The organism is Neisseria sp. P0019.S002, from assembly GCF_051957155.1.
Lineage (GTDB): Bacteria > Pseudomonadota > Gammaproteobacteria > Burkholderiales > Neisseriaceae > Neisseria > Neisseria perflava.
In genome coordinates this window covers 364399-477045 of sequence record NZ_JBQCWS010000001.1, presented here as the reverse complement: position 1 = coordinate 477045, position 112647 = coordinate 364399, and the positions used below count along the sequence as shown (strand labels likewise).

114 protein-coding genes, 2 tRNA genes and 1 other RNA gene (1 of these 117 only partly in view) are annotated in these 112647 nt (G+C 49.8%); 63 read left to right on the top strand and 54 right to left on the bottom strand.

What is annotated here, in order from left to right; all coding sequences use genetic code 11:
- Both ACTHTY_RS02315 and ACTHTY_RS02310 read left to right on the top strand, forming a co-directional pair.
- Window positions 1-212: the final stretch of a pilus assembly PilX family protein gene (locus tag ACTHTY_RS02315; protein ID WP_440366336.1), read on the top strand. It extends 334 nt beyond the left edge of the window; the window shows 212 of its 546 coding nt (coding positions 335-546); its start codon lies beyond the left edge, outside the window; the stop codon is at window positions 210-212.
- Between the two features lie 4 nt (window positions 213-216).
- Window positions 217-705: a PilX family type IV pilin gene (locus ACTHTY_RS02310; RefSeq protein ID WP_440366335.1), complete on the top strand. Its 489-nt coding sequence runs from the start codon at window positions 217-219 to the stop codon at window positions 703-705.
- A gap of 51 nt (window positions 706-756) precedes the next feature.
- Here the strand turns inward: ACTHTY_RS02310 and ACTHTY_RS02305 are convergent, their stop codons facing one another.
- Window positions 757-1377: a Smr/MutS family protein gene (locus ACTHTY_RS02305; protein ID WP_107857143.1), complete on the bottom strand. Its 621-nt coding sequence runs from the start codon at window positions 1375-1377 to the stop codon at window positions 757-759.
- A gap of 136 nt (window positions 1378-1513) precedes the next feature.
- On the opposite strand from ACTHTY_RS02305, the gene ACTHTY_RS02300 reads away from it, so the two are divergent.
- The 8 genes from ACTHTY_RS02300 to mutL all read left to right on the top strand — a co-directional run bounded on the left by ACTHTY_RS02300 (window position 1514) and on the right by mutL (window position 9784).
- Window positions 1514-1891, top strand: coding sequence for a hypothetical protein (locus tag ACTHTY_RS02300; protein WP_107723135.1), 378 nt, complete (start codon window positions 1514-1516; stop codon window positions 1889-1891).
- 135 nt (window positions 1892-2026) lie between these two features.
- Window positions 2027-3502, top strand: a complete 1476-nt coding sequence (gene trpE / locus ACTHTY_RS02295; RefSeq protein WP_440366334.1) for an anthranilate synthase component I — start codon at window positions 2027-2029, stop codon at window positions 3500-3502.
- A 68-nt stretch (window positions 3503-3570) separates the two neighbouring features.
- The gene (locus ACTHTY_RS02290; protein WP_440366333.1) at window positions 3571-4509 is read left to right on the top strand and encodes a DNA cytosine methyltransferase; all 939 of its coding nucleotides are present in this window, start codon (window positions 3571-3573) and stop codon (window positions 4507-4509) included.
- A complete protein-coding gene (locus tag ACTHTY_RS02285; protein ID WP_440366332.1) occupies window positions 4510-5367 on the top strand; it encodes an NgoMIV family type II restriction endonuclease in 858 nt (285 codons plus the stop codon).
- 20 nt (window positions 5368-5387) lie between these two features.
- A complete protein-coding gene (locus ACTHTY_RS02280) occupies window positions 5388-5996 on the top strand; it encodes an RNA 2'-phosphotransferase (RefSeq protein WP_440366331.1) in 609 nt (202 codons plus the stop codon).
- 83 nt (window positions 5997-6079) lie between these two features.
- On the top strand, window positions 6080-7216 hold the full coding sequence (locus ACTHTY_RS02275; protein WP_440366330.1) for a 5-(carboxyamino)imidazole ribonucleotide synthase: 1137 nt from the start codon (window positions 6080-6082) through the stop codon (window positions 7214-7216).
- Window positions 7217-7288: 72 nt separating this feature from the next.
- Window positions 7289-7771 carry a GNAT family N-acetyltransferase gene (locus tag ACTHTY_RS02270; RefSeq protein WP_254344619.1) on the top strand — a complete coding sequence of 161 codons (483 nt, stop codon included), beginning with the start codon at window positions 7289-7291 and terminating at the stop codon, window positions 7769-7771.
- A 36-nt stretch (window positions 7772-7807) separates the two neighbouring features.
- On the top strand, window positions 7808-9784 hold the full coding sequence (mutL, locus tag ACTHTY_RS02265; protein WP_440366329.1) for a DNA mismatch repair endonuclease MutL: 1977 nt from the start codon (window positions 7808-7810) through the stop codon (window positions 9782-9784).
- Window positions 9785-9841: 57 nt separating this feature from the next.
- Here the strand turns inward: mutL and kdsA are convergent, their stop codons facing one another.
- The 3 genes from kdsA to ACTHTY_RS02250 all read right to left on the bottom strand — a co-directional run bounded on the left by kdsA (window position 9842) and on the right by ACTHTY_RS02250 (window position 12762).
- Entirely contained in the window at window positions 9842-10684 is an 843-nt protein-coding gene (gene kdsA, locus ACTHTY_RS02260) for a 3-deoxy-8-phosphooctulonate synthase (protein WP_440366328.1), read from the bottom strand.
- Window positions 10685-10758: 74 nt separating this feature from the next.
- A complete protein-coding gene (gene panD, locus ACTHTY_RS02255; RefSeq protein WP_440366327.1) occupies window positions 10759-11142 on the bottom strand; it encodes an aspartate 1-decarboxylase in 384 nt (127 codons plus the stop codon).
- 78 nt (window positions 11143-11220) lie between these two features.
- Window positions 11221-12762 (bottom strand): YdgA family protein, encoded by a 1542-nt coding sequence (locus ACTHTY_RS02250; protein ID WP_440366326.1) that lies wholly within the window; start codon window positions 12760-12762, stop codon window positions 11221-11223.
- Window positions 12763-12937: 175 nt separating this feature from the next.
- Here ACTHTY_RS02250 and ACTHTY_RS02245 point away from each other — a divergent pair, with 175 nt between their 5' ends.
- Together ACTHTY_RS02245 and trpD are read left to right on the top strand one after the other, a co-directional pair.
- Complete coding sequence (locus ACTHTY_RS02245) at window positions 12938-13528, top strand: aminodeoxychorismate/anthranilate synthase component II (protein ID WP_440366325.1); 591 nt, start codon at window positions 12938-12940, stop codon at window positions 13526-13528.
- Between the two features lie 88 nt (window positions 13529-13616).
- Window positions 13617-14645, top strand: a complete 1029-nt coding sequence (gene trpD, locus ACTHTY_RS02240; RefSeq protein ID WP_003747072.1) for an anthranilate phosphoribosyltransferase — start codon at window positions 13617-13619, stop codon at window positions 14643-14645.
- A 64-nt stretch (window positions 14646-14709) separates the two neighbouring features.
- Here trpD and ACTHTY_RS02235 read toward each other — a convergent pair whose 3' ends face one another.
- The 5 genes from ACTHTY_RS02235 to ACTHTY_RS02215 form a co-directional block, all read right to left on the bottom strand.
- Complete coding sequence (locus ACTHTY_RS02235; protein ID WP_036490595.1) at window positions 14710-15057, bottom strand: CsbD family protein; 348 nt, start codon at window positions 15055-15057, stop codon at window positions 14710-14712.
- Between the two features lie 119 nt (window positions 15058-15176).
- The gene (locus tag ACTHTY_RS02230; protein WP_070813944.1) at window positions 15177-15743 is read right to left on the bottom strand and encodes an SGNH/GDSL hydrolase family protein; all 567 of its coding nucleotides are present in this window, start codon (window positions 15741-15743) and stop codon (window positions 15177-15179) included.
- 122 nt (window positions 15744-15865) lie between these two features.
- Window positions 15866-16123 (bottom strand): hypothetical protein, encoded by a 258-nt coding sequence (locus ACTHTY_RS02225; protein ID WP_004519821.1) that lies wholly within the window; start codon window positions 16121-16123, stop codon window positions 15866-15868.
- An 87-nt stretch (window positions 16124-16210) separates the two neighbouring features.
- Window positions 16211-18373, bottom strand: coding sequence for a heavy metal translocating P-type ATPase (locus tag ACTHTY_RS02220; RefSeq protein WP_440366324.1), 2163 nt, complete (start codon window positions 18371-18373; stop codon window positions 16211-16213).
- Window positions 18374-18472: 99 nt separating this feature from the next.
- A complete protein-coding gene (locus ACTHTY_RS02215; protein WP_314575616.1) occupies window positions 18473-18682 on the bottom strand; it encodes a heavy-metal-associated domain-containing protein in 210 nt (69 codons plus the stop codon).
- Between the two features lie 147 nt (window positions 18683-18829).
- Here ACTHTY_RS02215 and cueR point away from each other — a divergent pair, with 147 nt between their 5' ends.
- Window positions 18830-19222: a Cu(I)-responsive transcriptional regulator gene (cueR, locus tag ACTHTY_RS02210; RefSeq protein ID WP_440366323.1), complete on the top strand. Its 393-nt coding sequence runs from the start codon at window positions 18830-18832 to the stop codon at window positions 19220-19222.
- 248 nt (window positions 19223-19470) lie between these two features.
- Here the strand turns inward: cueR and ACTHTY_RS02205 are convergent, their stop codons facing one another.
- On the bottom strand, window positions 19471-19680 hold the full coding sequence (locus ACTHTY_RS02205) for a heavy-metal-associated domain-containing protein (protein ID WP_049344680.1): 210 nt from the start codon (window positions 19678-19680) through the stop codon (window positions 19471-19473).
- A gap of 144 nt (window positions 19681-19824) precedes the next feature.
- Between ACTHTY_RS02205 and ACTHTY_RS02200 the strand changes: the two genes are divergently transcribed.
- The 3 genes from ACTHTY_RS02200 to ACTHTY_RS02190 all read left to right on the top strand — a co-directional run bounded on the left by ACTHTY_RS02200 (window position 19825) and on the right by ACTHTY_RS02190 (window position 23305).
- The gene (locus tag ACTHTY_RS02200) at window positions 19825-20997 is read left to right on the top strand and encodes a sugar transporter (RefSeq protein ID WP_440366322.1); all 1173 of its coding nucleotides are present in this window, start codon (window positions 19825-19827) and stop codon (window positions 20995-20997) included.
- A gap of 265 nt (window positions 20998-21262) precedes the next feature.
- Window positions 21263-22678 (top strand): SLC13 family permease, encoded by a 1416-nt coding sequence (locus ACTHTY_RS02195; protein ID WP_254323752.1) that lies wholly within the window; start codon window positions 21263-21265, stop codon window positions 22676-22678.
- Between the two features lie 117 nt (window positions 22679-22795).
- Window positions 22796-23305: a peptidylprolyl isomerase gene (locus tag ACTHTY_RS02190; protein WP_440366321.1), complete on the top strand. Its 510-nt coding sequence runs from the start codon at window positions 22796-22798 to the stop codon at window positions 23303-23305.
- Between the two features lie 76 nt (window positions 23306-23381).
- Here the strand turns inward: ACTHTY_RS02190 and ACTHTY_RS02185 are convergent, their stop codons facing one another.
- Window positions 23382-23879, bottom strand: a complete 498-nt coding sequence (locus ACTHTY_RS02185; protein WP_002232090.1) for a YbhB/YbcL family Raf kinase inhibitor-like protein — start codon at window positions 23877-23879, stop codon at window positions 23382-23384.
- A gap of 186 nt (window positions 23880-24065) precedes the next feature.
- Here ACTHTY_RS02185 and ypfJ point away from each other — a divergent pair, with 186 nt between their 5' ends.
- Both ypfJ and ACTHTY_RS02175 read left to right on the top strand, forming a co-directional pair.
- Complete coding sequence (gene ypfJ / locus ACTHTY_RS02180) at window positions 24066-24905, top strand: KPN_02809 family neutral zinc metallopeptidase (RefSeq protein ID WP_440366320.1); 840 nt, start codon at window positions 24066-24068, stop codon at window positions 24903-24905.
- 121 nt (window positions 24906-25026) lie between these two features.
- A complete protein-coding gene (locus ACTHTY_RS02175) occupies window positions 25027-26409 on the top strand; it encodes a phosphomannomutase/phosphoglucomutase (protein WP_440366319.1) in 1383 nt (460 codons plus the stop codon).
- A 104-nt stretch (window positions 26410-26513) separates the two neighbouring features.
- Here ACTHTY_RS02175 and rpe read toward each other — a convergent pair whose 3' ends face one another.
- Window positions 26514-27194 (bottom strand): ribulose-phosphate 3-epimerase, encoded by a 681-nt coding sequence (gene rpe, locus ACTHTY_RS02170; protein ID WP_036490579.1) that lies wholly within the window; start codon window positions 27192-27194, stop codon window positions 26514-26516.
- Window positions 27195-27471: 277 nt separating this feature from the next.
- Between rpe and ACTHTY_RS02165 the strand changes: the two genes are divergently transcribed.
- Complete coding sequence (locus ACTHTY_RS02165) at window positions 27472-27900, top strand: Spy/CpxP family protein refolding chaperone (protein ID WP_070460901.1); 429 nt, start codon at window positions 27472-27474, stop codon at window positions 27898-27900.
- A 64-nt stretch (window positions 27901-27964) separates the two neighbouring features.
- Here ACTHTY_RS02165 and ACTHTY_RS02160 read toward each other — a convergent pair whose 3' ends face one another.
- Window positions 27965-28831 (bottom strand): ATP-binding protein, encoded by an 867-nt coding sequence (locus tag ACTHTY_RS02160; RefSeq protein WP_070460903.1) that lies wholly within the window; start codon window positions 28829-28831, stop codon window positions 27965-27967.
- Window positions 28832-28847: 16 nt separating this feature from the next.
- Complete coding sequence (locus ACTHTY_RS02155) at window positions 28848-29462, bottom strand: riboflavin synthase (RefSeq protein WP_003683409.1); 615 nt, start codon at window positions 29460-29462, stop codon at window positions 28848-28850.
- 125 nt (window positions 29463-29587) lie between these two features.
- On the opposite strand from ACTHTY_RS02155, the gene ACTHTY_RS02150 reads away from it, so the two are divergent.
- The 3 genes from ACTHTY_RS02150 (at window position 29588) to ACTHTY_RS02140 (ending at window position 31959) form a co-directional block, all read left to right on the top strand.
- Window positions 29588-30433, top strand: a complete 846-nt coding sequence (locus ACTHTY_RS02150; protein WP_440366318.1) for a 23S rRNA (adenine(2030)-N(6))-methyltransferase RlmJ — start codon at window positions 29588-29590, stop codon at window positions 30431-30433.
- A 130-nt stretch (window positions 30434-30563) separates the two neighbouring features.
- Entirely contained in the window at window positions 30564-30917 is a 354-nt protein-coding gene (locus tag ACTHTY_RS02145; protein WP_440366317.1) for a hypothetical protein, read from the top strand.
- Window positions 30918-30984: 67 nt separating this feature from the next.
- Window positions 30985-31959 (top strand): class 1 fructose-bisphosphatase, encoded by a 975-nt coding sequence (locus tag ACTHTY_RS02140; protein WP_440366316.1) that lies wholly within the window; start codon window positions 30985-30987, stop codon window positions 31957-31959.
- A 143-nt stretch (window positions 31960-32102) separates the two neighbouring features.
- On the opposite strand, the gene waaF is transcribed toward ACTHTY_RS02140, so the two are convergent.
- Both waaF and guaB read right to left on the bottom strand, forming a co-directional pair.
- Entirely contained in the window at window positions 32103-33122 is a 1020-nt protein-coding gene (waaF, locus tag ACTHTY_RS02135; protein ID WP_440366315.1) for a lipopolysaccharide heptosyltransferase II, read from the bottom strand.
- Between the two features lie 273 nt (window positions 33123-33395).
- Complete coding sequence (gene guaB, locus ACTHTY_RS02130; RefSeq protein WP_440366314.1) at window positions 33396-34859, bottom strand: IMP dehydrogenase; 1464 nt, start codon at window positions 34857-34859, stop codon at window positions 33396-33398.
- A gap of 189 nt (window positions 34860-35048) precedes the next feature.
- On the opposite strand from guaB, the gene ACTHTY_RS02125 reads away from it, so the two are divergent.
- A complete protein-coding gene (locus ACTHTY_RS02125; protein WP_070625407.1) occupies window positions 35049-35474 on the top strand; it encodes a DUF4124 domain-containing protein in 426 nt (141 codons plus the stop codon).
- 69 nt (window positions 35475-35543) lie between these two features.
- Here ACTHTY_RS02125 and ACTHTY_RS02120 read toward each other — a convergent pair whose 3' ends face one another.
- Both ACTHTY_RS02120 and ACTHTY_RS02115 read right to left on the bottom strand, forming a co-directional pair.
- Window positions 35544-36872, bottom strand: a complete 1329-nt coding sequence (locus tag ACTHTY_RS02120; protein ID WP_440366473.1) for an anaerobic C4-dicarboxylate transporter family protein — start codon at window positions 36870-36872, stop codon at window positions 35544-35546.
- 222 nt (window positions 36873-37094) lie between these two features.
- Window positions 37095-38669 (bottom strand): glycosyltransferase family 2 protein, encoded by a 1575-nt coding sequence (locus ACTHTY_RS02115; RefSeq protein WP_440366313.1) that lies wholly within the window; start codon window positions 38667-38669, stop codon window positions 37095-37097.
- A gap of 83 nt (window positions 38670-38752) precedes the next feature.
- Between ACTHTY_RS02115 and ACTHTY_RS02110 the strand changes: the two genes are divergently transcribed.
- Complete coding sequence (locus tag ACTHTY_RS02110; protein WP_070813926.1) at window positions 38753-39718, top strand: tRNA dihydrouridine synthase; 966 nt, start codon at window positions 38753-38755, stop codon at window positions 39716-39718.
- A gap of 41 nt (window positions 39719-39759) precedes the next feature.
- Here the strand turns inward: ACTHTY_RS02110 and ACTHTY_RS02105 are convergent, their stop codons facing one another.
- The 3 genes from ACTHTY_RS02105 to ACTHTY_RS02095 form a co-directional block, all read right to left on the bottom strand.
- Window positions 39760-40485, bottom strand: coding sequence for a hypothetical protein (locus ACTHTY_RS02105; RefSeq protein ID WP_440366312.1), 726 nt, complete (start codon window positions 40483-40485; stop codon window positions 39760-39762).
- Between the two features lie 157 nt (window positions 40486-40642).
- Complete coding sequence (gene dnrN, locus ACTHTY_RS02100) at window positions 40643-41116, bottom strand: iron-sulfur cluster repair protein DnrN (RefSeq protein WP_440366311.1); 474 nt, start codon at window positions 41114-41116, stop codon at window positions 40643-40645.
- A 182-nt stretch (window positions 41117-41298) separates the two neighbouring features.
- Window positions 41299-42231 (bottom strand): AEC family transporter, encoded by a 933-nt coding sequence (locus ACTHTY_RS02095; protein ID WP_440366310.1) that lies wholly within the window; start codon window positions 42229-42231, stop codon window positions 41299-41301.
- Window positions 42232-42408: 177 nt separating this feature from the next.
- Here ACTHTY_RS02095 and ACTHTY_RS02090 point away from each other — a divergent pair, with 177 nt between their 5' ends.
- A complete protein-coding gene (locus tag ACTHTY_RS02090; protein WP_107867562.1) occupies window positions 42409-43164 on the top strand; it encodes a GNAT family N-acetyltransferase in 756 nt (251 codons plus the stop codon).
- 56 nt (window positions 43165-43220) lie between these two features.
- Entirely contained in the window at window positions 43221-43970 is a 750-nt protein-coding gene (locus ACTHTY_RS02085) for a lysophospholipid acyltransferase family protein (RefSeq protein ID WP_003747133.1), read from the top strand.
- 52 nt (window positions 43971-44022) lie between these two features.
- On the opposite strand, the gene gloA is transcribed toward ACTHTY_RS02085, so the two are convergent.
- Complete coding sequence (gloA, locus tag ACTHTY_RS02080; protein ID WP_070826157.1) at window positions 44023-44436, bottom strand: lactoylglutathione lyase; 414 nt, start codon at window positions 44434-44436, stop codon at window positions 44023-44025.
- Window positions 44437-44642: 206 nt separating this feature from the next.
- Between gloA and ACTHTY_RS02075 the strand changes: the two genes are divergently transcribed.
- Window positions 44643-45743: a conjugal transfer protein gene (locus ACTHTY_RS02075; RefSeq protein ID WP_440366309.1), complete on the top strand. Its 1101-nt coding sequence runs from the start codon at window positions 44643-44645 to the stop codon at window positions 45741-45743.
- 86 nt (window positions 45744-45829) lie between these two features.
- Window positions 45830-46294: a low molecular weight protein-tyrosine-phosphatase gene (locus ACTHTY_RS02070; protein ID WP_440366308.1), complete on the top strand. Its 465-nt coding sequence runs from the start codon at window positions 45830-45832 to the stop codon at window positions 46292-46294.
- 95 nt (window positions 46295-46389) lie between these two features.
- Here ACTHTY_RS02070 and metW read toward each other — a convergent pair whose 3' ends face one another.
- Both metW and metX read right to left on the bottom strand, forming a co-directional pair.
- Window positions 46390-46971, bottom strand: a complete 582-nt coding sequence (gene metW, locus ACTHTY_RS02065) for a methionine biosynthesis protein MetW (RefSeq protein WP_440366307.1) — start codon at window positions 46969-46971, stop codon at window positions 46390-46392.
- Window positions 46968-48107 carry a homoserine O-succinyltransferase MetX gene (gene metX / locus ACTHTY_RS02060; protein WP_440366306.1) on the bottom strand — a complete coding sequence of 380 codons (1140 nt, stop codon included), beginning with the start codon at window positions 48105-48107 and terminating at the stop codon, window positions 46968-46970. The genes metW and metX overlap by 4 nt, the downstream gene beginning before the upstream one ends.
- A 116-nt stretch (window positions 48108-48223) precedes the next feature.
- On the opposite strand from metX, the gene ACTHTY_RS02055 reads away from it, so the two are divergent.
- Window positions 48224-48424 carry a protein MIGRI gene (locus ACTHTY_RS02055; RefSeq protein WP_003747144.1) on the top strand — a complete coding sequence of 67 codons (201 nt, stop codon included), beginning with the start codon at window positions 48224-48226 and terminating at the stop codon, window positions 48422-48424.
- 68 nt (window positions 48425-48492) lie between these two features.
- Here the strand turns inward: ACTHTY_RS02055 and nadE are convergent, their stop codons facing one another.
- Window positions 48493-49281, bottom strand: coding sequence for an NAD(+) synthase (nadE, locus tag ACTHTY_RS02050; RefSeq protein ID WP_440366305.1), 789 nt, complete (start codon window positions 49279-49281; stop codon window positions 48493-48495).
- 102 nt (window positions 49282-49383) lie between these two features.
- On the opposite strand from nadE, the gene ACTHTY_RS02045 reads away from it, so the two are divergent.
- From ACTHTY_RS02045 to efp, 3 genes are read left to right on the top strand one after another with little or no spacing between them, the layout of a single operon-like run.
- Window positions 49384-49662 carry a hypothetical protein gene (locus ACTHTY_RS02045; RefSeq protein WP_440366304.1) on the top strand — a complete coding sequence of 93 codons (279 nt, stop codon included), beginning with the start codon at window positions 49384-49386 and terminating at the stop codon, window positions 49660-49662.
- Between the two features lie 31 nt (window positions 49663-49693).
- A complete protein-coding gene (gene earP / locus ACTHTY_RS02040; protein WP_440366303.1) occupies window positions 49694-50851 on the top strand; it encodes an elongation factor P maturation arginine rhamnosyltransferase EarP in 1158 nt (385 codons plus the stop codon).
- A 42-nt stretch (window positions 50852-50893) separates the two neighbouring features.
- The gene (gene efp / locus ACTHTY_RS02035; protein ID WP_049351376.1) at window positions 50894-51454 is read left to right on the top strand and encodes an elongation factor P; all 561 of its coding nucleotides are present in this window, start codon (window positions 50894-50896) and stop codon (window positions 51452-51454) included.
- Between the two features lie 59 nt (window positions 51455-51513).
- Here efp and ACTHTY_RS02030 read toward each other — a convergent pair whose 3' ends face one another.
- On the bottom strand, window positions 51514-52113 hold the full coding sequence (locus tag ACTHTY_RS02030) for an MlaC/ttg2D family ABC transporter substrate-binding protein (RefSeq protein WP_070813915.1): 600 nt from the start codon (window positions 52111-52113) through the stop codon (window positions 51514-51516).
- Between the two features lie 165 nt (window positions 52114-52278).
- Between ACTHTY_RS02030 and ACTHTY_RS02025 the strand changes: the two genes are divergently transcribed.
- The 3 genes from ACTHTY_RS02025 to ssrA all read left to right on the top strand — a co-directional run bounded on the left by ACTHTY_RS02025 (window position 52279) and on the right by ssrA (window position 54269).
- Entirely contained in the window at window positions 52279-52494 is a 216-nt protein-coding gene (locus tag ACTHTY_RS02025) for a tautomerase family protein (RefSeq protein ID WP_440366302.1), read from the top strand.
- Between the two features lie 84 nt (window positions 52495-52578).
- Window positions 52579-53793, top strand: a complete 1215-nt coding sequence (locus tag ACTHTY_RS02020; protein WP_440366301.1) for a pyridoxal phosphate-dependent aminotransferase — start codon at window positions 52579-52581, stop codon at window positions 53791-53793.
- Between the two features lie 113 nt (window positions 53794-53906).
- Window positions 53907-54269: a transfer-messenger RNA gene (gene ssrA, locus ACTHTY_RS02015) on the top strand.
- Between the two features lie 167 nt (window positions 54270-54436).
- Here ssrA and ACTHTY_RS02010 read toward each other — a convergent pair.
- The 4 genes from ACTHTY_RS02010 to hda form a co-directional block, all read right to left on the bottom strand.
- Window positions 54437-55222, bottom strand: a complete 786-nt coding sequence (locus ACTHTY_RS02010; protein WP_440366300.1) for an endonuclease/exonuclease/phosphatase family protein — start codon at window positions 55220-55222, stop codon at window positions 54437-54439.
- 157 nt (window positions 55223-55379) lie between these two features.
- Window positions 55380-55694: a TonB family protein gene (locus ACTHTY_RS02005; protein ID WP_128581819.1), complete on the bottom strand. Its 315-nt coding sequence runs from the start codon at window positions 55692-55694 to the stop codon at window positions 55380-55382.
- A gap of 59 nt (window positions 55695-55753) precedes the next feature.
- Window positions 55754-56422 (bottom strand): HAD family hydrolase, encoded by a 669-nt coding sequence (locus tag ACTHTY_RS02000; protein ID WP_070608202.1) that lies wholly within the window; start codon window positions 56420-56422, stop codon window positions 55754-55756.
- Complete coding sequence (hda, locus tag ACTHTY_RS01995) at window positions 56419-57087, bottom strand: DnaA regulatory inactivator Hda (protein WP_440366299.1); 669 nt, start codon at window positions 57085-57087, stop codon at window positions 56419-56421. The genes ACTHTY_RS02000 and hda overlap by 4 nt, the downstream gene beginning before the upstream one ends.
- Window positions 57088-57317: 230 nt before the next feature.
- Here hda and ACTHTY_RS01990 point away from each other — a divergent pair, with 230 nt between their 5' ends.
- Genes ACTHTY_RS01990 through ACTHTY_RS01975 form a run of 4 tightly spaced genes read left to right on the top strand, consistent with a single transcriptional unit; the run spans window position 57318 to window position 61587 of the window.
- Window positions 57318-57956 carry a DedA family protein gene (locus tag ACTHTY_RS01990; RefSeq protein WP_440366298.1) on the top strand — a complete coding sequence of 213 codons (639 nt, stop codon included), beginning with the start codon at window positions 57318-57320 and terminating at the stop codon, window positions 57954-57956.
- 46 nt (window positions 57957-58002) lie between these two features.
- Complete coding sequence (locus ACTHTY_RS01985) at window positions 58003-59439, top strand: MBOAT family O-acyltransferase (protein WP_440366297.1); 1437 nt, start codon at window positions 58003-58005, stop codon at window positions 59437-59439.
- 10 nt (window positions 59440-59449) lie between these two features.
- Entirely contained in the window at window positions 59450-60478 is a 1029-nt protein-coding gene (gene patB, locus ACTHTY_RS01980; protein ID WP_440366296.1) for a peptidoglycan O-acetyltransferase PatB, read from the top strand.
- On the top strand, window positions 60475-61587 hold the full coding sequence (locus tag ACTHTY_RS01975; protein WP_440366295.1) for an SGNH/GDSL hydrolase family protein: 1113 nt from the start codon (window positions 60475-60477) through the stop codon (window positions 61585-61587). The genes patB and ACTHTY_RS01975 overlap by 4 nt, the downstream gene beginning before the upstream one ends.
- Before the next feature lie 108 nt (window positions 61588-61695).
- On the opposite strand, the gene ACTHTY_RS01970 is transcribed toward ACTHTY_RS01975, so the two are convergent.
- Window positions 61696-62316 carry a LemA family protein gene (locus tag ACTHTY_RS01970; RefSeq protein ID WP_440366294.1) on the bottom strand — a complete coding sequence of 207 codons (621 nt, stop codon included), beginning with the start codon at window positions 62314-62316 and terminating at the stop codon, window positions 61696-61698.
- Window positions 62317-62428: 112 nt separating this feature from the next.
- Window positions 62429-63517: a metallophosphoesterase gene (locus ACTHTY_RS01965; protein WP_440366293.1), complete on the bottom strand. Its 1089-nt coding sequence runs from the start codon at window positions 63515-63517 to the stop codon at window positions 62429-62431.
- Between the two features lie 103 nt (window positions 63518-63620).
- Between ACTHTY_RS01965 and ACTHTY_RS01960 the strand changes: the two genes are divergently transcribed.
- From ACTHTY_RS01960 to recB, 4 genes are all read left to right on the top strand, one after another.
- On the top strand, window positions 63621-64529 hold the full coding sequence (locus ACTHTY_RS01960; RefSeq protein ID WP_440366292.1) for a Dyp-type peroxidase: 909 nt from the start codon (window positions 63621-63623) through the stop codon (window positions 64527-64529).
- A gap of 210 nt (window positions 64530-64739) precedes the next feature.
- Entirely contained in the window at window positions 64740-66407 is a 1668-nt protein-coding gene (locus ACTHTY_RS01955; RefSeq protein ID WP_440366291.1) for a ShlB/FhaC/HecB family hemolysin secretion/activation protein, read from the top strand.
- A gap of 255 nt (window positions 66408-66662) precedes the next feature.
- Window positions 66663-70421 (top strand): hemagglutinin repeat-containing protein, encoded by a 3759-nt coding sequence (locus ACTHTY_RS01950; RefSeq protein WP_440366290.1) that lies wholly within the window; start codon window positions 66663-66665, stop codon window positions 70419-70421.
- A 144-nt stretch (window positions 70422-70565) separates the two neighbouring features.
- Complete coding sequence (gene recB, locus ACTHTY_RS01945) at window positions 70566-74222, top strand: exodeoxyribonuclease V subunit beta (RefSeq protein ID WP_440366289.1); 3657 nt, start codon at window positions 70566-70568, stop codon at window positions 74220-74222.
- A 59-nt stretch (window positions 74223-74281) separates the two neighbouring features.
- Here recB and ACTHTY_RS01940 read toward each other — a convergent pair whose 3' ends face one another.
- The 3 genes from ACTHTY_RS01940 to ACTHTY_RS01930 all read right to left on the bottom strand — a co-directional run bounded on the left by ACTHTY_RS01940 (window position 74282) and on the right by ACTHTY_RS01930 (window position 77314).
- Window positions 74282-75013 (bottom strand): phosphoadenylyl-sulfate reductase, encoded by a 732-nt coding sequence (locus ACTHTY_RS01940; RefSeq protein ID WP_440366288.1) that lies wholly within the window; start codon window positions 75011-75013, stop codon window positions 74282-74284.
- Between the two features lie 115 nt (window positions 75014-75128).
- A complete protein-coding gene (dinB, locus tag ACTHTY_RS01935) occupies window positions 75129-76187 on the bottom strand; it encodes a DNA polymerase IV (RefSeq protein ID WP_440366287.1) in 1059 nt (352 codons plus the stop codon).
- Between the two features lie 77 nt (window positions 76188-76264).
- Window positions 76265-77314, bottom strand: coding sequence for a sulfate ABC transporter substrate-binding protein (locus tag ACTHTY_RS01930; RefSeq protein ID WP_440366472.1), 1050 nt, complete (start codon window positions 77312-77314; stop codon window positions 76265-76267).
- A 383-nt stretch (window positions 77315-77697) separates the two neighbouring features.
- Between ACTHTY_RS01930 and ACTHTY_RS01925 the strand changes: the two genes are divergently transcribed.
- Window positions 77698-78534: a DUF4198 domain-containing protein gene (locus ACTHTY_RS01925; RefSeq protein WP_440366286.1), complete on the top strand. Its 837-nt coding sequence runs from the start codon at window positions 77698-77700 to the stop codon at window positions 78532-78534.
- A gap of 43 nt (window positions 78535-78577) precedes the next feature.
- On the opposite strand, the gene ACTHTY_RS01920 is transcribed toward ACTHTY_RS01925, so the two are convergent.
- The 6 genes from ACTHTY_RS01920 to ACTHTY_RS01895 form a co-directional block, all read right to left on the bottom strand.
- Window positions 78578-79429 carry a DUF5672 family protein gene (locus ACTHTY_RS01920; protein WP_440366285.1) on the bottom strand — a complete coding sequence of 284 codons (852 nt, stop codon included), beginning with the start codon at window positions 79427-79429 and terminating at the stop codon, window positions 78578-78580.
- 37 nt (window positions 79430-79466) lie between these two features.
- Window positions 79467-82067 (bottom strand): DNA mismatch repair protein MutS, encoded by a 2601-nt coding sequence (gene mutS / locus ACTHTY_RS01915; RefSeq protein WP_440366284.1) that lies wholly within the window; start codon window positions 82065-82067, stop codon window positions 79467-79469.
- Between the two features lie 88 nt (window positions 82068-82155).
- On the bottom strand, window positions 82156-82992 hold the full coding sequence (gene panC / locus ACTHTY_RS01910) for a pantoate--beta-alanine ligase (protein ID WP_440366283.1): 837 nt from the start codon (window positions 82990-82992) through the stop codon (window positions 82156-82158).
- A gap of 119 nt (window positions 82993-83111) precedes the next feature.
- On the bottom strand, window positions 83112-83903 hold the full coding sequence (panB, locus tag ACTHTY_RS01905) for a 3-methyl-2-oxobutanoate hydroxymethyltransferase (RefSeq protein ID WP_440366282.1): 792 nt from the start codon (window positions 83901-83903) through the stop codon (window positions 83112-83114).
- 128 nt (window positions 83904-84031) lie between these two features.
- A tRNA-Thr gene (locus ACTHTY_RS01900) sits at window positions 84032-84107 on the bottom strand.
- Window positions 84108-84143: 36 nt separating this feature from the next.
- Window positions 84144-84219, bottom strand: a tRNA-Thr gene (locus tag ACTHTY_RS01895).
- 216 nt (window positions 84220-84435) lie between these two features.
- Here ACTHTY_RS01895 and ACTHTY_RS01890 point away from each other — a divergent pair.
- The gene (locus tag ACTHTY_RS01890; protein ID WP_440366281.1) at window positions 84436-85230 is read left to right on the top strand and encodes a polyamine aminopropyltransferase; all 795 of its coding nucleotides are present in this window, start codon (window positions 84436-84438) and stop codon (window positions 85228-85230) included.
- A 39-nt stretch (window positions 85231-85269) separates the two neighbouring features.
- Window positions 85270-85908 (top strand): alpha/beta hydrolase, encoded by a 639-nt coding sequence (locus ACTHTY_RS01885; RefSeq protein ID WP_440366280.1) that lies wholly within the window; start codon window positions 85270-85272, stop codon window positions 85906-85908.
- A gap of 129 nt (window positions 85909-86037) precedes the next feature.
- On the opposite strand, the gene ACTHTY_RS01880 is transcribed toward ACTHTY_RS01885, so the two are convergent.
- Both ACTHTY_RS01880 and folB read right to left on the bottom strand, forming a co-directional pair.
- A complete protein-coding gene (locus ACTHTY_RS01880; protein WP_440366279.1) occupies window positions 86038-86574 on the bottom strand; it encodes an NUDIX hydrolase in 537 nt (178 codons plus the stop codon).
- A gap of 73 nt (window positions 86575-86647) precedes the next feature.
- On the bottom strand, window positions 86648-86998 hold the full coding sequence (gene folB, locus ACTHTY_RS01875; protein ID WP_107737583.1) for a dihydroneopterin aldolase: 351 nt from the start codon (window positions 86996-86998) through the stop codon (window positions 86648-86650).
- Window positions 86999-87056: 58 nt separating this feature from the next.
- Between folB and plsY the strand changes: the two genes are divergently transcribed.
- Window positions 87057-87668 (top strand): glycerol-3-phosphate 1-O-acyltransferase PlsY, encoded by a 612-nt coding sequence (plsY, locus tag ACTHTY_RS01870; protein WP_128580764.1) that lies wholly within the window; start codon window positions 87057-87059, stop codon window positions 87666-87668.
- A gap of 73 nt (window positions 87669-87741) precedes the next feature.
- On the opposite strand, the gene ACTHTY_RS01865 is transcribed toward plsY, so the two are convergent.
- From ACTHTY_RS01865 to ACTHTY_RS01855, 3 genes are all read right to left on the bottom strand, one after another.
- Window positions 87742-88269 (bottom strand): single-stranded DNA-binding protein, encoded by a 528-nt coding sequence (locus ACTHTY_RS01865; protein WP_101755602.1) that lies wholly within the window; start codon window positions 88267-88269, stop codon window positions 87742-87744.
- Between the two features lies 1 nt (window position 88270).
- Window positions 88271-89653, bottom strand: coding sequence for an MFS transporter (locus ACTHTY_RS01860; protein ID WP_128580763.1), 1383 nt, complete (start codon window positions 89651-89653; stop codon window positions 88271-88273).
- 201 nt (window positions 89654-89854) lie between these two features.
- Window positions 89855-90478 carry a lytic transglycosylase domain-containing protein gene (locus ACTHTY_RS01855; protein WP_039863563.1) on the bottom strand — a complete coding sequence of 208 codons (624 nt, stop codon included), beginning with the start codon at window positions 90476-90478 and terminating at the stop codon, window positions 89855-89857.
- A gap of 173 nt (window positions 90479-90651) precedes the next feature.
- On the opposite strand from ACTHTY_RS01855, the gene ppx reads away from it, so the two are divergent.
- The 4 genes from ppx to ACTHTY_RS01835 all read left to right on the top strand — a co-directional run bounded on the left by ppx (window position 90652) and on the right by ACTHTY_RS01835 (window position 94250).
- A complete protein-coding gene (gene ppx / locus ACTHTY_RS01850; RefSeq protein ID WP_440366278.1) occupies window positions 90652-92160 on the top strand; it encodes an exopolyphosphatase in 1509 nt (502 codons plus the stop codon).
- An 87-nt stretch (window positions 92161-92247) separates the two neighbouring features.
- Window positions 92248-92619, top strand: coding sequence for a 30S ribosome-binding factor RbfA (gene rbfA / locus ACTHTY_RS01845; RefSeq protein WP_003685554.1), 372 nt, complete (start codon window positions 92248-92250; stop codon window positions 92617-92619).
- Window positions 92620-92686: 67 nt separating this feature from the next.
- Window positions 92687-93601 (top strand): tRNA pseudouridine(55) synthase TruB, encoded by a 915-nt coding sequence (truB, locus tag ACTHTY_RS01840; protein ID WP_440366277.1) that lies wholly within the window; start codon window positions 92687-92689, stop codon window positions 93599-93601.
- 22 nt (window positions 93602-93623) lie between these two features.
- Complete coding sequence (locus tag ACTHTY_RS01835; RefSeq protein ID WP_440366276.1) at window positions 93624-94250, top strand: NAD(P)H-hydrate epimerase; 627 nt, start codon at window positions 93624-93626, stop codon at window positions 94248-94250.
- 49 nt (window positions 94251-94299) lie between these two features.
- Here ACTHTY_RS01835 and ACTHTY_RS01830 read toward each other — a convergent pair whose 3' ends face one another.
- Entirely contained in the window at window positions 94300-94659 is a 360-nt protein-coding gene (locus ACTHTY_RS01830; protein WP_440366275.1) for a CrcB family protein, read from the bottom strand.
- 81 nt (window positions 94660-94740) lie between these two features.
- Window positions 94741-95418: an energy-coupling factor ABC transporter permease gene (locus ACTHTY_RS01825; protein WP_049332692.1), complete on the bottom strand. Its 678-nt coding sequence runs from the start codon at window positions 95416-95418 to the stop codon at window positions 94741-94743.
- Window positions 95419-95582: 164 nt separating this feature from the next.
- Between ACTHTY_RS01825 and ACTHTY_RS01820 the strand changes: the two genes are divergently transcribed.
- The 4 genes from ACTHTY_RS01820 (at window position 95583) to ACTHTY_RS01805 (ending at window position 100424) form a co-directional block, all read left to right on the top strand.
- On the top strand, window positions 95583-98636 hold the full coding sequence (locus ACTHTY_RS01820; RefSeq protein WP_440366274.1) for a DNA translocase FtsK: 3054 nt from the start codon (window positions 95583-95585) through the stop codon (window positions 98634-98636).
- Window positions 98637-98983: 347 nt separating this feature from the next.
- The gene (aqpZ, locus tag ACTHTY_RS01815) at window positions 98984-99679 is read left to right on the top strand and encodes an aquaporin Z (RefSeq protein WP_440366273.1); all 696 of its coding nucleotides are present in this window, start codon (window positions 98984-98986) and stop codon (window positions 99677-99679) included.
- A 146-nt stretch (window positions 99680-99825) separates the two neighbouring features.
- A complete protein-coding gene (locus ACTHTY_RS01810) occupies window positions 99826-100158 on the top strand; it encodes a hypothetical protein (RefSeq protein WP_049332818.1) in 333 nt (110 codons plus the stop codon).
- Entirely contained in the window at window positions 100146-100424 is a 279-nt protein-coding gene (locus ACTHTY_RS01805; protein WP_440366272.1) for an NF038104 family lipoprotein, read from the top strand. The genes ACTHTY_RS01810 and ACTHTY_RS01805 overlap by 13 nt, the downstream gene beginning before the upstream one ends.
- Before the next feature lie 59 nt (window positions 100425-100483).
- Here the strand turns inward: ACTHTY_RS01805 and radC are convergent, their stop codons facing one another.
- Window positions 100484-101158 (bottom strand): RadC family protein, encoded by a 675-nt coding sequence (radC, locus tag ACTHTY_RS01800; protein WP_440366271.1) that lies wholly within the window; start codon window positions 101156-101158, stop codon window positions 100484-100486.
- A gap of 476 nt (window positions 101159-101634) precedes the next feature.
- On the opposite strand from radC, the gene ACTHTY_RS01795 reads away from it, so the two are divergent.
- The 6 genes from ACTHTY_RS01795 (at window position 101635) to ACTHTY_RS01770 (ending at window position 107775) form a co-directional block, all read left to right on the top strand.
- Entirely contained in the window at window positions 101635-102759 is a 1125-nt protein-coding gene (locus ACTHTY_RS01795; RefSeq protein ID WP_063076462.1) for an ABC transporter ATP-binding protein, read from the top strand.
- A gap of 15 nt (window positions 102760-102774) precedes the next feature.
- A complete protein-coding gene (locus ACTHTY_RS01790; protein ID WP_440366270.1) occupies window positions 102775-103740 on the top strand; it encodes an ABC transporter permease subunit in 966 nt (321 codons plus the stop codon).
- Window positions 103740-104627, top strand: coding sequence for an ABC transporter permease subunit (locus tag ACTHTY_RS01785; RefSeq protein WP_003679574.1), 888 nt, complete (start codon window positions 103740-103742; stop codon window positions 104625-104627). Before ACTHTY_RS01790 ends, ACTHTY_RS01785 begins: the two co-directional genes overlap by 1 nt.
- Window positions 104628-104765: 138 nt before the next feature.
- Entirely contained in the window at window positions 104766-106061 is a 1296-nt protein-coding gene (locus tag ACTHTY_RS01780) for an NAD(P)/FAD-dependent oxidoreductase (protein ID WP_003685744.1), read from the top strand.
- 108 nt (window positions 106062-106169) lie between these two features.
- Window positions 106170-107120, top strand: coding sequence for a thioredoxin-disulfide reductase (gene trxB / locus ACTHTY_RS01775; RefSeq protein ID WP_440366269.1), 951 nt, complete (start codon window positions 106170-106172; stop codon window positions 107118-107120).
- A gap of 169 nt (window positions 107121-107289) precedes the next feature.
- Window positions 107290-107775 (top strand): DUF4189 domain-containing protein, encoded by a 486-nt coding sequence (locus tag ACTHTY_RS01770; RefSeq protein WP_070608623.1) that lies wholly within the window; start codon window positions 107290-107292, stop codon window positions 107773-107775.
- 72 nt (window positions 107776-107847) lie between these two features.
- On the opposite strand, the gene ACTHTY_RS01765 is transcribed toward ACTHTY_RS01770, so the two are convergent.
- The 4 genes from ACTHTY_RS01765 to ACTHTY_RS01750 form a co-directional block, all read right to left on the bottom strand.
- A complete protein-coding gene (locus tag ACTHTY_RS01765; protein WP_440366268.1) occupies window positions 107848-108288 on the bottom strand; it encodes a hypothetical protein in 441 nt (146 codons plus the stop codon).
- Between the two features lie 71 nt (window positions 108289-108359).
- Window positions 108360-108806, bottom strand: coding sequence for an SsrA-binding protein SmpB (smpB, locus tag ACTHTY_RS01760; protein WP_003679566.1), 447 nt, complete (start codon window positions 108804-108806; stop codon window positions 108360-108362).
- A gap of 84 nt (window positions 108807-108890) precedes the next feature.
- Complete coding sequence (locus ACTHTY_RS01755; protein ID WP_440366267.1) at window positions 108891-109106, bottom strand: branched-chain amino acid ABC transporter; 216 nt, start codon at window positions 109104-109106, stop codon at window positions 108891-108893.
- A 75-nt stretch (window positions 109107-109181) separates the two neighbouring features.
- Entirely contained in the window at window positions 109182-109385 is a 204-nt protein-coding gene (locus ACTHTY_RS01750; RefSeq protein WP_003682902.1) for a cold-shock protein, read from the bottom strand.
- A 257-nt stretch (window positions 109386-109642) separates the two neighbouring features.
- Here ACTHTY_RS01750 and clpS point away from each other — a divergent pair, with 257 nt between their 5' ends.
- Both clpS and clpA read left to right on the top strand, forming a co-directional pair.
- On the top strand, window positions 109643-109954 hold the full coding sequence (gene clpS, locus ACTHTY_RS01745; protein ID WP_003679561.1) for an ATP-dependent Clp protease adapter ClpS: 312 nt from the start codon (window positions 109643-109645) through the stop codon (window positions 109952-109954).
- A 3-nt stretch (window positions 109955-109957) separates the two neighbouring features.
- A complete protein-coding gene (clpA, locus tag ACTHTY_RS01740; RefSeq protein WP_440366266.1) occupies window positions 109958-112237 on the top strand; it encodes an ATP-dependent Clp protease ATP-binding subunit ClpA in 2280 nt (759 codons plus the stop codon).
- A 203-nt stretch (window positions 112238-112440) separates the two neighbouring features.
- Here clpA and ACTHTY_RS01735 read toward each other — a convergent pair.
- Window positions 112441-112647: hypothetical protein (locus ACTHTY_RS01735; RefSeq protein WP_440366265.1), on the bottom strand; the 207-nt coding region annotated here is incomplete at its 5' end.

Sequence of the window (112647 nt, the reverse complement as noted above, 5' to 3'; positions counted from 1 at the left end):
AGCGCAAATGTGACAAAAGCCTGTGTATTGACGCCAATGGTACGGAATATCCTTTAGATAAAAAAAGCGGCATCGTAAATAATCCACGCTACATCATCGAATATTTAGGCAAAACTACTGATGGTCGAATTACCTACCGTGTTACAGCCAAGGCATGGGGTAAGAATGCCAATACCCAAGTCGTTCTTCAGTCTTACGTTGCCAGCGAATAATAAAATGAATACCACCTCTACCCAACAACTAGGCTTTACGCTGGTTGAGATGATGATTGCCGTCGCCATCTTAGCCATCCTGAGCGTCATTGCCATTCCCTCTTACAACCGCTACATTGAACGCGGCTACCAATCACAAGCGCATGCCGAGTTAGTCGCCATCAATTCTGCTTTTAAAAACCAGATGGTTAAAAATCCAAAGTGGAAAACTGATGAGGTTAAAACTCAGTTGGATGACTTTATTTCCTCATACAAAGGCCATAAAGATTTGGCAGACAAATACAAATACTCTGCTAAAATGATTGATGCCAGTAAAAGCCGGGCCTATCGTTTGAAAGCTATTCCCATAAAAACAGGCTATACCCTTTCTGTTTGGATGGATAGTTTGGGCAATGCTTACAAATGTACTGATATTGATTCTGCCGATAAATCCAAAACTACAATGACCAATGGCAAAGGTTGCGAATCGGTTTCCAAAAAGAAATCTTCTTAGTCTGACAAACATAAAAAGCAGTGTCATCTTACTGACACTGTTTTTTTTATTTTACTGCTTCCAATCATCGTCTCGGCGTTGGCGTTTCAACAAAATCCTGACTGCGCCATCATTGCCTTGTCGGGGCTCGACATAAGCCAACACATCAGGATGCTGCATCAACCAGCGGCGCGTCATATTTTTTAAAACCGGTTTATAGCCTGAAGAACCCAAGCCGCTACCGTGGACAATCTCGCCGCAAACGCCGCGTTTTTTCGTAAACTCAATAAATTCGTTCAATACCTGCTGCGCTTCTTCCTGCGTATAGCCGTGCAAATCTACATCCGCCACCACGGGATAATGGCCGTTTCGCAAACGCATCAAATCATTTTTACCCTGCCCGTTTTTACTGAACGAAGCCGGCGGTTCTTCCCAGCCGCCGCTGCCCACATAAAAATAATCTTCCTGCTCCAAAGTCGCCATTTCTTTAGGTCGCGGCTTGATGGGTGATTTATCACGAGGCTGTTCATAATAGTTGCCGGCATTTTTCAACGGCGTAACCTTACCAACTGCCTTACTGAAATCAACATCTTCTACCTGCTTTTTAGCCTTCGCTTCGGCTTCTCGCTCCGCAGCTTCCTTTTTCGCCTGTTTGCCCAAAGCCTTCAGCGTTTCTTGAAAGTTTGCCGTCATGGTTTGTCCTTTCCAAAAAATTAATTGTGCACATTATAGCAAACCCGGCTACAAGGCCGTCTGAAAGACTCTTACCATCGCTTCTTGTTTAAGGTATAGTATTGATGCATTGCCAGTCTTACAAAAGAGAGAAATCATGTTTAAACGCCCGGAAGAAATCATCGTCTTAATACTTGCCCTATTATGGGTCGCACTCAGCTACTACTTTGCCGCCATCCTGATTTCAGATGCCTACACCATTCTCCTGATTACCGTACTGACTTTCGTTTGGGCAGCCATCTGTTTCCTTTTATGGCAACGCAACTTAAGCCGTCATATTTGGCCGCTGTTCCTCGGCAGCCTGGTTGCCTGCTGGTGGCCGTACTTCACTTGGCTTGCAAGCGATGTTCCCGAGGGCACATGGTATTCAGGCTGGACATTCAAATCCATTATCGCCCTGATTCCGGTTGTTGCCGCTTATATCTTTAAGTGGAAAAGAAGCCGGAAAAACAAAATCTCCAATACCCTTGCCTAATACCTCGCGCCGTCTTTTTCAGACGGCGTTTTCTATATCTGACATAACACTCAGACTGTCAACAATTCCAATAAAATGCTATACTCTTCACACGATTTAACACCCTAAAACAGGCCGTCTGAAAGACTTATCAAGATGATCAGCAAACAAGAATACCAAGCCCAAGCCGCACAAGGTTACAACCGCATTCCACTCGTTCAAGAGCTGCTTGCCGACTTGGACACACCGCTCTCAATCTACCTCAAACTTGCCAACAAGCCTTTCACCTACCTGCTCGAATCCGTTGTCGGTGGAGAACGCTTCGGCCGCTATTCCTTTATCGGCCTGCCTTGCAGCCATTATCTCAAAACCAGCGGCAAACATGTCGATGTGTATCAAAACGGCGAAATCGTCGAACAACACGACGGCAATCCCCTGCCCTTTATCGAAGCCTTCCACAACCGCTTCAAAACGCCCGAAATCCCAAGCCTGCCGCGCTTTACCGGCGGCTTGGTCGGCTACTTCGGTTATGAAACCATCTACAATTTTGAACATTTTTCCCACCGCCTGAAACATACGGCCAAAGCCGATCCTCTCGGTACGCCCGACATCCTCCTGATGCTCTCGCAAGAGCTTGCCGTAGTGGATAACCTAAGCGGCAAAATCTACCTGATTGTTTATGCAGATCCGTCTCAAGCCAACGGCTACGAACGCGCACGCAAACGTCTTGAAGACATCCGTACCCAGCTACGCCAAAGTTGCGCCATCCCACTTTCCCTTGGCAGCAAACAAACCCAAGCAGTCAGCGAATTTGGCGAAGAACCTTTCAAAGCCTGCGTCAATAAAATCAAAGACTACATCTTTGCAGGCGACTGCATGCAGGTTGTCCCCAGCCAACGCATGAGCATGGAATTTACCGATAATCCGCTTGCCCTCTACCGCGCCCTGCGTACGCTGAACCCATCGCCGTATATGTTCTACTACGATTTCGGCGATTTCCATATTGTCGGCTCTTCGCCTGAAATCCTCGTCCGCCGCGAACGCGACGATGTCATCGTCCGCCCTATCGCCGGTACACGCCTGCGCGGCAAAACACCAGCCGAAGACCTTGCCAACGAGCAAGACCTGCTGAGCGATGCCAAAGAAATTGCCGAGCACGTCATGTTGATTGACTTAGGACGCAACGACGTCGGCCGCATCAGCAAAACCGGCGAAGTCAAAGTCACCGACAAAATGGTGATTGAAAAATACTCCCATGTAATGCACATCGTCTCCAATGTCGAAGGCCGTCTGAAAGACGATATGACCAACATGGACATCCTCGCCGCCACCTTCCCCGCAGGCACACTTTCCGGCGCCCCCAAAGTCCGCGCCATGGAGATCATCGAAGAAGTCGAACCAAGTAAACGCGGCATCTACGGCGGCGCAGTCGGCGTATGGAGTTTCAACAACGACATGGACTTAGCCATTGCCATCCGCACCGCCGTGATTAAAAACAATACCCTATTCGTCCAAAGCGGAGCAGGCGTAGTTGCCGATTCCGACCCAACATCCGAATGGCAGGAAACCCAAAACAAAGCCCGTGCAGTAATCCGCGCAGCGCAAATGGTGCAAGAAGGATTAGATAAATAATTTTCAGACGGCCTTGATAATTAAAAATTTATAAAATAACCTCAAAGATACTTACATAAAAGATCATAATGCAATTTACATCATTAGAAATTTGTGCAGGAGCAGGGGGGCAGGCCCTAGGTTTAGAAAGAGCTGGTTTTTCCCATGTAGCACTGATTGAAATCGAATCTCCAGCTTGCCAAACGCTACGTCTAAATCGTCCTAATTGGAATATTATTGAAGGAGATGTCCGACTATTTCAGGGACATGAATATAAAGGTATCGATTTATTAGCCGGTGGAGTTCCTTGCCCCCCATTTTCCAAAGCAGGTAAACAATTAGGAAAAGATGATGAGCGCGACTTATTTCCGGAAGCCATCCGTCTAGCTAAAGAAACCAACCCTAAAGCCATAATGCTAGAAAATGTACGAGGGCTGCTTGATCCAAAATTTGAAGATTATCGCAATCACATTACTGAACAACTAGCTAAATTAGGTTACATTGGACAATGGAAGTTGCTCTATGCTGCTGATTATGGAGTATCACAACTTAGACCTAGGGTTTTATTTGTCGCATTGAAGAAAGAATATGCAGTTTTTTTCAAATGGCCTGAACCGATTTTGAAACAGCCCAAAACTGTTGGGGAACTATTATTTGACTTAATGTCAGAAAATAATTGGCAAGGTGCACATAATTGGAGTTTGAAGGCTAACCAAATTGCTCCAACTTTAGTTGGTGGTTCAAAAAAACATGGAGGAGCAGATTTAGGTCCTACACGTTCAAAACGCGCATGGGCAGAATTAGGTGTTGACGGTTCGGGACTTTGGGATAATGCTCCTCCGGAGAATTTCTCAGGTATGCCACGATTGACTGCACGAATGACTGCACGCATTCAGGGATTTCCTGATGATTGGTACTTTTTCGGTAAAAAAACTCCAATGTATCGCCAAATTGGTAATGCTTTCCCTCCACCAGTGGCAGAAGCCGTAGGCAGGCAAATTATTAAAGCCCTAAAAAAGGAAAATTAAATGAATCCGCTTTTTACTCAAGAACGAAGAATTTTCCATAAGAAATTGTTAGATGGTAACGTTCTTTCAACCAATAATAAAGGCGTGGTTAGTAATGCAGACAGTAATAACACTCGAAGTTGTAATATAGCAAAAGGTATTGCTGACTTATTGCACTCAGAAACAGTTTCTGAAAGATTACCTGGTCAAACATCAGGTAATGCTTTCGAAGCTATTTGCAGTGAGTTTGTAAAATCAGCTTTTTGTCAGTTGCAACATATCAGACCTGGTGATTGGGATGTTAAACAAGTTGGTTCGAGAAATCGTTTAGAAATCGCACGTTATCAGCAATATGCCCATTTAATAGCTCTAGCTAAGGCTGCTGAAGAAAATCCTGAATTAGCAGCAGCCTTGGGTAGTGACTATACAATTACTCCTGATATTATCGTTACTAGAAATTTAATTGCAGATGAAGAAATTAATCGTAACGATTTTTTAGTTGATGAAAATATTGCTACATATGCCAGTTTACGTATGGGAAATAACAATATGCCACTACTTCATGCAAGTATTTCCTGTAAATGGACTATTCGTAGCGATAGAGCACAAAATGCTCGTTCTGAAGGATTGAATTTAGTTAGAAATAGAAAAGGCAGATTGCCACATGTTGTTGTCACAGCAGAACCTACACCAAGTCGTATTTCATCTATCGCCTTAGGTACAGGAGAAATAGATTGTGTTTACCATTTTGCTTTATATGAACTAGAACAAACCCTAAAAGCATTAAGATATGAAGATGCATTGGATTTATTTTATATTATGGTTAATGGCAAAAGATTAAAAGACATTTCTGATCTACCTTTGGATTTAGCAGTTTAAACATAATCACTTACCTCATTATGAATATATCACCTAGCTCTTCAGTTATCCCTCCTAAATTTAAGCTAAAAGAAAAACAACTAAAATCCATCAGTAAATTTCTCAGCTTTATCTTGCGCCATCATCCTGAGCAAATCGGCATTACTTTGGATAAAGACGGCTGGGTGGATATTGATACCCTGCTGACGCAGGTAAACCATCCCGAGCGCAGCTTTATGGGCAATCCGCTGACCTACGAAATATTATTGGAAGTGGTCGAAAACAACGATAAAAAAAGGTTTACCCTTTCTGAAGACGGCAAACGTATCCGCGCGGCGCAAGGTCATTCGACGGCACAAGTTCAAGTTGAACACAAAGTGGCAACGCCTCCTCAGATTTTATATCACGGTACGGCTGAGCGCTCTGTTCCGTCTATATTGGAACAAGGTCTGCATTCTGCCTCGCGCCATTTTGTCCATCTGTCTGCCGATGCTGCAACAGCCGTCAACGTCGGCTCCCGACACGGCAAGCCGCTTGTATTAACCATCAACACTGTCTCCATGCTTGCGGCAGGACATCAATTTTATCTGGCGGATAACGGCGTATGGTTAACTGAAAACGTTCCGCCGCAATTTATCGGCAAACTTTAAAACATCAGGCCGTCTGAAGCCGTAAAACCATGTTCAGACGGTCTGCAAATACCCTACCCAATTTCTTCATAAAGCGATTATCCATGAACACATCCCCCATCCTCCCTCCTGCTATGCTCGGCATTCTTGGCGGCGGACAATTAGGCAGAATGTTTACCGTTGCTGCCAAAACCATGGGCTACAAAGTAACCGTACTCGATCCCGATCCGAATGCGCCGGCAGCGGAATTTGCCGACCGCCATTTGTGCGCGCCGTTTGACGATGAAGCAGCTTTGGAAGAATTGGCAAAATGCGCGGCCGTTACGACCGAGTTTGAAAACGTCAATGCCGATGCGATGCGTTTTCTCGCCAAACACACCAATGTTTCCCCCAGCGGCGACTGCGTTGCCATCGCGCAAAACCGCATTCAGGAAAAGTCATGGATACGCAAAGCAGGTCTGCAAACCGCGCCGTATCAAGCAGTTTGCAAAGCCGAAGACATCACTGAAGAAAGCGTACAATTTCTGCCCGGCATCCTGAAAACCGCTACTTTGGGCTATGACGGCAAAGGCCAAATCCGCGTAAAAACATTGGATGAACTCAAAGCCGCGTTTGCCGAACACGGCAACGTGGATTGCGTTTTGGAAAAAATGGTGGACTTGCGCGGCGAGATTTCCGTTATCGTATGCCGTCTGAACAATGACAACGTGCAAACTTTCGACCCTGCCGAAAATATTCACGAAAACGGCATCCTCGCCTACTCCATCGTCCCAGCCCGACTGAGTGCCGACATTCAGCTACAGGCGCGACAAATGGCGCAGCGTTTGGCCGATGAATTAAACTACGTCGGCGTATTGGCGGTAGAAATGTTTGTTGTCGGCGATACGCATGATTTGGTCGTTAACGAAATCGCGCCGCGTCCGCACAACTCCGGCCACCATACCATCGACGCCTGCGCGGCAGACCAATTCCAGCAACAGGTCCGCCTGATGTGCAACCTGCCTCCGGCTGACACTAAATTGCTGAGTTCTTGCTGTATGGCGAATATTTTGGGTGACGTTTGGAAGGAAGACGGCGGCGAACCCGAATGGTTGCCGCTGCAAAGCAACCCGAACGCACATCTGCATCTTTACGGTAAAAAAGCCGCGCGCAAAGGCCGAAAAATGGGCCACTTTACCGTCTTGGCCAACGATGCGGACAACGCGTTCCAAACCGCACAAACCTTACATCAAAGCCTGTAACCTTACCCACTTTTTTCAGACGGCCTTTGATTGCCAAAGGCCGTCTGAAATCAATTTTTCCGACCATCCGCCATGAGCCTTCTGACCATCCTCCGTCCGGCAACTGAAAAAGACTGCCAAGCCATACACAACGCCCATCTGCATGCCGTTCAATACGCCTGCATCCGCAGTTACGATGAAACCATTATGCACGCATGGGAAAGTCTGCTCGATATCAACAGCTATTTGGAAACCATCTCCGATAAAAACAAAGCTTTGTGGGTGGTCGAATACAAAGGGCTGATTCAAGGCTTCTTCCAAGTCGATTTCAAAGAAGCGCAACTGGACGCCTTATACGTCCATCCGCTCTTCCACAATCTCGGCTTGGGTACGGCCCTGCTCAGCCGCGCCGAAGAAATGGCACGAAATGCAGGTCTCAGCTTTCTCAAACTGTATGCCTCTCTCAATTCCGTACCTTTCTATCGCCTCAACCGTTATGAATCGCTCGGCACTGCCGTGTTGCAGCTGAACAAAATCGTCCGCGTCGAATGCGAATTGATGCGCAAATACCTGTAATTTCCCCTTCCGCCGTTGCTTTTTTGAAAGAAACCGATGTCCCGAATTGCCGCCCTGCCCGACCATCTTGTCAACCAAATTGCCGCCGGCGAAGTAGTTGAACGCCCTGCCAACGCTCTGAAAGAAATCGTTGAAAACAGTATCGATGCAGGCGCAACGGCGATTGATGTCGAACTGGCCGGCGGCGGCATCCGCCTGATTCGCGTCAGCGACAACGGCAGCGGCATCCACCCAGACGACATCGAGCTTGCGCTCCACCGCCACGCCACCAGCAAAATCAAAACCTTAAACGATTTGGAACACGTTGCCAGCATGGGCTTTCGCGGCGAAGGCTTGGCAAGCATCGCCTCCGTCAGCCGCCTGACCCTGACCAGCCGCCAAGACGGCAGCGCGCACGCGACCCAAGTCAAAGCCGAAGACGGCAAACTCAGCAGCCCCACCGCCGCCGCCCACCCCGTCGGTACCACCATCGAAGCCGCCGAACTCTTCTTCAATACCCCCGCGCGGCGCAAGTTCCTCAAATCCGAAAACACCGAATACGCCCACTGCGCCACCATGCTCGAACGCCTCGCGCTGGCGCATCCGCATATCGCCTTCTCGCTCAAACGCGACGACAGACAAGTGTTCAAACTTCCTGCACAAAGCCTGCATGAACGTATCGCCGCCATTGTCGGCGATGATTTTCAGACGGCCTCATTGGAAATTGACAGCAGCAATGGCGCGCTACGGCTCTATGGCGCGATTGCCAAGCCGACTTTCGCCAAAGGCAAAACCGACAAACAATACTGCTTCGTCAATCATCGTTTCGTCCGCGACAAAGTCATGCTCCATGCTGTCAAACAGGCATACCGCGACGTATTGCACAACGCGCTGACGCCTGCTTTCGTCCTCTTTCTCGACCTGCCACCCGAAGCCGTGGATGTCAACGTCCACCCGACCAAAACCGAAATCCGCTTCCGCGACAGCCAGCAGGTGCACCAACTCGTGTTCCACTCGCTCAACAAAGCCCTTGCCGACACACGCGCCGACTTGACCGAAAGCGTCAGCAACGCAGGCGAAGTGCTGCATAACATTACCGGCGTTGTTTCCACCCCAATGCCGTCTGAAAACGACAGCGAAAATCTGTTTGATAGCGCATCCAACCACCCGACAGGCAACAAACCCGATACACGCAATGCCTTTGGCTCATCAGGCAAAACCGCTCCCATGCCTTACCAAGCCGCACGCGCGCCGCAGCAACGCAGCCTGTCCCTGCGCGAAAGTCGCGCGGCAATGAATACTTACGCCGAACTCTACAAAAAAACCGACGACATTGACCTTGAGTTAAGCCAATTCGAGCAAGCACGTTTCGGCAATATGCCGTCTGAAATGCCTACCCAAAAAACAGAAACGCTGCTTTCAGACGGCCTTCCATCACAATCCGAATTGCCGCCACTCGGCTTTGCCATTGCCCAATTACTTGGCATCTACATACTTGCCCAAGCAGAAGACAGCCTGTTGCTCATCGATATGCACGCCGCTGCCGAACGCGTCAACTACGAGAAAATGAAACGCCAACGTCAGGAAAACGGCAACCTGCAAAGCCAACGCCTGCTTATTCCCGTAACCTTTGCCGCGTCCCACGAAGAATGTGCCGCCCTTGCCGATCATGCCGAAACGCTGGCAGGCTTCGGGCTAGAATTGTCCGACATGGGCGGCAATACCCTTGCCGTCCGCGCAGTTCCCGCCATGCTCGGCAAAGCCGACGTCGTTTCACTGGCCAAAGATGTATTGGGCGAACTTGCCCAAGTCGGCAGCAGCCAAACCATCGAAGAACACGAAAACCACATCCTTGCCACCATGTCCTGCCACGGCTCAGTCCGTGCCGGCCGCCAGCTTACCCTGCCGGAAATGAATGCGCTCCTACGTGATATGGAAAATACGCCGCGCAGCAACCAGTGCAATCACGGCCGTCCGACATGGGTCAAACTGACTTTAAAAGAATTGGATGCGTTGTTTTTACGCGGACAGTAACGTCGATAAAAAGGCCGTCTGAAAATGCTTTCAGACGGCCTTTTAACTTATTTGCCCTTAACGAATATCCATAGGCGCAAACGATTTCACGGTTTCATCGATTGCTTTAACACGGATCAGGAAATCTTCCAATTGCGCAAGCGGCAATGCGCTTGGGCCATCGCATTTGGCTTGGTCGGGATTGGCATGGGATTCGAGGAACAAACCGGCCAATCGGGTTGCCATGCCGGCAAGCGCCAAGTCCAATACTTGGGCGCGACGGCCGCCTGACGCAGCAGAGCCGGATTCACGCGTTTGCAGGGAATGGGTTACGTCAAAAATAACGGGCAGGTTGTTACACGTTTTTTTCATCACGCCAAAGCCGAGCATATCAACCACCAAGTTGTCGTAGCCGAAGTTTGCGCCGCGTTCGCACAAAATGATTTGCTCGTTGCCTGCTTCTTGGAATTTCTCGACGATGTTTTTCATTTGAGAAGGGCTGAGGAATTGCGGCTTTTTGATGTTGATGACATTGCCGGTTTTCGCCATTGCCACCACCAAATCGGTTTGACGTGCCAAGAATGCTGGCAGCTGGATGACATCGCAGACTTCGGCAACCGGTTGGCATTGGTAAGGCTCGTGAACGTCGGTAATCACGGGAACGCTAAACTCGCGTTTCACCGCTTGAAAAATCTTCATGCCTTCGTCCAAACCCACACCGCGGAAAGAGTGGATGGAAGAGCGGTTTGCCTTGTCGAAAGAGGCTTTGAAAACGTAAGGGATACCGAGCTTATCGGTTACTTTAACGTATTGCTCACAGGCTTTCAGCGTAGAGTCGAGGTCTTCAAGGACATTGATGCCGCCGAAAAGGGTAAAGGGCGCATCGTTGCTGACGGTGATGTTGTTGATTTGGATATTCACGGCAAAGCCTTTCAGATAAGTTGAATTTGGGAAACAGGCCGTCTGAAACGTTTCAGACGGCCTTTGTTTGAATATTACAACACGGTGTGCGGCGGCTCATAAGAAATCACGTCGCGGATTTTATTGTTCTCATCGACGAGGACGACTTTCGGCTCATGCGCTGCAATTTCGGGTTCGGACAACATAACGTAAGACATGATAATCACGATGTCGCCTTTTTGAACCAAACGCGCAGCCGCGCCATTCAAGCAAACGACGCCGCTGCCGCGTTCGCCGGGTATGGTGTAGGTTTCAAGACGTTCGCCGTTGTTATTATTGACGATGGTGACTTTTTCGTTAACGCAAATACCTGCCGCATCCAGCAGGTCTTGGTCAACGGTAATGCTGCCGACGTAGTTGAGGTCGGCTTCGGTAACGGTGGCACGGTGGATTTTGCCGCCGAGCATGGTACGGAACATGGGTTTCCTTTTTGATTGTGGGTTGATTTGCGGTTTTAACTTCCGGGAAGTTAAAACTGCTGTTTGTGTGATTGAGGATTAGTTATTGGGAAAGTCTGCTTCGTCAAACTCGGGTTCCGGGTCGCTTTGAAGGACTTTTCCGTTTAATTTCAACTCGCTGTTTTGCAGAGTCAGATGGGTTTTGACATTATCGTCTTCTAAGGTCAAATATTTTTCTCTTGCCATACTTTTGATGGTGCTGTCTACCATCAGGCGCAAGGTCTCGTTGATATCGTCGATGCTGGCACGGCCTGCGGCTTCATCTTCTGCATTGACGCTAAACAGGCTGCTTGCTTGGTTGACGGCGAGTTGTTCCAACAATTTTTGCGGTACGCTCATGTTGAAGTCGGCTTCGGTTTTTTTCAGCATATCGCCCAGGCTGTTGAGGTCTTTGGCCGTCAAACCTTTAAAGGCAAGCTTGCCGCTGACATCGACATCACCATTAGGCATGGTAAATTTGAAAGTTTTGACGTTTAAAACCGGATTATTGGTAAACAGGCCCGAAGCCTCGTTTTTGGCCGTCTGAATCAAGGAAGCCTGAATTTCTTCTTCGCTCATTTTCTTCACGGACACTTCGGCAATTTTGTTTTTCAATGCCAAAAGTGATGCGGCATCCAAATGCTCGGCAGCGACATTGATATCCAGAGGGCCGTATTTATCTTCGCCATAGGTCAGGCTTTCAAATTGGAAACGGCCTTCGCTGTTGATGAATTTATCGACTTCGCCGGTCTGCGTATCGAAACGCAGTTTGCTGACTTCGATTTTAGACGGAGCAATCGTGCCGGTCGGATTGATGAATGCACCGATTTGCAGGTTGGTCACAAGGTTGACCAGTTCGTTCAACTTAACGTTGTAATCGATGTTTTCTTTCCATTGCAGCAGGAATTTATCCAGCGTAATGCTGCTCTTGCCCAAAGAAAGCTTGGTCAGGCCGTCTTCCGTTTCGGATTGGAAGCGCAGGTTTTCCAAAGACACATCGCCTTTGTCGGCCAATTTGACTTGTAAAGACGGCGCAAGGTAATCGTGGCGATAGCTTTTGAAGCCTTGGCTGTAATCGGTATTGCCGCCAAAGCCTTTCCAGTTAAGTTTGATACCGGAAAGCTCTTCATAGTCGAAGGCGGGGATATTGAGGCTGAGTTTGCCGTCGCCGGAAAGGTAAACCGTATTGGTCATGGTCAACGGCGTTTGCTGGCCGAAGAAGCGGTCCAAAACCTTTTTGGTTTCCGGATGGTATTGGAACTCAGTTTCCACATGGGCGCGCGTGCCGAAACCTCCGGCAAACGGGCCGTGTGTCACGTGGTTGATGACCGTAATCGGCTCTTGTAGGACGGTTTTCAAATTATCCGGCAGGTATTTTTGCGTATTTTGAAGCAGGGTCGGCTTGAGGCGGATGACGGTCGTCTCGGTTGAACTGAACCAGCCGCGATCGTATTGGTGGGATTCAACGGTCAGGAAACCGGATTCCTGCAACAGCTTTTGTTGCTCGGTCAGGCTTTCTTCCGCTTTGACACCAAGATAATAAGGTGTGCCGAGCGCAGCGGCGACAACGACGGCGGCAGTCGGGATAAGATACTTTTTCATCACTTCAAACAGATTAGGTTCAAAGCGTAAAGCATAGCATTTTTTAGCTGTTTTGTCTTATCCGCCGTTTCAGACGGCCTTTAGGTAAAGATTGTGATATTATGCAAACATAAACGATTTTTACACTTTTGGCAGGCCTTACCCTGTCTGCCAAAATGTCATTAAAGGTTTGCAAATGCTTTTATTCATAGATAACTACGACAGCTTCACCTACAACATCGTCCAATACTTTGCCGAATTGGGGCAAGAAGTTTTGGTACGTTGCAACGATGAAATCACCATCGAAGAAATCGAAGCCCTAAAGCCGCAATATCTGGTCATCGGCCCCGGCCCTTGTTCCCCTAAAGAGGCAGGCATTTCTGTTGCAGCTATGCAGCACTTTGCCGGCAGGCTGCCCGTCATGGGCGTGTGCCTCGGCCATCAAACTATAGGCGAAGCGTTCGGCGGCAATGTCGTGCGCGCGCAAACGATGATGCACGGCAAAGTCTCCCCCGTTTTCCATCACGGCACAGGCATGTTTAAAGGCCTGCCCAATCCGGTCAACTGCACGCGCTACCACAGCCTGGCCATCGACCGCTCCACCCTGCCCGACTGCCTCGAAATTACCGCTTGGACGGAAGACGGCGAAATCATGGGCGTACGCCACAAAGAATATGCCGTCGAAGGCGTACAGTTTCACCCCGAAGCCCTGCTGACCGAACACGGCCACGATATGCTGAAAAACTTCTTGGAAGAATTCAAAGACTATCGCCCGCAAAAATCTTAATGAAAAGCCGTCTGAAAGGAGTTTGACAATGTTCAAACCGCATTTTCAGACGGCCTGAATCACATCGGACACGAACAAAGGAAAAATCATGATTACCCCTCAACAAGCGATTGAACGCCTCATCAGCAACAACGAACTTTTCTACGATGAAATGACCGACCTCATGCGCCAAATCATGAGTGGCCAAGTTCCGCCCGAGCAAATCGCCGCCATCCTGACCGGCCTGCGGATTAAAGTTGAAACCGTTTCCGAGATTACCGCTGCAGCCAGCGTAATGCGCGAATTTGCCACCAAAGTGCCACTGGAAAACGCCGATGACTTGGTCGATATTGTCGGCACGGGCGGCGACGGTGCCAAAACCTTCAATATTTCGACGACTTCCATGTTTGTCGCGGCAGCAGCAGGCGCGAAAGTCGCCAAACACGGCGGCCGCTCCGTTTCTTCATCCAGCGGCGCTGCCGATGTCATGGAACAAATGGGCGCCAACCTCAATCTCAACCCCGAACAGGTTGCCCAAAGCATTCAGCAAACCGGCATCGGCTTTATGTTTGCTCCCAACCATCACAGCGCCATGCGCTATGTTGCCCCTGTCCGCCGTTCGCTCGGCTTCCGCAGCATCTTCAATATCTTGGGCCCGCTGACCAATCCAGCCGGCGCGGCAAACCAACTCTTGGGCGTGTTCCACATCGACTTGTGCGGCATTCTTTCCCGCGTATTGCAACAGCTTGGTTCCAAACATGTTTTGGTTGTGTGCGGCGAAGGCGGTTTGGATGAAATCACGCTGACCGGCAAAACCCGCGTTGCCGAACTGAAAGACGGCAAAATCACCGAATACGATATCAGCCCGGCCGATTTCGGCATGGAAATCCGCCGCAATTTGGACGAAATCAAAGTCGAAAACGCGCAAGAATCCCTGCAAAAAATGAACGAAGTGCTGGATGGCAAAGTCGGTGCCGCACGCGACATCGTCGTCCTCAATGCAGCCGCCGCGCTCTACGCAGGAAATGTGGTCGCATCGCTGGCGGACGGTGTCAAAGCCGCGCAAGAAGCCATCGACTCCGGCAAAGCCAAAGCCAAAAAAGACGAGTTTATCGAATTTGGCAAACAGTTTGCCTAAACTTTAAAACCATAAACAAAGGCCGTCTGAAAAATCTTTCAGACGGCCTTTTATTCTTTAAATATTAAAATTTGCTTTTAATATCATTAATCAAGCCTTCAGCTTTTTCTTTGGCTTCTTCAGCCAAGTGTGCTACTTTCTCTTTGGCTTCACCGGCTAAATGAGCTGCTTTTTCTTTAGCTTCACCTGCAAAGTTTTCTACTTTTTCTTTAGCCTCGCCTGCGAAGTGCGCCGCTTTTTCTTTGGCTTCACCTGCAAAGTTTTCTGCTTTTTCTTTAGCATCCGCAGCAACTTCTTTTGTCTTACCGACGCCTTGTTGAACTACGCCTTCAGCTTTGAGTTTGGAATCGTCAAGAACTTCGCCGGCTTTCTCTTTTACTTCACCGCTGATTTGATCTAATTTGCCAGTCATCATTTATTCCTTCTTAGTTTCATGTTGATAAGAGTAATCACTATATCCCAAAAGATATTGGGTTGCAACTTAAAGTCTGTCTCAATATTAAAAACATAATAAAAATGGATTACGTCAAGTTAGCACAACTGTTTCAATATCGCTTCGGCTACTGCCTTGCCTATCATCTTACTGCCAAACTCATTGAAATGAAGCCCGTCGCACAGCATCACATCAGTCAAATCCTGCTCAAACATCAGGCTGTATAAATCATTGATGGCAAAGCCATATTGCCTTGCCAAATCCTCCGCCACACGGTTATAGGCCTTCAAATCAGCCAGATAGCGGCGCGAGGGTTTGACGATATTGTGTACGCTTTCCAAAAACGGCGTACTGCACGCCCAAATAATTTTTGCACCTGTCTGTTTCAAATAATCAAAAATTTGAATCAGGTTGCTGCGATAGGTTTTTATATCGGCCACCGGCTCATTACAGCCTTGATTATGGCGGATGTCGTGCAAACCGCAATTGATGTGGATAATGTCTCCCACAGTCGCGCCCTCTGTCCATTGCCTGATATGCTCTAACACATCATGCGACGAACGGCAGTTTTCCGATGGAGAAACAATATCCACCTCAGGCAAAGCGGCGCGCGTGTAAGGCTCCGAAGCAAGCCGCACGGAGTCGCCGATTAAGTAAACGGTCATTTTTGTTCTCCTCCCTTTATTTGAACAAATACTAAGGCCGTCTGAAATATCACTTATATTATTATAAGAGTGCTATTTCAGACGGCCTTAACTTCAGTCAAGTTTTATTGTTAAATCATAAATTAACGCTGACTGTTTTTATAAAAATCAATTAATTGCTTGGCCTGCAACATGGGCAGCCCAAAACGGTCGCTCACGGCTTTCAAATCCTTCCATTCCTGACCGGTCAGATTTTGCCCAACCCATTTGAGGTTTTCCGGATTGCTTTTGATTTTCTCAAAATACGCCTGCTTACGTTTCCAGTTGCGCGACCACACCAACAACATGGTAAAAATACATAAAACAATCAATACAATATTGGTAAACAACATCATGTCCATACGACATACTCCCGCTTGAGTCTCGAAATCAGAAAATATGGATTAAAGGCCGTCTGAAAAAACAGTCTTCAGACGGCCTTTATATTATCACTCAATATTCACCCGTTTCAGGCGCAAGGCATTGCTCAACACGGAAACCGAGCTTGCCGCCATTGCCGCACCTGCGATGACGGGGTTTAAAAAGCCAAGCGCAGCGAGCGGAATGCCCAAGATATTGTAGAAGAAGGCGAAAAACAGGTTTTGCTTGATGTTTTTCAAAGTCGCCTGCGACACCAGCAGGGCATCGGCAAGCTGGTTGACCGAATGCTGCATCAGCGTGGCGGATGCGGTGTGTTCGGCAACGTCCGCGCCGCCTTTCATCGCGAAGCTGACGTTGGCGGCGGCGAGCGCGGGGGCGTCGTTGATACCATCGCCGACCATCGCCACGGTTTTGCCGGCGGCTTTGAGTTTCTGTACTTCGGCGGCTTTGTCGCGCGGACTCATATTGCCGAAGGCGTGTGCGATACCCAGTTGTTTGGCGACGTATTCGACCGTGCCTTGGTTGTCGCCGCTCATGATGTAAACATCGATATTGTGTTTTTTCAGACGGCCTATGGCTTCGGCGGTATCGGCTTTCAATGCGTCGGCAAGTGCGAATGCGCCGATAGGTTTGTTATCGACCGAGACTGCAACAATGCTTGCAATGTCCCAAACGCCGTCTGAAAACTTCGGCAAGGTCAGTTCGGCAAATTCGGCTTTGCCTGCTTTCACCAAACCCACGCCTTCCACTTCGGCGGTAATGCCTGCGCCGACAACGGTTTGCGCGTTTTGTGCGGCGGGGATGTCCAAACCGCGCGCTTGGGCGGCGGAAACGATGGCTCGGGCGAGCGGATGAGCGGCGTTTTGTTCGACGGCGGCGGCGATCCGGTACAAAGCGCCTTCGTCAAAGCCACTGTCGGGAACGCAGTAAACGGCGGCAACCTGCGGCCTGCCTTCGGTCAGCGTGCCGGTTTTGTCCAACACGACGGCATCGACGTGGGCGGCTTCTTCCATTGCCGCCGCGTCTTTAAACCAAATGCCGTGTTTCACCGCCTTGCCCATGCCGACCATAATCGCAGCGGGCGTCGCCAGACCGAGTGCGCACGGGCAGGCAATCACCAAAACGGCAACGGCGTGCATCAGCGCAACCGTCCAATCGCCTTTCACCAGCCAAGTGGCGATAAAAGTCAGAAGCGCGATGCCCACGACGGCAGGCACAAACACCGCCGCCGCCTTGTCTGCCACGCGCGCAATCGGCGCTTTACTGCCTTGTGCTTCAGAGAGCGCGTTCATCATGTCGCCGAGCAATGTTTGGCTGCCGAGCTGCGTGGCGCGGTACACCACGCTGCCTTCAGTCATCAGCGCGCCCGCCAACACTTTGCCGCCTGCTTTTTTCTCTTCGGGATTGGATTCACCGGTAAGATGGCTCTCATCCGCCCAACCGCTGCCGCTTTCAATAATGCCGTCGGCGGCAATGCGTTCGCCGTGATTGGCGCGGATAAGGTCGCCGATTTGCACTTGGTCGATGGGCAGTTGTTTCCATTCGCCATCGCGCTGTACGTTGACTTGAGTAGGCGTGAGTTTGAGCAGCAAGCCCAAGCTGTTTAGGCTGGATTTTTTGGTGCGGTGTTCCAAAAATTTGCCCAGCGACACAAAACCAATCACCATCACGCCCGCTTCAAAATACACATGCGCCATGCCGTGCGCCGCATGCGGACTGAAAAACAGCATATAGACAGAATACAGGTAAATCGACACCGTACCGATGGTAACCAGCACGTCCATATTCGCCAGCCCGCCTTTAATGCTCGCCCACGCGCTTTTGTAAAACGGGATGGCCAGCCAAAGTTGCACTATGCTTGCCAGTACAAACTGCCATACAGGCGGAATCATCCAATCGTGCCGCCCGATCATCATACCTGCCATACCGATTAAAAACGGAATATTGATGGCCAGCAAAAGCCACAGCCTCCAGCTTACATGCGCTGTTTCTTCGGGCTGCGGCAGCGCGTCTTCCGTTTTTTCCTTCGCGCCGTAACCGGTTTTCTCAATGATTTTGGCAATGTCTGCGGCGGAGGTTTTGCTGTCGTCAAACGTAACCTGCGCCTCCTCGCTGGCGAAGTTCACCCCCACTGATTCGACAAAATCTTTTTTGTTCAACACTTTTTCAATACGCGAAGCGCAGGCCTGACAGGTCATGCCTTCGATTTGGAAACGGACTTTTTGTTGCATGGTTTCTTCCTTCTGAATGTGGTTGGGCTACCTGAAAAAAGCGGAGCAGGGTTTTCAGGTAGCCTTTGGGGTGTTGCAGTCGATTTGTTGCGATTCGATTTACAAAGCCACATCAAAGCCGCCGTCTTCCACCGCTTCTATCAGCGCGGCGGGGTTGGTTTGGGCGGGGTCGAATTCCACGACGGCATTCTTGTTTTCCAGGCTCACTTCGGCCTTGTCCACGCCGTTTACTCCTTCGAGGATGCTGGTAACGCTTTTCACGCAGCCGCCGCAGGTCATGCCTTCGATGTTTAATGTGATGGTTTGCATAGGGTTTCCTTTCTGTTGGAATGAGGCTGAGGTTTTAAAGCCCGTTGCAGCCAAAGCTTTCAGGTAACCTGAAATGATGGGTCTGCTCTTGCTTTCCCGCTAAGTGCCGCCACTATAAAGCTTTACCCGAAGTAAAGGTCAAGCATCATGATGAACATCAGCCAGGCCGCGGCCGAGAGCGGCCTTTCCGCCAAACAAATCCGCGACTACGAAAAGCACGGCCTAATCGCCCCGGCCGCGCGCAGCGAAGCGGGCTACCGCCGCTACGGACAGGCCGACCTTGTCCGGCTGCGCTTTATCCGCCATGCGCGGGAAGTGGGCTTTTCGCTGCCGCAGATCGGGCAGCTTTTGAGCCTGCAACACGACCCGCAGCGTACCAGCCGCGAAGTGAAAACGCTCACCGCGCGGCACATCGCCGAGCTGGAAGCCAAAATCGAACGCTTGCAGGGCATGGTGGCCGAGCTGCAACGTTGGCACGATGCCTGCACGGGAGACGACTGCCCGGATTGTGCGATTTTGGCCGGGCTGGAGGAGCGTTAGGCGGCTTGGGCAGAATAGAAACAGGCTACCTGAAAAGTTTCAGGTAGCCTTAGTCGGCCGCTAACGGTTTGGTACAGGCCTCGTCGTAATACGGCAGCCACTTGCCGCCGCTTTGCTCAGATATGCGCGAAAACTTTTGTTTACCCGTGTGGCGGTGTAATCCAAATAATGGCAAAAAGTAAGTTATCAAGAGACAAAGGCCGTCTGAAGCGTTTCAGACGGCCTTTATTCAAAAATACGCTTATCGGTTACAAAGCCACATCGTAGCCGCCGTCTTCTACGGCATCAATCAGCGCGTCGGCATCCGTCTTGCTTTCATCGAAAGTAATCACTGCATTTTTGTTTTCCAAGCTGACTTCTGCTTTTTCCACGCCTTCTACGCCTTCCAAAAGACGGGTTACGCTTTTCACGCAGCCGCCGCAGGTCATGCCGTCGATGTTGAGGGTAACAGTTTGCATTTGTATTTCCTTTCATTCACACAAATATGGTTGCCGAACACTTTACTCCTTACGCAAACAGCTTGCAAATTCTTCATTAAGGCCGTCTGAAAAATGCAGATAGGCGTACAATAACACCTTTTGCTTCATCAAACGGACATAATAATGACTTCAACATTCAAACAATGGGTTAGCGTATGCGCGCTGGCGGTGGGGGCGTTTATTTTCAATACCACCGAATACATTCCGATTGCGCTTTTGAGCGACATCGGTCAGAGCTTTGGCAAAGCGGCAACGGAAGTGGGCATGATGATTACGGTGTATGCGTGGATTGTTGCGCTCCTTTCGCTGCCGCTGATGCTGATGACGAAAAACATCGAACGGCGCAAATTATTGCTGATGCTGTTTGCACTGTTTGCGCTGTTTCACGCGCTGTCGTTCTTTTCTTGGAACTTCAACATCCTCTTGGTCAGCCGTATCGGGATTGCGCTGACACACGCGGTATTTTGGTCGATTACGGCTTCTTTGGCGGTACGGCTTGCTCCCACCGGCAAAACCAATCAGGCTTTGGGCCTGCTCAGTACGGGTACGGTTTTGGCGATGGTTTTGGGTATTCCGCTGGGACGCGTGGTCGGGCAATACTTCGGCTGGCAGCTCAGCTTCCTACTGATCGGGGTTTGCGCTGCCGGCGTAATGCTGGTGTTGGCCAAAAACCTGCCTGCTTTACCCAGCCAAAATACCGGCTCTTTAAGCAGCCTGCCGAGTTTGTTCAAACGCCGCAACCTGATGCTGCTCTATACCATGACGGTATTGATTATTACGGCACATTTCACGGCATACAGCTATATCGAGCCTTTTGTATTGCAAGTTGGCGGATTTAAGGCTGAACAGGTCACCATCGTTTTGAGCCTATACGGTTTGGCAGGCTTCGCCGCTTCTTATCTGTTTGGCAAATGGTTTGCCAAATCGCAACGCCTGTTTATGCTTGGCGCGGTGGCGGTCATCCTGCTCTCCGCTCTGCTGCTTCTGCCGTTTGCCTCTTTCCCTTATGCGGTGTACGCGCTGGTGTTTATTTGGGGCGTGGCCATCGTCATCGTCAGCTTGGGCATGGTATCGAAGGTCTTGGCATTCGCCTCGGATGCAACAGATGTGGCCAACTCGATTTATTCAGGTTTGTACAATGTCGGCATCGGCGGCGGTGCGCTTTTGGGACATTATGTAACCGTCTGGTTCGGCCTTTCCAATATCGGCATTGCCGGAGCCTTGCTGGCGGCGGCAGGTTTGGCCGTTTGCGGTTTGTTGTTTAAGGAACAAGACAATCTGACGCAAAATGTTTAAATCCATATAAATCAGGATGGTATTACTGACCCGGCCGTAATTTTGGCAGTTTTACCGATTTGTCCTGATGCTTATTAACCCACGATGGGTCTTCATTCCGCCGGATAAGCAGTTTTCTTGCTGCTTATCCGGTTTTCATTTCATTTTTAAAAAATAATTTACAATTTGTTTACACTACATTAAATTACAAATATACTGTCGTCTATTAGGCCGTCTGAACGTACGGCTGAAAAGAAAAACCAATCATGTTTCAGAGGAATACATCATGGACTTAAACGCCAAGGATAAGACTCAGCATCCTGAGAACGTCGAGCTTCTCAGTGCGCAGAAGCCGATTACCGATTTTAAAGGACTGCTGACGACCATTATCTCTGCTGTTGTCTGCTTCGGCATTTATTACATCCTTCCCTACAGCCCCGACGCCAACAAAGGCATCGCGCTGTTGATTTTCGTTGCCGCGCTTTGGTTTACCGAAGCCGTCCACATTACGGTAACCGCATTGATGGTGCCGATTCTCGCCGTCGTACTCGGCTTCCCCGACATGGACATCAAAAAGGCGATGGCGGGCTTTGCCGATCCGACGATTTACATCTTCTTCGGCGGCTTCGCACTTGCCACCGCACTGCACATGCAACGTCTCGACCGTAAAATCGCCGTCAGCCTGTTGCGCCTGTCCCGCGGCAATATGAAAGTTGCCGTGCTGATGCTGTTTGCCGTTACCGCCTTCCTGTCTATGTGGATCAGCAACACCGCAACCGCCGCCATGATGCTGCCTTTGGCCATGGGTATGATGAGCCACCTCGATCAAGAAAAAGAACGCAAAACCTACGTCTTCGTCCTGCTTGGCATCGCCTACTGCGCCAGTATCGGCGGCTTGGGTACCGTGGTCGGTTCGCCGCCAAACATGATTGCTGCCAAAGCGCTGAACTTGGACTTCGTCGGCTGGATGAAGCTCGGCCTGCCGATGATGCTGTTGATTCTGCCGCTGATGCTGTTCTCCATGTACGTCATCCTCAAACCTAATTTGAACGAGCGCGTGGAAGTTAAAGCCGAATCTATTCCTTGGACTTTGCACCGCGTTATCGCGCTGTTGATTTTCTTAGCCGCAGCCATCGCTTGGGTATTCAGCTCCAAAATCAAAGCTGCATTCGGCATTTCCAACCCCGATACCGTTATCGCCCTGATTGCCGCCGTTGCCGTCGTCGTATTCGGCGTGGCGCAATGGAAAGAAGTTGCCCGTAATACCGACTGGGGTGTATTGATGCTCTTCGGTGGCGGTATCAGCTTGAGCGCATTGCTGCAATCTTCCGGCGCATCTGAAGCACTGGGTCAGCAAGTTGCTTCCACGTTCTCCCATTCTCCTGCTTTGCTGGTGATTTTCGTGGTTGCGACCTTCATCATCTTCCTGACCGAGTTCACCAGTAACACCGCCTCCGCCGCCCTGCTTGTGCCTATTTTCGCCAGCATTGCCGCGCAAATGGGTCTGCCTGAACAAGTCTTGGTATTCGTCATCGGTGTCGGTGCATCTTGTGCCTTCATGTTACCGGTTGCCACACCGCCTAACGCGATTGTGTTTGGTACAGGCTTAATCAAGCAACGCGAAATGATGAATGTCGGCTTATTGCTGAACATCCTCTGCGTGGTATTGGTTGCTCTGTGGGCTTATGCTGTACTGATGTAAACCATCGACCTAAACAACAAGGCCGTCTGAAAGAATATTTTTCAGACGGCCTTGAAGTTTCTCGTTCAGACACAATTTAACGAATGACTAAAACCGGATTCTAACGAAAGGAAACCCATGATTATCCTGCACACCAACAAAGGCGACATCAAAATCGAACTGGATTTCGACAAAGCCCCCGTTACTGCTAAAAACTTCGAGCAATACGTTAAAGACGGCTTCTACGACGGCGTAATCTTCCACCGCGTCATCAAAGGCTTTATGATTCAAGGCGGCGGCATGGATGAAAACATGAACGAAAAAGAAACCCGCGATCCGATTCAAAACGAAGCGTCCAACGGTTTGCCTAACGAGAAATACACCATCGCCATGGCGCGTACTTCCGATCCTCATTCTGCCAGCGCGCAATTCTTCATCAACACTGCCGACAACGCTTTCTTGAACTTCCGTTCTAAAGAGCTGTACGGCAAAACCGTCGTTCAAGACTGGGGCTATGCCGTATTCGGTAAAGTCGTTGACGGTTTTGACGTTGTCGATACCATCGAAGGCGTTTCTACCAAACGTCACGGCTACCACGACGACGTACCGAGCGAACCTGTCATCATCACTAAAGCCGAAGTGGTTTAATTGATTTGATTTCCCATAAAAACAGCCTGTCCGAATTAAAAACGGACAGGCTGTTTTTCAATAATGACGCATACCGTCACACATCATAAGTACCGACTACGCATGCCGAATCCAACACATGACCCTGCATGGCAAAATGCAGTTCATTAAAGCGGAAACCACGCGGCAAATCCAAAACGGTATCCAGCGCGTACACAATCAGTTCATAACGATGGCGGTTGTTCGGTGGTGCCATACCGCCGTAAAAAGAAGCCTCTTCGATTTCAAATTTACCCAACGCGCTCGCCCAAGTGTTCGCGCCCTGCGTAAAATCTGTTGCAGAAATACTTTCATTTTCTGCCACGGAAGTACGTTTCAAATCCGAAATCAACCAATGCGTCCATACGAAGCCGGATGCTGAAATGGCATCTTTGTCTTCCAACACCACGGCAAACGATTTTGTTCCTTCAGGCGCATCTTCGATCTCAAAAGGAATCGAATAAGAAGGCATACCGCTCGGGCTGAACTGACTGCCGCGCTTGCCGTATTTGTCTTCAAATTCGCCGTTGACAATAGCTTTACTGCTGACTTTCATCTTATATCTCCCAATAGTAGGTTTATTCATTCTAACAAACACCAAGGCCGTCTGAAAGATACTGCCGTTTTCACTTTCCCGATGTCGCATTTTCAGACGGCCTCAAGCAATATTCACAATTCGATCAAACACATTTGACATTCCATAGTATAATCCGCCGCATGAAAACTACACAGGATACGCATTATGGATTGGAAAGGTCGTGAACAAAGCCAAAACGTCGAAGATCGCCGCGGAAGCCGTGGCGGCGGTGGCGGCAAAACGCCGGGCATACTCGGCATTATCGTGGTTTTGGTCGGCGCATATTACGGCGTGGATTTGAGCGGTTTGGTTGGCGGCTCATCTTCGATGGGCATTCCTACCCAGCAAGCTTCCCGACTCGACAGCCAACAAGAAGCCGAATTAAACGAACTGTCCCGCGTCGTCCTTGCCGATACGGAAAAAGCATGGAGCAAATATTTCCAACAACACAGCCAACGCTACACGCCAACAACCATGGTGTTGTATGAAGGCGGTACGTCCACCGCCTGCGGTATGGGCCAATCAGCCATGGGGCCGTTTTACTGCCCGGGCGACCAAAAAGTTTATTTGGATTTGAGCTTCTACGAAGACATGCGTACCAAGCTCGAATCCGCCAGCGATGCTGCGTTTGCCTACGTTATTGCCCATGAAGTCGGCCATCACGTTCAAAACCTGCTCGGCATTCTGCCTAAAGTCCACAAAATGCAACAACAAGTCGGCAAAAAAGAGGCCAATGCCCTTTCCGTCAAACTCGAATTACAGGCCGACTGCTTCGCCGGTATTTGGGGACACTACGCCGTCAACAACAATATCTTCAAAGCCGAAGACATTCAAAAAGCCATGCTGGCCGCTGAATCCGTCGGCGACGACCGCTTGCAGAAACAGGCTCAGGGCTATGTCGTTCCCGACAGCTTTACCCATGGCTCGTCCGAAGAACGCATGACTTGGCTCAAGCGCGGCTTGGAAAGCGGCGATATCAACCAGTGCAACACTTTCAACAATTGATTCGTCCAAACAACACTGTTCTTTGATGTAACGACAAAAGGCCGTCTGAATTCTTCAGACGGCCTTTTAGCCGTGTTAAAATAACGCCTATTATTTTCCCTTAAATTCAAAGGAAATCCACATGGCAAATATCGCCCGCGACATTTTCAAAGCCTACGACATCCGAGGCATCGTCGGTAAAACCCTGACCGACGAAGCTGCCTACTTAATTGGCAAAGCCATTGCCACCAAAGCCTTAGAAAAAGGCATTACCCGCATCGCACTCGGTCGCGACGGCCGTTTGAGCGGCCCCGGCCTGATGGCACAAATTCAACGCGGTTTTACAGACAGCGGCATCGACGTCCTCAACGTCGGCATGGTTGCCACCCCTATGCTCTACTTCGCAGCCATCAACGAATGCGGCGGCAGCGGCGTAATGATTACCGGCAGCCACAATCCGCCCGATTACAACGGTTTCAAAATGATGCTCGGCGGCGACACGCTCGCAGGCGAAGCCATTCAAGAACTTTTAGCTATTGTTGAAAAAGACGGTTTTGTTGCCGCCGACAAACAAGGCAGCGTAACCGAAAAAGACATCTCCGGCGAATACCACAACAACATCGTCGGCCATATCAAGCTCAAACGCCCGATGAAAATCGTGATTGACGCGGGCAACGGTGTCGGCGGCGCATTTGCAGGCAAACTCTACAAAGGTTTGGGCAATGAAGTTACCGAACTTTTCTGCGAAGTGGACGGCAACTTCCCTAATCACCACCCCGACCCTTCCAAACCGAAAAACCTGCAAGACCTCATTGTCGAACTCAAAAACGGCAATGCCGAAATCGGCTTGGCATTTGACGGCGATGCCGACCGCTTGGGCGTGGTTACCAAAGACGGCAACATCATCTATCCGGACCGCCAACTGATGCTTTTCGCACAAGACGTGTTGAGCCGCAATCCTAAAGCCAAAGTGATTTTCGACGTCAAATCCACCCGTCTGCTTGCGCCTTGGATTAAAGAACACAGTGGCGAACCTGTGATGGAAAAAACCGGCCACAGCTTCATCAAATCCACCATGAAAAAAACCGGCGCACTGGTTGCCGGCGAAATGAGCGGACACATCTTCTTTAAAGAACGCTGGTTCGGCTTCGACGACGGTATGTATGCCGGCGCACGCCTCTTGGAAATCCTGTCTGCCTTCGACAATCCGTCCGAAGTATTGAACAAGCTGCCACAAAGCATTTCCACTCCGGAACTCAACATCGACCTGCCCGAAGGCAGCAACGGCCACAAAGTGATTGAAGAGCTGGCTGCCAATGCCAAGTTTGAAGGTGCGACCGAAATCATCACCATCGACGGCTTGCGCGTTGAATTCCCCGACGGCTTCGGCCTGATGCGTGCTTCCAATACCACACCGATTTTGGTGTTGCGTTTTGAAGCGGATACGCAAGAAGCGATTGAACGTATTCAAAACCAATTCAAAGCAGTCATTGAAAGCAATCCTGCATTGAAATGGCCGCTGTAAGGGTTTAGGCTAAAACAAAAGGCCGTCTGAAAATTATTTCAGACGGCCTTTAATATTAAACATTGATTATTTAAAGTTTGGAAACTAAGAATATCCCGGCTTGGTTATCCGACTTGCGCCAACTGTTGGCGCATTTCATCGATAACGGCTTTGTAATCCGGTTTGCCAAAAATCGCCGAACCGGCGACAAACGTATCCGCACCCGCCGCCGCAATTTCAGCAATATTGTCTGTTTTCACGCCGCCATCGACTTCCAATGCGATATGGCGGCCGCTTTGCCGTTCATACTCGTCCAACATCTCGCGCACTTTGCGGATTTTCACCAGTGTATTCGGGATAAAGCTTTGTCCGCCGAAGCCCGGGTTGACCGACATCAGCAACACCATATCCAGTTTGTCCAAAACGTTTTCCAGAATATTGACCGGCGTGGCAGGATTCAATACTAAGCCTGCCTGGCAGCCGTATTCTTTAATCAAACCCAAGCTGCGGTCGATGTGGCGGCTGGCTTCCGGATGAAAGGTAATGATATTGGCACCGGCTTTGGCAAACGCATGAATCAAATCGTCCACCGGCTCAACCATCAAATGCACATCGACCGGCACGGTTGCATACGGTTTCAAAGCCGCGCAAACCATAGGGCCGAAAGTCAGATTCGGCACATAATGATTGTCCATCACGTCAAAATGAATCAAATCCGCACCGGCGCGGATAACTTCGGCAACCTCTTCGCCCAAGCGGGCAAAATCAGCGGACAAAATACTGGGGGCAATACGGTAGTCGGTCATGTTTATTCTCCTAAAGTGTGTTCCTTTGTCATTATCGCATTTTTAACCCTATGTTGTATGCCGCCGACAACGTCTCTACCGTCATTTTTATGAATTTACATTTCATATACATTAATGAAACTTATAATCACATAGTAAGGCTTTGAAAATAAATTATTAGATTACATACATGTGCAAAAAAATCTAACATCATTAACAAAAGTTAACTGCATTGATACTGCCTTTCACACGCTTATCGGTTATATTTCCAAACCTGATGAAACATTAGGAAAACACCGTGTCTGTTGCACTTTCCCGCTATCCGACTTTTATTTTCTTAGCACTCGCCCTACTCTGTTCCAGTCTGCCTGCATATGCCGGTCCGTTTCTGGCCACTTTGGACGACTTCCACCCGAATTGCGACATTCGACAGCTCAATTTATCCGCCGACCAACACGCCGCCCTGCGCCGCCTGCGTACCGACTTCAAACAGATCAACGATAAAGCCTACCGCAAAACCGTACGCTCCGACCGCAACCGCCGTCAAACCATCATCAAAATCCTCTCCGGCGACTCATTCGACTCAAACGCCGCCCGCGATTATGTTGAAAACCGCTACCTCTCCAGCATGGACTATGCGGTGGATGAAATGGAAATCCAATACCGCTTCTATCATCTGCTCAATCCGCGCCAACGCCAGCAATGGTTGTCTTCATGCTTGCGCTGATGGATAAATAAAATACAAAAAGGCCATCTGAAACCATATTCAGACGGCCTTTACTTTTTCAGCCTTAATCCAGCACTCTTTCTTCCGGCAACCGGCCTGCCCAATCGCAGGCAAACTGCCATGCCGAGCGGCCTGAACGGCTGCCGCGCATTTGCGCCCATTGCAACGCAGCTTGGCGCGCCGTATCGTCAAAAGGCACATTGAAATCGTCCAACCAGTTCGCCACGGCGGTCAAATAATCGTTTTGATCGAAAGGATAAAAACTCAGCCATAAGCCGAAGCGGTCGGAAAGGGAGATTTTCTCCTCAACAGCCTCTTTCTGATGGATTTCGCCGCGAGTGCCCGTAGTACCGCCGTTTTCATCCATGTATTCAGGAATTAAATGACGGCGGTTGGAAGTGGCATAAACCAAAACATTGGTGCAACGTTGCGACAGTCCGCCGTCTAAAGCAGTTTTCAAGGCTTTATAGGTTTCATCGCCGGTTTCAAACGACAAATCATCGCAGAAAACGATAAATTTCTCGGGGCGCTCGGACAACAGCGTCAACAAAGCCGGCAAGCTGACCAAATCGCTTTTATCCACTTCAATCAGTCGCAGGCCCTGCTCGGCGTATTCGTGCAACAACGCTTTAACCAAGGAGGATTTGCCTGTACCGCGCGCGCCGGTCATCAAGACATTATTTGCCGGACGGCCTGCCAAAAATTGCTCGGTATTGCGTTTCAGTCTGTCGGTTTGCGAACCGACTGCCGCCAATCTGCTCAAAGGAAACGTATGCGGACGCGGCAGGCTTTCCAAAATACCTTTTTTGCCCACGCTGTGCCAACGGTAGGCCAAAGCGCGCCAGTCGGTTTTACCGGCTTCGTCAGGCAGGATTAAATCCAGACGGTTTAAAACGGAATTCGCTTTTTTCAAAAAATTGGATAATTTCATTTTGGCTTTCTTTTTTTCAGACGGCCTTTTGCGCCAATACACGCATCACGGTATCGACAACGGCTTGGGTTTGCGGATCGATTTCAATATTGATGAGGTCGCCTTCTTTGCGGCTGCCAAACAGGGTACGCTCCAAAGTCTCCGGAATCAGGTGTACGCAAAATTCGCTGTCGCTGACTTCGCCTATGGTCAGGCTGCAGCCGTCCAAACCGACAAAGCCTTTGGTCAGGATGTAGGGTTTGAGGTTTTCCGGCAGCTCAAACCAAACTGTGCGGTTGAACTCGCTGGATTCAATTCGGGAAATTCGGGTAACAGCCATCACATGGCCGCTCATCACATGTCCGCCGATTTCATCGCCAAATCGTGCCGCGCGTTCCAAATTGACACTGTCGCCGACTTTCAAGCTACCGAGATTGGTTTTGCGTAAGGTTTCGTCCATCAAATCAAAGCTGACTTTGTTGCCGTCGATTCGGGTAATGGTCAGGCAGCAGCCGTTGTTGGCGACAGAGGCGCCGGTTTGCAGATTGTCGGCGATTTCGGGGGGCAGCTCGACAGTGTGGGTACGAAAGTCGGGCGAAGGTTGGGCGATGTCTGTAATTTTGCCCATGCCTTGTACGATGCCTGTAAACATGATGTCTTCTTTCCGATGGTACGATAAGGCGGATATTGTAGCATTTTCCAGGCACAAAGGCCGTCTGAAAGCGGTGATGGCGATAGTTTGGGGTATAATCGGATTTTTATTTCCGCAGCCCGATCATGCTCAGCTACCGCCACGCCTTCCATGCCGGCAACCATGCCGATATGCTCAAGCACTTTACCCTCTTCCTCGTCCTCGAATATTTCAACCGCAAAGACAAGCCTTATTGGTATATCGATACGCACAGCGGTGCCGGTTTGTATGATTTGAGCGGCGATGAAGCGCAAAAAGTCGGCGAATACAAACAAGGCATTGCGCTCTTGGAACAAGCTGACAAGCTGCCTGCCGAATTGGCCGAATTTGTGGGCCGTCTGAAACAAATACTGCCGCGAGACAACCTTTACTGCGGCTCGCCTTGGCTGGCACAGGCGCTCACGCGCGACAGCGACAAAATGCGCCTCTTTGAGCTGCACCCTGCCGATTTTGTCCATTTGCAAAACAATATGCGCGAAGTCCGTCCTGCACGTAAAGTGCAGGTCAGCCAAGCGGACGGTTATCAAGGCCTGATTTCACTCTTGCCTCCTCCGCCCCGCCGCGCCGCCGTCTTAATTGATCCGCCCTACGAAGAAAAACAAGACTACCGCCGCGTCGTCCAAGTCTTGAAAGATGCTTTGAAACGCTTTGAAACCGGCTGTTACATGGTTTGGTATCCCTGTTTAAGCCGCGAAGAAAGCCGCAAACTGCCGGACGAACTCAAAAAAATCGCTCCCGACAATTATCTGCACGCCGAGCTTCATGTCCATACGCCGCGCAGCGACGGCTTCGGCATGCACGGAAGCGGCATGTTCATCATCAACCCGCCCTATATGCTTACCGAACAGTTGCAAAACAATCTGCCCGAACTTTCCAAAATTCTGGCGCAAGATGCCGGCGCGCATTATGTATTGGAAAGCAAAACGAAATAAACGCTGTCGTCTGAACGCATACCCAAGCGCTTCGATTTTGCCACCATACCTGTTCAGACGGCCTTAACCCTTTATACTTAAGCCTTTTTCCACTACAATTCACAACATAACAATTAACGGCCGTCCACTCATGAATATACGCACACCCCTAGCCTGCACACTCCTGCTTTGCGCGTGCAGCGAATCAGTAAAAGACGAATTTAAAGAAGAATTTACCCAAAGTTTCCGCACCGAATTTGTCCGCTCGGCAACCGAAGCCTGCGTAGAAAAAGCTTCCGGAAAAAGCCCGTTTGATTCCGCGACCACTGAAAAAATCTGCCGCTGCATCGGCGAAAAAACAGTCGACCAAATCAATCCTGAAGAAGCGACATCGCTTTTGGGTGGCAGCGACTCCATGAGCGACGAGCTGAAAAAACGCATCAAAGACACCAGCATCGCCTGCACAAAAGAAGTTTTAGGCATGGCCGAGAGCAAAACCAAATGAACACGCCGTTTTCAGACGGCCTGAAATTGAAAAATACCCGATTCAAACTTAGGAAAAGAGTGAAACCATGAAGACACTGAACCAATTCTTAGCCCAACACCTGCCCGAACACAAACTGCCGCAAGAGCTGGCCAGCGTATTGGAATCCGTAGCCGCCGCCTGTTTGGATATCAACGCCAAAGTCCGCCTCGGCGCGCTTTCTGGCGTTTTGGGCATGGCAGGTACCGGCAACATCCAAGGCGAAGACCAAAAGAAACTTGACGTCATCGCCAACAACATCATGATTGATGTTTTAAAAGCGAACTCCAACATCGCCGGTCTTGCCAGCGAAGAAGAAGACACCTATGTCGCCACACATGAAAACGGCGGCTATTTGGTATTGTTTGACCCGCTGGACGGCTCTTCCAATATCGACGTCAACATCTCCGTCGGCACCATCTTCTCCATTTTGGCGAAACCTGAAGGCGCATTGACTACCGAATCCTTCCTGCAAAAAGGCCGCGACCAAGTAGCCGCAGGTTATGTTTTATACGGTCCGCAAACCCAACTGGTACTGACTGTCGGTCACGGCGTATTCGTCTTCACTCTGGACGATGCCAACCAATTCCTGCTGACCAAAGAAAATCCGCGCGTTCCCGAATCCACTAAAGAATTTGCCATCAATATGTCCAACCAAAGACATTGGTTCGCCCCTGTTCAACAATACATTGACGAATTGCTGGCAGGCGAAACCGGCGTACGCAGCAAAAACTACAATATGCGCTGGGTAGCCAGCATGGTTGCCGAAATCCACCGCATCCTGATGCGCGGCGGCGTATTCATGTATCCGCAAGATAAACGCGACCCATCCAAACCGGGCAAACTGCGCCTGATGTACGAAGCCAACCCGATGAGCCTGCTTATGGAACAAGCCGGCGGCGCATCAAATAACGCCATCGAAGCCATGCTCGACATCCAACCTACCGGCCTGCACCAACGTGTTGCCGTATTCATGGGCAGCCGCGAAGAAGTCGAATACGTTTATCATCTGCATCAAAAATAATCAGATGTATTGATTTCAAACCAAAAAAGGCCGTCTGAAATATGATTTTCAGACGGCCTTTTGTTAAAAAATAAAAGAAACGAAAGATTAAAAAGACAGACTCAAATCTGTCCTTTACTGTTTTCCATCTAACCTTTATTAGATTACGCCGAACGAGCCAGCGCTTCCGCTGCTTTTTGCACCCTATCCGGTGTCAGCTTGTTCAAACAATCCGTATGCCCCAACGGACATTCACGTTTGAAACAAGGTGAACAATCCAAATTCAAGCTGACGATTTTTGCCTTTTGGCTGAGAGGCGGCGTATGGTCAGGGCTGGATGAGCCGTAAACCGCAACCAATTTCCGATCAAGCGCGGCCGCAAGGTGCATCAGACCGCTGTCGTTACACACGACCGTATCAGCGCAAGACAACAGATCAATCGCCTCCGGAAGATTGGTTTTGCCGCAAAGATTGGTACACAGGCCATCTGAAAGTCGGTTGATTTCATCTGCAATATCAAAATCTTTTTGCGAACCAAACAGCCAAACCTGCCAACCCTCGGCTAAATATCGGCGGCCGAGTTCGGCAAAATGACGTGCAGGCCAACGCTTGGCCGGGCCATATTCCGCACCGGGACAAAATGCCAAAATCGGTTTATCCGTCGTCAAACCATGTTTTTCCAGAGCGGCTTGACGGCTTTTAGGATCAATCGTGAAACACGGATTATCGGAATGCCCGTTAAAATCCGCTTGGGTCGGATGCGCCAGCGCAGTATAGCGGTCAACCATAAGAGGCAATACTGCCTTATCCAACTTACGGATATCGTTCAACAAAAAATAGCGCGACTCGCCGACGTAGCCCGTACGCTGCTTGATGCCCGTAGCCAAGGCAATAATGGCGGATTTGAGCGAACCAGGCAAAACAATCACTTGATCATAGCCTTCTTTTCCCAATTCACGCCCGATACGCCAGCGTTTTTTCAATTCTAATGCACCATGTCCAAACGGATTTTCCATCACACGGTTGATTTCAGGCATGCGCTCAAATACGGCCATCGACCATTTGGGCGCAAAAGCATCAATGGTGCAGCCGGGATGCAGCTCATGCAAACGGCAATAAAGCGGTTGGGTCATGACGCAGTCGCCAATCCAGCTTGGGGTAATAATCAGGATTCTTTTGGACATAATGGAATGTGTTTTTAATTTTGGCTTATTGTAATACGATTTTTAAAAGGCCGTCTGAAACTCGGTTTAATCTCTCAGTTCAAAACGTACTAGTTGATACATGTCATTTCAGCGCATGAAGCGTTCGTCTTCCCAATTATTCGGCAAATTCTGCAAATACCCAACCTGAAACACCAGGCTAAACGGCGGCAAACAATATTTGCTTCATTTTTAAAACCTTATAAAAACAGAAAGGCCGTCTGAAATATTTTCAGACGACCTTTTTATACTGGTTTAACGATGGTAGTTAGGTGCTTCTTTAGTGATTTGTACGTCGTGAACGTGAGATTCGCTCATACCGGCAGAAGTGATTTCCACAAATTCTGCTTTCTCGTGCATTTCAGCAATATTGGCGCAACCCAAATAACCCATGCTGGAGCGCAGGCCGCCGGTCAGCTGGTGGATGATGTTCACGATCGGACCTTTGTAAGGAACGCGGCCTTCGATGCCTTCAGGAACATATTTGTCTGTGCTGTCGGTTTTGTCTTGGAAGTAGCGGTCGGCTGAACCTTGGCTCATCGCACCCAACGAACCCATGCCGCGGTAAGACTTGTAAGAGCGGCCTTGGTAAAGTTCGATTTCGCCCGGAGCTTCTTCCGTACCGGCAAACATACCGCCCAGCATGACGCTGTATGCACCTGCTGCCAGAGCTTTGGCAATATCGCCGGAGAAGCGGATACCGCCGTCGGCAATCAGGGGAACGCCTGTACCTTTCAGGGCTTCAGAAACATTGTGAATCGCAGTCAGCTGAGGCACGCCCACGCCTGCCACGATACGGGTCGTACAAATCGAGCCCGGGCCGATACCGACTTTAACGGCATCCGCACCTGCAGCCACCAAATCCAAAGCGGCTTTAGCAGTCGCGATGTTGCCGCCGATGACTTGAATGTGCGGATAGGTTTCTTTTACCCAGTGCACGCGATCGATAACGCCTTGGCTATGGCCGTGGGCAGTATCAACCACAATCACGTCCACGCCGGCTTCTACCAATGCTTTGACGCGCTCTTCGGTATCGCCGCCGGTACCCACCGCGGCACCGACGCGCAGACGGCCTTCGGCATCTTTGTTGGCATTAGGGAATTCGGTTGTTTTCAGAATATCTTTAACTGTAATCAGACCTTTGAGTTCGTCTCGGTCGTTCAACACCAAAACGCGCTCAACTTTGTGCGCATGCATGATTTCGCGGGCTTCGTCGATGCTGGTACCTTCAGGAACGGTAACCAAACGGTCGCGGGGGGTCATGATGGCAGAAACCGGCAGATCGACACGGTTTTCAAAACGCAGGTCGCGGTTAGTCACGATACCGACCACTTTGCCGTTTTCAACAACAGGCAGACCGGACATTTTGCGTTTGCGTTGTGCACGCATTTCCAAGACTTCGCGGATCAATGCGGTCGGCGCAACGGTAACGGGATCTTTCACCACGCCGCTCTCATGGCGCTTCACTTTGGAAACGGCACGCGCTTGCAACTCCGGCGTCATGTTTTTATGGATAATGCCGATGCCGCCTTCTTGGGCCATAGAAATGGCCAGACGCGCTTCGGTAACGGTATCCATTGCAGCAGAAAGTAGAGGGAGGTTGAGCGTGATATCGCGGGTGAGTTTGGTTTGGAGTTTGACATCTCGAGGCAGCACGTTTGAGTGCGCTGGAACCAACAAAACGTCGTCGAAAGTATAGGCTTTTTCTACAATACGCATGATGCTCGGTCTTTCAGTTTGTGCAAGATGCACGGCATTATATCACACCGGCTTGATGCTAACATTGGCAATACACGTTTTAACGTTATTTTTTTACATGATTTGATTTGGCGTACAAAAATATGCCAATGCCTTGCAGTTTCAAGTAAAATAAGCCGCATGAGAACATCATTTACATAAGGGAAACCCATGAAATCTTCCGTACTCAAAACCTGTCTGATAGCAGCCCTTCTCTCTTCCGCCGCCCTGACCGGCGCGGCCGAGGTTTACACTTGGAAAGGCACATCGGGCAACAGCTATTCCGACACGCCAAACCGCCTGCAACCGAAGCGTTCCGGCGTGGTCAACATCCGCACGCACAACGTCAAACCTGCCGTTGCGCCTGCTGTTGCAGCATCTGAGCCGGTTGCCGAGCAGCCCAACGAACAGGTTGCGGAACAAAACAAACAAATCGAGGAGCGCAATAAAAAAATCGAAGAGCAAAACCGCCAAAACAAACTGGAAAACTGCAAAATCGCCAAAATCAACCGCCAAGTTGCCGAAAGCGCACGCTTGGCCAATCGCGACAGCCTGATTAAGCAATACCAAAACGACGTCAACAAATACTGCAATTAAGCTCTCAAATAACAATATCAAAAAGGCCGTCTGAAATTTAATTTCAGACGGCCTTCATTTTTCAGCCTATCAATAATACAGTTGAACCAACAACAAACCGAACGCCAAACTAAATGCCATGCTCAACAGGCCTGGAATCATGAAGCTGTGGTTGAAGATAAATTTGCCGATTTTGGTTGAGCCGGTTGTATCAAAGTCGATAGCGGCAATAATCGGACCGTAGTTCGGAATGAAGAAATAGCCGTTTACCGCAACAAATGTGCCGATAATGATGGGCGCAGGAATACCCAGTTTGATGGCGATTGGAAACAGTGTTGCCACTGTCGCGCCTTGGCTGTTGACCAATACCGACAAGATAAACAGGGCAAAGGCAAAGGTCCATGGTGCAGATTCAACCAAATGGCTGACGGTCGATTCCACTTCTGTTAAGTGGCCGCTCATCAAGGTATCGCCCAACCAAGCCACGCCAAATACTGCAATCACGGCACGCATACCGGCATGGAATACCGAACCTCGGGTAATCGCATCGCCATTGGGTTTACACGCCAGAATAATCAGCGCAGAAGCAGACAACATCACGATTTCAATCGTATGCGCCATACCCATAGGCTTGATTGCGCCATCGTGTTCAAAAGCCGGACGCAGCTCAGGCAGCGCACCCATCACGACCACCAGCAATGCCGCAGTCAAGAAAATACCGACCGACAATTTAGCTTTCGGCGAAATGGCGACATCAGTTTGTTGCTCCTCCACATCGATGTATTCTTTCACATAGTTCGGGTCTTTCAGCAAAGCCTGATAATACGGATCGTCTTTCAATTCTTTGCCCAGTTTGTTTACGAACACGCAAGCCAAACCGATACCCAAAATCGTGGACGGAACGGTGACTTTCAACACGTCCGCCATCGTAATGTGCTGCGGCTCAAGCATAGAGACGCAAGCAACAACGGCGGCGGCAATCGGGCTGGCGACAATCGCAAATTGGGAAGCGATAACCGCCATCGTCAACGGACGGGAAGGACGTATGCCATTGCGACGGCTGACTTCGGCAATCACGGGTAAGACCGAGTAAGCCACATGGCCTGTACCTGCCAAGACGGTGAAGGTGTAAGTTACCGCCGGTGCGATAAAGGTGATGTATTTCGGATTGCGGTGCAACACGCGCGTGGCAATCTTAATCATATAGTCCAAACCGCCGCTGGCCTGCATGGCCGCCGCAGCAGACACTACCGCCATAATCATCAGCATCACATCAATCGGCGGACTGGTCGGCTGAAGATGGAAACCAAAAGACAATACGGCCAAGCCGATACCGCCGAGCACGCCCAAACCAATACCGCCAACCTGCGCACCAATCAGGATACACAGCAGCACAACGGCAAACTGGATAAAAAACATAGTTGACATCACAACTCCCAAAATCCGGCTTTGACCGAAATAAAATTACAAACGGTTGGATTATAGAGTAAACCCTCTTCCATAACCATACTTTACCTAATTATACATACTGATCTATATCAAATAAATAATATTCTCATTTAACCGCTAGGTTTTTAAAAACACAAAAAAGGCCGTCTGAAGATTTTCAGACGGCCTCTATGATTTAAAAAGATGATAAGGCTATTTTCCGGCTACTTCTTCATCTTTTACAAAATCCGATACGCCATGAACACAGCGGATTTTACGTTCTGACAAAGTCGCCTCCAACAAGGCATCGTTTTGCGGCAAGGAATCTCGTTCTGCCTCATTGTGCCAGAGGTGGTACGCAATGCCGGCAAATTTCAAATTATGGCGCTTCATTCCGTTATGATAGCAACGGGCGACAAATTCGCTGTCCTCCCTGCCCCAGCCGACAAAGCTATTGTCAAACCCGTTGACGGCAAGCGCATCGCTGCGGAAAAAGCCCATATTGCAGGTTTTGATGCCTTTGTGTTTGCGGTTGCCTTTTCTGCCTGCCAATTTGGCCAAACAACGGCAGCGCAGGGCGGAAAGCCGTTTTTCTATCCCCGAGCTGAACATGGACAAGGCAGGCAAATCGCCTTCGTTCAAAATATCCTGCGTTTTATCCTCAGTCAAAATCACGCGGGAACCCTGTATCAGACGGCCCTTTCGGGCAATCTTCAAATGATCGGCGATAAAAGACGGATCCAAGACCATATCGCCGTCAATCAACACAATATAATCGCTTTTCGCCTGCGCCAGCGCACGGTTGCGCGATTCGGCAGCACGAAAGCCTCTATCCGGCTGCCATGAATGCTTAACGGGAATACTTGTCCTGCGGCGGATAAAATCAACCACTTCGGCGGTTTCCTGCCTTGAGCCATCATCCGCGACAATAATCTCATCCGGCAGACGGGTTTGCGATAAAGCCGATTTCAACACCAGCTCCAAAGCATCTGGGCGGTTGTAAGTGGTAATGATGAGGGAGACGGTTATCGTGCGGTTGCGCTCGTAGAGTTTGACATATTTGTAATACGAACCTTGTGCATTGGAAACTGAAATCGTCAGGCCGTCTGCACCATAGGCAAAACCGCGCTTGAGCAGGTAATTCTTCACAAACGATACGCCGCCATGCAGCAAAGCCTTAAACGGCGAACTGTCTTTCTTAAAACGATTTTCTTCCGCATACAGCGAACTGTACTGCTGCATTTTTTGGATCAGTCCTTCGGCGTTTTCAAAAGAATAATGTTTCAGACGGCCATCAAGTTGTTTAACCTTGGCTTCCTGCGGCAACACCAAAGACTCATGCACCTGACGGTCGGAAAAACGGCTAAATCTGCGATGATAAAGGCGTGGAATAATATCTGGATACCAGCCGCAACCTTTAATCAGTCTGCCGTGGTAATGGTTCAGACGGGAAAGTGAAAAAATATGCTCCTTCTCATTTTCCAAAACGGCCGCACGAATGGATTCGATTAAAGCCTCATCCGCTACTTCATCGCTGTCTATGCTGAAAATCCAATCGTTTTGCGCCAGTCTGGCCGCCAGATTTTTCATCGGGCCAAACCCGATAAAGTCATGCTTGTAATAGCTGACATTGGGAAAATCCTTGGCAATTTCAAAAGTACAGTCGGTTGAGCCGTTGTCCAACAGCAGGACTTCGTCAAAGTCTTTCAACGCACTCAAAACTTCTGAAAGATAACGTTCTGAATTTTTTACCAACATGGCGGCGGTTGCCGGAATTGTGTGCATCATAAAAAGGCCGTCTGAAAAAGGAAGCTGTATTTTAACCGATATACCGCTACAATATGTCCTCCTTTTTTCAGACGGCCTGACTCATGCAGCTTATTCTTGCCCCCATGCAGGGGCTGGTGGACGATGTGATGCGCGACCTGTTAACGCGTATTGGCGGATTTGACGAATGCGTCAGCGAATTTGTCCGCATTACGCACACGGTCCACTCACGCGCCACTTGGCTTAAATATGTTCCCGAAATCGCCCATGCCAACCGCACGCCGGCCGGCACGCCCTGTACTGTCCAACTTTTGGGCAGCGATGCGGAAAACATGGCTGTCAATGCTTTGGAAGCCGTGCGTTTCGGTGCGGACAAAATCGACCTCAACTTCGGCTGCCCCGCGCCGACGGTCAACAAACACAAAGGTGGTGCGGTCTTGCTCAAAGAGCCCGACTTGATTTACCACATTGTCCACACCCTGCGCCAACGCCTGCCGCAACACATTCCGCTGACTGCCAAGATGCGGCTCGGTTATGAAGACAAAAGTCTGGCATTGGAATGCGCTTCCGCGATTGAAAACGGCGGCGCATGCGCGTTGACCGTCCATGCGCGCACCAAAGTCGAAGGCTACGAACCGCCGGCACATTGGGAATGGGTGCGCAAAATCCGCGATGCAGTCAGTATTCCCGTTACTGCCAACGGCGATGTGTTCAGCCTTCAAGACTATCTCGATATTAAAACCGTCAGCGGCTGCAACAGCGTGATGCTCGGGCGCGGCGCGGTGATCCGTCCAGACTTGGCGCGGCAAATCAAGCAATATGAAAACGGCGAAACAGTGAAAGACACCGACTTTGCCGAAGTCTCCTCATGGATAGTCCAATTCTTCGACTTATGCCTTGCCAAAGAGGCCAACAACAAATATCCGGTTGCCCGTTTGAAACAATGGCTGGGCATGATGAAAAAAGAGTTTGAACAGGCGCAGATATTGTTCGACCGTATCCGTGCCGTCAAAGAAGCGGATGAAGTAAAACAGATTCTGCTGTCGTTTGAACAAGAGATGCATTCATGATTTAAAAAGGCCGTCTGAATTTCAGACGGCCTTTAATATGATTACTGACAGATATAATCAGCCAACAGTCTGCCTTTTTCCGCGCTGGCTGCATTGGCCATATTCACATGCCTGGTCTCAGGGCCATTCTTGGATTTCAGGGCTTCGCCATATTTTCTGGCAAACTCTTTATTGGCACTGGTCACTCTTGACTCAGTGGAATCCAATATAAACCCGTCTTGCTCATATTTACCTTGCGCAGTAATAATCAAGATATTTTCAGGTGAAGGATAATCCGGAAAATTAACATAGTTGGTAACCAGCTTGTAGGAAACGCCTTTGCCGTGTTTCATATCCTGACAGATGCCGTTAGGCGCGGTAAAGACTGCATGGCCGATACGGCCGTGGCCGAAATCGTAAAAATCGATTCTCTTCGCAGAAGCCAATTGTTTTTTATCGTTGCCGTCATTTACATTTAATGACTTGCCGTTTACCAGAAACAGGGTTGGCAACAAGGGGCTACCATGAGAGGCTTCCAAATTATATGCTTCACCCAACAGCTTGCCCTGACGATACACCGTCAAGACAGGCTTTTTCAGACCATTTTCCGGATTGCCGGTTTTCTTAAAAGAAATCTTCTGAACCACATTGCCAAATTCATAATAAGGCCGCGACTGCACGCCTGTTTTCGTATCCTGCAGGGCGCTCCAGCTGCCGTCCGTCGTTTGGGCGCACGCAGTCAGAGCAACAAACAGAATACCCGATAGTAAAACTTTAGAATGTTTCATTCATAAACTCCTTCTCAAGTAAACAAAAAAACGGATGTGTGCCTTTACTGCCTAATTTTGTTTCTTTATTAAAATTCTAGAACCATTGCACTAAATTAGCAAGGGATTAAACAACAGGCCGTCTGAACATTCAGACGGCCTTGATTAAGCTCAAATTTTAAGAAGCCAAAACGCGGTGGAACAAAATCTCATTTTCCAAATGGATATGGTTTTTCAAATCGTCCACCATCTCTTTGGCCAATGTGTACAAACGGGTCCAGCTGCCGCAAGCGCCTTCGGGAAGCTCAAAATTATTGGTCAATTCTTCCAAGCGCGCGATGGCCTGATCGTGGTCTTCGTGTTCATGCATCATCACGCTGATGGGCATGGCCGCGCCGCGACCCACCCCCTGATTAATCATCGGGAACAACATGCGCTCCTCTTTCATCATGTGCATCAACAGCTCGTTTTGCATATAGGCCAACAAATCAGGAACTTCGGCAGGGAAAGTGTCGGCATGAACCTGCGCCACTTTTTGCGCCAGCGGAACCAACTCTTCAAACTGGGCGCGGTGGACATTGTGGTAACGCTGCAAAATATGGTCAATGGTGGAATTGAAAGGTGCGGTTTCCCAAACGGTAAAGTCGGTCATGGCTGTGTTCCTTTAAAGATTGATATTGGATGAATGTTAGACATAAGGATACACGCTGCAAACGGCTTTGTATAGTTTTTTAATTACTTAATTAATTGATAATAAAAGTTATTTTCAAAATTAAAATACCAAACAGGCCGTCTGAAACATAAAGTCAAAGTTTCAGACGGCCTGTCCTTTTCTTAAATAATCCAACGATATAACGCAATCATCACCGGCATGGTTACCACACAAAGCAAGGTCGTCAACCCATAAATCGCGCTGGCTTTTTGGGCATTTTTGCCGTAAACAACCGCCATTTGGGTAACTGTCGAAGCGGCAGGCGAAGTCGTTGCCAAAAAGCTGATTAACACAACCGTATCCGCATGCGCATCATGATGGGCAAAATCGCAGGCTTTGACGGCGAAAAGCAATAATATCGGAATCAAAATCAGCCTTAAAAAAGCAACAAGATAAAGCCTCGGCGTCCACATAATCGAGCGCAACGGCAAGGAAGCCAAAAGCATGCCCGCTACCAACATAGCAACCGGGCCAATCATGCCGCCCACCGTCGCCAAAGTATTATCGACAATATGCGGCAGCTTGATTTGAAAGGCAAACATCAGCAGCCCGACCAGCATGGATAAGATGTTGATATTGGTAAAAATGGTTTTCCAAGCCACATTACCTCGGCCGCAAATCAACAGGCGCAGATGCGTCCAAAACAAAAACGTCTGCACCATGATAAAACCGCTGGTGTAAATCACCCATTCCGCACCAAAGACCGACATTACCAAAGGGATAATCAGGTTGCCCGAATTGCTGTACACCGTCGCCGCGTGTTCGAGTGCATCGAGTTTGAACAAGTGTTTAAACACCCTGCCCAAAACAATCAACACCACATGGAAAAACACCGCCAGCATAACGGAAAGCTTCAGCCCTTCGATAATCTGCGGCGTATTGTCCATCTGAAAGGCATGAATCATGACAGACGGGCTGATCAGGTAAAGCGCAATGACGGAGAGCGTATAGCTGTTTTCCGATTTCAACAGCCCGGCCTTCACCAAGGCCACGCCCATCAAAACAATCAGCGTCAGCTCGGTAATTTTTCCGGCAAGCAGGAAAGAGGTTTCCATAATAAAAAAGCGGCAAAAACGTTGATTTTACGCTTCTACCGCTTGGCATGCCAAATTCAGACGGCCTGAAGCCTTTTTCCAACAACCCGACATAATTTGCCCTACCGCAAAGCAAATCAATATAAATCTGTCCGTATATCCGCTATAATCAGCCATTTTCTTCAAACAGGAAACATCATGTCCCCTAGCCGTTTCAATCAAACGGGCCCCAAAATCGGCCTGAGCGTACGCCTTGCAGAAACCCAAGCTGAAATCGAAGCCGCCCAAAGATTGCGCTATCAGGTTTTTGCCCAAGAATTGGGGGCGGAAATCGAAAGCGATGACGGCCGCGATGTCGATCCTTATGATGAACATTGCCACCATCTGCTCGCGTTTGACGATGCAACAGGCGAAGTTATCGGCTGCTACCGCCTGATTACCGAAGAAACCGCAAAAAAAGTCGGTGGCTGGTACAGTGAGCATGAATTTAACCTTGAGCCTTTGAAAGACATCCTGCCGCAAACCGTCGAACTTGGCCGCGCCTGTACCCACCCGGACTACCGCAACGGCGGCTTGGTCATGCTGTTGTGGACCGGTTTGGTCAAATTCATGAAAGACGAAAACCTTCGCTTTATGATTGGTTGCGGCAGTATCGAAATGCGTGACGGCGGCAACGATGCGGCCGGCCTGTATCATGCTTTGAAAGACAAATACCTCGCTCCGGCACAATGGTGTGTCAAACCGCTCAACCCGCTTAAATGGGACAGCATCACGCCGTCTGAAAATCCGCCTGTACCTGCCCTGATCAAAGGCTATCTCAAAGCAGGTGCGTGGTTCTGCGGCGAGCCTTGCGTCGATGAAGCATTCAACTGTGCGGATGTACTGATCATGATGGACATCAACCACCTTTCCGACCGCTACTTGCAGCGTTTTGCCCCTAAAACCGATTCATAATAAAAGGCCGTCTGAAACTTCAGACGGCCTGCCTAATCTTTATAAAAACACACACAATGACCGCCAAAATCCGTTTTATCTTCCGTCTTCTCTGCATTGCCGGCTGCCTTTTGTACGGCATGGCCGAAATGTTTTTTCTGTTTCCCTTTTACAGCAGCAAACGCAAACTGCGCGCGATCCAATTATGGTCGCTGCGCGTGCTTGCTTCCTGCGGCATGAAACTGCAAACTTTCGGCACGCCGCCGCAAGAAGGCCGCGGCCAGATGCTTATCAGTAACCATATTTCATGGTTGGACATTATGGCGGTCAACGGCGCTTTCCCCGGCCGTTTCGTGGCTAAAGATGATGTAGCCAAATGGCCGGTGGTCGGTTATCTCGCCACGCAGGCGCAAACGGTTTATGTCTCGCGCAACCGCGGCATCAAAGGTAATTCTGCCAAAATCGCCGGCGTAACCGAAGCACTGAAAAACGGCGATACCGTCACCATTTTCCCCGAAGGCACCAGTACTGAAGGGCGTGAAATCCTGCCGTTCAAACCTAGCTTTTTTCAGACGGCCTATGATGCAGGCGTACCGATTATTCCGGCACTCTGCCGCTATCCGAATCCGGACGGCAGCAGCCCCAATCCGCACACTGCCTACTACGGTGACATCAGCCTCTGGCAATCTATCTGCATGGTCATCAGCCAGCCTTCCAGCACGGTCGAGCTGCATTTCCTTGATCCGATTGAAGCGGGAGAAGACCGCTACGCTACCGCGCTTCAAGTACACGCCCTGTTGAGCGAAAAGCAAAAACAGTTGGGTTGATCAAAAAAAGGCCGTCTGAATATTCAGACGGCCTTTTCCATTATCTTATATCTTAAGATGAATATTGCACCGAATCGCTACCGCTTTTCTTTTGAATAAATTCAATTTTGTAGCCGTCCGGATCTTCGACAAACGCAATCACAGTCGTGCCGTGTTTCATCGGGCCGGCTTCGCGTACCACTTTGCCGCCCATTTCTTTGACACGCTCACACGCCGCATAAGCATCATCGACTTCAATCGCGATGTGGCCGTAAGCATTGCCTAAGTCGTAAGACTCGGTATCCCAGTTGTGGGTCAGTTCCAAAACAGTATGGTCTGCTTCATCGCCATAACCGACAAAAGCCAAAGTAAAACGGCCTTCAGGATAATCGCGGCGGCGCAGCAGTTGCATGTTCAATACGTTTTGATAGAAGCCCAAAGAGCGTTCGAGATTACCGACACGCAGCATAGTATGAAGCAAGCGCATGATTTTGTTCCTTTCTGAATTATGTTTGGTCATGGATTATAACACATCGGGCATTTGCCCTCCTCAACTTAGAAAATGCCGATACTTAAACCTTATGAAAATGAAGCGTCTCCCTTATCGCTATTTGAATTTCATGTATTAACAAGCACACCGACTGACTAAATTGCTATAATCGCCACACTTACAACACAACACTTCAAACCGTCATGAAAACCTTTGTTCTTCCAGATACCCGCCCTTATCCGCAGAGCCCTATCAAAAACTACCTTCTGCTCAATGCCTATCAGCTGGCGCACAACTCCTCCTCCGCATCACGCAAGCTTTCAGCCGGCCAACTGCAAACCGAAATCCGCACCATGCTCAGCCAAAACCATTACATCAACCTTTCATTGGCAATGACCATGGCGCCCGATGTCGGCACTTACACCAGCCTGATTCAAAGCGTAGGCGAAGTCCTGAAAGCAGAAAACGATAACGAAGCCCAATGGTTTGCCCTGCCTGTCGTTTTGGTCGCCGGTTGCAAAAAAGAACAAATCCTGCCGCTCACGCTGCCTACCGAAGCCCTCTTCGCCTGCCTGCAAAACTACCCCAACCTGCGCGCCCTCACGCAAAACACGCAATGGCTGCCCTACCTCGTCCAATCGACCGATTTGAGCAGCGTTACCCCGGGCGAATGGTTCCAAGCCAAGCAAAACGATGAGGCGGCAGGCTCATTCCTGCAAAAATTCGAATACAAACCATTAACGCTGCCCGAAGGTCAATCCGTCCATGTTGTTTACGCGCTGGGCTACGGCAATAAAGACATTCAGACGGCCTTGGGCCTCAACCTGCAACAAGCAGGCCTGCCACTGATGCAGGTTTGGCAAGAACATCTCGCACTCGACGGCGTTACCCTCTTTACCAACCCGCTCTCGCCCAATACACCGCTTGACGCGCTGACCGAAGGCAGCCACACCCGCCAACGCATGGCCATGGACGTTTTTGCCACCAACGCCATCCGCGCCATCCGTATGCAAAGCCCGCGTGTCGGCGTTGTTGCCGCAGCGAAAGCGGACGGTAAGCTCCAGTTCAGCTTCAACGCGACAGACAGTGCGTTTGAAATCGTTCCGCAGACCTTCACTTGGGAGCTGGCCTCAACCGACAATATCGCCATCGTTCAGCAAAACTTCCTCGACCTGATGGCCGAATGCCGAATCGAGCACCTCTACCTGCTGCACAACCCATTGGGCGAAAACGAGAACATCCCGACTTATGCCCAAGCATTGAAACTGGAAGGCCATAATCCTTTCTTCAGCAATGTAAACTAAATTGAAAATGCAACACGCCAAGGCCGTCTGAAAACGGTTTAGCGTGTTGCATTTATTTTCAAACCTTACCGCTCATTTTCACAAACATGAAAACCCACAAAATCCTTTTCGTCTGCCTCGGCAACATCTGTCGCTCCCCCATGGCCGAATACGTCCTGCGCCACCGCGCCCGCGAAGCAGGCATGGGCAATGCCGTCATTACTGCCAGCGCAGGCACATCAGGTTGGCACGACGGAGAAGACATGCACGAAGGCACGCGCCGCGCGCTCAAGCAACACGGCATCGACCCGTCAGGCTTTACCAGCAGCAAAATCAAACCCAGCGATGCCGAACATTTCGACTACATCATCGTGATGGACGACAACAACCTCAGAGAAACTGAAAAGCAGCTCGGTTTCCACCCCGGCAAAATCTTCAAACTGACCGACCTTATTCCCGATTCAGGTTATAACCACGTTCCTGATCCGTGGTACACGGGCGACTTTGACGAAACCTACCGTCTGGTCGATGCCGGCAGCTTGGCCTTATTAAAAAAATTGAAACAGGTTTAAACCAGCTTGAACAATAAAAGGCCGTCTGAACAGGTATCCGCAAAAGCCATGCTTTCGTGATGATCTGTTCAGACGGCCTTTATTGATCACCGCAATCAACCCACGCGGTAAAACGCCAGGCTGCCCAATAAATTCGGCAGATGTTTGACCTGTCGGTTGCCCGTCATGACCGCACGCTCAAGCACGCGGATTTTGTTTTTGGCGCACAGCAAATCAAAGTCTTTGAGGGTACACCAATGGATATTGGGCGTATCGTACCAGTGATACGGCATCCGCTCGGAAACCGGCATATGGCCGCCGACGGCGATTTGAAAGCGGTTGCGCCAGTAGCCGAAGTTAGGGAAGCTGACGATGGCCTGCTTGGCCACGCGCATCAGGCAGCGCAGGATTTTTTCCGTGTTCTGCATCGCCTGAATGGTTTGGCTCAAGACAATCACATCAAAACTTTGATCGCCAAACGCCGCCAAACCTTCTTCCAAATCGGCTTGAATGACGTTCACGCCGCGGGATATGGCGGCAATCACGCTGTCGGTATCGATTTCAACGCCGTAGCCGGTGCAATTTTTATATTCCACCAACGCGGCCAACAGTTCGCCGTCGCCGCAGCCTAAATCGAGTACACGGCTGCCTTCGGGTATCCAATCATAAATGAGTTGCAAATCGTCGCGCAGATTCATTTTTGGCAGTCCTTGTAAACGTTGTTCATATAAGCGGCAACCGCGCGGATATAGGCTTCGTCTTCCATCAAGAAGGCATCGTGGCCGTGATTGGATTTGACTTCAATGTACTGCACGGATTTTTGTGCGGCGATTAATGCCTTGACCAATTCATGCGAACGTTGCGGCGAGAAGCGCCAGTCGGTGCTGAAGCTGGCAACGAAGAATTTGGCCTGTACATTCTCCACAGCGCGCGTGAGGTTGTGGCCGTAATCAGCAGCCGGGTCAAAGTAGTCGAGTGCCTTGGTCATCAGCAGATAAGTATTGGCATCAAAACGGCCGACAAACTTGTCGCCTTGATAGCGAAGATAAGATTCCACTTCAAATTCAACGCCGTAACCATACTGATAGCCATCTGATTTTAAATCGCGGCCAAATTTTTTACCCAAGCCGTCTTCGGCAAGATAGGTAATGTGCCCCATCATGCGCGCGATACGCAAACCGCGTGAAGGAACGGTATGATGGCTGCGGTAATTGCCTTCATGGAAATCGGGATCGGTCAAAATAGCCTGACGGGCAACATCGTTAAACGCGATGTTTTGAGTGGAGAGTTTAGGCGCAGAAGCAATAACGAGCGCGTGGGCAACGCGTTCAGGCAAAGAAATCGTCCATTGCAATGCCTGCATACCGCCCAAGCTACCGCCGACAATGGCCGCCCATTTTTGAATGCCGAGATAATCGGCAAGCATGGATTGGGACTTCACCCAGTCTTTGACGGTTACAACCGGAAAATCCGCACCATATTCGCGGCCGGTTTCAGGATTCTCGGATAAAGGGCCGGTACTGCCGTCGCAGCCGCCCAAGTTGTTCAAACCGACCACAAAAAAGCGTTCGGTATCGATGGGTTTGCCGGGGCCGACCATATTGTCCCACCAGCCGGCGTATTTATCCTCTGCACTGTGCTTGCCGGCAACGTGATGATTGCCTGACAGGGCGTGGCAGATCAGGACGGCGTTGCTTTTGTCGGCATTGAGTGTGCCGTAAGTCTCAACCATCAGGTCGAAACGGGGTAAGGTTTTGCCGTTTTCTAGAGCAAGCGGTGTGTCAAACGGGATTTTCTGGGGCGTTACAATGCCCACTGAGGCATTTGTTGTCATTTGTAATTTCCAAGTGAAGCGGCAAAAGGGGTATTATAACGTTTCGTTTTTGTTTTGTGCATGAGGCTTCAGACGGCCTGCCCTGATTAAAGGCAATATTTTTGGGAGAATGTGGAATGATAGGCAGGCTTTTGCGATTTTTTTTCTTTTGCGCCATAGCGGCATTGATTGTGAACCGTTTGTTCAGCCGCCAACAAAAGCGCACCATTCGGGAAATTGCCAAAATCAGCGCGTGGGTATTGCTGGGCGCGGCGGCCGCTACGCTGTTTTGGTATTTGATGATGCTGTTTTTCAAGCATATTCCCAATTCTTATTGAAATAAAATATAAAAGGCCGTCTGAAAACCTTAATCCAGCGTTTTCAGACGGCCTTTTGATGTTCAGACTTAAAACAATTCTTCCGGAATCTTGCAAACCGGAATCGGATTGACTTTGTGCTGCATGGCTTTGTGCAATCGGGTATAGATTGCCAAAACTTCGCGCTGCCTGCCTTCAAAATCTTCAGGCTTGTGGCTGTCGTACACGCTCATCGCCCATTCGAGTTCGGGATAAGATGCGCCCATTTGCTCTTCATCGGTACGCTCGGTATCCCAAAGTCCGTCTGTCGGTACAGCTTTTTGAATGTCTTCCGATACGTCCAGCTCGGCGGCCAACGCGTACACTTGGGTTTTGGTCAAATCGGCAATCGGGCTGATATCCACGCCGCCATCGCCGTATTTGGTGAAAAAACCGACGCCGAAATCTTCAATTTTGTTGCCCGTTCCCGCCACCAGCAAACCATGCAACTGGCCGTAATAATAAAGCGTCGTCATGCGCAGGCGGCTGCGTGCATTGGCCAGTGCCAGCTGTTTATTGGGAAATTCGGTTTCGCTGACGTCAACGGTATCGGCAAAAGTATCGAACGTTTGGGTCAAATCAACGCTTTGCGCTTTTACATTGGGATAACGCTTTTTCAGACGGCCCATGTGTTCTTGCGCGCGGTTGACTTGGTCGGATTTCTGACGAATCGGCATTTCCAACAACAAAACCGACAACCCGGTTTGCGCTGCAAGGGTGGAAACCACGGCAGAATCAATGCCGCCGGATACGCCGACGACAAAACCTTTGGCACGCGCCTGCTCGGCGTAATCTTTGAGCCATTGAACAATATGGCGGATGATGGCTTGGGTTTGCATAGGGATAAATGTTCGCTTCAAATAAAACGAATGATAGCCTGATTTGCACTTGTCTGAAAGACGACAGGGTATAATGCCCTTTTTATTTCTTGCACACACACCATGTCCAAACCCATCCTTCTGCGCTGGCTCGCCGTCTGTCTGATTCCGCTCGCCACCCTTTTGTGGTTTGCCCTCAACCCGCCCGAAGACAAAACGCAACACCTCATCAACGGCATCATCCTTGCCTGCGAAGCCACGTTCCTATTCAAATTCATCCTCTTTGACGTCATCAAACACCATCTCAAACAAGAGCCCGAATTGAAACGGCAAAGCATTTGGATGTTTATCCCGATTGTTTTGCTGATTGTTTATTTGTTCCACTATTTCGGCGCATTCTGATGTTTTCAGACGGCCTTGAGCATATTTTTCCATGAACACCACCCCACCTTATACCTGCTGGATTTTCTGCAACGTCATCGATAACTTCGGCGACATCGGCGTTTCATGGCGGCTGGCGCGTATTTTGCAACGCGAACTCAACTGGCAAGTGCATTTATGGACAGACGATTTCCCATCCCTTCAGGCACTCTGCCCTGATTTGGCCTCGATTCCCAATATCCATCAAGGCATCGGCATTCACGCCTGGCAAGCCGACCATGCCGAAGATACCGATACAGCCCCTACTCCTGACGTTGTTATCGAGACCTTTGCCTGCGAACTGCCCGACAACGTTCAAACTATCATCCGCAAACACCGACCGCTTTGGCTCAACTGGGAATACCTCAGCGCGGAAGACAGCAACGAGAGGCTGCACTTAATGCCTTCACCCCAGGCCGGCGGCATACAGAAATACTTTTGGTTTATGGGTTTCAGCGAAAAAAGCGGCGGCCTGCTGCGCGAACACGATTACGCCGAATCTGCCCGCTTTGATACGGAAACCTTACGCCGACAACTCAAACTTCCCGCAAAAAACGCGTCCGAATGGCTGCTTTTCGGCTATCAAAGCGATATTTGGGCAAAATGGCTGACCATGTGGCAACAGGCCTGCCAACCCATTACCTTGCTGCTTGTAGGTACACAAATCATCGCCAGCCTGAAAAACAACGGCCTAGTGCTGCCAAACGTCCTGCTTGAAGACGGCGATGTGTATCAGAGCGAACACATTACCCTGATCAAAATCCCTTTTGTCCCCCAACAGGATTTTGATAAACTGCTTAACCTTGCCGACGGCGCCGTCATACGCGGCGAAGACAGCTTTGTTCGCGCCCAGCTCGCCGGAAAACCTTTCTTTTGGCACATCTATCCGCAAGAAGAAAATATCCATCTCGACAAACTACACGCGTTTTGGGACAAAGCACATCAGGTTTATCCGGATGTTGTCGCCACGGCACACCGCCGTCTTTCCGACGAACTCAACAACGGTGAAACACTCAGCGACAACCAGCGCCTGCAGGCATGGCAAACCCTGACGGCACATCAAAACGAATGGCGCCAAAGCGCGGCAAAATGGCGGGACGGACTTTTTGCTCAAAAAAGTGCCGTTGAAAAACTTGCCGCCTTTATTTCAAAGCACAAAAAAATACGCTAAAATAGCGCGTTTTATTACAACCGATTTGATTGGAAAACCACAATGAAAACAGCACAAGAACTGCGCGCCGGCAACGTATTCATGGTCGGCAACGATCCTATGGTCGTTCAAAAAACCGAATACATCAAAGGCGGCCGCTCTTCCGCCAAAGTCAGCATGAAACTGAAAAACCTGCTGACCGGTGCCGCTTCCGAAACCATTTACAAAGCCGACGACAAATTCGACGTCGTAATCTTGGCCCGCAAAAACTGTACTTACAGCTACTTTGCCGACCCAATGTACGTCTTCATGGACGAAGAATTCAACCAATACGAAATCGAAGCCGACAACATCGGCGACGCGTTGAAATTCATCGTTGACGGCATGGAAGATGTATGCGAAGTCACTTTCTACGAAGGCAACCCAATCTCCGTAGAATTGCCTACCATCATCGTTCGCGAAGTTGAATACACCGAGCCTGCCGTTAAAGGCGATACCTCCGGTAAAGTGATGAAAACCGCACGTCTGGTCGGCGGCACTGAAATCCAAGTGATGTCTTACATCGAAAACGGCGACAAAGTCGAAATCGATACCCGTACCGGCGAATTCCGCAAACGTGCTTAATCAGCCCGTAACACAAAAAGGCCGTCTGAACATTCAGACGGCCTTTTTATCAATCTGCCTTATTGTTTCTTCAAGCCCTTGGCTTCGACAGTCGCAATCGTACCATCAATGCCTTTGCTCTTAATCAGCTCGCCAAATTGGTTGCGGTATACCGTTACCAAGCTGGTACCGTCCACGCGGATGTTGTAAATCTTATACGCACCGCCGCTTTGGTAAAGCTGGTAGGCTACTTCATACTTGGTGCCTTTTTTGGTTTGAATTTCTGAGAAAACGTCAAACTTATTGCCGTTTGCCGTCATCTTCGGCAACAGGCGCACATTCGCATCCGCCGCACCAATCAGTGCAGAATGCGAGTACATCGCAATCACCATATCTTTGAATGCACGGATAAAATCGGTTTTCTGTTTGGCAGAAAATTCACGCCATGGAGCGCCGACAGCCAAAGCCGAAATACGTTCATAATCCAGATAACGGTTGGCATACTGCTCAACCTGTTTCACACGTTGAGCTTCTGTCAAAGAAGTATTGCGTGCAATTTTCAACACAGCATCAATGTTCTGCTGCATCTGCTTTTGCGCCGGATGCGTTTCCGCCGCCACATAAGGAGCGGCAATCACCATCGGTGCGGCCACAATCAAAGTCTGAAGAAAACGGTTCATGACGATATCCATCCAAAATAAAACCGCATTGTAAAAACAATCTATTCCAAAAAACTTAATTCTTTGTAAAAGCAGACATAAGCAATGAAAAATCCTGCAATCAAATTTCAGACGGCCTGATAAAAATAAGATAACATACGAACGCTATTTTAAAAGGAAAAAGCCATGCCTTACGTCAACATCAAAGTAACCGGCGGCAGCGAAGCCCCGAGTGCGGAGCAAAAAGCCGAATTAATCCGCGGCGTCACCGAATTACTCTCACGCGTTCTCAACAAAAATCCCGAGACGACCGTTGTCGTCATTGACGAAATCGATATGGACAACTGGGGCATAGGCGGCAAAAGCGTGACGGTTCGCCGTTCCGAAGAGCGCAATAAGTAAGCCTCGGCCGTCTGAAACCCTTTTAATTTACCCGCAAAAAGAGTACATTTATCCCATTGTTAACAATTTTACGGAACACACATCATGGAGAAATTCCCTAAATCATCAAAACTGGACCACGTTTGCTACGACATCCGCGGTCCGGTTCATAAAAAAGCCCTGCAACTGGAAGAAGAAGGCAACAAAATCCTCAAGCTCAATATCGGCAACCCTGCCCCGTTCGGCTTTGAAGCGCCTGATGAAATTTTGGTTGACGTTATCCGCAACCTGCCGACTTCTCAAGGCTATTGCGACTCCAAAGGCCTTTATTCCGCACGCAAAGCCATCGTTCATTACTATCAAACCAAAGGACTGCTCGACGTTACCGTCAATGACGTTTACATCGGCAACGGCGTCTCCGAATTGATTACCATGTCCATGCAGGCGCTGCTCAACGACGGCGACGAAATCCTGATTCCTGCGCCTGACTATCCACTGTGGACCGCCGCCGCGACACTGGCCGGCGGCAATGTGCGTCATTATTTGTGTGACGAAGAAAACGACTGGTTCCCGAATCTTGCCGATATGGAAGCCAAAATTACGCCGAAAACCAAAGCCATCGTCGTCATCAACCCCAACAACCCGACCGGCGCGGTGTACAGCAAAGAAGTCCTGCTGGAAATCGCCGAACTGGCACGTAAACACGGCCTGATTATTTTTGCCGATGAAATTTACGACAAAATTCTTTACGACGATGCCGTACACCATCACATTGCCGCCCTCGCCCCCGACTTGCTGACCATTACGTTTAACGGCCTCTCCAAAGCCTACCGCGTCGCCGGTTTCCGCCAAGGTTGGATGGTGCTCAACGGTCCGAAACATCATGCCAAGGGCTATATCGAAGGCCTCGATATGCTCTCCTCCATGCGTCTGTGTGCCAATACACCGATGCAACATGCCATTCAGACGGCCTTGGGCGGCTATCAAAGCATCAACGAATTTATCCTGCCCGGCGGCCGCCTGTTGGAACAACGCAATAAGGCATGGGAACTGATCAACCAAATCCCCGGCGTTTCCTGCGTCAAACCCATGGGCGCGATGTATATGTTCCCCAAAATCGATACCGAAATGTACGGCATTCATGACGACATGAAATTCGTCTACGACTTGCTCGTGCGTGAAAAAGTCTTGTTCGTCCAAGGTACAGGTTTTAACTGGATACGCCCAGACCACTTCCGTATCGTTACCCTGCCGCCCGTTCATCAAATCGAAGAAGCCATGGACAAACTCAAACGCTTCTTGCAAAACTACCATCAATAAATCTAAACCAAACAGGCCGTCTGAAAAAGCAAACTGCTGTTCAGACGGCCTTTTCAATCAATCGGCAGCTTGGCAAAGCACGCTGACATGCGTATAATCGACTTTTCCTATCTGGGGGCGATCTTGGTTTCGACGGGGGTTGCAAAGCAGATGCGGGCATACCGGGGTCTCAGATTTCCCGTAAAACACTGAATTTAAATAGTCGCAAACGACGAAACTTACGCACTGGCCGCTTAAGGCCTGCCGTTGCAGCAGTTGGTCAATGGGCTGTGTAGCGCAAGCTACCGCAACGTCATTGTACATTGACTGGTTTTCTGTCGGGTTACTTGGCAGGAAACGAGATTTAAGGTAACTGGTTCTCTGAAGGCCTGTTGGTCGGCATGATGGGGACGAGATTCTAAATAGACACAACTAAGTATGTAGAACGCTCTGTAGAGGACTTTCGGACGGGGGTTCGATTCCCCCCGCCTCCACCAGATTTGAAGCGCAAACTTTTGATTTTAAAAGGTTTGTGCTTTTTTATAAACTTAAACAGGCCGTCTGAAACTTTTCAGACGGCCTGTTTTGTCTCAAATATCTGATTGAAAAACTTTTTCTTTCGATACATTGCCAATAGTGCTTTGCTTTAAAAAAAATTTCAGCCTTACATTTTTCTATCGGATTTCATATTCATTTTACGATGCGGCCTAACCGTTACACTCAATGGCAGATGATCTGACAAATGTTGCCAGTCTTTACTGTTGTGAATTTCAGAATCGATGACATCAAGATTGCGCGTATAAATGCGGTCGAGGCTGAGGATGGGCAGGCGCGAAGGGAAGGTTTTAGGGCGCTTGCCTGTATTATCGACAAATACTTCGTTCAAATCTAATGCCCTGCCCAGCTCACGCGCTGATTTTTGCCGCCAGTCATTGAAATCGCCGGCGATAATCAACGGGCTTTCTGGACGAATGTATCGGCCAACGTAGTCGCTGATGGCGCGGTATTGTTTGAGGCGGTCCGGCTCGCGCAAGTTGAGGTGGACGCACAAACACACCAGCGGATCTTCCCAACCTTCGGGCACGACTTCGCAATGCAACAGGCCGCGTTGTTCGAGTTTATTGACGCTGATGTTGAGGTTGTTTTCCGTTTTCAGAGGCAGGCGGCTGAGAATGGCGTTGCCGTGGTGTCGTTTGGGATAGACGGCATTTTTGCCATAGCTGCGATGATAATCGAGGCTGTCGCCGATGATGTCGTAATGCGGCGCATCGGGAAAGTCGGTACGGCGGCTTCTGTTGAGATGTTGTCCTTGGACTTCTTGTAAAAACAAAACATCCGAACCCAATGCACCCAGCGCGTCAGCCATGCGGTTGACCTGCACTTTGCGGTTGAGCGCAGACATGCCTTTGTGCATATTGTAGGAAGTAATGGTAACTGGACGGGGAAACATGATGTGTGATGAAGCGGTTTATTTGTTTCAGTATAGCACCGGAGCGTGTGGTTTTACGGCAATTTTGGTTATACTTGTTTAAAGAATAAAACGGCGTTTTGACAGGGAATTTCCCAATCAAAACGCCTTCTGTTTTTCAGACGGCCTTGCGTCCAAATCAGTTGTTGATTACTTCAACATTGGTTTCAAAAGTAACGGTGTGTTGGTATTTAGATGGGGTTTTGCGTTTCGGATAAGGATATTTGGAAACGCTTTTCACTGCACGTTCGTCCATTTCAGGATTGCCGCTGGATTGAATGATATTCACGCGGTCAACATTACCGGCAGGAGTAGTGAAGACATCCATCAAAACGGTTTTAACGCTGCCGTTTTGCGCTTTCATGGCTTCCAGAGTTTCGGTATCGGCTGCTTGTGCGGTACCGAATACAGCGGCAAACAACAGGGCTGAGGCGAGGAGTTTAGTCGTTTTCATGTTTTAGTCCTTATTAGGGTTGTGGTTAGGTTAAATATTTCAGACGGCCTGATTCGTCGTTATTTGAAATTCAAAATCGGCCAACCTTTTGCTTTGGCTTCTTTTTCCAGCTCGGTATCCGGATTGACGGCGACAGGTTCGTCCACGATACGCAGCAGCGGCAAATCGTTTTTGGAGTCGCTGTAAAAATAAACCTTGCCGTAGCTTTCAAATGTCTCGCCGCGCTCGGCAAGCCATTGGTTCAATCGGGTAATTTTACCTTCTTTCAGGCTGGGCGTACCGACATAGTTGCCGGTATATCGGCCGTCTGCGCCGGTTTCAAGCTGTGTACCGATAATGTTGTGAATACCGAAAAGATGGCAGATTGGGGTAATGATGAATTCGTTGGTCGAAGAAATAACCAACATTTCGTCGCCCGCCATTTGATGGCTTTGCACCAGCATACGCTGCATCGGGGAAATATACGGAACAATATATTCAGCCATAAACTCGCGATGAAACTCAGCCAATTCTTCCTTGCTGAAACGGGCTAAAGGCGCGAGATGGAATTTGAGGAAGGCATCGATATCAAGACAACCGTTTTGATAGTCTTGGTAGAACTTTTCATTTTGCGCCTCGGTTTCAGCCGCATCGACTATGCCTTTTTTAATCAGGTATTGCGGCCAGGAGTGATCCGAATCGGTATTGATTAAGGTATTGTCGAGATCGAAAATGGCAAGGTTTTTCATTGGGTTTCCTGTTGTTTTAAAAGCTGGCGCAAAAGCGGCAAAGTAATGCGCTTGCCCATCATAACGGCGTAGTTGTCGAGGGTATCGAGCATTTGCATCAGGCTGTCCATATCGCGCCGCCAATGGTTCAGCAGGTATTCGAAGATTTCCGGATCGATGGTTACCTGACGGGCGGCGGCCATGCTGACGAGCGCATCGATTTTTTCCCGGTCGGTCAGCGGTTTGACTTCGTAAACCAAGCAATACGCCATGCGTGTGCGTAGGTCTTCACGGATAACGAGTTGTTGCGGCGTATATTCGGAACTCAAAAGCAAAAAGCCTTTGCCGCTGTTGCGGAAGCGGTTGAAGATGGCAAACAGTAAAGCCTGTTCTTCATTATTGAGCTTTTCAATTTGGTCAATGGCGAGATATTCCGCATCCAGCGCGACTTCTGTCAGCGGCGTGGCAGCGGCATCAATATAGAGGGCATTTCGTCCGGCATCGAGCGCCTGTGCGACCCATGCCTGCAAGAGATGGCTTTTGCCTGCGCCCTCTTCGCCCCACACATAGATAAACTGCCCATGTTTGTGCTGCAACACATACACCAGCTCGGCATTTTCTGTTCCCAGAAATTTGTCGAAGCCGGGATAATCATGGCTGGCAAAATCGAAGATGAGCTGGTTCACAAAGGCGCACCGGTTAGGTTGGAATCGGCTTTATTTTACGTTGTTTTGCCGTCCACCATCAAGGATAAAGGCCGTCTGAAGCCTATACCTGCAACATATCTGCACTTCTAAACATATCTTGACGCGCTTACGGCATTGGTTTTATTCCGCTTTGGTTTTACAATGTCGAACTTCTCGCCGAAACATTTGTCTGTTCTTTTTCAGACGGCTTTTTTATTTGGGGAACCCTAGTGATTTCTACCCTTATTGATTTCATCCTCCATATCGACCAACACCTTGTCCACCTCTCCGCCCAATATGGCCCGTGGATTTACGCGATTTTGTTTGTTGTGATTTTCTGCGAAACCGGTTTGGTCGTAACGCCATTTTTACCCGGCGACTCGCTGCTGTTTGCTGCTGGCGGTATTGCGGCCATCGGTGGCATGAATATCCACGTCATGGTATTGCTGCTCTTGGCTGCCGCCATTTTAGGCGATGCGGCCAATTTTATGATCGGCAAGTATTTTGGACAAAAACTGTTTGCCAGTCCTGATTCCAAAATTTTCCGCCGTTCGTATTTGGAAAAAACCCATGCGTTCTATGAAAAACACGGCGGCAAAACCATCATCATTGCGCGCTTTGTACCGATTGTGCGGACGTTTGCGCCATTTGTCGCCGGTATGGGCGATATGCACTACGCGACGTTTATCCGTTACAACATTATCGGCGCGGTGTTGTGGGTATTGTCGTTTTCCTATGCAGGCTACTTCTTCGCCAATATCCCCGTCGTAAAAAACAATCTGGGCTTAGTTATGGCGGCAATCATCGTGATTTCGATTTTACCTGCGGTAGTCGAAGTCATCCGCGCCAAACTTAACGCCAAAAAATAACAATCAATCGAAAAGTTTGAAAGTTTAAACACATCAAGGAATTGTCATGCCGTTGCTGTCTATTGAGTTTGCGGTATTCTTTATCGTATTTTTGCCCTTGTACTGGGCATTTGCACGTTTGCCGCAAGTTCAAAACGTTTTACTTTTGGTTGCCGGACTAGGCTGGCTTTACCGTATCGACCCCATTTTTGCCGCACTGATTTTGGTTTACTCGTCTGTGGTTTACCTGATCAGCGTACTGATGTTTTCTGAAAACGAGAATATCCGCAAATTTTGGCTGGGCTGCGGTATTTCGGCAGCATTGACTGTTTTGTGTTTCTTCAAATATTTCGACTTTTTCCGCCCGATTATTCAGCAATATACGGGGCAAAGCGCCGTCATCGACATTATTTTGCCCTTAGGCTTGTCTTATTACACTTTCCAATCGCTGGCTTACTTGGTGTATTGCTACCGCGAGCCTAAGGGAGACCGTTTTGAATGGCACGAACTCCTACTGCATCTGAGCTTCTTCCCCACCATCACATCCGGCCCGATTATCCGTGCGGCCGCTTTTAAAAGCATAGACGGAGAACAAGCGGGCGCATTGGCGCAAATCCGCACCAAACAGGCACGCCAGCTGATTTATCCGGCGTTGGCGGTCGGCCTGATTGTATTGGGCATTGCCAAAAAATGGTGGCTTGCCGGCGTATTGGCGGAAGGCTGGGTATCGCCTGTTTTTGAAAATCCGGCTCAGTTCGACGGCTGGGGCGTGTTATCTGCGATTTATGGCTACACCTTCCAACTCTTTTTCGACTTTTCCGGCTACTCGGATTTGGTCATCGGCTTGGCCATGCTGCTCGGCTTCCAACTGCCGAAAAACTTTGCCGCGCCGCTTCGCGCCATCAACATCCGCGACTTCTGGGATAGATGGCATATCAGCCTGTCCACTTGGATTCGCGACTATATCTATATTCCTTTGGGCGGCAGCAAAAAAGGCTTCGGACGTACCCAACTCAATCTGATGATTGCCATGTTGCTTTCCGGCATTTGGCATGGCTACGGCTGGAGCTTTTTGATTTGGGGCGCGCTGCACGGTGCGGCTTTGGTATTCCTTAACTGCGGCGACAAAATCGTCGGCCGCAATGCCTTAGGCCGTCTGAAAATCGGCAAACCGCTCGCCTGGCTGTTTACCTTCCATTTCGTTTGTTTCGCTTTTGTCGTGTTCAACAGCGCAACGCTTGCCGATACGGAAATGCTGTTCAGCGCATTATTTGCCAATGACAAAGGTTGGAATGCGCCTCTGCCGACCGACCTTATGTTGCTGGGTGCATTTGCGATGATGCTTTTGCTGTACCCGTATTTGCTTCGCTTATTTGAAGCATCGGTAAAAGGCTTGGACAAACTGCCTGCATGGCTGTGGTTTATTCCCATCACGCTTATCCTCGCCCTAATTATCGTCTTCGCCCCGTCCGGCATTCCCGGCTTTATTTACGCCAACTTCTAAGGAGCAGAACATGAAACGCTTTATCTCCCTGTTTGTTTCGATTCTGCTCAGTGCAGTTGCGCTGACGTGGTTTGCCCAAAACTCCATCAATGCCTATTGGCAGCAGACCTATCACGAGAACAGTCCGCTTGAGCCTTTATCTGAATACGCTTGGTGGCGCATCGGTGCGGATTGGCAACAAAAAGCTTACGAATTTTCAGACGGCCTGAAAGCTTCTCTTGAAACAGAAGATGCTTTGGCTTCAGAAGGCTCTGGTATTGAAACAGCAAAGCCGTCTGAAAATACGGAAGACATTGAAGTATCGGACAATCAAAAAGACTCTGCTGCTTCCGATGCGACTAACAATACAGATACCACAGCCAGCGAGCCAAGCAATCAGGCTGATCAGTCGGCAACGCAGGTTGTATTGAAAAAAGGCAACAAAGTTTTCTTTGCCGGTGACTCGCTGATGCAGGGCGTTGCACCTTTCGTACAAAAACACCTCAAGCAAGAATATGGCGTACAATCGGTCAACCTCAGCAAACAAAGTACCGGTTTGTCCTACCCCAACTTCTTCGACTGGCCGAAAACCATCGAACAAACTTTGCAAAAAGAACCCGACATCCGCGTTTTGGTTGTATTCTTAGGCCCTAACGACCCTTGGGATTTCCCGATGGGTAAAAAATACCTGAAGTTCGCTTCCCCCGAATGGGAGGCAGAATACCTCAACCGCGTCCGCCGTATTCTTGATGCAGCCTCCACACATGATGTCCAAGTCATCTGGCTGGGCATTCCTTACATGAAAAAAGCTAAGCTCAACGAACAGATGCGCTACCTCGACAAAATCCTGTCGGGTACGGTGTCGCCTCAAGCCATTTGGCTGCCGACCGACAAACTGTTGAGCAATGGCGCAGAAGAATATGCCGACTCTGTCAAAGTAGATGGAAAAATCATCCGTTACCGCAGTAAGGACGGCATTCACTTTTCCACAGAAGGCCAAAAACTACTGGCCGGAAAAATTATGGAAAAATTTAATTTTACACACGATACACAACCATGAAATTTAATAAAACCTTACTCCTCACGCTTCTCGCACTCCCTATTACCGCCTGCGCAACCAATGACGGCCTGTTAAGCAACTACGGCTCCAACCGCCCTGCCTGGCTGAATAGACTGCAACAACTCAACAATACTTCAGACGGCAAGTTTCGCATCATCCAAGTTGGCGACTCCCACACCGCCGGCGACTATTTCACCGACCGCCTGCGTCGCCGTTTGCAACAACAATGGGGCAACGGCGGCATCGGTTGGGTTTATCCCAACACCGTCAAGGGTCAGCGTATGGCTACCGTCCGTTACAACGGCAGCGGTTGGAACACCATCAGCAGCCGCAAATCACACAGCGATTTTTCTTTCGGCGGGATTGAAGCACGCGCCGATGGCGGCAGCGTTACCTTAAGCGCAGCCGACGGCAGCATGGATATGCAACAAATCTCCATTTTCGGCAAACCGGTTTGGTCTGAGCAAACCCTGACCGTCAACGGACGCGAAATCCCTGCCACACAAAACGGTTGGCAACTGATACGTACCAATGCTTCCCTGCCGATGACCCTCAGCAGCGGCATGCCTTGGCAAATCGGTTTCATTAATATCGAACGCCCCGGACGCGGCGTAACCGTTTCCGCCATGGGCATCAACGGCGCACAGTTATCCCAATGGTCAAAATGGCGACCGGGCATGTGGGAAGACTTGGCACAAACCAAAGCCGATTTAATCATCCTTGCCTACGGTACCAATGAAGCCTTTTCCGGCAACCTCGATATTTCCTCTACCGAGCGGACATGGCGCAATTACATCCGTCAAATCAAAAATACCCTGCCCAACGCAGGTATCCTGATCCTCGGCGCTCCGGAATCTTTGAAAACCGCCTACGGCAGCTGCGGCAACCGTCCTGTCTTGCTCAGTGAAGTGCAACAAATGCAGCAACGCGTTGCCCATGACGAAAAAATCATGTTCTGGTCTTGGCAGGATGCGATGGGCGGGGCATGTAGCATGAAAAACTGGATGGCTCAAGGCTTGGCAGCCAAAGACGGCGTCCACTTCTCTGCACAAGGTTATGAAACTGCAGCCGATAAGCTTGCCGACAGCCTGATCCGCTTTGCTCAATAAATTGGCAAAAACCTAAGTGTTTTTCATTAACAGCATACAAAAGGCCGTCTGAAATTAATATTTCAGACGGCCTTTTGTGTATCACTTATTCAGCAAACTGCTTATTTTTTAAGCCAACATATTGCTGCTCATTCGTTGCGTTTGGTTTTCCGTAAAATGAACCAATCTTGCCTGCCTGTCAAAACCTAATGGCTTGGCGACAAGGCGGTTGGGCAGCTTGTTTAAATGATGGTTGTAGCTTCCGGCTCTGCGGTTGTAAGTGCGGCGTGCCGATGCGACTTCTGCTTCTGCAGCATCCAGCATTTCCATCAAGCAGGCCAATTTCTCATCAGGATACTGTTTCAAAATGCCGTTGACAGCAGTTTGCAATTTTTTCAGCGTATGATTCAATGCTGTTTCGGCTTCACACAGATGTTTGATTTTGGATTCGGAAAATGTTTTGGCAGTTTGCGCCAATGCGGTTTCGACTTCGGCACACATCTGCTGAACGTTTCGATCCGATGCAATGCCCTGCTCTTGCAGGTGTTTGCTGTATGCATCCAATACATGACGGACGGCCTGATGTCGGCAGTCAAGCGCAATGCGTAAAGAGACAAAAGATTCGCGACAGTCTTTTTTGCGGTCTTTCAACTGTTGTTTGAAATACAATAAGACAGCGGCGATTGATACGAAAATAAGTGCAAGACTAATAATGCCCATAGTGAGTTCCCTAGTTATGATGCCACTCATATCGGTGGCTGATTTTATTAACATCGATTATAATCCAATTTCAATATTTTTTCCCAATTTTCATAAAAAAGGCCGTCTGAAATTCAGACGGCCTGAAGTTTATATTTCTATTTCAATGCTTTGACTTGATGTCAATAACCCACACTTCTGATTGCGAACCCAAACGAAGGGGAATACCCCAGAAGCCGTAGCCCGAAGTGGTGAAGAAATGGCCGTTGCCGATCGCCTCATAACCGTAAGCAAGACGATAAAGCGTACGGACGATAAGGCTGGCAGGTGCAACTTGGCCGTTGTGGACATGGCCGGAGACCTGCACATCAATCGGCAGCCGGGCATGGGCTTCGATTGAAGTAGGACGGTGATCCATCAATAAAACCGGTAATTGGGTATTTTGACCTTCTAAAAGTTGCTCCGCACTGGGGCGCTTGCGATCCAAATCATCGCTCCGCCCTACCAGCAACACACCATTCACTTCCAAAACCTGATTGGCCAAAACCGTCAAACCTGCCGCTTCCAATTCATGTTTGATGCGCTTCTGATCGCGGAACCAATCATGATTGCCCAAAGTGGCGTAAACGCCCATCGGTGCAGTCAGCTTCTGCAAATGCGGTTTCATGTTTTCTTTCAGGTATGCATCGACGGTATCGTCCATCAAATCGCCCGGCAGCAACACCATGTCGACTTTTTCCTGCTTCATGATGTCCGTCAGTTTGTCTAATTGACGCGCGCCGAACAAAATTCCCAAGTGCAAATCGCTGGCCACACCGATACGCAGCGGCTTATCCATTTTCTTATTGATGAATACGGTCTGATGACGGACCACGGGCGTATAGGCGTTATACATCCCAAAACCGAGTAAACCGGCCACAAACAAAGGCGCAAACAGCCGCAGGCTTCGAGAAAGCGGTTGGCGTGCCATAAAACGGCGCAGCAAAAGATACAGGATAAATGTCGCCAACGCGGCATACATTACAAACAGCAAGATCACCATCCAAAACGCCACCACGCGGAACATCATATGCCCCAATTCCAGCAGTAAGCCGACCAACAAGCCGTTTGTAATGAAATAGGAAATACCCATCAGCCAACGTCTGCCGACTTTGCCTATCCAAGGCGCAAACAGCCATTGCAGCGAACGCCCAAGCCCGAATGTAAACACTTGCAACAGAATGACGCTCACAAAAAACATCTTGCCAAACATGCCTTTCCGCCCTAAAAAATCAAAAGGCAGATTTTAGGCCGTCTGAAACTTTCAGTGTATAATCCCCCACGTAAAAACCCATAATATTTTGAAAGGAATCATCATGAGCCAACCTCAATCAGCTATTATTCCTGATCACGCACAAGCCGGTATTTTTATCGAAGCAGACATTTCGGACGGCCGCAACGAAGACATCAAATCTGCCTGCCGCCTTTCTTTGGAATCCTTGGCCAAACTGAAAACCCGTTTTCCAAATGATATTTTGGGTTTGACCATTGCCTTCGGCAGCCGCGCATGGCAATCGTTCGGCCATACTGACGAAGGCAGCGAAATCAAACCTTTCCCAGAATTGGGCAACGGCCTCGCCCCTTCCACCCAACACGACCTCTATATCCACATCCAAGCCACCGAGCAAAAAGCTGCTTATGCCTTGGCTCAATCTGTTTTAGGCGCATTCGGCGACAGCATCCGCGTAGCCACTGAAGAACACGGCCTGCGCCTGTATGAAGACCGCGGCTTGGACGGTTTTGTCGACGGTACGGAAAATCCGCAGGGCGATGACAATGTACGCAATGTCGCCATTATTCCCGAAGGCAAGCCGGATGCCGGCGGCAGCTATGTTTTGCTGCAAAAATACCTGCATGATTTGAAAAAATGGGATGCCGTTCCTACTGCCGAACAAGAAGCCAGCGTTGGCCGCAGCAAAGAAGCCAATGACGAATTCAGCAAAGACGTGCGCCTGCCCGACTCACATCTCGGCCGCGTCAATGTCAAAGAAAACGGCGTTGGTTTGAAAATCGTCCGCCGCAGCCTGCCCTTCGGCAAAATTAGCGGCGAACATGGTTTGATGTTCACTTCCTATTGCAACACGCTGCACAATATCGAAGTTCAACTGCTCAATATGTTCGGCGATGCAGACGGCAAAACCGACTTACTGCTGAAATATTTGTCTAAAGCCGTATCAGGCGCCTACTACTACGCGCCTTCTGTCGAGCGTTTGCAAAATCTTTAACGGCTCAAAGGCCGTCTGAAAAAACCTGCCTTTTCAAAGGCAGGTTTTTGTTATTTAAATTCCCTTAATCTTTCTATGGTATCATCATAGAAATTTATCCTATCATTGCTTAATAAACCAATATTACAGACAACGATAAAAACCGATACGCCCAAGCAGCTATTTTCGATAAAATAAACCCAATAATTATCCTTATAAAATTACGACACCATGTATAAATCCCGCCTTCTTCCCCTGCCCGTATTGATTCTCTCCGCGCTAAACGCCCATGCGGCCAATACGCCGAATTCGCTTGATCAAATCGATAAAAACGTACCCAACCAATTCGACAAAGACTTCCGCGACAATCTCGACCAGATTCATTCGGTCGAAATCCAAAAACGCGAGCAGTCAGCATGGGATTTGCAGAAAAAGCAAGATAATGACGCGGTTGCACAAGAGGTGCCGTCTGAAAACAATACCAAATGCTTGGATTACACCGGTATCGAGCTTTCCGGTATTACCCTCATCGATTCCAAAAAGATTGAAGCCAAGTTACCCAAATGCATCAATCAAAACAGCATCAACCAACTGAACCGGGATATCGTTGCCGAATATATCGCTCAAGGCTATCCGCATACGCAAATCAAATTTGAAACCACGCCCGAGCGTGTTTTGAAATTAGCAGTCATCGAAGGCAAAATCCGTGAGATTACCGGCGGCTCACGTACAGTCAACGTCGATACCCTCTTCCCCGATCATCAAGGCAAACCGCTAAACATCCAATACCTCGACCAAGGTATCGAACAGGCAAACCATGTTGTCGGCAACAACGTCAGCATTGATGTTTATCCGCATGATGACGGTACCGCCTCCATCCAACTCAACAACGATGCACAAAAACATTGGGGCGGCAGCGTCACCATCGACAATAAAGGCAGCAAACCCAATACCACGACACTGCGCGGCAGCCTGAATGTCGGCAGTCCGTTGGGATTGAGCGATTCCCTTTATCTAAACGGCAATACCAATCTAAACAGCCACGACAGCCATTACAGTCGCGGCGGCAGCCTGTTCTACCAAGTTCCTTATGGCGCATGGACATTCAGCACTTACGCTGCAGCGTCGCAATCGCAAAGCATCTTAACGCCCAGCGTGACCCGCTATGCCTACCGCTCCAAATCCAAAGCGGCAGGAATCAAAGCAGAGCACGTATTCTCACGCAGTCAAAAACACATTACCTCCGCCTATGCCGGCATCGACTATGTGAAACAGACTACGAAATTTGCCGACAGCAAACTGGAATTACAAAGCCCGGAAATCTATTCGGCACAAGTCGGCCTGTCGCATACAGCCATCCTGCCAAACGGCATTTGGCTCAACAATATCGGCGTAGAACAAGGGTTTGCGAAAAATACCGAACATACGCCGTTCGACAAGCGCTATACCTCTGTATCCTTGCAAAGCAATTTGATTCAAAACCGCCCATTGGGCAAATGGATCGTGCGCAACCATCACCAAATCGATGCCCAATATAGCCCGCATGATTTGTTTGCCGCCAAAGAAATGGACATCGTCGGTTATCAAAATGTACGCGGTTTCCGTTCGATTTCTTTGAGCGCAAACAGCGCAGTCCTGTTGAGCAATACCGTTTATTTCCGCCGCAATACGCCCCATGGCATCTATATCGAGCCTTATCTGGGTGCAGACATCGGCGTTGCCAAAAACAATAACGAAGGTTCGCAACGCGCCATGAGCGTAGTTGCAGGTTTGAATTTGGGCAAAGCGGACAAATGGCAACTTTCTGCCGACTATGGCAAAGGTTTTGCACGCATGCCCAACCAATCAAACAGCGAAATACAGGATCATGTGACCGTTTCTTTACGCATTCCATTTTAAAGTTATGTAAATATATATCCTTTTATCCAATATATAAACCGCCCATCTTAACGTTATTAATTTTCTATTAATATCAATAAGATGAGCGGTTTTTATTTGCATTTGAAATAGTGCACACAAGGCCATACTGGTGGTATGATTGTAAAAAATTTCATAACAATGTTAATACATTCAAAAATTTCCTCAACAGAAATCCAATACTCGATATGGGATTTCTGATTCAATCTCCATCACGATAAATAAGGATTAAAATCCATGAAAATCGACACTTTATATCAGCCTAAGCTCTCAGCTTCCGGCAAAGTGACTGTCGCCGTGTGCTTTGCATTCCTGGGAAATGCAGCGGTAGCGGCCAACATCGAAGCCATCGGCCAAACTTCGGTACAGCAGCAGCACAATGTTGACATCGTCAATATTGCCGCACCGACGGCCCAAGGTCTTTCTCACAACCAATATAACAAGTACAACGTTTCCCAACACGGCGCCGTTTTGAATAACGCCCTGTCTGCCGGTAAATCCCAACTGGCCGGAAACCTGTCTGCCAACAAAAACTTCCAAGGTCAGGCCGCATCTGTGATCTTGAACGAAGTGGTCAGCAAAAACCCTTCTCTGATCTTGGGTCAACAAGAGATCTTCGGCATTGCCGCAGACTATGTTTTGGCAAACCCTAACGGCATTACCCACAACGGCGGCAGCATCCTGAATGCCAACCGCGCATCCTTGGTTGTCGGTACGCCAACCGTTTCAGACGGCACGTTGAAATCTTTCAATATCAGCGACAATGGCAAACAACTGCAAGTAAACGGCAATTTGAGCGGCAACCGCGTAGTTGACCTGCTCGCGCCGCAAGTGGTTGTCGGCAAATCAGCCAACGTTAATGCTGCCGATGCCATCAACGTTTCTTCAGGCAAAAGCAACTTCGACTACAAAACCGCGCAAATCGAAGCATTGGACGCTGCTTCAAATGCGCCGGTGCTTGACGGCCATATCTTCGGCAGTATGCGCGCCGGTACCATCCGTATCCACGCGACCGACAAACGCGCCAAACAAAACATTCAAAATGCTACCATTACCGGCACCCGCTACCTGAATATCGACAGCAAAGGCAACCTGAGCATCCAGTCTGCCAATCTGACCGGCGCACAAATGGAACTGTTTGCCCGCGATACCGACATCAAAGGCACAGTTAACAGCCATTCTGCTAACAAGTCTTCCAGCGGCAAAGAGGCGAAAAATGTTCAGCACTTCCGTTCGGACCGCAACAAAACGGAAACCTTTACCGCCAGCAATATCAATGCATCCGAGTCACTGACTTTGAACAATAGCGGCAGCCTCAACCTGAGCGCGGCCAACATCAATGCCGGCGCACTGACTGCATCTGCCACAGGCAACATCAATTCTAACGCGGTAAAAACAACCAACCGTACAGAATCCGACCACACTCAAAGCAAAGGCCTTTGGTACAACAACAACCTGAGCTCCTCTACTGACGAAAGCCTGCATCAAACCAAAATCAATGCCGGTTCTGTCAATATTGCCACCACAGGCAAAGTCCAATTGGATGCGACCGAACTGAACTCGGCTGCTGATGCTCGCATTGCCGCCCAACAAGGCATCGTATTGAGCAGCAACAGCGAAACCGACAGCAGCTCGACTTATGTCAGCTTCAAAAATGAAACTGCTGCCCTGAAAACCGGCATCGCTACAAAATCTTCAAAAAACTCTACCGCCCATCAAACCAAAATCTCCGCAGCCGGTGATATCGGTTTGATTTCCGAAGGCGATTTGAGCACTTACGGCGCAAGCATTGCGGCAAACGGTAATGTCGTTACCGATGTCAACAACATCAACTTGGGTACTCAAACCACCATCAACACCAACAGCCTCGACGACCAGAAAAAATACTGGGGCGGTCTGTTCGGCGGTGAAAGCCAAGTTCAAAACAACCGTACCGAAAACCTGCACGGCAGCAGCATTACTGCCAACTCAAACGTAGTTTTGGGTGCAAAAAACGGCGTCAACGTTTACGGCAGTACCGTTGAAGGCCAAGCCGGTACATTCGTCAGCTCCAAAGCAGGCAATGTTGATATTAAAAACGCCACCAGCACCGATACTTCCGCACAAAGCGCGCGTAAAGGTACGATTTTCAATATCACGACCTCTAAAACCAGCAGCAATAGCAGCATTGAAAAAGTAACCGGTTCTACCCTGGTTTCCAATGCCGACCTGACCGTTGTTTCCAACAAAGACATCAATGTGATCGGCTCTGCATTGTTTGCGGCGCAAAAACTGCAACTGTCTTCCGCAGGCGATTTGACCATTGATGCTGCCAAAGCGGTAGAAAACAAACAGGTCAACGAGTATTCCATCAAAGGCTACTCTGGCACCGAAACCAATAAAGAAAACGGCAGCGTGACTGCCAAAGCCGGTATCAAATTCACCGACACCCACACCGACACCCATTCTGTCGGCCTGAACGGCAGCATTTTGACCGGTAAAAACACCCAGTTGTCTTCCAACTCAAACGTTACCGTCAGCGGCAGCCAAGTCAACGGCGAAGAATCTGTCAACATTTCCGCAGCCAATGACGTCAATGTTGTTGCATCCAAAGGCAGCAACACTGTGACCGAATCCGGACGCGTAACCGATTTGGGCGTATCTGCTACTGCATACGAAAAAAATAACGTTGCAGGCGTCGGCGTGTCTGTCGGCATTACCAGCACCAAAACAGATGCAACTACCGTAACGAATACATCTCATGTATCCAACATCAATACCGGCGGCAACGCCACCATCACTGCCAACGGCAATATTAATCAAGAAGGTACCGTGATTAATGCGACCGGCAATGTGGTTGAAGCTGCCAAAAACGTTACCCATGCAGCGGCACACAGCGGTGCGAAATCCGATGTGAAACAAAACGGCGGCGGTTTGGTCGTTTCTGCCGGCATCAGCACCAACAAAGGCATCGGCGGTGAAATCACTGCACAAGGTCAAGGCAATTCTTCGACCCACAATGAATCCACTGCAACCGTAACCACCATCAACGCAGGCAATGCCATCGTTTTGGCAAATGACAAAGTGTCTGATGAAGGTACAAAATACGATGTTACCGGTGCGATCAACATTGATGCAGGTTCATACCACAACACTGCCGCCCACAACACCAGTAACAGCAGCAGCAAACAAGGCGGCGCTTCTTTGACTGTCGGCGCGTACACCAAAGACGGTTCAAACGTTGATGTGAATGCCAACCTGAACGTCAACTACGCTGATGAAAACAAAAAAGAATCTACCGCCGTCAAAGGCGATATGAATGCGACCAATGTTGTCATCAACGCCAAAGACTCTGCTGAAATCGCATCCAACATTACTGCCAACAACAACGTCAACATTACCGCAGGCAACGGCGTAACCTTCACCGAGTCAGCCAATACTGCCTCCAACCAAGGTACAGCCGTTAATGTCGGTATCGGCGCTGGTGCGACAATCAATGTTGAAACCGGTGTTGCCGTTCCTCACGTCAACGGCTCTGTCGGCGTCAACAAAACCGATAACGCTTCTTCTACCGCCGCAGGCGCAAATGTAGCGGCCGGCAATGACATTAAAATCAATGCCAACAACGGCGACGTCAACCTGCACGGTACCAACCTGGTATCCAATAACTCCGTTGAAGTAGAAGGCAACAAAGTCAATACTTCCGGCGCAATCAGCAGCGTTAATGAGAAAAATCTGACCGTCAATGTCAACGGCAGCTATGCTTCAGGCAAACCAAACGGCAACATCAACGCCAAAGGTAAAAACGAAGCCACCGTAACCAATACGGCAAACACCATCCAAAGCGACAATGTTGTTATTACTACCGGCTCTCCAACCGGTTTGAGCGTCAACAATACGACCATCAACGGTAATAATGTTGCGTACTACTATGACGACAGTAAAGCTCCTGCGGCGAACCGTTATACCTATCGTCCTCGCCAACCAAGCTACGCCAAACGCCGTTTGCGCTACTAAGATGCGCTATTGAAGTCATTTAATAGCCATTAAGACATGCCGTCTGAAAACAGAAAGTTTTCAGACGGCATTTTTATCATCAATGCAAAACAACACACTATCTCTGTTATGATAATGCTTCGCTAATATTATTCCGTTCCAACCATGTCTTCCGCCCTTCCTTTTGACGCGCTCACACTTTCCATCGACGGTACCAACCTCATCGAAGCTTCTGCCGGTACGGGTAAAACCTACGGCATTGCCGCGCTTTTTACCCGACTGATTGTTTTAGAAAAAAAAGACATCGAGAAAATTCTGGTCGTTACCTTTACCAAAGCGGCGACGGCAGAACTGAAAACCCGTTTGCGCGCGCGTTTGGACGAAGTGTTGCAGGTTTTGAACGAAATCCAAACCTTGGGTGGCAAGCCGGAACATATTTCAGACGGCCTGAACAAATATTACGAAAAAGAGAAAAAATCCCCCGATGACTTTCTCAATCGCTTGATTCCTTTGGCTTTAGGCGAGCAAGACGGACAGGAAAGCTGCCATCGCCTGATTCTCCGCCTCAAAGCCGCGCTGAGCCAGTTTGACAACGCCTCGATTTACACCATCCATGGCTTCTGTCAGCGCGTCTTGCGCGATTACGCATTTTTGTGCGGCGCGCCTTTGGATGTCGAGCTGTCGGACGACTCGCGCGAGAGGCTGCTGATTCCTGCGCAGGACTTTTGGCGGCAGAAAGTGGCAACCGATGCCACATTGGCACAATTGGTTTTTGACCGAAAATGCACGCCTGAAGAAATGCTTGCCGAAATCAAAAGCTATACCGGCCGCCCCTATCTGAAATTCAGACGGCCTGAAGGCGATTTGAAAGAAGCTCAAGCCAACCTTCAAGAAACATGGCAAAAAATTTGCGGCCAATTGGAAGACTTGGAAAAAGCGTTTTGGGTAATCTTTCCCAAACTTAACGGCCAGACCTACAGAAGAAATACCTTTGAAAATGTTTTTACTGATTTAAAAACAAACGCCGAATCCAGCCGCCTGCCCCGCCTGAGCAAACAAACGCTAGAAAAATTAAGCCTCTTCAGTATCGACACACTCAACAGCAAACTGAAAAAAGAATATAAAGCCGATGCCGATGCACCGGAAATTATTCAGCTGCAAGCCTTAGCCAATCTCGGTCGTGATTTACAGGCAATGGAAAGCGCGGAAGAAGCAGTCTTCATCTGCCTGCAACTCGACCTCCTTTCCTACATTAACCAATCTATTGCTGAACAAAAAAAATCACGCCGTGAGCGCGTGTTTGACGATTTGCTACTGGATGTCCATCAGGCATTGACCACCCATGAACACGGCAATACGTTGGCAAAAGCGGCGGCGGCAAACTGGGAAATCGCACTGATTGACGAATTCCAAGATACCGACCCGCTGCAATACGAAATTTTCCGCCAAATTTTTATCGAACAAGGCTGCCCGCTGTTTCTCGTTGGCGACCCCAAACAGGCGATTTACAGCTTTCGCGGTGCGGACATTTACGCCTATCTGCAAGCCGCGCAAGATGCGGACAGGCATTACACCCTCGCTGTCAACTACCGCAGCCATGCCAAGCTGATTAACGGCATCAGCGCCTTGTTCAAACAAAAAAAACACCCCTTCGTGTTGGAAAACATTGATTACAGCGATGTCTCCGCCAGCCGCGCCGAAAGCCGGCTGTCGCCACACCGCCCCGCCATCCAAGTGCGCTGGCTCAATACGGACGACCAAACCGGCAAAGAAATTTTGCGAGGCCGTGCCGCCGAATATTGCGCCGATGAAATTGCCTTTGCGCTCAATGAAGCAGCCGAAGGCCGTCTGAATTTCAAAGGCCGCGCGTTGGAATCCGGCGATATTGCCGTCTTGGTGCGCACCAATAACGAAGCGGCGATGATTGCAGGGAAACTGAAACAGCGCCGTATCCAAAGCGTGTTGCTGTCGCGCCAATCCGTTTTCGATTCCGCCGAGGCCGACTCGCTGTCCGCGCTGATCGGCTTTTGGCTCAACCCAAGGCAAACTGACTGGCTGCGCTTTGTCTTGACCGGCGTTTTATTCGGCTATACCGCCAAAGAGATTTACGAACTCAACCACAACGAACACCAGCTGCTGAAATGGCTGGAGTCATCTGCCGAGGCCATGGAAAAATGGCGGAAAGGCGGCATTTTTGCCGCCGTGCAGCAGTTTTCCGCCCTACATGACATCGAAACACGCCTGCTCAAAGGCGGCAACGAACGCAGCCTGACCAACTACTATCAAATTCTGGAGCTTTTGGCCGAAGAAGACAGCCAAAGCCGCAACCCTGCCACCCTGCATAAATGGTTAAACGAACAAATCAGCCGTGCGCGCAGCGGCCATTTCCCGTCAGACGCGCAAACCATCCGTCTCGAAAGCGACGAAAAACTGGTCAAAATCGTTACCATGCACGCGTCGAAAGGTTTGCAATATCCTTTGGTGTACTGCCCCTTCGCGTGGGATACCAAAGACAATTCCAAAGAAAACTGGAAAATCCTGCATACTGAAAACCACGAAACCGAGCTGCTGGCCAAATCTCAAACCTCGGAAGCAGAACTAAGCCATCTTGCCGACGAAAAGACGGCAGAAGATTTGCGTCTGCTCTATGTTGCCCTTACCCGCGCCGAAGAACAGCTCAACATCTACGCCGCCGCCAACAAAAACTGTACGCCAAACAATCCTTTTGCCTATCTGCTCGAAGGTTTACCGGATGCCGGCCGCGAAAGCGTCAGCCAAAGCTATAAAAGCGCGACAGACGTTGTGGAAATGCTTAAAACCAACTGGCAACGCTTTATCAAAAACGCGCCTGAAAATACGGAGTTTGCCTTCACGGAAGAAGCCCCGCTAGAAACCGTCTACCAATACAGCCGTCAACAAGACCAAGCTTTGAGCGCTCATAGCATCAAACGCCGCGATTTTGACTTTATCCGCCACACCAGCTTTACCGGTTTGAGCAGACATACCAAGTCAACCGACGAACAACACGAGCCTTTGCAACCTGCCATCGACCCGGCAGAAAGCGCAGACCGTGCCATGCCGTCTGAAAACCTGCCTTCCCCGCTTTCAGACGGCCTCGATATCCACCATTTCCCCCGAGGCACCAATGCCGGCGTATGTTTGCATGAAATGTTGGAAAAACTCGACTTCGCCGCCTCTGCCGAGAGCCAATCCGAAATGATTGCCGAAGTTTTGCAACGCCACAGCTTTGAAGACAAATGGCTGCCGACGGTAAGTGCCATGCTCGACACCTGCCGCCTGACACCTTTAATCAACGAGAGCCTGTCGCAGATTCCGCCGACCCGACGCCTGCCCGAAATGGGGTTCACCCTGTACATGGACGATTTCAAACTGGACGACTTGCGCCGTTGGTTTGCCTCAAGCGAAGCAAACCTGCCGCCCGAATGCGTCCAAGCCGCGCAACTGCTTGATTTCCATGATTTGCAAGGCTATTTAAACGGCTTTATCGATATGGTTTGCCAAGATTCAGACGGCAATGTCGTTTTAATCGACTACAAATCCAACCATTTGGGCAACGATGCAAACGCGTACACGCAACAGGCGATGAACGAAGCCGTGGCGCATCATCACTACTACCTGCAAGCCCTGATCTACGCCGTTGCCATTGCGCGCTACTACGCGCTGCGCGGTAAACCGTTGCCCAAAATCGCCATCCGCTACCTCTTCCTGCGCGGCATGGACGGCTCGGAACAAGGCATTTGGAAATGGGACATCGATACCGCCTTGCTCTCTACTTTCGTTGAGCGGAAAACAAATTCCTGATAAATCATTTTGTTAAATCGTCAAAAAGGCCGTCTGAAACGTTTTCAGACGGCCTTTGATTATTTGTGCAAACCGCATTCCTTACTGTCTTTGCTTTCCCACCACCATCGCCCGGCGCGGATATTCTCGCCCAGCTTGACCGGACGCGTGCAGGGTTCACACCCAATACTGGGATAGCCTTGATGATACAGCGCATTGAGCGGAACTTGGTGCTCGTGCGCATATGCCCAAACGTCCTGCTCTTCCCAATCGAAAATAGGATTGAATTTGGCGATGTTGCGGCCCGTATCCAGCTCTTCAAAATTCAATTCGCTGCGCGTTTCTGACTGACTGCGGCGCTGTCCGGTTAGCCATGCGGGGGCGTTGTGCAAAGCGCGGTTGAGCGGTTCGATTTTGCGGATATGGCAGCAACGGCGGCGCAACTCGACGCTGTCGTACATCGCGGTCGTGCCAAACTCCGCTTCAAATTCAACGGCGGTTTGTCGGTTGGGATAAAATACTTCCAATTCGGTTTGATAACGCGCATTGGTTTCGGCAATCAGCGCGGCGGTCTCGGGATTGAGTTTGCCCGTATTGAGCGTAATGATGCGGATGGGCAGTTTCAGACGGCAAACGGCATCGGTAATAACCATATCTTCAACCGCAAGGCTGGATGCGAACACGGCTTGCGGATAGCGCGCGGCAATGTTTTGCAAACGGCGCTCCAAAGCAGCCGCCAACTCAGGCAGGCGGCGGCGTTCGGCATCATTGGTTTCGGGGATTTTCCAAAATTGAGGACGGAATAAAGACATGGCTGGTTGTTCCTAATAATTTTCAGACGGCCTGTTGAAACGGCTGTCGATATGGTTATGGAACGATATTGTCCTGCGCCCTATCTTCAAACGGAAAGAATGCTTTTCTATTTCTTTATAACCAAAGCGTCTGCTGCTGGTTTTTCGGCAGCAAATGACTCACGCCGATGCCGATCAGGCGGAAGGCATCTTCGCGTTGCGGCGGTATGCGTTGCAACAAAGTATGCGCCGCCTGAAGCAGCGAGGCACTGTCGGGAAGGACGGAAGAATACGTCAGTGAACGCGTGATAATGCGGAAATCGTGGGTTTTGAGTTTGAGGGTAACGCCTTTGGCTTCAACGTTTTTGCGCTCAATCTGCCGCCAGAGGTCTTCGGCAAGGTGCGGCAAATGGCTTGAAGCCTGCGCCAAAGACAAATCTTCGGGCAAAGTGATTTCAGTTGAGATTTGCAGGCGTTCGCGTTCGGCTTTGACCGGCCGCTCGTCGATACCGCGTGCCAAATCATAAAGGCGGTAGCCGTAGCGGCCGAAATGGTTTAAAAGTTCGCCGCGCTCAAAACGGCGCAAATCGCCGGCAGTCTGCATACCGAGGGCGTTCATTTTTTTCAGCGTAACTTTGCCGACACCGGGAATCTTACCCAACGGCAAGCTCTCCAAAAACGCCATGATTTTGGGCGGCGGCAGCACAAACTGTCCGTTCGGTTTGCGCCAGTCGGACGCGATTTTGGCCAAAAATTTATTGGGCGCGATGCCTGCGGAAGCAGTCAAACCTGTTTCTTCAAAAATTTCGGCGCGAATGCGTTTGGCCACCTCGCTGGCATACGGGATATTTTTAAAATTTCGGGTAACATCCAAATAGGCTTCGTCCAAAGACAAAGGCTCGATCAAATCGGTATAACGCCGAAACACGGCATGAATCTGCGCCGACACTTGGCGGTACAAATCAAAATGCGGCGGCACAAACACCGCCTGCGAACACAGCCTTTTCGCCGTCGCCACCGACATGGCCGAGTGCAAACCGAATTTGCGTGCTTCATAAGACGCAGCACAAATGACCGACCGCGTACCGTCCCACGCCACAACGACAGGCAGCCCTTTCAGGTGCGGCTGATTGCGCAGTTCTACCGAAGCGTAGAATGCGTCCATATCGATATGGATGATTTTGCGTTGAGACATGGGAAAAGATGGATAAGAAAAAGGCTTATTGTAACAAAAGGCCGTCTGAAGTTTCAGACGGCCTCTATATTCAAGCCTTATTTTTTACTGGAAAGCTGGTCAAACAATCCGCCATCGGCAAAGAATTTTTTCATGATTTCTTCCCACGGGCCAAATTTCTCATTCGGATTAAACGTCTCAATCTCAGGGAAATCGGCTTTGTGTTTCGCCAATACTTCGGCATTGCGCGGACGCAGATAAAGATTGGCGGCCAACTCTTGAGCCGGTTCGCTCCAGAGGTTTTGCAGATAGGCTTCGGCAGCGGAGCGTGTGCCTTTTTTGTCGACTACGCTGTCCACGACGGCAACCGGCGCTTCGGAAAGAATGGTGTAGCTCGGATAGACGATTTCAAACTGGTCTTGGGTCAGCTTTTTGCTGACGTAGTTGGCCTCATTTTCAAAGGTAACCAAAACATCGCCGATATTGCGTTGGCTGAAAGTCGTCGTTGCCGCACGGCCGCCGTTTTCAAATACAGGCGTGTTTTTCAGCAATGCGGCTACAAAATCTTTGGTTTTGCCTTCATCGCCGTTATTCACTTTCAAACCATAACCGTACGCACCCAAAAAGGCGTAGCGGCCGTTGCCGGTGGTTTTCGGGTTCGCCAAAACGATTTGCACGCCGTCTTTAGACAAATCACCCCAGTCTTGAATGTGTTTCGGATTACCTTTGCGCACCAAGAAAACGACGTTGCTGGTATAAGGCACGGCATTGTCCGGCAGGCGCGTGTTCCAATCGGCTTTGACCAAACCTTTTTTCACCAAAAGCTCGATATCGGAAGTCTGGTTCATGGTCACCACATCGGCAGCCAAACCGTTGGCGACAGCCAAAGCCTGCTTGCTGGAGCCGCCGTGCGACTGTTGGACTTCAACCGACTGTCCACCGTTTTTTGAGGCAAACTCTTTGACAAACAAAGGATTGTATTCTTTATAAAAATCACGGGCGACATCGTAGGAAACATTCAGCAATTTGACTTCGCCCCCCTTACCTCCGGCAGCTTGAGAAGCATTGTCGGCGGATTGTTCGGCTTTTGGCGAGCACGCGCTCAAAGCCAGCGCGGCAGTCAATGCGGCAAAAGAAAGCGTACGGATATTCATGATCGGCTCCTGTTGAAAATATGGGAGCACTTTATCGGGATTGGATACAAACTGGAAATAATGTTTGCTTTCGCGTTTATCAGTTTTGGTTATATACAATCCGGGCGGAAGTCGGAGAAAATGCCCACTCAGACAAAATCACAATAAATTATATATACATCAATCAGATAAAGATTAAAACAGCTATTTATACAAGATAAACATACGTTGCAAACAGCATTACCAATACGTCAGGCCGTCTGAAAATTCAATATAAATAATTATTTATAATTAAAAAATATAGTTCTTATTATTTACAAAAAATGCAAATAAGAGTAATGTTTCTACTCGCCAAAATACAAGGCCTTTCATTCAACAAAAAATGGAGTGTAGAAACTATGAAACAATGGATGCTTTTAGGATTGCTGGGATTGGGCGCAGTGGCGCAGGCGCACGATGTTTGGGTGGCCGCACCGACACATCAGCCTGCCGGCCAAATCCTGCATGCGGATTTGGGTTACAGCCATGACTTCCCAAATGTCGAAAAAATCGCCGACGACCGCGTGCATATTTTCAAACCGCTGCAATTGACCGGCAGCTCAAAGAAAACCGTTGATTTGGTAAATAAAGGCGAGAACTATCAATACGTTTCCAAAGCCGCTTTGCCTGAAGGCTCCTACTGGGTCAGCGCAACCTACAAACCGACTTTCTGGTCGAAAAACCAAGACGGCTGGAAACAACAAACCTTGAAACAGCTGGCCGGTGCCACCTATTGCGAACAATCGCAAATGTTCGGCAAGAGTTTCGTCCACGTGGGCAACGGCGCAGTTGATGAAGCGGTATTGACCCGCCCTATTGGCCAAGAGCTGGAACTGGTTCCGCTGAAAAATCCGAACGAAGTCAAAGCCGGCGGTATTTTGCCGGTCAAAGTCCTGTACAAAGGTGAGCCTTTGGTTAAAGCCACCGTTACCGCCAGCTCGGACACTTTGGCGGAAATGGACTTGGAATCAACCCATGACCATCGCGAGCCTCAAGGCTTCTCCGGCAAAACCGATAAAAACGGCGTGGTCAATGTGATTACGCTGATTGACGGTTTGTGGAAAATCAAAGTCGTGAACGAGACCGATTACGGCGATAAAAGCGTATGCCAGCAGGACAAAGCTTACGCAACGCTGGTCGTACCTGTCGGCACCAAACGCGCAGCTGCACGCCATGCCCACCATCATCAACATTAACAGCCATTAAAAAAGGCCGTCTGAACTTTCAGACGGCCTTAATTTATTCCCATTCATAACCTAAATTTCTAAAAAAACGGGAGTATGTTTCCAATTTATCCTCATTCAATTGGACAAACCGGACACGGTTGCAGCCGGTCAAGACCACACTTCCCATCCAGTGCGCCCCAAAGACGCGCTCTAAAGGGACATTCCTCATTCGATTGATAAACGGTACTTCTGAAGAAAATTGCGTAGCAATATTCGGAGGCGCGAATTTCAAACCCAAGTCCTGCAATCTATAACGGTGTTGCGCCGTCAAAAACATATCTTCGTGGTGCAGCCGTACCAGCCATTCCATATCGGCAATTTTCTCGTCTTTCGGCGGCAAAGGCGGTCGGATTTCTACATTTAAACCCAGTTGTCGCGGCATGGTTAAAAGCCGTCTGCTGCGCAGGCTGAAACCGCCGTTCTGCGGCTCGTCCAAATTCGGGGAGTTCTGAATCAGATGCTGTTTGGCCAAATATTGATCGGTTCCCTTCAGAAAAAACTGCCCGTCTGCTTCGGTTTCCAACAAAATCGGCAAAGGTGCGCCGATATAATCATATTCCCGATAGGCATCCTGCCAGTTTTGACCGTTTAACACCCAGCCGTCATTTTGAACAATCAGACAATAATCAGTATCGATGTAATACATCAGTTGGTACAAAACAAACAGATTGTATTCCAGATACCCGAATGGCCGGCAAGGTTGATGTCGGATATTCTCCGGCAAACCTTGCGGACAGCTCGGGCTGATCAGCAATCCACGGCTGCCGGGCAATTCGGCACAGCTGCGGATAATGGCATACATCGTGCCCTCGGTATAAGAATCTGCACCGGTAATACCCACCACAGTAATGTCAGCAAAACTCATTATATGTTTCTCCTGTTTCAGACGGCCTTTGAGTTATTTACGACACCTTATTGCAGATTTCTTTCAAACGGTACAAGGCATCCAAGGCTTCGCGCGGCGTGAGGTTGTCGGGCTGAATTTGCGCCAACGCTTCAGCCAATTCATTGTTCTGCAAATTATCAACAGGCTCAACTTCTTGTTCTTTCCCTTCCTCATCTGCCCCATTTTCAGACGGCATGGCGCTAAAAATATCCAACTGCGGACGGTTGGCGGAGGCTTGGTTTTCCAAATCGTTTAAATGCTTTTGAGCCGCTTTCAAAGCACGGTTGGGCAGGCCTGCGAGTTTGGCGACGGCGATGCCGTAGCTTTTGCTGGCAGGGCCGGGCTCGATGTGGTGGAGGAAGACGATGTCTTGTCCTTGTTCGAGCGCGGAGAGGTGCATGTTGACTGCCGTTGCGTGTGCTTCGGGCAGTTTGGTCAACTCGAAATAGTGAGTAGCAAAGAGACTGAAGGATTTGTTTTTTTGCAGCAGGTGTTCGGCGATGGCGTGCGCGAGGGCAAGGCCGTCGAAGGTGGAGGTGCCGCGTCCGACTTCGTCCATGAGAACGAGGGATTGGTCGGTGGCGTGGTGGAGGATGTAGGCGGTTTCGCTCATTTCGACCATGAAGGTGGAGCGGTTGGAGGCAAGGTCATCCGATGCGCCGATACGGGTGAAGATTTGGTCGATGGGGCCGATTTGGGCTGAATCAGCAGGCACGAAGCTGCCGGTGTGCGCCATGAGGACGATGTGGGCGACTTGGCGCATGTAGGTGGATTTGCCGCCCATATTGGGGCCGGTCAGGAGCATGAGGCGGTGTTTGTGGTCGAGGCGGGTGTGGTTGGCGGTGAAGTGGCGCACTTGCTGCTCGACGACGGGATGGCGGCCGTTTTCGATATGGATGACGGGGTAGTCGGCGAACTCGGGGCTGACGAAGCCGCGTTCGGCGGCGGTGGCGGCGAAGGTGGAGAGTACGTCGAGGGCGGCGGCGGCTTTGGCTGCTTTTTGAAGCTGCGGCAAGGCCGTCTGAACTTCTTTCAGCAGGGCTTCAAACAGGCGTTTTTCCAATGCCAATGCCTGCTCTTGCGCGGTCAAGACTTTGTCTTCGAAGGTTTTGAGTTCGGGGGTGATGAAGCGTTCGGCGTTTTTGAGGGTCTGGCGGCGTTGGTAGTCGGCGGGGGCTTGTTCGGCTTGGACTTTGGATAGCTCGATGTAGAAGCCGTGGACGCGGTTGAACTCGACTTTGAGGGTGGAAAGGCCGGTGCGTTCGCGTTCGCGCGCTTCGAGGTCGAGCAGGAATTCGTCGCCGTGGTTTTGGATGTGGCGCAACTCGTCAAGTTCTGCCGAATAGCCTTGGTTGATGACGCCGCCGTCTTTGAGCCAGACGGCGGGTTCGGGCATCACGGCGGCTTTGAGGGTTTCGGCGACGGGCAGGGTTTCGGGGAAAATGGCTTTGAGGGTTTCCAACAGGCTGCTGCCCTCGGCGGACAATTTGATTTCAGACAGGGCAAACAGGCTGTCGCGCAGGGCGGCGAGGTCGCGCGGACGGGCGTTGCCGACGGCGATGCGGGCGGCGATGCGTTCGATGTCTGCGATGTTTTTCAGACGGCCTTGCAGGGTTTCGTATTGCGAACCCAGCGCGGCAACGGCTTCTTGGCGGGCGCGGATGTGGGCGCGGCTGCGTAAGGGGTGGTGCAGCCAGAGTGCCAAGAGGCGGCTGCCCATATGGGTGGCGCAGCCGTCGAGTATGGAAAACAGGGTCGGCGATTTTTTGCCGGAGAGGGTTTGCGTGATTTCGAGATTGCGGCGCGTGGCGGCGTCCATGCCGATATATTGGCTGTCGGTTTCGAGCGAAATGCCGTCGAGGTGTTGCGGCATCAGGTTTTGCGTCAGGCGGATGTAGTTCAGCAGCGCGCCCGCCGCGCCGATGGCGGCTTCGTGTTCCTTGCCATCCAAACCGAAGCCGTGCAGGTCTTGGCAGCCGAAGTATTCGGTCAACAATTTCGCACCCGTATCGGCGGCAAACTGCCATGAGTTCAGGCGCGTGATGTTGGCAGAGGTCGTCTGAAAACCATCAGGCAGGCTTTTGCCTTCGGGCAACAGGATTTCCGCCGCCTGCAAACGCGCCAGCTCGTCGGCGAGTTTGTCCGCCGTCGTTAGCTTGGTTTTGAATTCGCCGCTTTGCAAAGATGCCCACGCGATGGCGATGTGTTTTTTATCCGCGTTCACCGCCGCGATGCGGTTGGTTTCCTTGTCTTCCAGAAACGCCGCGTCGGTCAGCGTGCCGGGCGTTACGATGCGCACGACTTTGCGCTCCACCGGCCCTTTGCCCGCGCCGACTTCGCCCACCTGCTCGCACACCGCCACGCTTTTGCCCATCTTCACCAGCCGCGCCAGATACTGCTCCGCCGCGTGAAACGGTACGCCTGCCATCTTAATCGGCACGCCGTCCATCTGCCCGCGCGTGGTCAGGGTGATATCCAACAACTTCGCCGCTTCCACTGCATCATCCAAAAACAGCTCGTAAAAATCGCCCATGCGGTAAAACACCAGCTTGTCGGCGTGTTGCGATTTGATGGCGAGATACTGCTGCATCATCGGAGAGACGGTGGGTTTAGACATGGAAAAGCCTTAGAAACGCAAAAGCGTTATTGTAACAAAAGGCCGTCTGAAAAACAGGTTTCAGACGGCCTTTAACAGTAGCTTGGTTTTAAGCCAAAGCCACTTCCAAATTATCAATCAGGCGCGTGGTACCCAAACGGGCGGCGGCAAGCACCACCAATTCTTTATCGCCAACATGAGCCACTGCCAAACTGTGTGCATGGCGGATTTCAACATAATCAACCACCCAGCCGGCATCGGTCAAACGGCGGATACATTCGGCCTCAAGCTGGGCGTAATTAAGATTGCCGTTTTTCAGGGCGGCGGCAATGTTTTGCAACTCTTGATAGAGGCGTGGCGCTTCTGCGCGTTCTGCTTCACTCAAATATTGGTTGCGGCTGGAAAGTGCCAGGCCGTCTGAAGCGCGGCCGGTATCGACAGGAACAATGTCGATATTGAAGTTCAAATCTTCGACAAAGCCTTTGATAATCGCCAGCTGCTGATAGTCTTTTTTACCGAAACAGGCGGTATCGGGTTGAATAATGTTGAACAACTTGGTCACAACGGTCGCAACGCCGCGGAAATGGCCCGGACGGAATTTGCCGCACAATTCGTTTTGCAGGTGCGGAGGCTCGACATTGAAACGCTGTTCCACATTCGGATACAGCTCTTTTTCATCAGGCGCAAATACGACGGCAACGCCCTCTCCTGCCAATTTGTCGGCATCTTGTTGCAAAGTGCGCGGATATTTGTCGAAATCCTCGCCTTGTCCGAATTGCAGGCGGTTGACAAAAATACTGACCACAACGTTATCGGCACGTTTTTTCGCTTCGCGCACTAGCGCAAGATGGCCTTCGTGCAGATTGCCCATAGTCGGTACAAATGCCACTTTTCCGGCAGTTTTGCGCCACTCGCGCAATTCTTTAATCGTATGAATGATTTGCATGGTTTGAAAAATCCTTTATCTTTTCCGCCGTTTTATCAACGGAAATCACGCGCCGATTATACGCTTTTATTCATTAAAAAGGCCGTCTGAAATAAGTTTCAGACGGCCTGGTTTTTATTTTATCCAGCAAACGTATGTTCGACAGAAGGGAACGTTTTTGCTTTGACTTCGTCCACATAAGCTTTGACCGCAGCTTGAACGCTGTCTTTGCCCTGCATAAAGTTCTTCACGAATTTGGCGGTTTTACCGGGGAAAATGCCGAGCATATCGTGCATCACCAAAACCTGACCGTCGCAATCCACGCCTGCGCCAATACCGATGGTCGGGCAAGAAACTGTCTCAGTCACTTTTTTCGCCAACTCTGCAGGAACGCATTCCATCAATACGATTGCCGCACCTGCCGCATCATGCGCTTTGGCGTCGTTGAGCAACGCTTCCGCCTTGTCGCCACGGCCTTGTACTTTATAGCCGCCGAATGCAAACACGGATTGCGGGGTCAGTCCGATGTGGGCGCAAACAGGGATACCGCGCATTTGCAGAAATTCAGTGGTCTCCGCCATCCAGACACCGCCTTCGAGCTTGACCATATGCGCACCGGCCGCCATCAACTCTGCCGCCGCCACAAATGCCTGCTCTTTGCTCTGCTGATACGCGCCAAACGGCAAGTCGCTGACAATCATGGCATTTTTAGTACCGCGAGCCACACATTCAGTGTGGTAGCACATATCCCGCAAGCTCACCGGCAAAGTGGACTGACGACCTTGCACTGCCATACCCAAAGAATCACCAACCAGCAATACATCTACGTCGGCATTGTCCATCAGCGCGGCAAAGCTGGATTCATAAGCGGTCAGCATGGCGATTTTCTCGCCCTCTGCTTTCATTTTTTGCAAAGTGTTTACGGTAATCATGGTGTTTTGTGTGTTCCGCCCGACGGGCAGCCCTTTGTTGTAATGGAAACGCGGTATTATAAGGTCTGCTTTTAAAATATCAAAGCATAAGCAAAAAGCCCGACTGCTTTCACAATCGGGCTTTTAATTGGTGCCGGCACCAAGAGTCGAACTCGGGACCCCCTGATTACAAGTCAGGTGCTCTACCAACTGAGCTATACCGGCTTACTGAAATGCCTTGCGGCACCATCAGTCTTTAACTGGTGCCGGCACCAAGAGTCGAACTCGGGACCCCCTGATTACAAGTCAGGTGCTCTACCAACTGAGCTATACCGGCAAGGAAGTCGGCATTATGCCGATAAGTTCCCATCTTGGCAAGCATTTTAAAACAAAGTTACTCACGAAATTATAAAAACCAATGATTTTAAAGAAAATTAAATACCTGCCTTATCTTCCAATTCAACACACACAAAGGCCGTCTGAAAACCGCCCCAGCGCAAAACATCATTGTTTCTGTTAAAATAACGCCTTCTACATCTTTCCGTCTTTGCCCATGCCACCCCGCCATCCTTACCGCCGCCTGCGCCCAGCCAAATCCCATCTGCCCGAAGTCGGCATTTCCGAAGAAGGCAATATCCGTTCCCTGCACTTGGGCAGCGACACCATTCAAAGCTCCATGAATGTCGATCATCCGTCCGAGCTGGTGTTGTCGTACAGCCGCGCCATGATGGGTTGGCTGCTGTTTGCAGAAACCCCGCCCAAACACATCACCCAAATCGGCTTGGGTGGCGGCTCGTTTGCCCGTTGGATAGACAGCTATCTGCCCCATACCAAGCAAACCGCCATTGACATCAATCCGCAAGTCATCGCCGTGGCGCGCAGCCTGTTTGAATTGCCGCACGAAGGTGAAAATTTTGAAATTATCGAGGCAGATGGCGCGGAATATATTAAAGTGTTCCGCCACAATATCGATGTGATTTTGGTAGATGGTTTTGACGGCGAACAGATTATCGATGCTTTGGTGGAAGAACCCTTCTTCCAAGACTGCCGCAATGCTCTCTCCCCCGACGGCGTATTTGTTACCAACTGGTGGAGCGGTGACCAGCGTTATCAACGCTTTGTCGAACGCCTACTCAACGTCTTTGACGGCCGCGTACTCGAGCTGCCTGCCGAGAGCCACGGCAACGTAGCGGTCATGGCGTTCCAAAGCAGCCCCAAAGAACAAAATCTCGACAACTTAAAAAAACGCGCCGAAAAATTAAGCGAAAAATACGGCTTGGACTTCAAACGAATGCTTGCCGATTTGAAAGCCAACAATCAAAACAACGGCAAGAATTTTTATCTATAACCCGCTTCAGGCCGTCTGAAAACAAACAAGGACACACTCATGCTCAAACCCGACATCATTCAAATCCTCGGCCCGGCCGGTTTGCTGGAAACCATCTACCTGCCAAGCACACAAGAATCCGCACGCGGCGTTGCCGTCATCAACCACCCCAATCCCCTGCAAGGCGGCACCAACACCAACAAAGTCATCCAAACCGCCGCCAAAGTCCTCAGCCAGCTCGGTTTCCATTGCTACCTGCCCAATTTGCGCGGCGTAGGCAATAGCGAAGGCGAACACGACTACGGCCGTGGCGAAACGCAAGACTGCATTGCCGTTATCGACTACGCCCGCGCGCAACATCCTGACGCACCACAATTCGTCCTGGCAGGTTTCTCATTCGGCGGCTACGTTTCCACCTTTGCCGCACAAGCGCGCACGCCCGATTTGCTGTTGCTGATGGGCGCCGCCGTCCATCACTACACCGACCGCCCTGAACCATCCGACGTTCCCGATGTCGCCAAAACATTGATGATTCACGGCGCGGAAGACGAAGTCGTCGAAATCAACAAAGCCCTGACATGGGCAGAACCACAAGGCCTGCCTGTTGTCACCATTGCCGGTTCGTCCCATTTCTTCCACGGCAAACTCATCGTTTTGCGCGATACGATCACACGGTTTGCACCGGCTTTATTAGGCTAAAATCCGGCTACAAAATAAAACAAGGCCGTCTGAAAGCTTTTTCAGACGGTCATGTTTGTATGAAACCTTATTATCTAAATATCAGGCTCAAGTATTCAGAAATCCATCAAGGATTTTCTACTTAACATATCAATTCTGAGTCAACCAATACTGCAAACCAATCAAAGTCTTACCATCTTTGATTTCATCGTTTACCAATGCATTGCGCACCTCGTCCTTGCTCATCAGGACGGTTTCTGTAATTTCATCCTCATCGTTGCTCAATTCGCTACCAAAACGCACGCCTTGCGCTTGGTAGAGATACATTTTTTCATCGCAAAAACCGACTGCAGTATAAAAGGAGTACAACAGTTTGACGCTGTCGGCGACATATGGCGTTTCTTCCGCCAACTCACGCAAAGCGCATTCGGCAGGATCTTCGTCCGCCACATCCAATTTACCCGCCGGCAATTCCAACGTCGCCTGATCGGCGGCATAACGCCATTGGCGCACCAAAACAACTTTACCGTCTTCCGTTTCCGCCAATACACACGCAGCACCCGGATGACGGATCACAACCCGTTGGCTTTCGTTACCGTTGGGCAGGCGCACCCGATCGCGGCTGATGGTAACAAAAGAACCTTCATAGATTGGCTCACTGCTTAATTTAGTTTCTTTCAAATCCATTTTTTACCTCATTTCCAAATTATTAAATATTAAAGGCCGTCTGAAATCCTTTTTCAGACGGCATAGATAAGCCTTATTCCCGAGCGCGTTCAATTTCAATACCGACCTGCGCCACATCGGGCAAGATACCCGGTTTCACAATACGGACGCGCACTTTGGCCGCACCAAAATCATTTAAAATCAATTGGGCGATATGTTCCGCCAAAGTTTCCAGCAGTAAAAAATCCTGTTCGGCAAGGCTGCGGCGTACGACTTCGCATACTTCGCCATAATGGATGGTGTCGCCGATATCGTCGCTCGTGCCAGTACGCTCGGGAACACTGATTTCCAAATCCAAAATCAAAGTCTGTTTACGCTCGCGTTCCCAATCATATACGCCGATTAAAGTATCGGCCTTCATGCCGTACAAAAAGATTTTATCCATTTGCCTGTCCGTTTTTTTTGATAAAATAACCGTTCCCATTTTAAGTAAAGCACCCAAAATGTTCAATGTACTCGCCATTATTGCCGCCTATCTTATCGGCTCCCTGTCTTTTGCCGTCATCGTATCAAAATATTACGGCATGGACGATCCGCGTACTTACGGCTCCGGCAACCCCGGTGCCACCAACGTCTTGCGCAGCGGTAAGAAAAAAGCAGCCGCACTGACCCTGCTCGGCGATGCAGTAAAAGGCTTGGTTGCCGTCATCTTAGCACGCTGTCTGCAAGATGCTTTAAATTTGTCTGATGCAACGATCGCCCTGGTCGCCATCGCCGCATTGGTCGGCCATATGTGGCCAATATTTTTCAATTTTAAAGGCGGCAAAGGCGTAGCCACCGCATTAGGCGTCTTGCTCGCCCTCTCCCCCGCAACCGCCCTGCTCTGCGCCTTGATTTGGCTGATCATGGCATTCGGTTTCAAAGTATCTTCCCTCGCCGCACTGGTCGCCACCGTCTGCGCCCCCATCTTCGCCTTCTTCATGATGCCACACGCCTCTTGGGCATGGGCAACCGTATTCATTGCCGCATTGGTGTTGTACCGCCATAAAAGCAATATTCAAAACCTGATTCAAGGCAAAGAAAGTAAAATCGGAGATAAAGCCGAAAAATCTTAAAAACGTAGACATATTCAAATAAAAGGCCGTCTGAAAATATATTTTTCAGACGGCCTTCTATATTACTCAATAATTAGAATGGAATATCATCGTCGATATCATCAACCGGAGCGGTCGGTTGTGCCGGAGCGGGACGACGGGCTGGGGCTGCTGGGAGTTCTTGAGCCGGAGCAGATTGGTATTGCTGCTGTGGCGCTTGTTGGTAACTGCCTTGGCTTGAATGGCCGCCTTGGTTGTAGCCGTCATCATATGGTGCGCCGCCGCTGTTGTCGTTGCGGCCGCCAAGCATTTTCATTTCGTTGGCGATGATGTCGTAAGCGGTGCGCTCGATGCCGTCTTTGCCTTGGTATTTACGGCTTTGGATACGGCCTTCCAGATACACTTGGCTGCCTTTACGCAGGTATTGACCGGCGATTTCGGCGAGTTTGCGGTACATGGTGATGTTGTGCCATTCGGTACGTTCTACGCGTTGGCCGTTACGGTCGTTCCACGTTTCGCTGGTGGCAACGCTGAAGTTACAGACGGCCTCGCCGTTGGGCATATAGCGGACTTCCGGGTCGCGGCCGAGACGGCCGATGAGGATAACTTTATTCAATGACATTTTACACTCCTGTGATAATTTTTTTGGCGGCCTCTTGGTCGAATCCTTTTTGCAAGGCCTTGATATAAATGGTTTGTTTGTCTGCGCTAAAGCTGATGCTTTCAACGCCTTCAATTTCGGTCAATTTTTGGTAGAGCAAATCCGGATTTTGTTGCCATTCGGCGTTAAGCGGATAGCTGAGGTTTTTGACGGGTTTCGGTGCCGGTGAAATAACTGCCAATACCAGCCACAGCAACATCAATACGCTACAAAAGGCAAATACGCCTGCAAAACCGTATTTTTGGAACAATAAACCACCGGTTGCGCCGCCGACAAACAAGCCGACCGACTGCATGGTGTTATATACGCCCATCGCCGTGCCTTTCAAATCGGACGGAGCAATTTTCGACACCATAGACGGCAGGCTGGCTTCCAATACATTGAAACCAATAAAGTAAACAATCAGATAAGCGGTAATCAACCATACCGAGTGCATTCCAAACAGCAAACCGATTTGCGCCGCGGTAATGCAGACGATACCAAGGATAAACACTTGTTTGAGTTTGTTGCGCGTTTCGCCGACGATAATCAGCGGCACCATAATAATCAGGCCGGTAATGGTTGAAGGCAGATAGACTTGCCAGTGATGGATTTTTTCCAAACCCAGCTGCGTCATGGCAAACGGCAATGCGGTAAATAAAGCCATTTGCGCCGCATGCAAGGCAAAAATACCGAAGTCGAGATTGAGCAGTTGGCGGTTTTTCAATACCTCGCCCATACGCGAAGGCTGCGCTTGCGTGTCTTCGTGCATTTTTGACACTTCCGGATCAGGCGTCATCCAGGCAACCACGCCGATACTAATTACAGTCAGAATACCGGTCAGCGCAAACAGGCCGGATACGCCGATAAAGCTGGCAATCATCGGGGCAAGCACTAGGCTGACGGAGAAGGTCAAGCCGATACTCAGGCCGATCATCGCCATCGCACGCGTCCGCACTTCGTTACGGGTCAAATCCGCCAGCAAAGCTGTTACCGCTGCGCTGACGGCACCCGCGCCTTGAATGGCACGCGCGGCAACCAACATCTGCAGGCTGTCGGCAACTGCGGCCAAAAAACTACCTGCCGCAAACACAATCAAGCCGGCATAAATCACTTTTTTACGGCCGAACTTATCAGAAGCCATGCCCAAAGGCAGCTGCAGCAAAGCCTGTGTCAGCCCGTAAATACCCATCGCCATACCGACCAGCGCTTTATTGTTTTCTGCGCCGGGCAACGAAGCGGCATACATCGCCAAAACAGGCAACACCAAAAACATCCCCAACATACGCAGTGCATAAACGCCGGAAAGTGTGGTACTGGCACGCCATTCGTGCGGAAACATTTGAATGCGGTTATCTCTTGCCATAAATAATGTTTCAGACGGCCTTAAGTTTGCGAAAGGCCGTCTGAAAGTGTGAATTAACAGATTTTCTGATTATACAGGATTCAAAGGAATTGCATGGGGTCAAATCGCAAGCCGTTTATCGTAAACCTGCTTCATTGGTATAAAACGGTTTTAACAGAAACCAACATCACGCAAGATCTGCCCTATCCCATTTATCCCGAATCAGCCCCACTGCCATCTATTTCGCCACGCGCCTAATACGGCGTTCGGATATTTGTTACTACCCAAGCTGCCGTTAAACCTTGCCAAAGCGCGGACAATATTGCCTTTTTCGATATTGTTGTAATGGCGCAGAATGGTGCAGCCATAGCGCAGATTGGTGCGGATATCGAAAAGATTGTGCGACGGATTGCCGATATAGTTTTTCCAAAACGGCATCACCTGCATCAAACCGCGCGCGCCCACGCCGCTGATGGCATATTGGCGAAACGCGCTTTCCACTTCAATCAAACCCAGAATCACTTGAGTATTGAGTCCAGCACGACTGCTTTCGTATTGAATATTAACCAACAAACGGCGGCGTTCGCCCTCATCGGGAATGAAACGTGCCAATCGGGAAGACATCGCCGCCAACCAACGCTCCCCTTCCCTCGAATCGGCAAACACCAGCCGCGCTGGGCTGGCGCTATTAATCGAACTGCGCATTACGGAAGCCACATCATCGGCCAGTGTTTCTTCACGTTGCGCCCCCGCCCATGCGGTCGCAGGCGTCAAAAGCATGGCTCCGCCGACTTGCAACAGACGGCGGCGCGATAAAAATAAGGAATCTTGGTTTTCCGATTTCATGTGTTTTCTCTTTTTAGGCCGTCTGAAAAGTTCAGACGGCCTTTGATATACTTGCTTAAATTCAGCATTATAAAATACATCTATGAGCAGAATCAAAGAGCTGTATACCTTTTATTGTCAAGTGATACCGCCTCAAGTAACATTTAGGTTTTTCTAATCAACCGGTATTTTTTATGACCACCACTCCCGCCAACGTTTTAGCCTCCGTCGACTTGGGTTCCAACAGTTTCCGCCTGCAAATTTGTGAAAACAACAACGGCCAGCTGAAAGTCATCGACTCGTTCAAACAAATGGTTCGCTTTGCCGCCGGCTTGGACGAACAAAAAAACCTGAGCGAAGCCTCTCAAGAACAAGCCTTGGAATGTTTGGCAAAATTTGGCGAACGCCTGCGCGGATTCCAACCTGAAAACGTGCGTGTGGTGGCCACCAACACTTTCCGTGTCGCCAAAAACATTGCCCAATTCCTGCCCCGTGCCGAAGCGGCGCTGGGTTTCCCCATTGAAGTCATTGCCGGCCGTGAAGAAGCGCGTCTGATTTACACCGGCGTAGTGCATACCCTGCCGCCCAAAGGCGACAAAATGCTGGTTATCGACATTGGCGGTGGCTCGACCGAATTTGTCATCGGCTCGGATTTGCAACCGCTGACCACAGAAAGCCTGCCTTTGGGCTGCGTAACGTACAGCATGCGCTTCTTCCAAAACAAAGTGACCGCCAAAGATTTCCAAGCCGCCGTTTCCGCCGCGCGTATCGAAATCCAGCGCATCAGCAAAATGATGAAGCGTACCGGTTGGGATTTCGCCATCGGCACGTCCGGTTCGGCAAAATCCATACGCGACGTTTTGGCGGCCGAATTGCCGCAAGAAGCCGACATTACCGCCCAAGGCATGCGTTATCTTGCCGATAGGATTATCGAAGCCAGTTCGGTTAAAAAAGCCAAATTTGAAAACCTCAAACCCGAACGCGTCGAAGTTTTTGCGGGCGGATTGGCCGTGATGATGGCGGCTTTTGAAGAACTCTCGCTGACCAAAATGACCGTTACCGAAGCCGCCCTCCGCGACGGCGTGTTCTACGACTTAATCGGCCGCAGCCTCAATGTCGACATGCGCGAACAGACAACGGCAGAGTTCCAAAAACGCTACCACGTCAGCCTCAACCAAGCCAAACGCGTTGCCGATACCGCGCAAACCTTTATGAACAGCCTGTGCCACGCCAAAAACGTAACCGTTCAAGAGCTTGCCCTGTGGAACCAATACCTCAGCCGCGCAGGCCGTCTGCATGAAATCGGTTTGGATATCGCCCATACCGGTTATCACAAACACTCCGCCTACATTCTCGAAAACGCCGATATGCCGGGCTTCTCACGCAAAGAGCAAACCATTTTGGCGCAACTGGTTATCGGCCATCGCGGCGACCTCAAGAAAATGGCGGACATTATCGGTGACAATGAAATCATGTGGTGTGCCGTATTGTCCCTGCGCCTGGCAGCCCTCTTCTGCCGCTCGCGCCTGCCGCTGGATTTGCCGCCGCAAACCCAGCTTCGCATCGACGAAAACAACCACAGCTTCATCTTGCGCATCAACGCCCAATGGCTGGAGCAACACCCCCTTATCGCCGATGCGCTGGACTACGAAAGCGCGCAATGGCAAAAAATCGATATGCCTTTCTCGGTTCAAGCACAATAAACCGTGCTCCGTTATAATAGGCAGCTTTTCAAAATCCAAACCGCAGGCCGTCTGAAAACGACAGCCTGCCATACATCAAGGAAAACCATGAGAAAACCCCAACGCGGCTACGCCCGCCAAGACCGTGTCAAAGAACAAATCATGCGCGAGCTTGCCGAACTCGTCCGCACCGGCCTGAAAGACCCGCGCGCCGGTTTCATCACCATCAACGAAGTCGAAGTCACCCGCGATTACAGCCACGCAACCGTGTTCTATACCGTCCTCGACGACAGCACGCGCGACATTACCGAAGAAGCTTTGGAACATGCCAAAGGCCATTTGCGCAGTGAATTGGCCAAACGCATCAAACTCTTCAAAACGCCCGAGTTGCACTTCAAATACGACGAATCACTCGAACGCGGCATGAGCATTTCCAGCCTGATCGACCAAGTAGCGGCGGAAAAACCGGTTGAAGACTGATTGACTAAAACACGCAGGCCGTCTGAACCCTTTCAGACGGCCTGAACATTAATATTCCCTAATTAATATGACCAATAAACCCACCAAACGCCCGGTCAACGGCGTTCTTCTCCTCGACAAACCCGAAGGCCTTTCCAGTAACACCGCCCTGCAAAAAGCGCGGCGTTTGTTCCGTGCCGAAAAAGCCGGACATACCGGCGTACTCGATCCTTTGGCCACAGGGCTTCTGCCTGTTTGTTTCGGCGAAGCGACCAAGTTCGCCCAATATCTGATTGATGCCGACAAAGCCTATACCGCCACGCTGAAACTGGGCGAAGCCAGCAGCACAGGTGATGCGGAAGGCGAAATCGTTGCCACCGCACGCGCCGATATTTCATTGTCCGAATTTCAGACGGCCTGCCAAGCCTTAACGGGCGATATCCGCCAAGTGCCGCCTATGTTTTCCGCCCTCAAGCACGAAGGCAAACCGCTGTACGAATACGCACGCAAAGGCATCGTTATCGAACGCAAAGCGCGCGACATCACCATTTACTCCATTGATATCACTGAATTTGATGCACCTAAAGCCGTGATAGACGTACGTTGCAGCAAAGGTACCTATATCCGCACCCTCAGCGAAGACATCGCCAAACACATCGGCACGTTCGCCCACCTGACCGCCCTGCGCCGTACCGAAACCGCAGGCTTTACCATTGCCCAAAGCCACACGCTCGAAGCCTTGGCAGAATTGGACGAAGCCGAACGCGATGCCCTGCTGCTACCTTGCGATGTTTTGGTGCAACATTTCCCCAAACTCGAGCTGAACGACTACGCCGTTACCATGCTCAAACACGGCCAACACCCCCAGTTTACCGAAGACATTTCCGCCGAACAGCCCTTCCGTGTGTACAGCCGAGACGGCACATTTATCGGACTGGTGGAATATCAAAAAGAAATAGGCCGTCTGAAAGCCTTGCGCCTGATGAATACCGCCGACAAATAACTTCCTGCAAAGAGAGCCGATCATGAAAGTCTATACCGCCACCCAGATGCGCGAACGCGAGCAAGCAGCCGTCGATAAAGGCACAAGCTTCGACCAACTGATGGAAAACGCCGGCAGCTCAGCCGCCCAAGACCTCATGCAGCGTCATCCCCAAGCCGGACGCGCCCTGATCGTTTGCGGCAAAGGCAACAATGGCGGCGACGGCCTAGTCATGGCAAGATATATGCAGGCGCAAGGTTGGCACATCGATATTCTGTTTTCACTCGGAGAAAACCTCTCCCCTTTGGCTCAAACCAATCGTGAACGACTCAACGGTTTGCCCCATATTGAATTGATATCCGTCCAAGAACTGGAAGGCCGTCTGAAAAAAGGTTACGACATCATTATCGAAGGCATATTCGGCACAGGCTTCAGCGGCGCCCTTCCAACCGAAATCGCCGCCCTCTGCCGCCAACTCAATCATGCAGGCGGCCTGAAAGTTGCCCTCGATATTCCCACCGGCCTCAACTGCGACACCGCCGAAGCCGATCCTGACACATTCCGCGCAGACCTTACCTACACCTTTGCCGCCTACAAACCGGCACACTTAAGCGAATCCGGCAAAACCTATTGTCAAGAAACCGTCTGTTTGCCTATTGGCATTGATTAAATGCCTATAAAAAATAACAGGGTGCAATTTTGCACCCTGTTATTTTTACTTACTTCCAAATCTGTGCCAATTTAATCCCCAGCGCCGTCAAACCAAACGAACCGAAAACATGCAGACAGCTTGCCATCAAAGCCATGCCCCAGCGTTGCGCCTGCATCAATCCCACCATTTCCACAGAAAAACCTGAAAATGTGGTCAAGCTGCCGAGAAAGCCGGTAATCCAAAGCAAACGCCATTGCGGATCGGTTAAAAGTTCCGCCAACACACCAATCAGCAGCGCGCCCAACCAGTTTGCCGCCAATGTACCGATAGAAAAAGGCGCAGAAGACACCAGCACCAAGCCAAACAGCCAACGCAATACAGCCCCGACAGCGGCACCGCAAACAATGGGAAAAATATACGCAAACATAACACGTTAAATATTCAATTCAAAAAACAGGCCATCCGGTCATGAGGCCGTCTAAAAACCAAGCAAGGATGCCTTCATATCTTATTGCCAAATCTTAGGCGCGGATTTCAAATACCTGTCGTCATCGAAAGTACAAATCCATTGCGGCTTGAGCGCGATAAAAATGGCTGTTGAAATACCGCTCAAAAATGCCTCTGCCCAAGCGATTAAGAAGAAAACAGGAAAAGCGGTTTTCCACAATACCGACGTATCAAATACATCCGCCCAGTCCAACAAACCGACCAAAATTACGCCGGTAAACACCATACCGACCGCCGCAGCCCAAAAACCATTCAGAAAAATAAAGATAAAGATATTGGCAGGCAATCGCGATACCCAATGGCGGAAACCCAAGTTCACCAACAAAGGCGGAAGCAATACGGACAAGGCATTGATGGGGAACATATGCCAATCGCCCCAAAGCCACAAATACGGAAAAAACAGTAAAACGCCAAGGCAGAATGCGGCAGAGGTGCCCAGCATTAAAGCCGTCAGGTTCAAGGCGAGCAAATGATAGCTCATGCCGGCCAGTTGTCCGCTTTCCGGGGAGGCATTCAAACTCCAAGCCAGCGGCAACATCACGGCAGCCACCAAGAATGCGGAACGATGCTGCGATACCGACACCCATGCCTGCTTTGCACACAAAGCAAAAATCACCAGCAACACAGGCCATGCCGCCATCACGACACCAACGGGAAACCATCCGTTTTGAAAAATCATCATCTCATCCGCAAAATGTTCAGACGGCCTATTATACGCGTCTCAAGCCATAGCTTTGACAATCCTGTCTGCCTTTGCCGTTAAAGCTTGTTTCGGCTGGTTTTGTTTACCCGAAAAAAGCGTTAGAATAACGGACTTTGCCGTTTAATTAAGGGGATGGACGCATGCTTTGGACAATATTGGCTTTAATTCTGCTGGCTGTCATAGCCGGCTTGTTCTGGTGGCGCCAGAAACAAGAGCAAAAGTGGCGCCAAGAATTGGCCCGACTCAGTGGCGACGAACAAGAAATAAACGAAGAAGACAGCCCGGTCGGTTTTTCCGACCAACTGGACAGCCTGAAACGTTTGTTCAGCATGAACAAGCACACTGCCGACAACCATAAAATCGCCCGCATCCGCCTGCTTTCTGCGCTCGAACACAATAAAACGCAACGCGCCGAAACAAACGAAGAGCATGCAGCAGAGCCGTTTGCCGAAGAGCCGGAACACATCGCAGCTACCGAAGAAGAAATCAAAGTTGCGCCTAAAACCCGTAAATCTGCCAAACCGGAACGTATTCCTAAAATCACGCCGTTTGCACAAATGGAAACGCCCGAATACAGCCCGTCTTTGGTGCAAAACAGCAATTTTGAAGAAATCACATTAGAAGAAGCCACCCGTTCCCTGCACGAAGCAGCGGTTGAAGAATGGAACGAGCATTTGGCCGAAAAAAATGCACCAATTTACAAAGACGAAGTTGAAACTCCATTATTGCGCGCTTCATCACTGCCGATGACCGGCATGGAAATCATCGACTATAACGACCCTATCTTGCGCCGCACACGCGAGCGTGCCTTGGCGCGTGCCAATAATGTCCGCGTGGCAGAAGCCCATGCGCCGCATATCGAAACCGTTCAGACGGCCTTAAGAACTGCCGAAAAAGAAGCCATCCTCCCCTATACTTCCATGCAGGCATTCCCTTCTGAAATCCAAGCGGAAGATATTCACGACAACCTTGCCCGCCGCACCGCCGCCCGCCACAAACTAGCTGCGGCCGTCGCCCCATTGCGCGACTACTCTCCGCGCACCATCGAAAATGACGAAATTCTGGCCAATTTGGGACAAATCAACCGTCCTGCCAGCCTGCGCCGTCAAGTTCGCCATACCGAAGCGGCCGCCGAAAGATGGGCGCGCAAACAAGCTGCCACGGAAGCTGTTGCACCACAACCTGCCGTATCGGCAACGCCGTCCCGTCCAAAACCGGCTGCGCCTGTTAAAAAATCCCCTTATATCTCCCGACCTGCCGCGCCAAACGCAACCGTAGTCGAGCCGCCTGCCGTACCGGTTGTCCCGATGGCGAAAACCGATATTCCCGAGCCGCCCGTTTTCCAAACCTCGATTGCGCCGATTGATATTCCCGAGCCGCCTGCTTTCGAACATAAAATCCAAGTGCCGATTTTTGATTCGCAAGTCAATGCGCATGTTAGCAATCAGCCTGAACGCAGTATCCGCGATTATTTAATCAGCGAATCTGCGGAAGAAGAAACAGAATTCGATGGTGAGCCGGAAGCGCCTGTACAAGCGGAAACAGAAGCGATTCAAGCGGTTGAAACGATTGAACCTGTTGAACCTGTTGAAACAATCGCAAGGCCGTCTGAATATACACAGACAGTCATTGAAACGCCTGTTCGAAGCGTAGAACCAAGCGTTCAAGAAGATACACCAAGCATAGCTATTCCAACTTCGGCAACCCTGACCGAGGCACACCTGCCGACCACTACCCTGCTCCTGCCGCCGCAGTTTGACCCAAGCGCCTCGCAAACTGAAGAACAGTTGCTGGAAAACAGCATTACCATCGAAGAAAAACTGGCCGAGTTCAAAGTTAAAGTCAAAGTGATGGACTCCTATTCCGGCCCGGTCATTACGCGTTATGAGATTGAGCCTGATGTCGGTGTACGCGGCAGTGCCGTTTTGAACCTTGAAAAAGACTTGGCGCGCTCGCTTGGCGTGGCTTCCATCCGCGTGGTGGAAACCATCCCAGGCAAAACCTGCATGGGCTTGGAATTGCCTAATCCGAAACGCCAAATGATCCGCCTGAGCGAAATCTTCAATTCGCCTGCATTTACCGAGTCCAAATCCAAACTGACCCTCGCACTCGGCCAAGACATCACCGGCCAGCCTGTCGTCACCGACTTGGCCAAAGCGCCGCATCTGCTGGTTGCCGGTACGACCGGTTCGGGTAAATCCGTGGGGGTGAATGCCATGATTCTGTCCATGCTCTTCAAAGCAACGCCTGAAGACGTGCGCATGATTATGATTGACCCGAAAATGCTGGAGCTGAGCATTTACGAAGGCATTCCGCACCTGCTCGCCCCTGTCGTAACCGATATGAAGCTGGCCGCAAACGCGCTGAACTGGTGCGTCAACGAAATGGAAAAACGCTACCGCCTGATGAGCTTTATGGGCGTGCGCAACCTTGCCGGCTTCAACCAAAAAATTGCCGAAGCCGCCGCTCGTGGCGAAAAAATCGGCAGCCCGTTCAGCCTCACGCCTGAAGACCCTGAGCCATTGGAAAAACTGCCGTTTATCGTGGTCGTGGTAGATGAGTTTGCCGACCTGATGATGACTGCCGGTAAGAAAATTGAAGAACTGATTGCCCGCCTTGCCCAAAAAGCGCGTGCAGCCGGCATCCATTTGATTCTTGCCACCCAACGCCCAAGCGTGGATGTCATCACCGGCCTGATTAAAGCCAATATTCCGACACGCATTGCCTTCCAAGTGTCCAGCAAAATCGACAGCCGCACGATTCTTGACCAAATGGGTGCGGAAAACCTGCTCGGCCAAGGCGATATGCTGTTCCAGCTACCCGGTACCAACTATCCGCAACGTGTACACGGTGCATTCGCCTCCGACAATGAAGTTCACCGCGTAGTGGAATACCTGAAACAATTTGGCGCACCCGACTATATCGACGATATTTTGAGCAACGGTTCCACCGAAGACTTTACCGGCACCAGCCGCAGCAACGACAGCGACCTCGACCCCATGTATGACGAAGCCGTTTCCGTTGTCTTGAAATCGCGTAAGGCCAGCATTTCCAATATCCAACGCCAACTGCGCATCGGCTACAACCGCGCCGCCCGCCTGATTGAACAAATGGAAGCCGACGGTATTGTTTCCCCGGCGGAAAACAACGGCAACCGCACCATCTTGGCACAAAGCAGCGACCATCTGGATTAATTTATCCTTGTATAAAATTAAGGCCGTCTGAAAACTTTTCAGACGGCCTTTTTAAATCAGATATGGTTCAGAGATTCCAATCAAATAAACAAGCAAATAAGTAATCTATAAACAACATTTCTTACAAATCTAAATGCTTTTGCATTAACGGCATTTGTTTCACAAAAAAACAAGGTTCAATCAACCAAACTCAACCTGCAAAATACATATCTCTACCCGTTTGTCGCCATTTTCAGACGGCCTTTTGTCAAGACCGGAAAAAACAGGTAAATCCGTTTTTCGATTAGAAACAATATTATTATGATTCATGCCTTCGGCAACACCCCACCCTTTACGAGGAAAAACAAATGAAAAAATATTTTGCAGAATTTTTCGGCACTTTCTGGCTGGTATTTGGCGGCTGCGGCAGCGCAGTTTTGGCAGCAGCCTACCCAGAACTTGGCATTGGCTTTGCCGGTGTCGCCTTGGCGTTCGGTTTGACCGTACTGACCATGGCTTACGCTGTCGGCCACATTTCCGGCGGCCACTTCAACCCTGCCGTTTCCGTCGGCCTTTTCATCGGCGGCCGTTTCAACAGTAAAGACCTGTTGCCTTACATCGTATCCCAAGTTATCGGTGCGATTGCCGCAGCAGGCGTTCTGTATCTGATTGCTTCCGGTAAAACCGGTTTTGATGCTGTTGCCTCCGGCTTTGCCAGCAACGGTTTCGGCGAGCACTCTCCTAACGGTTACGACATGATGGCTGCTTTGCTGATCGAATTTGTCCTGACCGCATTCTTCCTGATCATCATCATGGGTTCTACCGACAAACTGGCTCCGGCCGGCTTTGCCCCTATCGCCATCGGTCTGGGTCTGACCCTGATTCACTTAATCAGCATTCCTGTAACCAATACTTCCGTTAATCCTGCACGTTCTACCGGCGTTGCCTTGTTCCAAGGTGGCTGGGCTGTTGAACAACTGTGGTTGTTCTGGTTGGCTCCTATTGCCGGCGCAGCAGTTGGCGCGGCTATTTACCGCTTCGTTTTGGCTAACGACAACAAATAATCTTGACGGAATGACATTCCCGGTGCGGCTGACACTCTAAACTGACCGCCCCAAGTTGCCGAGACACAAACGCACCGCCTGACTCAGACGGTGCGTTTGTTTTTGCCATGTTACAATACTTTCTTTTCTCACATTCTCAAACCATCATGCAAACCTTACCTTTTCAAACCGATATCGCCGCCAGAATGCTGGTCAATACCGAAAACGAAACCATCCATCCCGATGCCGTATTCGTACAAACGCAAAACGGTTATTGGATTGCTTGGCACGACCAACAGGCTGCCCTGCTTGCCCCCGACACGCCGCCCGATATTCCCTGCTTTTGGGTAGAAGGTGCAGAAAGCTTGGAAGAGCTGGTAAGCATGGTAGAAAACGGCGAATTTGACGAAGTCGAAGAATTTGACGGCGATGATGATGCTTGGCAAGAAGCACTCGGATGCGACCATCATCATGAAGGACACTGCGGATGCAGTCATTGAGATGCACAAAACGCCTACTTCCGGCACTTGCCCTTTGCTTGACGCTTAACGGCTGCATTGTAGGTGCGGCTGTTGATTTGGCTGCTACAACCGTCCTGACTGCCGGAAAATTGGTCGTCAAAGGAACGGGGGCAGTGATTGATGCCGCCATTCCTGACGGTAAAAAAGACAAGGATAAAGAAAAAGAGAAGGAAAAGAGCAAAGAAAAGCCAAAATCGGAAGAGATCATCTATAAAGAAGAATCCTCTGACGAAGTAGCGCAATAATCCTTCAGACGGCCTCAGCAAGGTAACCAATCCTACTGAGGCCGTCTGAACATTCATCCTTACATATAGCCCTGTTCGCGCAAAGAACAGGTTTCTTTTGCCGTCACGATAAAATGGTCCAACAGCGTAATATCGACCAAACTTAAAGCCTGTTTCAAACGCTCTGTAAACTGCACATCAGATTCAGACGGCCTTGCCGAACCACCCGGATGATTGTGTGCCAAAATCAAACTGTCGGCGTATTCATCCAATGCCAATTTGACGATTTCACGGATATAAACCGTGTTTTCCGCCACCGTACCGCGCGACAACTCCCGTACCGCAATCAATTGATTTTGACGGTTGAGCAGCAAAGCAACGCTGATCTCGATTTTTTCATGCCCAAGATGCAGGCGCAGATAATCCGCAACCGATTTCGGGTTTGACAAAACTATCTGTTTCTGCAACTCCTCACCCAAAATCCGCCGTCCGATTTCTTTGACCACGGCAAACTGAGTATAGCTCGCCAAACCCATGCCCTTGCAAGCAGAAAGTGTTTTGGAATCTGCACTCATCAGCTTTCCCAAGCTACCGAACTCGCTCAACAAATAACGCGCTAAATCGACCGCGCTCATACCGCGCGTTCCGACACGCAACAAAATTGCCAGCAACTCTGCATCACTCAACGCCGCCGCGCCGCGCTCCAACAGCTTCTCACGCGGCCGCTCCCCTTCAGGCCATTCTTTAATGCTCATGTTTTCCCTTTTTATTCATATAGCGGATTTAGTTTAAATTCTGAGCAAAACCGCCTCACCCGATATAAAACGTAATCCATTATGGTTTTAGCAAATAAATTCAATTTGCGTATTTTATTCTATTTTGAATAATTATTTAAGACAAATGAATAACAATTGAACCCCTTTGTGCAGAAAAACAACGCTACCCATTTTTACTATCGTGTTTCCCTATCTGCCTTTCCTTTCCTATTTGTTTCAAATCAGCCGCTACAAGCATTTTCATATTGCCCCTATGAGGCTTAGGCTAATATAATATTGAGTTTGCCGAAAGCAAAAGTTAGGCTTAAATTGCTTTCTATCCACGCTGCCCGTGCGCTTTACAAGAGTTTCAGACGGCCTCCGTCCGACTCCCGCCAGCAATCAAACAGCTTTTTATCACCCATTCGAAAATCCGTTTTGCCGGTACTCGTCTTTCTTTTTGGAGTATTGCCATTATGACCGCAACCACTGCGTCTTCAGCCAAACCTTATCTGCAAATCCAAGGCTTGGTGAAAAAGTTTGGTGACAATTACGCTGTCGATAACATCGACTTGGACATCTATCAACACGAAATCTTTGCCCTTTTGGGCAGCTCAGGCAGTGGCAAATCCACACTGCTGCGCATGTTGGCAGGCATGGAAAGTCCCAATCAGGGCAAAATCATTCTCGACGGCCAAGACATTACCAAGCTTGCTCCGTACGAGCGCCCAATCAACATGATGTTCCAAAGCTATGCCCTGTTCCCGCACATGAGTGTTGAACAAAACATCGCTTTCGGCCTGAAACAAGACAAAATGCCTAAAGGCGAAATCGACGCCCGCGTCGAAGAAATGCTGCGCCTGGTTCAAATGACCAAATACGCCAAACGCAAGCCGCACCAACTTTCCGGCGGTCAACAACAACGTATCGCTTTGGCGCGCAGCCTGGCAAAACGTCCGAAAATCCTGCTGCTTGACGAACCTTTGGGCGCACTCGATAAAAAACTGCGCCAACAAACCCAACTGGAATTGGTCAACACGCTGGAACAAGTCGGCGTAACCTGTATCATGGTTACCCACGACCAAGAAGAAGCGATGACGATGGCTACCCGTATCGCCATTATGTCCGACGGCCAATTGCGCCAAGTTGGCACACCTAGCGATGTGTACGACTACCCTAACAGTCGCTTTACCGCTGAATTTATCGGCGAAACCAATATTTTTGACGGCGTCGTTATTGACGACCGCGCCGATTTCTCTATCGTCAAATGTGACGGCTTGGAAAACCACGTCCGCATCGACCACGGCCTTGGCGTTCCGAACGACCATGAAATCTGGATCAGCATCCGCCCAGAAGACATTGATTTGCATAAAGAAAAACCAGAACACTTGGGCGCGCACAACTGGGCCCAAGGCACGGTTAAAGAAATTGCCTATCTGGGCAGCTTTGCAATTTACCACATCAAACTCGCCAACGGCCGTGTCGTTAAGAGCCAAGTTCCCGCACCTTATTGGTATGTGCGCAACATTACGCCGCCGACTTGGGACGAAACCGTCTATATCAGCTGGCCTGAAAACCAACCTACGCCTCTGTACAGTTAATTTGAGGGAAATGCAATGGACCTTAAAAAACTGAAAAAGAAACTGTTTCGCCGCCCCGGCCAGCGTGCAGTTATTGCCGTACCGTATATTTGGCTCTTGGTGCTGTTTCTGATTCCGTTCGCCATCGTCTTGAAAATCAGCTTTGCCGAACAAGAAATCGCCATTCCGCCATTTACGCCTTTGACGACGATTGATGAAGACTTAGGCCGTCTGAACATTGCCATCAGCTATCAGAACTACGCCGACATCTTCCAAAACTTTTGGAATACGCTCAATCCGTTTGGCGACAGTGAAAACAGCAATATCTATCTGATGACCTACTGGTCTTCGATTAAGACCGCGCTGACGACGACCATTATCTGCCTGTTGATTGGTTATCCGACCGCTTATGCCATTTCACGCGCCAATTCGGCTGCGCGCAACGGCCTGCTGTTGGCAATCATGCTACCTTTCTGGACCTCTTTCCTGTTGCGTGTTTACGCATGGATGGGCTTATTGGGTCACAACGGCATCATCAATAATTTCTTAATCAAATATGGAATCATCAGCGAGCCTTTAGACTTGTTCTACAATGCGTTCTCGCTGAATTTGGTGATGGTTTACGCCTATCTGCCGTTTATGATTTTGCCGCTGTACACACAATTGGTAAAACTGGACAACCGCCTGCTCGAAGCCGCTTCCGACTTGGGCGCAGGTCCGATCAAATCGTTCTTTACCATTACCCTGCCTTTATCCAAAACAGGCATCATCGCAGGCTCTATGCTGGTCTTCGTTCCGGCCGTCGGTGAATTTGTGATTCCTGAATTGGTGGGCGGTTCTGAAAACCTGATGATTGGTAAAGTATTGTGGCAGGCATTCTTCGACCAAAACAACTGGCCGCTGGCTTCTGCTGTCGCCGTCGTCATGGTTGCCCTGCTGGTTGTACCGATTGCCCTGTTCCAGCACTATGAAAACCGCGAATTGGAAGAAGGAGGCAAATAATGCAGAAAACCAAATTATCCTGGTTCTTGAAACTGATGCTCCTGCTCTCGCTGGCATTCCTCTATATTCCGCTGGTAGTTTTAGTCATCTATTCTTTCAATGAATCCAAACTGGTTACCGTTTGGGGCGGTTTCTCAACCAAATGGTACGGCGCATTGATGGAAAACGACACCATCTTGGAAGCAGCTTGGCTGTCATTACGTATCGCCATTGTTTCCTCACTTGCTGCCGTAGCACTCGGCACATTAGCTGGTTACGCTATGGCGCGTATCAAGCGCTTCCGCGGCAGCACCCTGTTTGCCGGTATGATTTCCGCGCCTATGGTGATGCCTGATGTGATTACCGGTTTGTCCATGCTGCTGTTGATTATTCAGGTGCAAATGTTCCTGCAAGGCAGCGAATTGCTGCAATCGCTCTACTTCGATCGCGGCTTCTTCACCATCTTCCTCGGCCACACCACGCTTTGCATGGCGTACATTACCGTCGTTATCCGTTCGCGCTTGGTGGAATTGGATCAATCCTTGGAAGAAGCTGCAATGGACTTGGGTGCCCGTCCGCTGAAGATTTTCTTCGTGATTACCCTGCCGCTGATTGCCCCTGCGATTGCTTCCGGCTTCCTCTTGGGCATCACCCTGTCTTTGGACGACTTGGTGATTACCTCCTTCCTGTCAGGCCCGGGTTCATCGACATTGCCGCAAGTGATTTTCTCCAAAATCAAACTCGGCCTTGACCCTCAGATGAACGTTTTGGCAACCATCCTGATCGGTATCATCGGTACGCTGGTGATTGTCGTCAACTACTGGATGATGCGTCAGGCAACCAAACGGGAACGTGAGGCTGCCGAAGCCTACCGCCAAGAAAAATTGGCAGCCGAGAAAGCCGCCTAATATGCAGACAGGCTGTCCGATAAAGTGTCGGAACAGCCTGTTTTATTAACTGCACAGACGGCCTGAATCTAAGCCCACATTTAAGGCCGTCTGAAAACCTATTTTCAATGAAGTGAAAACCAACCTAAAGCTCAAATCATGATCAATCCCAGCTTCAAAGAATACCTTCCTTCCTACTATGTCAGCACGGCCAATCCCCATCCGTCTTATCCGACGCTTGAAGGTCGTCTGAAAACTGAAACCTGCGTTATCGGCGGCGGCCTGTCCGGTTTATGCACCGCCCTACCGCTTGCCGAAAACGGCCATGAAGTCATCGTACTTGAAGCCGCCCGTATCGGTTTCGGCGCATCAGGTCGCAGCGGCGGACAAGTCATCAGCGACTTTGCCTGCGGCATGGAAGAAATCGAAAAACAAGTCGGTTTGGAACAGGCTCAATGGTTCTGGCAGCAATCTCTGCAAGCCGTTGAACTGGTTGACTCCCGCATTCAAAAACACAATATCCAATGCGATTGGCAACGCGGCTACGCTACCGTCGCCGTCCGTCCTCAGCACTGGGAAGAATTGCAACAATGGCACGAACACGCTCAAAAACATTATGGCGCAAGCCATTACCAGCTTTGGGATAAAGCCACGCTGAAGCAGCAACTTGCCAGCGATATGTATCAAGGCGCGCAATTTGATCCTTTATCCGGCCACTTACACCCGCTCAATTACACCCTAGGCATTGCCAAAGCGGCAGCCGATGCAGGCGCACAACTTTTTGAGCAATCCCCGATGACGCGTATCGAGCCATGCGATAACGGCTGGCTGGTTCATACGCCCAATGGCAGCGTTGAGTGCAAAAACCTCGTTTATGCCGTCAATACCTATGCCGGTTTACACCCGAAATTCAAAGTATTGGAACAAAAAGCCATTGCAGTCAGTACCTTTATCATCGCCACCGAGCCTCTGGGCGAGCGTGCCAAAGACCTGATTCGCAACAATATGGCCATCTGCGACAACCGCCACGTCCTCGACTACTACCGCCTCAGCGCCGACGGTCGCCTGCTCTTTGGCGGCAAAGACAACGAGTTTATCGATGACCCTGACCGCATGACTGAACTCGTCCGCCAAGACATGCTGAAAGTTTTCCCGCAACTTGCCGACGTCAGAATCGAGCATTCCTGGGGCGGCGAATGCGACATCACGCGCAACCTCGCCCCACATTTCGGCCGCCTCGCCCCTACCGTTTTCTACGCCCAAGGCTATTCCGGACACGGCATGGCGATTACCGGCATCGCCGGTTTGGCGATTGCCGAAGCCATCATGGGCGATGACGGCCGTCTGAAACCTTTTGAGCAACTGCGCCACAGCAACATCATTACCCAGCCTTTCCTGCGCAAACTCGGCTCTTTCCTCGGCTCAAAATACTATCAATGGAAAGACAGCCACTAAACCCAAGCAACAAACATATTTCAGACGGCGGCAGATTCAAGTAAAATTCAGGCCGTCTGAAAGCTTAGATACGACAAAATTCAATCATTTATCAGCAAGGAAACCATCATGAGCAACCATCATACACTCATCATCCTCGGCTCCGGCCCTGCCGGCTATACTGCCGCCGTCTATGCCGCCCGTGCCAACCTCAACCCTGTGATCATTACCGGCGTTGAGCAAGGCGGACAACTGATGATCACCACCGAAGTGGACAACTGGCCTGCTGATGCAGAAGGCGTACAAGGTCCGGAACTAATGGCCCGTTTCCAAGCTCATGCCGAACGCTTCGGCACTGAAATGATTTTCGACCAAATCCACACCGTTGATTTGCAAAACCGTCCGTTTACCCTCAAAGGCGATATGGGCGAATACACCTGCGATGCGCTCATCGTTGCCACCGGCGCATCCGCCAAATATTTAGGTTTGCCAAGCGAAGAAACCTTTGCCGGCAAAGGCGTTTCCGCCTGTGCAACTTGCGATGGTTTCTTCTACAAAAAACAAGATGTTGCTGTAGTCGGCGGTGGCAATACCGCTGTGGGAGAAGCCCTCTACCTTGCCAATATCGCCAACACCGTTACCCTGATTCACCGCCGAGACAGCTTCCGTGCCGAAAAAATCATGGTGGACAAACTGATGCAACGGGTCGAAGAAGGCAAAATCATCCTCAAGCTCAATAGCTCGGTTGATGAAATCTTGGGCGACGAAAGCGGCGTTACCGGTGCACGCCTGAAACACAATGACGGCAGCACTGAAGAAATCGCCGTCAAAGGCGTTTTCATCGCCATCGGCCACAAACCCAACACCGATATCTTCAAAGGCCAACTTGATATGGATGAAACCGGCTACCTGAAAACCAAAGGCGGTACCGGTGACAATGTCGGCGCAACCAATATCGAAGGCGTATGGGCGGCAGGCGACGTCAAAGACCACACCTACCGTCAAGCCATCACCAGCGCAGCTTCCGGCTGTCAAGCCGCGCTTGATGCCGAACGTTGGCTCGACCGCCACGGCGTATAAGCCTCCAAGCTACGCCCTATTCTTTAAAACATAATAAAAGGCCGTCTGAAATTTCAGACGGCCTATAATCTATCTGCCACACTAAATATTCATTTTAAAAGCAAATTTATATCAAATAAGTACTTTTGCTTTATAATAACGACAAATACCCAACAAACAGGGAACAAACATGAAAAAAACACTAATGACACTTATCCTTTGCGCACTGACTCCTGCCGCCCTGGCTGCCGATACTTACGGCTACCTGGCCATGTGGCAAAACCCTGCCGACAGCAATGAAGCGCTGCAAATCAAAACCACCAAAGAAAATGCCACCCAACTGGATGCAACAGCCGAACTCGAAACATTCTGCAAAGGCCAAGATGCCTTAGCCGGTATCGGCGCAGGCCAAGCAACAGGCTGCAAAACGGTTGTCCCACTGCACAATACCTGTATCGCTGTTGCCTACCCTAAAGCCATGGGCAAATTGACTGCTCAAAACGTGGTGGCCATTACCTCCCCACGTTTCAAAACCGTGCATCAAATTGCCTTGAACCAATGCATCAAAAAATACGGCTCACAAGGACAATGCGCTTTAGAAACAGTCTATTGTACTTCTGAAACCTATTATCAAGGTACGGTCAAAACCCTCTGGGAAAAAATCAAATCCATTTAAGGCCGTCTGAAAATAAAACCGGCTTGCCCGATATTCTCCATATCACGGCAAGCCAGTTTTTTATTCTGGTTTTTATTTGCTGTTTTTTTCCAACAATTTGGCCACAACGCCTTCAGCCTGTTTTACCAAATCAGGGTTGGTTCGGAAGTGGTTTTCATCGTTCAAAGAGTAGCTGACAGTAGAAACCGCATACTTCGTGCTTCTCAACACAAATACGCCTTTACGCAAGATTTCATTATTGCCTTTGGTTTTATAACGCAGGTTATACGGGCAAGAAGAATCATACAGTTTGCCGCGGTTATCCGCTGTCACAATAGTGCTACCAATGCCGCGTTTTGCCAAAGCTTTGGACAAAGCACGATCCAAATCATACGGTCTTACTTTTGCATTTTGAATGATGCAGACATGTTTGATGCTGGTCAGCTCTTCAGGTTTCAATACTCTTTGTTCCGTAGTGGAACATGCGCCCAGCAACAATACGGCTGAAGCCGCCGCTAAAATGATGGTTTTCATCTGTTTTCCTTTTTAAAATTTTCAAACAATAAATATTCAGACGGCCTTTATAAAAAGGCCGTCTGAAAAAATCAACGTACGTTTTTCATCAAACGCTGTTTCTCACGCTTCCAATCCGCTTCTTTCAGGCTTTGGCGTTTGTCATGCTGTTTCTTACCCTTGGCCAAACCGATTTCCACTTTGATTCTACCGCGAGTGTAATGCAGGTTTAGGGGCACAATCGTATAACCGGCGCGTTCGGTTTTGCCGATTAACTTATTGATTTCCGATTGTTTCAACAACAACTTACGCGGACGGACAGGGTCAGGTTTGACGTGTGTCGAGGCAGTGGGCAACGCGGTAATGTGGCAGCCCACCAAATAGAATGCGTCTTTTTTCCAGTAGATATAGCTTTCTTTTAATTGCACGCGTGCAGCGCGAATGGCTTTAACTTCCCATCCTTCCAATACTATACCAGCTTCGATTTGGTCTTCGATAAAGAAATCGTGAAAGGCTTTTTTATTATTGGCAATACTCATTGTGCTGATTCTTTACAAACTTTTCAGACGGCCTATTTTATCAGGCATGCTTAAAAAATAAAACGGCAAACGGTTTTGAAACGTTTATTTGCTTAAAACATGGCGACAGTAAAAGCGGTCTATATCGGCAATGGCTTTTTCATCTTCAGGGCGCAAATCCAGTTTCAAATCAGCAAGGTGGATCAAGATTTGGTCTTCACGCTCAGCAACGGCGCAGCTGACCTCGCCTTCGCTGCGAAAATGACGGATAAGCTCGTCCAACTGGTTTAAAGCATTTTGATAAGATGAATTTTGATTCATAATTTTTGACCCGAACGCCCATAAAAAATGGCGGGAAACCCCGCCATGATTTTACGGCTTACGCCGCGCATTTGATTAAGCAGCTTGAATATTAGCAGCTTGTTTGCCTTTAGGGCCGGTGGTTACGTCGAAAGATACGCGTTGACCTTCTTTCAGGGTTTTGAAACCATCCATGTTGATTGCTGAGAAGTGAGCGAACAAATCTTCGCCACCTTCATCAGGAGTGATGAAACCAAAACCTTTAGCGTCGTTAAACCATTTTACGATACCGGTTGCCATTAGAAACTTCCTATACTTAAAAATTAACAAAATCAGCAAAACAAGGCATACAGCAAACTAAAACGTTCAGCGTTTCTCCCACGTATTGGATACGCAGTCGAGTGCCAACTTCTGCTTAACCGTCTTTTTACATTTGTTAAGACAAAACGTCAAGCTATGTTTTCAAAAAAGTGGGAAAATAGAAAAAAATTGCCGAAATACAACAGAAAACGGTTTACACTCTAAAACAGGCCGTCTGAAAACTGAAATCTAAGCTTATGAACCATCCGAATACCGACCACCAATCCGATACCCTGCTCAGCGATATCAACACCCAGCCGCCGAAACGTTACGGCGTATTTTTATTGAACGACGATTACACCACCATGGAATTTGTCGTCGAGATCTTGACCGAAGTCTTTATGCTTGCACAGGAACAGGCCGTGGCCGTCATGTTGTTGGTGCACCACGAAGGCAAAGGCCTGTGTGGCACCTACACGCGCGATATTGCGCAGACCAAGCAACATCAGGTCATGGAACGTGCCAAAGCTGAAGGGCATCCGCTCAAATGTATAGTCGAAGAGGTTTAAATCATGCTGTCACCCGAATTGGAACACATCCTGCAACTGCTCTATCGTGAAGCACGCAACGCTCGTTATGAGTTTATCAGCTTGGAACACCTGCTTTTGGTGCTGATAGAAGAAGATGCGGCTGTGCCGAACGTCTTGAAACTGTGTGGTGCAGATTTGAAAGTTCTGTCCGAGCAGCTTGCCGCCAGCGTTGCAGAAAACACGCCGCAAATTCCCGATCATCTTCTGGATACGGTCGAAACCCAGCCGACATTGGGCTTCCAACGCGTCATCCAACGGGCGATGGTGCATACTCAGTCTGCCGGAAAAGCCGCAGTAGAGCCTTTGGATATTTTGGTTGCCATGATGAGCGAATCCGAAAGCCATGCCGTTTATTTCCTCAAATTGCAATCCATTACGCGCTTTGAAGTCTTGCGTTGCATTGCCCATGGCTCGCCCGATGACGAAGACGGCAATGATTCAGACGGCCTAGGACGCGAAGGAGAAGAAGCGGAACAAAAAACCGGCTCCCTTTCCGACTACACCGTCAACCTCAACACCGAAGTCAAAGCCGGCCGTATCGACCCTTTGATTGGTCGCAAACACGAAATGGAAAGGCTGGTACAAATCCTGTGCCGCCGCCGCAAAAATAATCCGCTTTTGGTCGGCGAAGCTGGCGTAGGCAAAACCGCACTGGCGGAAGGCTTGGCACATCAAATCGTCAACGGCGACATTCCCGACGCGCTTAAAGAAGCCGAAGTGTACGCGCTGGATATGGGTTCGCTGTTGGCGGGCACGAAATACCGCGGCGACTTTGAAGCGCGGGTTAAATCCGTCTTGAAACAACTCGAAAAAATCCCGCATGCCATTTTGTTTATCGATGAAATCCACACCATCATCGGCGCGGGCAGTACCAGCGGCGGCACGATGGACGCATCCAACCTGCTCAAACCCGCATTGGCGAAAGGCTCATTGCGCTGTATCGGCGCAACCACTTACGACGAATACCGCACCATTTTCGACAAAGACCACGCCTTAAGCCGCCGTTTCCAAAAAATCGATGTGGTCGAACCCACCGTTTCCGAAACCGTTCAAATCCTGCGCGGCTTGAAACCGATGTTTGAAGATTTCCACCAAGTCCGCTATACGCAAGGTGCACTTGAAGCCGCCGCCGAACTTTCCGCACGTTACATCAACGAGCGTTTCCTGCCCGACAAAGCCATCGACGTGATGGACGAAGCAGGCGCGGCGCAACGGATTCTACCTAAATCCAAACAGAAAAAAGTCATCGGCAAAACGCAAATCGAAACCGTCATCGCCAAAGTCGCGCGGATTCCCGAAAAAACCGTGTCGCACGACGACAAACAAGTGTTGCAATTCCTCGGCCGCGATTTGAAAAACATGGTTTACGGTCAGGAAAATGCCATCGACGCGCTGGTTGCCGCCGTCAAAATGTCGCGCTCCGGCCTCGCCCTGCCCGACAAACCGATAGGCAGTTTCCTCTTCTCCGGCCCTACCGGCGTCGGCAAAACCGAAGTCGCCAAACAGCTTGCCTACTCGATGGGCGTACCGCTGCAACGCTTTGATATGTCCGAATACATGGAACGCCACGCCGTATCGCGCCTCATCGGCGCACCGCCGGGCTACGTCGGCTTTGAACAAGGCGGCCTTTTAACCGAAGCCGTCAACAAGCAGCCGCATTGCGTGTTGCTCTTGGACGAAATCGAAAAAGCCCACCCCGACATTTTCAACGTCCTCCTGCAAGTCATGGACGCAGGCAAACTGACCGACAACAACGGTAAGAGTGCCGACTTCCGCAACGTTATCCTGATCATGACCACCAACGCAGGCGCGGAAAGCCTCAGCCGCCCCAGCCTCGGCTTTACCGCCAAACGCGAGCGCGGCGACGAAATGCAGGCAATCAACAAACTCTTCACACCCGAGTTTCGCAACCGCTTGGACGCGATTATCCCGTTTTCACCCTTGTCCGAACCTATCATCGTCAAAGTCGTGGACAAATTCCTGCTCCAGCTCGAACACCAGCTCCTCGACAAAAAAGTCGAAGCCGAATTTACGCCGGCATTGCGCAAATATCTGGCAGAAAAAGGTTTCGATCCACAAATGGGTGCGCGCCCGATGAACCGACTGATCCAGGAAAAAATCCGCAAACCGCTCGCCGACGAACTCCTGTTCGGCAAACTCGCCGAAGGTGGCTTTGTGCTGATAGACTGGGATGCTGCAAAAGAAGAAGCCGTGTTAAAGTTTAAGAAAAGCAAGGTCAAACCTGAAGCAGCAACGGTTTGACGGATAAAGGCAAAAAGGTCGTCTGAAAACGAGATTTCTGTTTTCAGACGACCTTTTTTGTAATTAACACCAAATTCTCCGTCTATATAATGGCCACAAATAACAAAATGCCTCGTAATTTAACAAATTAATTATTTTTGTAAATTATTTACTTGATATTTTTAAATGACTATTTGATAATACATCTACATTTTAATTATCAATCAACTCATTGCAAAGGAAATATCTATGTCTTTCAAAAAAGTAAGTGCAGCAACTATTATCGTCCTGAGCCTGGCAGCATGCAGCAACAACCAGCCTAATGACATTCCATCCATCACTAGTTCATCAAATGGCATCCAGAAGAATAACAGCAATTCTACTGGCAATAACAGTAATACTTCCAACAATAATAGCAATACTTCCAACAA

What these genes read in the sequence shown, in the direction of transcription:
- ACTHTY_RS02310 (WP_440366335.1), top strand. Translation starts at nt 217, where the DNA reads ATGAATACCACCTCTACCCAACAACTAGGCTTTACGCTGGTTGAGATG.
- ACTHTY_RS02305 (WP_107857143.1), bottom strand. Translation starts at nt 1,377, where the DNA reads ATGACGGCAAACTTTCAAGAAACGCTGAAGGCTTTGGGCAAACAGGCG.
- ACTHTY_RS02300 (WP_107723135.1), top strand. Translation starts at nt 1,514, where the DNA reads ATGTTTAAACGCCCGGAAGAAATCATCGTCTTAATACTTGCCCTATTA.
- trpE (WP_440366334.1), top strand. Translation starts at nt 2,027, where the DNA reads ATGATCAGCAAACAAGAATACCAAGCCCAAGCCGCACAAGGTTACAAC.
- ACTHTY_RS02290 (WP_440366333.1), top strand. Translation starts at nt 3,571, where the DNA reads ATGCAATTTACATCATTAGAAATTTGTGCAGGAGCAGGGGGGCAGGCC.
- ACTHTY_RS02285 (WP_440366332.1), top strand. Translation starts at nt 4,510, where the DNA reads ATGAATCCGCTTTTTACTCAAGAACGAAGAATTTTCCATAAGAAATTG.
- ACTHTY_RS02280 (WP_440366331.1), top strand. Translation starts at nt 5,388, where the DNA reads ATGAATATATCACCTAGCTCTTCAGTTATCCCTCCTAAATTTAAGCTA.
- ACTHTY_RS02275 (WP_440366330.1), top strand. Translation starts at nt 6,080, where the DNA reads ATGAACACATCCCCCATCCTCCCTCCTGCTATGCTCGGCATTCTTGGC.
- ACTHTY_RS02270 (WP_254344619.1), top strand. Translation starts at nt 7,289, where the DNA reads ATGAGCCTTCTGACCATCCTCCGTCCGGCAACTGAAAAAGACTGCCAA.
- mutL (WP_440366329.1), top strand. Translation starts at nt 7,808, where the DNA reads ATGTCCCGAATTGCCGCCCTGCCCGACCATCTTGTCAACCAAATTGCC.
- panD (WP_440366327.1), bottom strand. Translation starts at nt 11,142, where the DNA reads ATGTTCCGTACCATGCTCGGCGGCAAAATCCACCGTGCCACCGTTACC.
- ACTHTY_RS02250 (WP_440366326.1), bottom strand. Translation starts at nt 12,762, where the DNA reads ATGAAAAAGTATCTTATCCCGACTGCCGCCGTCGTTGTCGCCGCTGCG.
- ACTHTY_RS02245 (WP_440366325.1), top strand. Translation starts at nt 12,938, where the DNA reads ATGCTTTTATTCATAGATAACTACGACAGCTTCACCTACAACATCGTC.
- trpD (WP_003747072.1), top strand. Translation starts at nt 13,617, where the DNA reads ATGATTACCCCTCAACAAGCGATTGAACGCCTCATCAGCAACAACGAA.
- ACTHTY_RS02235 (WP_036490595.1), bottom strand. Translation starts at nt 15,057, where the DNA reads ATGACTGGCAAATTAGATCAAATCAGCGGTGAAGTAAAAGAGAAAGCC.
- ACTHTY_RS02230 (WP_070813944.1), bottom strand. Translation starts at nt 15,743, where the DNA reads ATGACCGTTTACTTAATCGGCGACTCCGTGCGGCTTGCTTCGGAGCCT.
- ACTHTY_RS02225 (WP_004519821.1), bottom strand. Translation starts at nt 16,123, where the DNA reads ATGGACATGATGTTGTTTACCAATATTGTATTGATTGTTTTATGTATT.
- ACTHTY_RS02220 (WP_440366324.1), bottom strand. Translation starts at nt 18,373, where the DNA reads ATGCAACAAAAAGTCCGTTTCCAAATCGAAGGCATGACCTGTCAGGCC.
- ACTHTY_RS02215 (WP_314575616.1), bottom strand. Translation starts at nt 18,682, where the DNA reads ATGCAAACCATCACATTAAACATCGAAGGCATGACCTGCGGCGGCTGC.
- cueR (WP_440366323.1), top strand. Translation starts at nt 18,830, where the DNA reads ATGATGAACATCAGCCAGGCCGCGGCCGAGAGCGGCCTTTCCGCCAAA.
- ACTHTY_RS02205 (WP_049344680.1), bottom strand. Translation starts at nt 19,680, where the DNA reads ATGCAAACTGTTACCCTCAACATCGACGGCATGACCTGCGGCGGCTGC.
- ACTHTY_RS02200 (WP_440366322.1), top strand. Translation starts at nt 19,825, where the DNA reads ATGACTTCAACATTCAAACAATGGGTTAGCGTATGCGCGCTGGCGGTG.
- ACTHTY_RS02195 (WP_254323752.1), top strand. Translation starts at nt 21,263, where the DNA reads ATGGACTTAAACGCCAAGGATAAGACTCAGCATCCTGAGAACGTCGAG.
- ACTHTY_RS02190 (WP_440366321.1), top strand. Translation starts at nt 22,796, where the DNA reads ATGATTATCCTGCACACCAACAAAGGCGACATCAAAATCGAACTGGAT.
- ACTHTY_RS02185 (WP_002232090.1), bottom strand. Translation starts at nt 23,879, where the DNA reads ATGAAAGTCAGCAGTAAAGCTATTGTCAACGGCGAATTTGAAGACAAA.
- ypfJ (WP_440366320.1), top strand. Translation starts at nt 24,066, where the DNA reads ATGGATTGGAAAGGTCGTGAACAAAGCCAAAACGTCGAAGATCGCCGC.
- ACTHTY_RS02175 (WP_440366319.1), top strand. Translation starts at nt 25,027, where the DNA reads ATGGCAAATATCGCCCGCGACATTTTCAAAGCCTACGACATCCGAGGC.
- rpe (WP_036490579.1), bottom strand. Translation starts at nt 27,194, where the DNA reads ATGACCGACTACCGTATTGCCCCCAGTATTTTGTCCGCTGATTTTGCC.
- ACTHTY_RS02160 (WP_070460903.1), bottom strand. Translation starts at nt 28,831, where the DNA reads ATGAAATTATCCAATTTTTTGAAAAAAGCGAATTCCGTTTTAAACCGT.
- ACTHTY_RS02155 (WP_003683409.1), bottom strand. Translation starts at nt 29,462, where the DNA reads ATGTTTACAGGCATCGTACAAGGCATGGGCAAAATTACAGACATCGCC.
- ACTHTY_RS02150 (WP_440366318.1), top strand. Translation starts at nt 29,588, where the DNA reads ATGCTCAGCTACCGCCACGCCTTCCATGCCGGCAACCATGCCGATATG.
- ACTHTY_RS02145 (WP_440366317.1), top strand. Translation starts at nt 30,564, where the DNA reads ATGAATATACGCACACCCCTAGCCTGCACACTCCTGCTTTGCGCGTGC.
- ACTHTY_RS02140 (WP_440366316.1), top strand. Translation starts at nt 30,985, where the DNA reads ATGAAGACACTGAACCAATTCTTAGCCCAACACCTGCCCGAACACAAA.
- waaF (WP_440366315.1), bottom strand. Translation starts at nt 33,122, where the DNA reads ATGTCCAAAAGAATCCTGATTATTACCCCAAGCTGGATTGGCGACTGC.
- guaB (WP_440366314.1), bottom strand. Translation starts at nt 34,859, where the DNA reads ATGCGTATTGTAGAAAAAGCCTATACTTTCGACGACGTTTTGTTGGTT.
- ACTHTY_RS02125 (WP_070625407.1), top strand. Translation starts at nt 35,049, where the DNA reads ATGAAATCTTCCGTACTCAAAACCTGTCTGATAGCAGCCCTTCTCTCT.
- ACTHTY_RS02120 (WP_440366473.1), bottom strand. Translation starts at nt 36,872, where the DNA reads ATGTTTTTTATCCAGTTTGCCGTTGTGCTGCTGTGTATCCTGATTGGT.
- ACTHTY_RS02115 (WP_440366313.1), bottom strand. Translation starts at nt 38,669, where the DNA reads ATGATGCACACAATTCCGGCAACCGCCGCCATGTTGGTAAAAAATTCA.
- ACTHTY_RS02110 (WP_070813926.1), top strand. Translation starts at nt 38,753, where the DNA reads ATGCAGCTTATTCTTGCCCCCATGCAGGGGCTGGTGGACGATGTGATG.
- ACTHTY_RS02105 (WP_440366312.1), bottom strand. Translation starts at nt 40,485, where the DNA reads ATGAAACATTCTAAAGTTTTACTATCGGGTATTCTGTTTGTTGCTCTG.
- dnrN (WP_440366311.1), bottom strand. Translation starts at nt 41,116, where the DNA reads ATGACCGACTTTACCGTTTGGGAAACCGCACCTTTCAATTCCACCATT.
- ACTHTY_RS02095 (WP_440366310.1), bottom strand. Translation starts at nt 42,231, where the DNA reads ATGGAAACCTCTTTCCTGCTTGCCGGAAAAATTACCGAGCTGACGCTG.
- ACTHTY_RS02090 (WP_107867562.1), top strand. Translation starts at nt 42,409, where the DNA reads ATGTCCCCTAGCCGTTTCAATCAAACGGGCCCCAAAATCGGCCTGAGC.
- ACTHTY_RS02085 (WP_003747133.1), top strand. Translation starts at nt 43,221, where the DNA reads ATGACCGCCAAAATCCGTTTTATCTTCCGTCTTCTCTGCATTGCCGGC.
- gloA (WP_070826157.1), bottom strand. Translation starts at nt 44,436, where the DNA reads ATGCGCTTGCTTCATACTATGCTGCGTGTCGGTAATCTCGAACGCTCT.
- ACTHTY_RS02075 (WP_440366309.1), top strand. Translation starts at nt 44,643, where the DNA reads ATGAAAACCTTTGTTCTTCCAGATACCCGCCCTTATCCGCAGAGCCCT.
- ACTHTY_RS02070 (WP_440366308.1), top strand. Translation starts at nt 45,830, where the DNA reads ATGAAAACCCACAAAATCCTTTTCGTCTGCCTCGGCAACATCTGTCGC.
- metW (WP_440366307.1), bottom strand. Translation starts at nt 46,971, where the DNA reads ATGAATCTGCGCGACGATTTGCAACTCATTTATGATTGGATACCCGAA.
- metX (WP_440366306.1), bottom strand. Translation starts at nt 48,107, where the DNA reads ATGACAACAAATGCCTCAGTGGGCATTGTAACGCCCCAGAAAATCCCG.
- ACTHTY_RS02055 (WP_003747144.1), top strand. Translation starts at nt 48,224, where the DNA reads ATGATAGGCAGGCTTTTGCGATTTTTTTTCTTTTGCGCCATAGCGGCA.
- nadE (WP_440366305.1), bottom strand. Translation starts at nt 49,281, where the DNA reads ATGCAAACCCAAGCCATCATCCGCCATATTGTTCAATGGCTCAAAGAT.
- ACTHTY_RS02045 (WP_440366304.1), top strand. Translation starts at nt 49,384, where the DNA reads ATGTCCAAACCCATCCTTCTGCGCTGGCTCGCCGTCTGTCTGATTCCG.
- earP (WP_440366303.1), top strand. Translation starts at nt 49,694, where the DNA reads ATGAACACCACCCCACCTTATACCTGCTGGATTTTCTGCAACGTCATC.
- efp (WP_049351376.1), top strand. Translation starts at nt 50,894, where the DNA reads ATGAAAACAGCACAAGAACTGCGCGCCGGCAACGTATTCATGGTCGGC.
- ACTHTY_RS02030 (WP_070813915.1), bottom strand. Translation starts at nt 52,113, where the DNA reads ATGAACCGTTTTCTTCAGACTTTGATTGTGGCCGCACCGATGGTGATT.
- ACTHTY_RS02025 (WP_440366302.1), top strand. Translation starts at nt 52,279, where the DNA reads ATGCCTTACGTCAACATCAAAGTAACCGGCGGCAGCGAAGCCCCGAGT.
- ACTHTY_RS02020 (WP_440366301.1), top strand. Translation starts at nt 52,579, where the DNA reads ATGGAGAAATTCCCTAAATCATCAAAACTGGACCACGTTTGCTACGAC.
- ACTHTY_RS02010 (WP_440366300.1), bottom strand. Translation starts at nt 55,222, where the DNA reads ATGTTTCCCCGTCCAGTTACCATTACTTCCTACAATATGCACAAAGGC.
- ACTHTY_RS02005 (WP_128581819.1), bottom strand. Translation starts at nt 55,694, where the DNA reads ATGAAAACGACTAAACTCCTCGCCTCAGCCCTGTTGTTTGCCGCTGTA.
- ACTHTY_RS02000 (WP_070608202.1), bottom strand. Translation starts at nt 56,422, where the DNA reads ATGAAAAACCTTGCCATTTTCGATCTCGACAATACCTTAATCAATACC.
- ACTHTY_RS01985 (WP_440366297.1), top strand. Translation starts at nt 58,003, where the DNA reads ATGCCGTTGCTGTCTATTGAGTTTGCGGTATTCTTTATCGTATTTTTG.
- patB (WP_440366296.1), top strand. Translation starts at nt 59,450, where the DNA reads ATGAAACGCTTTATCTCCCTGTTTGTTTCGATTCTGCTCAGTGCAGTT.
- ACTHTY_RS01975 (WP_440366295.1), top strand. Translation starts at nt 60,475, where the DNA reads ATGAAATTTAATAAAACCTTACTCCTCACGCTTCTCGCACTCCCTATT.
- ACTHTY_RS01970 (WP_440366294.1), bottom strand. Translation starts at nt 62,316, where the DNA reads ATGAGTGGCATCATAACTAGGGAACTCACTATGGGCATTATTAGTCTT.
- ACTHTY_RS01965 (WP_440366293.1), bottom strand. Translation starts at nt 63,517, where the DNA reads ATGTTTGGCAAGATGTTTTTTGTGAGCGTCATTCTGTTGCAAGTGTTT.
- ACTHTY_RS01960 (WP_440366292.1), top strand. Translation starts at nt 63,621, where the DNA reads ATGAGCCAACCTCAATCAGCTATTATTCCTGATCACGCACAAGCCGGT.
- ACTHTY_RS01955 (WP_440366291.1), top strand. Translation starts at nt 64,740, where the DNA reads ATGTATAAATCCCGCCTTCTTCCCCTGCCCGTATTGATTCTCTCCGCG.
- ACTHTY_RS01950 (WP_440366290.1), top strand. Translation starts at nt 66,663, where the DNA reads ATGAAAATCGACACTTTATATCAGCCTAAGCTCTCAGCTTCCGGCAAA.
- recB (WP_440366289.1), top strand. Translation starts at nt 70,566, where the DNA reads ATGTCTTCCGCCCTTCCTTTTGACGCGCTCACACTTTCCATCGACGGT.
- ACTHTY_RS01940 (WP_440366288.1), bottom strand. Translation starts at nt 75,013, where the DNA reads ATGTCTTTATTCCGTCCTCAATTTTGGAAAATCCCCGAAACCAATGAT.
- dinB (WP_440366287.1), bottom strand. Translation starts at nt 76,187, where the DNA reads ATGTCTCAACGCAAAATCATCCATATCGATATGGACGCATTCTACGCT.
- ACTHTY_RS01925 (WP_440366286.1), top strand. Translation starts at nt 77,698, where the DNA reads ATGAAACAATGGATGCTTTTAGGATTGCTGGGATTGGGCGCAGTGGCG.
- ACTHTY_RS01920 (WP_440366285.1), bottom strand. Translation starts at nt 79,429, where the DNA reads ATGAGTTTTGCTGACATTACTGTGGTGGGTATTACCGGTGCAGATTCT.
- mutS (WP_440366284.1), bottom strand. Translation starts at nt 82,067, where the DNA reads ATGTCTAAACCCACCGTCTCTCCGATGATGCAGCAGTATCTCGCCATC.
- panC (WP_440366283.1), bottom strand. Translation starts at nt 82,992, where the DNA reads ATGCAAATCATTCATACGATTAAAGAATTGCGCGAGTGGCGCAAAACT.
- panB (WP_440366282.1), bottom strand. Translation starts at nt 83,903, where the DNA reads ATGATTACCGTAAACACTTTGCAAAAAATGAAAGCAGAGGGCGAGAAA.
- ACTHTY_RS01890 (WP_440366281.1), top strand. Translation starts at nt 84,436, where the DNA reads ATGCCACCCCGCCATCCTTACCGCCGCCTGCGCCCAGCCAAATCCCAT.
- ACTHTY_RS01885 (WP_440366280.1), top strand. Translation starts at nt 85,270, where the DNA reads ATGCTCAAACCCGACATCATTCAAATCCTCGGCCCGGCCGGTTTGCTG.
- ACTHTY_RS01880 (WP_440366279.1), bottom strand. Translation starts at nt 86,574, where the DNA reads ATGGATTTGAAAGAAACTAAATTAAGCAGTGAGCCAATCTATGAAGGT.
- folB (WP_107737583.1), bottom strand. Translation starts at nt 86,998, where the DNA reads ATGGATAAAATCTTTTTGTACGGCATGAAGGCCGATACTTTAATCGGC.
- plsY (WP_128580764.1), top strand. Translation starts at nt 87,057, where the DNA reads ATGTTCAATGTACTCGCCATTATTGCCGCCTATCTTATCGGCTCCCTG.
- ACTHTY_RS01865 (WP_101755602.1), bottom strand. Translation starts at nt 88,269, where the DNA reads ATGTCATTGAATAAAGTTATCCTCATCGGCCGTCTCGGCCGCGACCCG.
- ACTHTY_RS01860 (WP_128580763.1), bottom strand. Translation starts at nt 89,653, where the DNA reads ATGGCAAGAGATAACCGCATTCAAATGTTTCCGCACGAATGGCGTGCC.
- ACTHTY_RS01855 (WP_039863563.1), bottom strand. Translation starts at nt 90,478, where the DNA reads ATGAAATCGGAAAACCAAGATTCCTTATTTTTATCGCGCCGCCGTCTG.
- ppx (WP_440366278.1), top strand. Translation starts at nt 90,652, where the DNA reads ATGACCACCACTCCCGCCAACGTTTTAGCCTCCGTCGACTTGGGTTCC.
- rbfA (WP_003685554.1), top strand. Translation starts at nt 92,248, where the DNA reads ATGAGAAAACCCCAACGCGGCTACGCCCGCCAAGACCGTGTCAAAGAA.
- truB (WP_440366277.1), top strand. Translation starts at nt 92,687, where the DNA reads ATGACCAATAAACCCACCAAACGCCCGGTCAACGGCGTTCTTCTCCTC.
- ACTHTY_RS01835 (WP_440366276.1), top strand. Translation starts at nt 93,624, where the DNA reads ATGAAAGTCTATACCGCCACCCAGATGCGCGAACGCGAGCAAGCAGCC.
- ACTHTY_RS01830 (WP_440366275.1), bottom strand. Translation starts at nt 94,659, where the DNA reads ATGTTTGCGTATATTTTTCCCATTGTTTGCGGTGCCGCTGTCGGGGCT.
- ACTHTY_RS01825 (WP_049332692.1), bottom strand. Translation starts at nt 95,418, where the DNA reads ATGATTTTTCAAAACGGATGGTTTCCCGTTGGTGTCGTGATGGCGGCA.
- ACTHTY_RS01820 (WP_440366274.1), top strand. Translation starts at nt 95,583, where the DNA reads ATGCTTTGGACAATATTGGCTTTAATTCTGCTGGCTGTCATAGCCGGC.
- aqpZ (WP_440366273.1), top strand. Translation starts at nt 98,984, where the DNA reads ATGAAAAAATATTTTGCAGAATTTTTCGGCACTTTCTGGCTGGTATTT.
- ACTHTY_RS01810 (WP_049332818.1), top strand. Translation starts at nt 99,826, where the DNA reads ATGCAAACCTTACCTTTTCAAACCGATATCGCCGCCAGAATGCTGGTC.
- ACTHTY_RS01805 (WP_440366272.1), top strand. Translation starts at nt 100,146, where the DNA reads ATGCAGTCATTGAGATGCACAAAACGCCTACTTCCGGCACTTGCCCTT.
- radC (WP_440366271.1), bottom strand. Translation starts at nt 101,158, where the DNA reads ATGAGCATTAAAGAATGGCCTGAAGGGGAGCGGCCGCGTGAGAAGCTG.
- ACTHTY_RS01795 (WP_063076462.1), top strand. Translation starts at nt 101,635, where the DNA reads ATGACCGCAACCACTGCGTCTTCAGCCAAACCTTATCTGCAAATCCAA.
- ACTHTY_RS01790 (WP_440366270.1), top strand. Translation starts at nt 102,775, where the DNA reads ATGGACCTTAAAAAACTGAAAAAGAAACTGTTTCGCCGCCCCGGCCAG.
- ACTHTY_RS01785 (WP_003679574.1), top strand. Translation starts at nt 103,740, where the DNA reads ATGCAGAAAACCAAATTATCCTGGTTCTTGAAACTGATGCTCCTGCTC.
- ACTHTY_RS01780 (WP_003685744.1), top strand. Translation starts at nt 104,766, where the DNA reads ATGATCAATCCCAGCTTCAAAGAATACCTTCCTTCCTACTATGTCAGC.
- trxB (WP_440366269.1), top strand. Translation starts at nt 106,170, where the DNA reads ATGAGCAACCATCATACACTCATCATCCTCGGCTCCGGCCCTGCCGGC.
- ACTHTY_RS01770 (WP_070608623.1), top strand. Translation starts at nt 107,290, where the DNA reads ATGAAAAAAACACTAATGACACTTATCCTTTGCGCACTGACTCCTGCC.
- ACTHTY_RS01765 (WP_440366268.1), bottom strand. Translation starts at nt 108,288, where the DNA reads ATGAAAACCATCATTTTAGCGGCGGCTTCAGCCGTATTGTTGCTGGGC.
- smpB (WP_003679566.1), bottom strand. Translation starts at nt 108,806, where the DNA reads ATGAGTATTGCCAATAATAAAAAAGCCTTTCACGATTTCTTTATCGAA.
- ACTHTY_RS01755 (WP_440366267.1), bottom strand. Translation starts at nt 109,106, where the DNA reads ATGAATCAAAATTCATCTTATCAAAATGCTTTAAACCAGTTGGACGAG.
- ACTHTY_RS01750 (WP_003682902.1), bottom strand. Translation starts at nt 109,385, where the DNA reads ATGGCAACCGGTATCGTAAAATGGTTTAACGACGCTAAAGGTTTTGGT.
- clpS (WP_003679561.1), top strand. Translation starts at nt 109,643, where the DNA reads ATGAACCATCCGAATACCGACCACCAATCCGATACCCTGCTCAGCGAT.
- clpA (WP_440366266.1), top strand. Translation starts at nt 109,958, where the DNA reads ATGCTGTCACCCGAATTGGAACACATCCTGCAACTGCTCTATCGTGAA.